At 71.8% G+C, this 84,857-nt stretch carries 70 protein-coding genes and 3 pseudogenes (1 of these 73 only partly in view); 26 read left to right on the top strand and 47 right to left on the bottom strand.

The genetic code is table 11. The features are described from left to right. The 18 genes from AB0P06_RS13915 to AB0P06_RS13830 all read right to left on the bottom strand — a co-directional run. On the bottom strand, window positions 1-543 hold a 543-nt coding region (locus AB0P06_RS13915), incomplete at its 3' end, for an ABC transporter ATP-binding protein (RefSeq protein ID WP_363607478.1). 16 nt (window positions 544-559) lie between these two features. Continuing rightward, window positions 560-1,474, bottom strand: a complete 915-nt coding sequence (locus tag AB0P06_RS13910; RefSeq protein WP_363607485.1) for an ABC transporter permease — start codon at window positions 1,472-1,474, stop codon at window positions 560-562. Between the two features lie 76 nt (window positions 1,475-1,550). Continuing rightward, window positions 1,551-2,477, bottom strand: coding sequence for an ABC transporter permease (locus AB0P06_RS13905; protein ID WP_363607477.1), 927 nt, complete (start codon window positions 2,475-2,477; stop codon window positions 1,551-1,553). A gap of 150 nt (window positions 2,478-2,627) precedes the next feature. Continuing rightward, the gene (locus AB0P06_RS13900) at window positions 2,628-4,247 is read right to left on the bottom strand and encodes an ABC transporter substrate-binding protein (RefSeq protein WP_363607476.1); all 1,620 of its coding nucleotides are present in this window, start codon (window positions 4,245-4,247) and stop codon (window positions 2,628-2,630) included. Window positions 4,248-4,420: 173 nt separating this feature from the next. Continuing rightward, window positions 4,421-5,440 (bottom strand): dipeptide ABC transporter ATP-binding protein, encoded by a 1,020-nt coding sequence (locus tag AB0P06_RS13895; RefSeq protein ID WP_363607475.1) that lies wholly within the window; start codon window positions 5,438-5,440, stop codon window positions 4,421-4,423. Then, window positions 5,433-6,482: an ABC transporter ATP-binding protein gene (locus AB0P06_RS13890; protein WP_363607474.1), complete on the bottom strand. Its 1,050-nt coding sequence runs from the start codon at window positions 6,480-6,482 to the stop codon at window positions 5,433-5,435. The genes AB0P06_RS13895 and AB0P06_RS13890 overlap by 8 nt, the downstream gene beginning before the upstream one ends. 19 nt (window positions 6,483-6,501) lie before the next feature. Continuing rightward, complete coding sequence (locus AB0P06_RS13885) at window positions 6,502-7,440, bottom strand: ABC transporter permease (protein ID WP_363607473.1); 939 nt, start codon at window positions 7,438-7,440, stop codon at window positions 6,502-6,504. Continuing rightward, window positions 7,433-8,377, bottom strand: a complete 945-nt coding sequence (locus tag AB0P06_RS13880) for an ABC transporter permease (protein ID WP_363607472.1) — start codon at window positions 8,375-8,377, stop codon at window positions 7,433-7,435. Before AB0P06_RS13880 ends, AB0P06_RS13885 begins: the two co-directional genes overlap by 8 nt. An 88-nt stretch (window positions 8,378-8,465) precedes the next feature. Beyond that, window positions 8,466-10,103, bottom strand: a complete 1,638-nt coding sequence (locus tag AB0P06_RS13875; RefSeq protein ID WP_363607471.1) for an ABC transporter substrate-binding protein — start codon at window positions 10,101-10,103, stop codon at window positions 8,466-8,468. A 430-nt stretch (window positions 10,104-10,533) separates the two neighbouring features. Next, window positions 10,534-12,435, bottom strand: coding sequence for a translational GTPase TypA (typA, locus tag AB0P06_RS13870; protein ID WP_363607470.1), 1,902 nt, complete (start codon window positions 12,433-12,435; stop codon window positions 10,534-10,536). Between the two features lie 229 nt (window positions 12,436-12,664). Continuing rightward, entirely contained in the window at window positions 12,665-14,533 is a 1,869-nt protein-coding gene (locus tag AB0P06_RS13865) for an ABC transporter family substrate-binding protein (protein ID WP_363607469.1), read from the bottom strand. 106 nt (window positions 14,534-14,639) lie between these two features. Further along, the gene (locus tag AB0P06_RS13860) at window positions 14,640-17,117 is read right to left on the bottom strand and encodes a SpoIIE family protein phosphatase (protein ID WP_363607468.1); all 2,478 of its coding nucleotides are present in this window, start codon (window positions 17,115-17,117) and stop codon (window positions 14,640-14,642) included. Window positions 17,118-17,478: 361 nt separating this feature from the next. Further along, window positions 17,479-20,043 carry a SpoIIE family protein phosphatase gene (locus AB0P06_RS13855; protein ID WP_363607467.1) on the bottom strand — a complete coding sequence of 855 codons (2,565 nt, stop codon included), beginning with the start codon at window positions 20,041-20,043 and terminating at the stop codon, window positions 17,479-17,481. Between the two features lie 416 nt (window positions 20,044-20,459). After that, the gene (locus tag AB0P06_RS13850; protein ID WP_363607466.1) at window positions 20,460-20,900 is read right to left on the bottom strand and encodes an NUDIX domain-containing protein; all 441 of its coding nucleotides are present in this window, start codon (window positions 20,898-20,900) and stop codon (window positions 20,460-20,462) included. Window positions 20,901-20,910: 10 nt separating this feature from the next. Beyond that, complete coding sequence (locus tag AB0P06_RS13845) at window positions 20,911-21,063, bottom strand: SPOR domain-containing protein (protein WP_363607465.1); 153 nt, start codon at window positions 21,061-21,063, stop codon at window positions 20,911-20,913. Between the two features lie 103 nt (window positions 21,064-21,166). Beyond that, a complete protein-coding gene (locus AB0P06_RS13840; protein WP_363607464.1) occupies window positions 21,167-22,630 on the bottom strand; it encodes a DUF4190 domain-containing protein in 1,464 nt (487 codons plus the stop codon). Between the two features lie 153 nt (window positions 22,631-22,783). Further along, complete coding sequence (locus tag AB0P06_RS13835; RefSeq protein ID WP_363607463.1) at window positions 22,784-23,602, bottom strand: methyltransferase domain-containing protein; 819 nt, start codon at window positions 23,600-23,602, stop codon at window positions 22,784-22,786. Between the two features lie 166 nt (window positions 23,603-23,768). Beyond that, window positions 23,769-25,121, bottom strand: a complete 1,353-nt coding sequence (locus AB0P06_RS13830) for a hypothetical protein (RefSeq protein ID WP_363607484.1) — start codon at window positions 25,119-25,121, stop codon at window positions 23,769-23,771. A gap of 193 nt (window positions 25,122-25,314) precedes the next feature. On the opposite strand from AB0P06_RS13830, the pseudogene AB0P06_RS13825 reads away from it, so the two are divergent. The 4 genes and pseudogenes from AB0P06_RS13825 to AB0P06_RS13810 all read left to right on the top strand — a co-directional run bounded on the left by AB0P06_RS13825 (window position 25,315) and on the right by AB0P06_RS13810 (window position 27,932). Then, window positions 25,315-26,453 (top strand): annotated as a pseudogene (locus AB0P06_RS13825) (dihydrofolate reductase family protein). Window positions 26,454-26,514: 61 nt separating this feature from the next. Next, entirely contained in the window at window positions 26,515-27,183 is a 669-nt protein-coding gene (locus tag AB0P06_RS13820; protein ID WP_363607462.1) for an HAD-IA family hydrolase, read from the top strand. Window positions 27,184-27,417: 234 nt separating this feature from the next. Continuing rightward, window positions 27,418-27,675 (top strand): type II toxin-antitoxin system prevent-host-death family antitoxin, encoded by a 258-nt coding sequence (locus tag AB0P06_RS13815; RefSeq protein ID WP_363607461.1) that lies wholly within the window; start codon window positions 27,418-27,420, stop codon window positions 27,673-27,675. Continuing rightward, window positions 27,672-27,932, top strand: a complete 261-nt coding sequence (locus AB0P06_RS13810; RefSeq protein WP_363607460.1) for a Txe/YoeB family addiction module toxin — start codon at window positions 27,672-27,674, stop codon at window positions 27,930-27,932. The genes AB0P06_RS13815 and AB0P06_RS13810 overlap by 4 nt, the downstream gene beginning before the upstream one ends. A 325-nt stretch (window positions 27,933-28,257) precedes the next feature. Here AB0P06_RS13810 and AB0P06_RS13805 read toward each other — a convergent pair whose 3' ends face one another. The 4 genes from AB0P06_RS13805 to AB0P06_RS13790 all read right to left on the bottom strand — a co-directional run bounded on the left by AB0P06_RS13805 (window position 28,258) and on the right by AB0P06_RS13790 (window position 30,553). Continuing rightward, window positions 28,258-28,512 carry a Txe/YoeB family addiction module toxin gene (locus AB0P06_RS13805; RefSeq protein ID WP_363607459.1) on the bottom strand — a complete coding sequence of 85 codons (255 nt, stop codon included), beginning with the start codon at window positions 28,510-28,512 and terminating at the stop codon, window positions 28,258-28,260. Further along, window positions 28,509-28,790 carry a type II toxin-antitoxin system prevent-host-death family antitoxin gene (locus tag AB0P06_RS13800; RefSeq protein WP_363607458.1) on the bottom strand — a complete coding sequence of 94 codons (282 nt, stop codon included), beginning with the start codon at window positions 28,788-28,790 and terminating at the stop codon, window positions 28,509-28,511. The genes AB0P06_RS13805 and AB0P06_RS13800 overlap by 4 nt, the downstream gene beginning before the upstream one ends. Before the next feature lie 197 nt (window positions 28,791-28,987). Further along, complete coding sequence (gene ychF, locus AB0P06_RS13795) at window positions 28,988-30,061, bottom strand: redox-regulated ATPase YchF (RefSeq protein ID WP_363607457.1); 1,074 nt, start codon at window positions 30,059-30,061, stop codon at window positions 28,988-28,990. 75 nt (window positions 30,062-30,136) lie between these two features. After that, on the bottom strand, window positions 30,137-30,553 hold the full coding sequence (locus AB0P06_RS13790; protein WP_363607456.1) for a glyoxalase: 417 nt from the start codon (window positions 30,551-30,553) through the stop codon (window positions 30,137-30,139). Window positions 30,554-30,668: 115 nt separating this feature from the next. Here AB0P06_RS13790 and AB0P06_RS13785 point away from each other — a divergent pair, with 115 nt between their 5' ends. Beyond that, entirely contained in the window at window positions 30,669-31,307 is a 639-nt protein-coding gene (locus AB0P06_RS13785) for a DUF6542 domain-containing protein (RefSeq protein WP_363607455.1), read from the top strand. 116 nt (window positions 31,308-31,423) lie between these two features. Here the strand turns inward: AB0P06_RS13785 and ppgK are convergent, their stop codons facing one another. Both ppgK and AB0P06_RS13775 read right to left on the bottom strand, forming a co-directional pair. Beyond that, window positions 31,424-32,170 carry a polyphosphate--glucose phosphotransferase gene (ppgK, locus tag AB0P06_RS13780; protein ID WP_363607454.1) on the bottom strand — a complete coding sequence of 249 codons (747 nt, stop codon included), beginning with the start codon at window positions 32,168-32,170 and terminating at the stop codon, window positions 31,424-31,426. A 121-nt stretch (window positions 32,171-32,291) separates the two neighbouring features. After that, entirely contained in the window at window positions 32,292-33,266 is a 975-nt protein-coding gene (locus AB0P06_RS13775; protein WP_363607453.1) for a 4-hydroxy-3-methylbut-2-enyl diphosphate reductase, read from the bottom strand. Window positions 33,267-33,353: 87 nt separating this feature from the next. Here AB0P06_RS13775 and AB0P06_RS13770 point away from each other — a divergent pair, with 87 nt between their 5' ends. After that, window positions 33,354-34,697, top strand: a complete 1,344-nt coding sequence (locus tag AB0P06_RS13770) for an APC family permease (protein ID WP_363607452.1) — start codon at window positions 33,354-33,356, stop codon at window positions 34,695-34,697. Window positions 34,698-34,707: 10 nt separating this feature from the next. After that, the gene (gene xseA / locus AB0P06_RS13765) at window positions 34,708-35,961 is read left to right on the top strand and encodes an exodeoxyribonuclease VII large subunit (RefSeq protein ID WP_363607451.1); all 1,254 of its coding nucleotides are present in this window, start codon (window positions 34,708-34,710) and stop codon (window positions 35,959-35,961) included. Here the strand turns inward: xseA and AB0P06_RS13760 are convergent. Beyond that, window positions 35,952-36,443 (bottom strand): GNAT family N-acetyltransferase, encoded by a 492-nt coding sequence (locus tag AB0P06_RS13760; RefSeq protein WP_363607450.1) that lies wholly within the window; start codon window positions 36,441-36,443, stop codon window positions 35,952-35,954. The two genes, xseA and AB0P06_RS13760, sit on opposite strands and share 10 nt — an antisense overlap. A 204-nt stretch (window positions 36,444-36,647) precedes the next feature. Between AB0P06_RS13760 and AB0P06_RS13755 the strand changes: the two genes are divergently transcribed. Both AB0P06_RS13755 and AB0P06_RS13750 read left to right on the top strand, forming a co-directional pair. After that, window positions 36,648-36,896, top strand: coding sequence for an exodeoxyribonuclease VII small subunit (locus AB0P06_RS13755; RefSeq protein ID WP_363607449.1), 249 nt, complete (start codon window positions 36,648-36,650; stop codon window positions 36,894-36,896). 114 nt (window positions 36,897-37,010) lie between these two features. Further along, window positions 37,011-37,622, top strand: a complete 612-nt coding sequence (locus AB0P06_RS13750; RefSeq protein ID WP_363607448.1) for a malonic semialdehyde reductase — start codon at window positions 37,011-37,013, stop codon at window positions 37,620-37,622. Window positions 37,623-37,722: 100 nt separating this feature from the next. On the opposite strand, the gene AB0P06_RS13745 is transcribed toward AB0P06_RS13750, so the two are convergent. Next, on the bottom strand, window positions 37,723-38,259 hold the full coding sequence (locus AB0P06_RS13745) for a DUF4245 domain-containing protein (RefSeq protein ID WP_363607447.1): 537 nt from the start codon (window positions 38,257-38,259) through the stop codon (window positions 37,723-37,725). 216 nt (window positions 38,260-38,475) lie between these two features. Between AB0P06_RS13745 and glpX the strand changes: the two genes are divergently transcribed. After that, window positions 38,476-39,516: a class II fructose-bisphosphatase gene (gene glpX, locus AB0P06_RS13740; RefSeq protein WP_363607446.1), complete on the top strand. Its 1,041-nt coding sequence runs from the start codon at window positions 38,476-38,478 to the stop codon at window positions 39,514-39,516. Window positions 39,517-39,691: 175 nt separating this feature from the next. On the opposite strand, the gene AB0P06_RS13735 is transcribed toward glpX, so the two are convergent. Continuing rightward, window positions 39,692-40,033, bottom strand: coding sequence for a WhiB family transcriptional regulator (locus AB0P06_RS13735; RefSeq protein ID WP_363607483.1), 342 nt, complete (start codon window positions 40,031-40,033; stop codon window positions 39,692-39,694). Window positions 40,034-40,344: 311 nt separating this feature from the next. Beyond that, window positions 40,345-41,034 (bottom strand): DUF1707 domain-containing protein, encoded by a 690-nt coding sequence (locus AB0P06_RS13730; protein ID WP_363607482.1) that lies wholly within the window; start codon window positions 41,032-41,034, stop codon window positions 40,345-40,347. Between the two features lie 204 nt (window positions 41,035-41,238). Here AB0P06_RS13730 and AB0P06_RS13725 point away from each other — a divergent pair, with 204 nt between their 5' ends. Beyond that, window positions 41,239-42,906: a fumarate hydratase gene (locus AB0P06_RS13725; protein ID WP_363607445.1), complete on the top strand. Its 1,668-nt coding sequence runs from the start codon at window positions 41,239-41,241 to the stop codon at window positions 42,904-42,906. 111 nt (window positions 42,907-43,017) lie between these two features. On the opposite strand, the gene AB0P06_RS13720 is transcribed toward AB0P06_RS13725, so the two are convergent. Further along, window positions 43,018-43,776 (bottom strand): GntR family transcriptional regulator, encoded by a 759-nt coding sequence (locus AB0P06_RS13720; RefSeq protein WP_363607444.1) that lies wholly within the window; start codon window positions 43,774-43,776, stop codon window positions 43,018-43,020. 192 nt (window positions 43,777-43,968) lie between these two features. Between AB0P06_RS13720 and AB0P06_RS13715 the strand changes: the two genes are divergently transcribed. After that, a complete protein-coding gene (locus AB0P06_RS13715) occupies window positions 43,969-44,301 on the top strand; it encodes a hypothetical protein (protein WP_363607443.1) in 333 nt (110 codons plus the stop codon). A 75-nt stretch (window positions 44,302-44,376) separates the two neighbouring features. Here AB0P06_RS13715 and AB0P06_RS13710 read toward each other — a convergent pair whose 3' ends face one another. After that, window positions 44,377-44,625, bottom strand: coding sequence for a hypothetical protein (locus AB0P06_RS13710; protein WP_363607442.1), 249 nt, complete (start codon window positions 44,623-44,625; stop codon window positions 44,377-44,379). A 220-nt stretch (window positions 44,626-44,845) separates the two neighbouring features. Here AB0P06_RS13710 and AB0P06_RS13705 point away from each other — a divergent pair, with 220 nt between their 5' ends. The 3 genes from AB0P06_RS13705 to AB0P06_RS13695 all read left to right on the top strand — a co-directional run bounded on the left by AB0P06_RS13705 (window position 44,846) and on the right by AB0P06_RS13695 (window position 51,077). Further along, a complete protein-coding gene (locus AB0P06_RS13705; protein WP_363607441.1) occupies window positions 44,846-47,833 on the top strand; it encodes a BTAD domain-containing putative transcriptional regulator in 2,988 nt (995 codons plus the stop codon). Window positions 47,834-48,423: 590 nt separating this feature from the next. Beyond that, the gene (locus AB0P06_RS13700) at window positions 48,424-49,188 is read left to right on the top strand and encodes a methyltransferase domain-containing protein (protein WP_363607440.1); all 765 of its coding nucleotides are present in this window, start codon (window positions 48,424-48,426) and stop codon (window positions 49,186-49,188) included. 56 nt (window positions 49,189-49,244) lie between these two features. Further along, window positions 49,245-51,077, top strand: coding sequence for a SpoIIE family protein phosphatase (locus AB0P06_RS13695; RefSeq protein ID WP_363607439.1), 1,833 nt, complete (start codon window positions 49,245-49,247; stop codon window positions 51,075-51,077). Between the two features lie 61 nt (window positions 51,078-51,138). Here the strand turns inward: AB0P06_RS13695 and AB0P06_RS13690 are convergent, their stop codons facing one another. After that, window positions 51,139-53,328 carry an MMPL family transporter gene (locus AB0P06_RS13690; protein WP_363607438.1) on the bottom strand — a complete coding sequence of 730 codons (2,190 nt, stop codon included), beginning with the start codon at window positions 53,326-53,328 and terminating at the stop codon, window positions 51,139-51,141. Between the two features lie 169 nt (window positions 53,329-53,497). On the opposite strand from AB0P06_RS13690, the gene AB0P06_RS13685 reads away from it, so the two are divergent. Further along, on the top strand, window positions 53,498-54,115 hold the full coding sequence (locus AB0P06_RS13685) for a TetR family transcriptional regulator (protein WP_363607437.1): 618 nt from the start codon (window positions 53,498-53,500) through the stop codon (window positions 54,113-54,115). A gap of 34 nt (window positions 54,116-54,149) precedes the next feature. On the opposite strand, the gene AB0P06_RS13680 is transcribed toward AB0P06_RS13685, so the two are convergent. Then, window positions 54,150-55,100, bottom strand: a complete 951-nt coding sequence (locus AB0P06_RS13680; RefSeq protein ID WP_363607436.1) for a LysR substrate-binding domain-containing protein — start codon at window positions 55,098-55,100, stop codon at window positions 54,150-54,152. 194 nt (window positions 55,101-55,294) lie between these two features. Here AB0P06_RS13680 and AB0P06_RS13675 point away from each other — a divergent pair, with 194 nt between their 5' ends. The 3 genes from AB0P06_RS13675 to AB0P06_RS13665 all read left to right on the top strand — a co-directional run bounded on the left by AB0P06_RS13675 (window position 55,295) and on the right by AB0P06_RS13665 (window position 56,860). Then, window positions 55,295-55,846 carry a peroxiredoxin gene (locus AB0P06_RS13675; RefSeq protein ID WP_363607435.1) on the top strand — a complete coding sequence of 184 codons (552 nt, stop codon included), beginning with the start codon at window positions 55,295-55,297 and terminating at the stop codon, window positions 55,844-55,846. Between the two features lie 3 nt (window positions 55,847-55,849). Beyond that, window positions 55,850-56,392, top strand: a complete 543-nt coding sequence (locus AB0P06_RS13670) for an alkyl hydroperoxide reductase (protein WP_363607434.1) — start codon at window positions 55,850-55,852, stop codon at window positions 56,390-56,392. 129 nt (window positions 56,393-56,521) lie between these two features. Continuing rightward, window positions 56,522-56,860: a hypothetical protein gene (locus tag AB0P06_RS13665; RefSeq protein WP_363607433.1), complete on the top strand. Its 339-nt coding sequence runs from the start codon at window positions 56,522-56,524 to the stop codon at window positions 56,858-56,860. Window positions 56,861-56,897: 37 nt separating this feature from the next. Here AB0P06_RS13665 and AB0P06_RS13660 read toward each other — a convergent pair whose 3' ends face one another. The 4 genes from AB0P06_RS13660 to AB0P06_RS13645 form a co-directional block, all read right to left on the bottom strand. Beyond that, window positions 56,898-58,361: an AI-2E family transporter gene (locus AB0P06_RS13660; RefSeq protein WP_363607432.1), complete on the bottom strand. Its 1,464-nt coding sequence runs from the start codon at window positions 58,359-58,361 to the stop codon at window positions 56,898-56,900. Between the two features lie 466 nt (window positions 58,362-58,827). After that, window positions 58,828-59,592: a transglycosylase SLT domain-containing protein gene (locus AB0P06_RS13655; protein WP_363607431.1), complete on the bottom strand. Its 765-nt coding sequence runs from the start codon at window positions 59,590-59,592 to the stop codon at window positions 58,828-58,830. A gap of 452 nt (window positions 59,593-60,044) precedes the next feature. Beyond that, window positions 60,045-61,379, bottom strand: coding sequence for a PhoH family protein (locus AB0P06_RS13650; RefSeq protein WP_363607430.1), 1,335 nt, complete (start codon window positions 61,377-61,379; stop codon window positions 60,045-60,047). A 198-nt stretch (window positions 61,380-61,577) separates the two neighbouring features. Then, window positions 61,578-62,372, bottom strand: coding sequence for an isoprenyl transferase (locus AB0P06_RS13645; protein ID WP_363607429.1), 795 nt, complete (start codon window positions 62,370-62,372; stop codon window positions 61,578-61,580). Between the two features lie 410 nt (window positions 62,373-62,782). Between AB0P06_RS13645 and AB0P06_RS13640 the strand changes: the two genes are divergently transcribed. Beyond that, window positions 62,783-64,378 carry a glycosyl hydrolase family 18 protein gene (locus AB0P06_RS13640; protein ID WP_363607428.1) on the top strand — a complete coding sequence of 532 codons (1,596 nt, stop codon included), beginning with the start codon at window positions 62,783-62,785 and terminating at the stop codon, window positions 64,376-64,378. Between the two features lie 105 nt (window positions 64,379-64,483). On the opposite strand, the gene AB0P06_RS13635 is transcribed toward AB0P06_RS13640, so the two are convergent. After that, a complete protein-coding gene (locus AB0P06_RS13635) occupies window positions 64,484-65,197 on the bottom strand; it encodes a prepilin peptidase (RefSeq protein WP_363607427.1) in 714 nt (237 codons plus the stop codon). A 397-nt stretch (window positions 65,198-65,594) separates the two neighbouring features. Between AB0P06_RS13635 and AB0P06_RS13630 the strand changes: the two genes are divergently transcribed. Further along, on the top strand, window positions 65,595-66,809 hold the full coding sequence (locus AB0P06_RS13630) for a pyridoxal phosphate-dependent aminotransferase (protein ID WP_363607426.1): 1,215 nt from the start codon (window positions 65,595-65,597) through the stop codon (window positions 66,807-66,809). Between the two features lie 166 nt (window positions 66,810-66,975). Here AB0P06_RS13630 and AB0P06_RS13625 read toward each other — a convergent pair whose 3' ends face one another. Continuing rightward, window positions 66,976-68,817 (bottom strand): phosphoenolpyruvate carboxykinase (GTP), encoded by a 1,842-nt coding sequence (locus AB0P06_RS13625; RefSeq protein ID WP_363607425.1) that lies wholly within the window; start codon window positions 68,815-68,817, stop codon window positions 66,976-66,978. A gap of 275 nt (window positions 68,818-69,092) precedes the next feature. On the opposite strand from AB0P06_RS13625, the gene AB0P06_RS13620 reads away from it, so the two are divergent. After that, a complete protein-coding gene (locus AB0P06_RS13620) occupies window positions 69,093-69,758 on the top strand; it encodes a hemolysin III family protein (RefSeq protein ID WP_363607424.1) in 666 nt (221 codons plus the stop codon). On the opposite strand, the gene AB0P06_RS13615 is transcribed toward AB0P06_RS13620, so the two are convergent. Further along, window positions 69,729-70,220: a hypothetical protein gene (locus AB0P06_RS13615; protein ID WP_363607423.1), complete on the bottom strand. Its 492-nt coding sequence runs from the start codon at window positions 70,218-70,220 to the stop codon at window positions 69,729-69,731. The genes AB0P06_RS13620 and AB0P06_RS13615 overlap by 30 nt on opposite strands. A gap of 306 nt (window positions 70,221-70,526) precedes the next feature. Here AB0P06_RS13615 and AB0P06_RS13610 point away from each other — a divergent pair, with 306 nt between their 5' ends. Continuing rightward, window positions 70,527-72,125, top strand: coding sequence for an MFS transporter (locus tag AB0P06_RS13610; protein WP_363607422.1), 1,599 nt, complete (start codon window positions 70,527-70,529; stop codon window positions 72,123-72,125). Between the two features lie 8 nt (window positions 72,126-72,133). Then, window positions 72,134-72,790, top strand: coding sequence for a TetR family transcriptional regulator (locus tag AB0P06_RS13605; RefSeq protein ID WP_363607421.1), 657 nt, complete (start codon window positions 72,134-72,136; stop codon window positions 72,788-72,790). A gap of 74 nt (window positions 72,791-72,864) precedes the next feature. Here the strand turns inward: AB0P06_RS13605 and AB0P06_RS13600 are convergent, their stop codons facing one another. Both AB0P06_RS13600 and AB0P06_RS13595 read right to left on the bottom strand, forming a co-directional pair. Then, window positions 72,865-73,713, bottom strand: coding sequence for a hypothetical protein (locus tag AB0P06_RS13600; protein WP_363607420.1), 849 nt, complete (start codon window positions 73,711-73,713; stop codon window positions 72,865-72,867). A gap of 9 nt (window positions 73,714-73,722) precedes the next feature. Next, window positions 73,723-74,316, bottom strand: a complete 594-nt coding sequence (locus AB0P06_RS13595) for a papain-like cysteine protease family protein (protein ID WP_363607481.1) — start codon at window positions 74,314-74,316, stop codon at window positions 73,723-73,725. Between the two features lie 316 nt (window positions 74,317-74,632). On the opposite strand from AB0P06_RS13595, the gene AB0P06_RS13590 reads away from it, so the two are divergent. After that, window positions 74,633-75,565 (top strand): hypothetical protein, encoded by a 933-nt coding sequence (locus tag AB0P06_RS13590; RefSeq protein ID WP_363607419.1) that lies wholly within the window; start codon window positions 74,633-74,635, stop codon window positions 75,563-75,565. A 39-nt stretch (window positions 75,566-75,604) separates the two neighbouring features. On the opposite strand, the gene AB0P06_RS13585 is transcribed toward AB0P06_RS13590, so the two are convergent. The 3 genes and pseudogenes from AB0P06_RS13585 to AB0P06_RS13575 all read right to left on the bottom strand — a co-directional run bounded on the left by AB0P06_RS13585 (window position 75,605) and on the right by AB0P06_RS13575 (window position 79,161). Further along, window positions 75,605-76,465, bottom strand: coding sequence for a GNAT family N-acetyltransferase (locus AB0P06_RS13585; protein ID WP_363607418.1), 861 nt, complete (start codon window positions 76,463-76,465; stop codon window positions 75,605-75,607). 66 nt (window positions 76,466-76,531) lie between these two features. Further along, window positions 76,532-78,600 (bottom strand): annotated as a pseudogene (locus AB0P06_RS13580) (thioredoxin domain-containing protein). A 180-nt stretch (window positions 78,601-78,780) separates the two neighbouring features. After that, window positions 78,781-79,161 (bottom strand): adenylyl-sulfate kinase, encoded by a 381-nt coding sequence (locus AB0P06_RS13575; protein ID WP_363607417.1) that lies wholly within the window; start codon window positions 79,159-79,161, stop codon window positions 78,781-78,783. Between the two features lie 36 nt (window positions 79,162-79,197). On the opposite strand from AB0P06_RS13575, the pseudogene AB0P06_RS13570 reads away from it, so the two are divergent. Beyond that, window positions 79,198-79,506: pseudogene (locus tag AB0P06_RS13570) on the top strand (IS30 family transposase); the annotation flags it as partial. A gap of 201 nt (window positions 79,507-79,707) precedes the next feature. Here the strand turns inward: AB0P06_RS13570 and AB0P06_RS13565 are convergent. The 3 genes from AB0P06_RS13565 to AB0P06_RS13555 form a co-directional block, all read right to left on the bottom strand. Then, complete coding sequence (locus AB0P06_RS13565) at window positions 79,708-80,481, bottom strand: response regulator transcription factor (RefSeq protein ID WP_363607416.1); 774 nt, start codon at window positions 80,479-80,481, stop codon at window positions 79,708-79,710. 518 nt (window positions 80,482-80,999) lie between these two features. Beyond that, entirely contained in the window at window positions 81,000-83,027 is a 2,028-nt protein-coding gene (locus AB0P06_RS13560; RefSeq protein WP_363607480.1) for an ATP-dependent DNA helicase, read from the bottom strand. Between the two features lie 294 nt (window positions 83,028-83,321). Further along, window positions 83,322-84,857 carry the 3' portion of an MFS transporter gene (locus AB0P06_RS13555; protein WP_363607479.1) on the bottom strand. The gene runs 42 nt beyond the window's last position, so only the last 1,536 of its 1,578 coding nucleotides appear in the window; its start codon lies beyond the right edge, outside the window — the gene reads right to left on this strand; its stop codon occupies window positions 83,322-83,324.

Raw genomic sequence — 84,857 nt, 5'->3', positions numbered from 1 at the left:
CATGATGCGCTGACGCATACCGCCGGAGAACTGGTGCGGATAGTCGTTCACCCGCTGCCTGGCCGCGGGAATGCGCACCCGCTCCATCAGCTCGATGGCCTTGTCCCTGGCCTCCTTGCGTGAAGCCCCCTGGTGGGCCCGGAACATCTCACCGAGCTGGAAGCCCACACTGAGCACCGGGTTCAGCGAGGAGAGCGCGTCCTGGAAGATCATCGCGATCCGCCGGCCGCGGACCTTTCGCCGTTCCTCCTTGCCCATCTTCAGCATGTCCTGGCCCCGGAAGCGGATCTCGCCCCGGGGGATGCGGGCCGGCGGCATGTCCAGAATGCCCATGATCGCCTGGGCGGTCACCGACTTGCCCGAACCCGACTCCCCCAGCACCGCCAGGGTCTCACCGGCCGACACCGAGTAGCTCACCCCGTTGACGGCCTTCGCCACACCGTCCCGGGTGGCGAACTCCACGTGCAGGTCGCGAACGTCGAGCAGCGGCCCCTCGTAGGGCGTTTCCCGCGCGGACCTGACGGTGTCGACAGCTGTTGTCACGATGCGTCCCCCTCGCTCAGCGAAGCTTCGGGTCGAGGGCGTCGCGCACCGCGTCGCCCAGCATGATGAAGGCCAGCACGGTGACGGAGAGCGCCGCGGCCGGGAAGAACAGCGCGAACGGGGCCGTCCGGATCACCTTCTGGGCGGAGGAGATGTCGATGCCCCAGGAGATGGTCGGGTCCTGCAGACCGATGCCGAGGAAGCTCAGCGTGGCCTCGGTGGCGATGTAGCCGCCGAGCGCGATGGTGGCGACCACGATCACCGGTGCGACCGCGTTGGGCAGGATGTGCCGGAACATCAGCCGCCCCGTCCCCGCGCCGAGCGCCCGGCCGGCCACCACGTAGTCCGACTGTTTGACGGTCAGCACCGCGCCGCGCATCACCCGTGCGATCTGGGTCCAGCCGAGGAAGGCGAGCGCGATGACCACGCTCCACACCGTGCGGGTGGCGAAGGCGTTCAGCAGCACCAGCGCGCCGAGCAGCAGCGGGATGCCGAAGAAGATGTCGACGATCCGGGAGATCACCGCGTCCACGCCGCCGCCGAAGTAGCCGGCGACCATGCCCGCCAGACCGCCGAGCAGGGTGACGGCCGCCGTGACACAGATGCCGACGGTGATCGAGGCGCGGGCCCCGTACACCACCCGGGCGTAGATGGACCGGCCCTGCCCGTCGTAGCCGAACCAGCCGGCCCCGAAGAAGTCGGCCCAGTCCGGGCGTCTGAGGTAGTCGTGGACCAGGTCGGCCCTGCGCGGGTCGGCGTCGGTGAACGCCCAGGGGAAGACCGCCATCACGACCAGCAGCAGGATCAGCACCGCCGAGATCAGGAAGATCGGCCGGCGCCGCAGGTCCCGCCAGGCGTCGCCCCAGAGGCTGCGGGCCTCCTCCCGTTTGATGACGTCGGCCTCGACCAGGGTCTCCTGCTCGACCGCCATGCCCTGCTCGCCGGCGTAGTCCAAGCGTGAGACCCCCGGTTTCGGATGCGGCTCGTACGAGTTCTCGTCGTGGATGTCAGGCATAGCGGATCCTCGGGTCCAGGACCGCGTAGAGCAGGTCGACGAGCAGGCTGGCGACCAGGTAGACGATCACCAGGACGGTCACGATGCCGACCACGGTGGGTCCCTCCTTCTGGTTGATCGCCCGGTACAGGACGTTGCCGATGCCCTGCACGTTGAAGATCCCCTCGGTCACGATCGCGCCGCTCATCAGTGCGCCGAGGTCGGTGCCGAGAAAGGTGACCACCGGGATCAGTGAGTTGCGCAGCAGATGACGGGAGATGATGGTCCGCCGGGGCAGCCCCTTGGCCACCGCCGTCCGCATGTAGTCCGCGCGCAGGTTCTCGCCGATGGACGTCCGGGCGAGCCGGGCGACGTACGCGAGCGAGAGCGAGCCGAGCACGATCGCGGGCAGGAGCAGCTGGGAGAGGTCCCGGGAGTCCTGCACGGTCGGGGTGACCCAGCCCAGATTGGTGGCGAACACCGTCTGGGCGATGTACGCCAGCACGAAGACCGGGATCGAGATCACCAGCAGCGTGAGGATCAGCACCAGGGTGTCCTGGACGCTGCCGCGCTTGAGTCCGGAGACCACGCCGAGGCAGAGCCCCAGGACCAGCTCGAACGCGAAGGCCATCAGCGCCAGCCGGATGGTCACCGGAAAGGCGTTCGCCATGATGTCGGTGACCGGGCGGCCGGTGAAGCTGGTCCCGAAGTCCCCCTGGAAGAGGTTCCCCATGTAGTGCAGGTACTGCTTCCAGATCGGCTGGTCGAGGTAGTACTTGTGCTTGAGGTTGGCCACGACGGCGGGATCGGCGGCCTTGTCCCCGAACAGCGCCGCGACCGGGTCGCCCGGCAGCGTGTAGACCATCAGGAAGATCAGCAGCGTGGTGCCGAAGAACACCGGGATCATCTGCAGCACCCGCCGCAGCACATAACTGCCCATCCGAGCCTCCTTCCTAGGTGACCGATTGGCCGAGTGCCCGGGCCCCGCCCTCCGTGCGGGGAGGGCGGGGCCCGGCGTGGGACGGCCCTCTCTCCCCGGCCCTCGCGGCCGGCCCCCCGGTCCGGTGACGGGCGCGGGGGCGGGAGAGGGTCAGCCCTTGACCTCGACCTGGGTCCAGGCCGGGTTCCCGAAGGAGTCGAACTTCACGTTCTGGACCTTGGTGGAGTAGCCCGAGTTGGTACGGTAGTACCAGAGCGGGATGGCGGGCATGTCCCCGGGCAGCACGGCCTCGGCCTGCTGGTAGCCGGTCACCGTGTCGGCGACGCTGGCGGCCTGGTCCGCCTTGGCGGCCAGCTGGTCGAACTTCGGGCTGCTGTAGCCGAAGTCGTTGGAGGCGGCGCCGGTGCGGTAGACGTCGGCGAGGAAGTTGGCGTTCAGCGGGTAGTCCTGTACCCAGCCGGTGCGGAACGCGCCGTTGATCTGGTGCCCGGTGATCGCCGCGCGGGCGGTCTTGAAGTCGGGCTTCGGATCACCGGTGCAGTCCACCCCGGTGCTCTGCCGGATCGAGTTGCAGACCGCGTCCACCCACTCCTTGTGGCCGCCGTCCGCGTTGTAGGTGATCGTCAGCTTGTTCCCGGGCACCCCGCCGCCCTCGGTGATCAGCTGCTTGGCCTTGGCCGGGTCGAACGTGCAGTTGTCGCCGCAGACGCCGGCCTTGTAGCCCTCGACGCCCTCGGCCACCCAGGCGGAGGCGGACTTGCGCGAGCCCTGGAGCACCGTCTTGGTGATGGTGTCGCGGTCGATCGCCATCGACAGACCCTGCCGGACCTTGGCCTTGGCCGGGCCGGACCAGTCCGCCTGGTACAGCGTGAAGCCGATGTTCTGGATGGCACCCTGCGGCTCGTCGATCGCCCGGTCCCCGAGGTCGCTCCGGTACGTCGCCAGCGCGGACGGCGGTACCTGGTCCATCACGTCGAGGTTGCTGGACAGCAGGTCGGCGTAGGCCGCCTCGGACGTGTTGTACATCCTGAAGACGACGCCGCCGTTCTTCGGCTTGTCCACGCCCTGGTAGTCCGGGAAGGCCTTGGTCACCACCTGCTGGTTGTGCGACCAGCTGACGAACTGGTACGGCCCGTTGCCCACCGGCTTCTGCCCGTACCCCGACGGGTCGTTGAAGAAGGCGTCCGGCAGCGGGGAGAAGGCGATGTAGCCGAGCTTGTACTCGAAGTACGAGACCTTGCCGCTCAGCTTGACGGTGAAGTGCGTGTCGTCGACGACGGTCAGCCCGGACATCGTGGTCGCGGCCGGCTGGCCGCTGTCCGGGTGGACGTCCTTGTAGCCCTCGATGTCGGAGAACCACGAGCTGTTGATCTGGTTGTTGGTGGTGGTCGCGCCCCAGTTCCAGGCGTCGACGAAGTTCTTCGCCTTCACCGGGGTGCCGTCGTGGAACTTCCAGCCGTCCTTCAGCGTGATGGCGAAGGTCTGCGAGTCACTGGTCTCGATCTTGTCCGCGACCTGCATCCGGATCTTGGCATCGCCGGGGTCGTAGTCCACCAGCCCCCTGAAGAGGTTCTGCAGGATGCGACCGCCACCGACCTCGTTCGCGTTCGCCGGCTGGAGCGGGTTCTGCGGCTCGCTGCTCTGGTAGCTGAAGGTCTTGCCGCTGTCCGACGAACTTCCGCCTCCGCCGCTGCTGCTGCACCCGCCGGCCGCCAGGGCCACGGATGCCGCTCCGGCGAGGACCCAACGAACACGAGTGGCTGCGGGCATGGAGGTCCCTCCTCAAGGTGTGTGTCGCATCACACCCCATGAGAAGCGTGCCCTTGCGGCGGCGCGCGCCGGGTACCCCCGGACGGGTACACCTCCGCGGCGGCAAGTTGACGGAACGCCGGAAGGGCCCGCGGCTCGATGGCCGCGGGCCCTTCCTGATGGCGCCTCGGGGATCAGACGGCGGCGGCCGTCTCCCGAACCTCGGCGAAGTGGCAGGCCGACTCGTGCGCGGCCGGACCGCTCAGCACGGACGGCACCGCCAGCAGCGGGATCTCGGTGGAGCAACGCTCCTCCGCCTTCCAGCAGCGGGTGCGGAACCGGCAACCGGACGGCGGGTTGGCCGGCGAGGGGATGTCGCCGCTCAGGATGATCCGGTCGCGGGACTCCCGCGCCGTCGGGTCCGGCACCGGCACCGCGGAGAGCAGCGCCTGGGTGTACGGGTGCGTGGCGTTCTCGTAGATCTGCTCGTCGGTGCCGATCTCGACCATCTTGCCGAGGTACATCACGCCGACGCGGTCGGAGATGTGCCGGACGATCGAGAGGTCGTGCGCGATGAACATGTACGAGAGCTCGAACTCGTCCTGGAGCTGCTCCAGCAGGTTGATCACCTGCGCCTGCACCGACACGTCCAGCGCGGAGACCGGCTCGTCACAGATGATCACCTCCGGCTTGAGCGCGAGGCCGCGGGCGATGCCGATGCGCTGGCGCTGACCGCCGGAGAACTGGTGCGGATACCGGTTGATGTACTCCGGGTTCAGGCCGACGACGTCCAGCAGGTCCTGAACGGCCTTGCGGCGGTCGCCCTTGGGAGCCACCTCGGGGTGGATCTCGAAGGGCTCGCCGATGATGTCGCCGACCGTCATCCGGGGGTTCAGCGAGGTGTACGGGTCCTGGAACACCATCTGGATGTTCCGGCGGACGGCCTTCAGCCCCGCGCCCGAGAGCCGGGAGATGTCCTCACCCTTGAACAGCACCTGGCCGGAGGTGGCCCGCTCCAGGTTCATCAGCACCTTGGCCAGCGTGGACTTGCCACAGCCGGACTCGCCGACGATGCCGAGCGTCTCGCCCTTCGCCAGGTCGAACGAGACGCCGTCGACCGCCTTGACCGCGCCGACCTGCTTCTTGAAGAGGATGCCCTGGGTCAGCGGGTAGTGCTTGACCAGGTCCTTGACCTCCAGGATGGGCTCAGCCATGGAGGGTCTCCTTCCAGAGGTGGCACGCGCTGCGGCGGCCGGTGAGCTCCTTGCCGTCCTTGTCGGTCACCTGGTGCAGCTTCGGGGTCTCCGTGCGGCACAGGTCGGTGGCGACGTCACAGCGGGGGTTGAACGCGCAGCCGGCCGGAACCTTCAGCAGGTTCGGGGGCAGACCCTTGATCGCGTACAGATCCTGGCCCTTCTGGTCCAGGCGCGGGATGGAACGGAGCAGGCCCTTGGTGTACGGGTGCGCCGGGTTGGCGTACAGCTCGTGCACCGGAGCCGTCTCGACGATCCGGCCGGCGTACATGACGGCGATCTTGTCCGCGACGTCGGCGACCACGCCGAGGTCGTGGGTGATCAGGATCAGCCCCATGTTGTACTCGGCCTGGAGCTCGGCGAGCAGGTCCATCACCTGGGCCTGGACGGTGACGTCCAGGGCGGTGGTGGGCTCGTCGGCGATGATCAGGTCGGGCTCCATGGAGAGCGCCATCGCGATCATGATGCGCTGGCGCATACCGCCGGAGAACTGGTGCGGATAGTCGCCCACGCGCTGCTTGGCGGCGGGGATGCGCACCCGCTCCATCAGCTCGATGGCCTTGTCCTTGGCCTCCTTGCGGGAGGCGCCCTGGTGCACCCGGAACATCTCGCCGAGCTGGGCACCGACGGTCATCACCGGGTTCAGCGAGGAGAGCGCGTCCTGGAAGATCATCGCGATCTTCTGGCCGCGGATCAGCCGGCGCTGCTCCTCCTTCATGGCGAGCATGTCCTCGCCGCGGTAGAGGATCTGGCCCTGGCTGATCTTGCCGGGCGGCATGTCGAGGATGCCCATGATGGTCTGGGCGGTCACCGACTTGCCGGAGCCGGACTCGCCGAGCACCGCCAGGGTCTCACCGGCGGCCACGGAGTAGTTGACGCCGTTCACGGCCTTGGCGACGCCGTCCCGGGTGTGGAACTCCACATGGAGGTCACGGACCTCCAGCAGCGGGGTGCCCACTTCGAGGCGTCCGCTCTTGCTGTTCTTCTCGATCACGGTGGTCATCGGGTCGTCACCTCTTCTCTCAGCGGAGCTTCGGGTCGAGGGCGTCGCGCACCGCGTCGCCGAGCATGATGAAGGCCAGCACGGTGATGCTCAGCGCGGCCGACGGGAAGAGCAGCACGTGCGGGGCCGTCAGGAAGCGGGCCGAGGCGTCGCTGATCATCAGGCCCCAGGAGATCTCCGGGGACTGCACGCCGATGCCCAGGTAGGACAGGGCGGCCTCGGCGCCGATGTAGACGCCCAGGCTGATCGCGCCGATGACGATGACCGGCGCGATGGCGTTCGGCAGGATGTGGCGGAAGGTGATCCGCATGCTGCTGGCCCCGAGCGCGCGGGCCGCCATCACATAGTCGTTGTACTTGTTGGAGAGCACCGACGCGCGCATGATGCGGAAGATCTGCGGCCAGCCGAGGACGGCCATCACCAGGGAGACGGTGTAGGCGTTGCCCTTGCCGAGCATCGACATGATCAGCATGCCGCCGAGCAGCAGCGGGATGGAGAAGAAGACCTCGGTGAAGCGCGACAGAATGCTGTCGGTGATGCCGCCGACCCAGCCGGCCAGCAGGCCGAGCAGCGAGCCGACCACGGTGACCGCGAGGGTGGTGAGGACACCGACGATGATCGAGTTGCGGGCGCCCCACACCGTACGGGTGTAGACGTCGCAGCCCTGCACGTCGAAGCCGAACCAGTGCTCGGCGCTCGGCCGCTTCAGCGAGTTGGCCAGGTCGCAGGCGTCGCCGTCGAACGGGCTGCCGCTGGTAAACAGCTGCGGCACGGCGGCCATCACCAGCAGGATCAGCACCAGCGCGGCACCGATCAGGAAGACCGGGTTGCGGCGCAGGTCGCGCACGGCGTCGGACCAGAGGCTGGCCGCCCGCTCGGTCTTCTGCTTCTTCGGCGGATCGGTCTTGCCGGTGTCGCCGGACAGTGCCTCGCTGCCCACGGTGGTGGTGTCACTCATAGCGGATCCTCGGGTCGAGCACGGCGTACAACAGGTCCACGAGCAGGGTGGTGACGAGGTAGATCACCACCAGGAGGGTGACCATGCCGACGATCACCGTGCCCTGCTTCTGGTACACGGACTGGGCGAGCAGACCGCCGATGCCGTGCATGTTGAAGATCTTCTCGGTGATGACCGCGCCACCCATCAGGCCGCCCAGGTCGGCACCGAGGAAGGTGACGATCGGGATCAGCGCGTTGCGCAGGGCGTGACGGCCGATCACCCGACGGCGCTTCAGGCCCTTGGCGACGGCGGTGCGGACGTAGTCCGCACGCATCGTCTCCATCAGGCTGGTGCGGGTCAGTCGGGCGACGTACGCGAGCGAGGTGGACGCCAGCACGAAGGCAGGCAGCAGGTACGCCCGCAGGCCGTCCTCCTCGTGGAAGGAGACCGGGAAGAAATCGATGCCGTAGTCGTTCTTGAGCTTCACGCCCAGCAGCAGCTGCAGCGCGAAGCCGGTGACGAAGACCGGGATCGAGATGACCAGCAGCGTGCTGATGAGGACCAGTTGGTCGAGGAACTTGCCCCGGCGCAGGGCCGCCATGACGCCCGCCAGGACACCGACGACCGCCTCGATGATGAACGCCACCAGGGCCAGGTTGACGGTGTAGGGGAACGCCTCGCTGATCATGTCGGTCACGGCACGACCGGTGAGGCTCTCGCCGAGATCGCCCTGGAAGACGCCGGAGATGTAGTTCCAGTACTGGACGAGGAACGGGTCGTCCAGGTGGTACTTCTCGCGGATCAGTTCTCTCAGGAGCGGATCGACGCGCTTCTCGCCGGCCAGCGCCTGCACCGGGTCACCGGGCAGGTAGTGCACCAGTGCGTAGATCAGCAGTGTCGCACCGAGCAGGACAGGGATCGCCTGTATCAGTCGGCGGATGACATAGCGGCCCATCAGACCTCCATACTTTCGGACAAGGAAGGGAGGCGGGAGGACCCGGACTGTAGTCCGGTCCGCCCGCCCCCGATCGTCTGATTACAGATCAGGCCAGCTCGACCTCGGCCAGGTTCATGTGACCCTGGGCGTCGGTGTCGAAGTTCTTGATCTTCTTGGTGTACGCGGCGGAGGACATGTAGGTGTACACCGGGATGTACGGGAGGTCCTGGATCAGGACGTCATCGGCCTGCTGGTACAGCTTGAGGCCCTCCTCCTCCGTCTTCGCCTGGTCGGCCTGGCTCAGCAGGGTCTCGAACTGCTCGTTGACGTAGCCGCCGTAGTTCGAGCCGTTCTCGATGGCGACCTTGGAGAAGATCGGGCGCAGGTAGTTCTCGATCGACGGGTAGTCCATCGACCAGGCCATGCGGAAGGCGCCGGAGTACTGCTTGTCGCCCAGCGCGTCCAGGATCTTGCCGAACTTCTCGAACGGCTTGAAGGTGACCTCGACGCCCAGGTTCTTCTTCAGCTGGTTGCCGACGGCCTCGATCCACTCCTTGTGGCCGCCGTCCGCGTTGTAGCCCAGCTCGATGGTGTTGTTCGGAACACCGTTGGCCTGGGTGAAGAGCTCCTTGGCCTTGACCGGGTCGTACTTGGCCGCGTCGCCCATGGCGCCCTTGCGGTAGCCGTTGACCAGCGGGTTGACGAAGTCGTCGGCCGGGACGCGGGTGCCCGAGAAGATCGTCTTGGTGATCGCCTCCCGGTCGATCGCCATCGAGATCGCCTTGCGGATCTCCGGCTTGCCGTAGGTCTCCGGGTTGGTGGCGATCGGGAAGCCGATGTAGCCGACGCCCGACTCGGGCTTGTAGATGTAGCGGTCGCCGAACTCGCTCTTGACGGTCGACATGGCCGAGATCGGCAGCTTGTCGGTGGCCTGGATGTTGTCGGCGCGCAGGTCGTTGTACGCGGTGTCCAGGTTGTCGTAGATCTTGAAGGTCACACCGGCGAGCTTCGCCTTGGTGTCAGAGCTCGGGAAGTTCTCGAAGCGCTTGACCTTGATCTGCTTGTTGTGCTCCCAGGCGCCGTCCATCTCGAACGGGCCGTTGCCGATCGGCTTCTCGCCGAACGCCTTCGGGTCGTTGAAGAACGCCGTGGGCAGCGGGTAGAACGCGTTGTACCCGAGCATCGTCTTGAACTGCGAGAACGGCGCCGACAGGGTGACGGTGAAGGTCTTGTCGTCGACGACCTTCAGGCCCTTGAGCTCCTTGGCGGAGGGCTTCTTGTCCTTGCCCGGGGCCAGCTCCTCGGAGCCCTCGATCTTGCTGAAGAAGGGCAGGCTCTCCTGCGCGTTGTCCTGGTTGGCGCCGTAGTTCCAGGCGTCCACGAAGGACTTGGCGGTCACCTTCTCACCGTTGTGGAAGGTGTAGCCGTCCTTCAGCTTGATCGTCCAGACCTTGCTGTCGGTGGACTCGATCGACTCGGCCACGCGCAGCTTCGGGGCGTTGGTCTTGCGGTCGTAGTCGACCAGGCCGGCGAAGACCGCGTTGAGCACCTCGGAGCCCTCGGACTCCGCGGTGTTCTGCGGCACCAGACCGTGCTGCGGCTCGCCGAGCTCGACGGCGATCGTGCCGCCGGCGGACGCGCCCGCCTTGCTGTCACTGCTCTTCGAGCTGGCGCTGCAAGCGGTCGCCGCGAGGGCGATAGCGGTCGCCGCGACGATCCACTTGGTCTGGGTTGCACCGCGCATGGGGGATGCCTCCTGAATTCGACTTTCCAACGAGGAGAGCAGGCGGGCGGTTGTCACCGGTCCGCCATGCCGTCCGCGCTCGTGGTTTCGGCGCGCACCCCTGCGCGTTAACCCTTGACCCGAGCCTGACTGCACCCACTATCCGTCACGCACGGACACGAAAGTGACCAATGCCGATCTCAATTAGGTCACATGAACGGTCAGTAAGTTTCGAAAACCGGACATAAGAGACATAGCCAGACAGGCATTAAACGGACAGTCGTCATGAATGACGGACTGTCACGTTCGCTCAGCGGACACCTTGCGGTGTTAAGCGCTATTCCGTTTATACGCGCGTCGACAGCGTGGAGTAGTGAAAAACGATCGCCCCCCTCTCCGGTGGAGAGGGGGGCGATCGTTTCCGGCCAAAGGCCCGATCAGACCGAACAGATCACGACTTCTTGGCGCGCGAGGCGGTGCGGCCGCGGTCCTTCTGGTCCAGGACGAGCTTGCGGATACGGACGGTCTCCGGGGTCACCTCGATGCACTCGTCCTCGCGGCAGAACTCCAGCGACTGCTCCAGCGAGAGCTTGCGCGGCGGGACAATCGACTCAGCCACATCGGCGTTCGAGGAACGCATGTTGGTGAGCTTCTTCTCCTTGGTGATGTTGACGTCCATGTCGTCGGCGCGCGAGTTCTCGCCGACGATCATGCCCTCGTACACCTCGGTGCCCGGGTCGCAGAAGAGCACACCGCGCTCCTGCAGGTTGGTCATCGCGAAGGCGGTGACCACGCCGGCCCGGTCGGCCACCAGCGAGCCGTTGTTGCGGGTCGTCAGCGTGCCGAACCACGGCTCGTGGCCCTCGTGGATCGAGTGCGCGATGCCGGTACCGCGGGTGCTGGTCAGGAACTCGGTACGGAAGCCGATCAGGCCGCGGGACGGCACGACGAACTCCATCCGGACCCAGCCGGAGCCGTGGTTGGACATGTTGTCCATCCGGCCCTTGCGGACGCCCATGAGCTGCGTGACCGCGCCCATGTGCTCCTCCGGCACGTCCACCGTCAGGCGCTCGACCGGCTCGTGGGTCTTGCCGTTGACCTCCTTGGTGACCACCTGCGGCTTGCCGACGGTCAGCTCGAAGCCCTCGCGGCGCATGGTCTCGATCAGGATGGCCAGCGCCAGCTCACCACGGCCCTGCACCTCCCAGGCGTCCGGGCGCTCGGTGTCCAGCACGCGCAGCGAGACGTTACCGATCAGCTCGCGGTCCAGGCGGTCCTTCACCTGCCGCGCGGTGACCTTGCGGTCCTTGACCGCGGACTTGGCGTCCGCGCCCTTGCCGCTGCCACCACGGCCGACCAGCGGCGAGGTGTTGGTGCCGATGGTCATCGAGATGGCCGGCTCGTCCACCGTGATCAGCGGCAGCGCGATCGGGTTCTCGGTGTCGGCGAGGGTCTCACCGATCATGATCTCCGGGATGCCGGCGACGGCGCAGATGTCACCCGGGCCCGCCACCTCGGCCGGCTTGCGGGTGAGCGCCTCGGTCATCAGCAGCTCGGAGATGCGGACGTTGGAGATCGAGCCGTCCCGCTTGATCCAGGCCACGGTCTGGCCCTTGCGCAGCTCGCCCTGCTCGACGCGGAGCAGCGCGATACGGCCGAGGAAGTTGTCGGCGTCCAGGTTGGTGACGTGCGCCTGGAGCGGGGCCTCGGCGTCGTAGGTCGGGGCCGGGACGTGCTCCAGCAGGGTGGAGAAGAACGGCTCCAGGCTGTCGCTGTCGGCCGGGACGGTGCCGTCCTCCGGCTTGGTCAGCGAGGCCACGCCGTCACGCGCACAGGCGTAGACGATCGGGAACTCGATCTGGTCCTCGTCGGCGTCCAGGTCCAGGAACAGGTCGTAGGTCTCGTTGATGACCTCGTCGATCCGGGAGTCCGGGCGGTCCGTCTTGTTGATGCAGAGGATGACGGGCAGGCGCGCGGTGAGCGCCTTGCGGAGCACGAAGCGGGTCTGCGGCAGCGGGCCCTCGGAGGCGTCGACCAGCAGGACGACGGCGTCGACCATGGACAGACCGCGCTCGACCTCGCCACCGAAGTCGGCGTGGCCCGGGGTGTCGATGATGTTGATGGTGATGGGAGCCCCGCCGTCCTTGGGGTGGTACTTGACGGCGGTGTTCTTCGCGAGAATGGTGATGCCCTTCTCGCGCTCCAGGTCGTTGGAGTCCATCATGCGGTCGTCGAGCTGCTGGTGGGCGGCGAAGGCGCCGGCCTGCTTCAGCATGGCGTCGACCAGAGTGGTCTTGCCGTGGTCGACGTGGGCGACGATGGCGACGTTACGGATGTCGTTGCGCGTGGGCATGCCTGGCTGATTCTCCCGGAATCGTGGGTTTCGGCGCCCGGCCGCGAGACGCCGACCGGCGATCCCTGTTGATCGCCGCCGCCCGTTCCGCCTGCTACTACCGGTCCACCCGCCGGGCAGGACATGCCACGGCTTCCTCCTATCGTACGGGGAACCACCCAGGTGGGCCGAAACGGGCAGGTCGGGCGGGATCAAGATCACAAGTGGATCACCCCGTCCTCACCGCGCTTCACCACGCGGACGGAGTGGCCTCGGGGCTCTGCTCCCCGCCGGCCCAGCCGATGTCCTGGAAGCGCGGCCACCCGAAGCCCCACGCCCCGGCGCCCACGACGCCGGACCGGACACCCACCAGGTCGGGCCGCTGGTAGAGGGGAACGGAGTGACCGAGCTGCCAGATCCGGGTGTCGGCCTCCTGGAGCAGGGCGAGACGGGCGTCGAGGTCGAGCTCGGCGGCGGCGCGGTCGAAGAGCCGGTCGATCTCCTCGGTACCGGCGCGGGCGAAGTTGGTGCCGGCCTCCAGGACGCCGTCCGGGTCGGGCCGGGGCTTGGCGTAGACCGGGCGCTGCTCGGTGGCCGGGTTCGAACCGGCCGGCCAGGAGAGAACGGCGAGCTCGTAGTCGCCGGTGGCCAGGTGGTCCTGGACGAAGGTCTCGGCGGGCGCCGTCACCGGCCGGACGGCGATGCCGGACTCGGCCAGGTCGGCGGTCAGCGCGTCGGCGGTGCGCAGGGCGGTGGCGGAGCCCGCCGGGATCAGCAGGGTGAGGGCGAGGTCCTTGCCGTCCTTGGTCCGGGTGCCGTCGTCCGTGGGGCGCCGCCAGCCCGCCTCGTCCAGGAGCCGGCTCACGTCCGCCGGGTCAGCGGCGGGCCCGTTGTCGCGGTAGCCGTCCTGGTCGGCGGTGAGGAGGTGGCTGCCGAGCGGTGCGGCGGCCAGGCCGAGCGGGGTGAGCGCGGCATCGGCGATCCGCCGCCGGTCGACGGCCAGACCGAGGGCGGCGCGGACGGCCGGGTCGGTGAGCGGCTCGTGGGCGGCGTTGAGGGTGAGCTGGGTGAGCGAGGGCGCGGCGGCCCGGTGCACGGTGACGCCGGGCAGCGCCTCCGCCCGCCGCAGCTCCCGGACGGCGGCCTCCGGTACGGCGGCGGGCGGCGCGGCGGCGGGGGTGGGGGTGGCCGTGCCGGAAACGGTGGGGGAAGCGCTGGGCGAAGCATCGGGGGAAGCGCCCGACAGGACGCCGGCCCGGTCGACCGCGGCGGTGAGCGGCGCGATGTCCAGCCGGTCCTGGTCGAGCCCGTCCAGCCGCTGCTCGGGCGGCGCGGCCAGGAAGTCGATCCGGTCCGCCTTCGCCGGGTCGCCCCACCAGAGCGGGTTGCGCCCCAGGGTGACCCGCCCGCCCTCGGGGTCGTAGCCGGCCACCGCGTACGGCCCCGCCGTCACCTGCCCCGTGCCCGTCAGCGGCTGGTTGAAGGCGGTCGCGGTGGCCGTCCGGGCCGCGGGGTAGAGGGGACTGAACAGCGCCCGCCAGTCGGCGTACGGCTGCCGGAGGACGACCTTGACCTCGGCCGGGTCGGCTCCCTGCTCGATCGAGTCGATCAAGCCGTATCCGGCCGGGCGGGTGCTGGTGTACGCGGTGTCGGGACCGGAGAGCGCGGCCCGCTGGGCGGTGAAGTCGGCCGCCGAGAACGGGGTGCCGTCGCTCCAGACGGCCTTCGGGTTGAGCCGGTAGGTGATCACCTGCGGCCGCCGCCCCGGCGGGGTGGACTCCGCGGCCACCAGGTAGTCCGGGTCGGCGACCGGCCGGCCGTGCTCGTCGGGCCGGAACAGCGAGGGGTACAGGGCGTGGGCGAGCAGCGCCGAGTCGGCGGTCGCGGCCGGCTGGTAGACGTTGAGCGTGGCCGGGACGGCGTCCACCGCCCAGCGCAGCGTGCCGCCGTCCCGGACGGTGTCCCGGTCGTACGGGCGGACGTCACCGGTGGTGATGGTGGGCGGGGCCGGCACCGGGGCCGGCGCGGGGGCGGGTGCCCGGTCGCCGGTGCAGGCGGCCAGGGTGCTGGTGGCGAGCAGCAGCGCGGCGGCTGCGGCGGTGAGCTGGCGGGCGCGCATGGCGGCCATGGAACGCCGTCCGGGGGCGGCCCGGCCCGCCGACACGGCGGGCCGGCGGGCTACTGCACCCGGACAGCCGAAGCGCCCGGGTGCGGTGGCCCGGGGGTCAGAGCGACAGCTCGAACCAGACGATCTTGCCCTTGGGGGTGCGCCGGCTGCCCCAGCGCTCGGCCAGCAGGCTGACCAGCTGGAGGCCGCGGCCGCCCTCGTCGGTCTCCTGGGCGCGCCGCTGGCGCGGCTGGGCGTAGCCGTCGTCCCAGACCTCGCAGACCATGTTCCGGTCGCGCAGCAGCCGCAGCCGGATCTCGCCCCGGCCGTGCCGCAGCGCGTTCGTCACCAGCTCGCTGACCAGCAGCTCGGTGGTGTCGACCAGCTCCTCCAGGCCGCGCGCCAGCAGCCAGCTGCAGGCCAGCTCGCGGGCCTTGGCGACGGAGGTCGGCTCGGGCGGGAGGAACCAGTTGCCGACCGCGTCCTCGGGGAAGGCGTGCACCCTGGCCATCAGCAGGGCGATGTCGTCCTCGCCGTGGTGCGGGTTGAGCTCGCCGAGCACATGGTCGCAGAGGTCTTCCAGGCCCTTGCCCTCGGCCGACAGCGCGGTGCGGAAGGCGCGCAGGCCCTCGTCCAGCTGGTGCTTGCGGCTCTCCACCAGGCCGTCGGTGTAGAGGCCGAGCACGGCGCCGTCCGGGAGGGTCAGCTCGACCTCCTCGAACGGCTCGCCGCCGACGCCCAGGGGCAGACCGGGCGGCACGTCCAGCATCCGGGCGCTCTCGCCGGGGCTGAGCAGGACGGGCGGCAGGTGGCCGGCGTTGGCGAACACACAGCGCCGGGTGACGGCGTCGTAGACCGCGTAGACGCAGGTGGCCAGGTAGACCTCGCGGGCCTCCTCGTCGGCCGTCGAGGTGAGCCGGCCGTACGGGGTGGGCGGGCCGACGGGCGGCGCGGAGTCGTCGCCGAGGCCGCGGGCGATCTCGTCGAGGGCGGTGAGCACCTCGGCCGGTTCGAGGTCGAGCATGGCGAGGGTGCGGACGGCGGTGCGCAGTTGGCCCATGGCGACGGCGGCGCGCAGGCCGCGGCCCATGACGTCGCCGATGACCAGGGCGGTGCGGTTGCCGGGCAGCTGGATGACGTCGAACCAGTCGCCGCCGACCTCGGTGTTGTTGTTGCTGGGCAGGTAGCGGCAGGCGATCTCCAGGCCGCTGGCGGCCGGGTTGCCCGGGGGCAGCAGGCTGCGCTGGAGGATCAGGGCACGCTCGTGCTCGCGGCGGTAGAGCCGGGCGTTGTCGATGCAGACGGCGGCCCGGGCGACGAGCTCCTCGGCGATCGCGACGTCCCTGGCGTCGAAGGGCTCGCTGCCGATCGCGCGGGACAGCTGGACCAGGCCGAGCACCTGGTCGCGGGCGACCAGCGGGACGATCAGGGTGGAGCGCAGCAGCGGGTCCGGCCCGGGGTCGGGGACGACGCTGCGGCCGGTGCGCAGCGCCCGGGCGTGCGGGGAGCGGCGCGGGTAGCAAAGGGTGCCGCCGGGCTCGGCGATCGGCAGGCCGGTGACCGAGCCGAGGACCGAGGAGGCGCCGCCGACCACGCTGGAGACGGCGACCCGGCGCAGTTCGCCGCTGCCGTCGGTGAGCACGGTGTCGCCGAGCCGGCCGGCGCTGGGAACGGTCTCGCCGGAGAGCAGCGCGGTGTAGAGGTCCACGGTGGCGAGGTCGCAGAACGGCGGGACGACGACGTCCAGCAGTTCCTTCGCGGTGGTCTCCAGGTCGAGGGTGGAGCCGATGTGGGCGCTGGCCTCGTTGAGCAGGGCGAGGTTGCGGCGGACGCCGTCGGCCTCGCGCTCGGCGACGTGCCGGCTGGTGACGTCGGAGACCTGGCCGGCGACGCCCATCGGCTGGCCGGCCGAGCCGTTCAGCCGGTAGAGCGAGACGGCCCAGAGCCGGTTGCCCTCGCGGGTGGGGACGGTGGAGTGGAAGCGCAGGTCGAAGACGGGCTCGCCGGTGGCGAGGACCTTGCGCAGGGCCGCGGTGAGGCGGTCGGCCTCGGACGGCGGGAAGAGGTCGTGCGGGGTGAGGCCTTCGAGGTCGGTGGGGGTCAGGCCCAGGCCGGAGGCGAAGGCCTCGTTGACGCGCTGGAGGCGGACCCGGTCGTCGAAGAGGATGAAGCCGGTCGGGGTCTGGCCGAAGACCGCCTCGGAGGCGGCGAGGTCGGTCTCGATCCGGCGCAGCCGGCCGAGGTCGACGGCGAGACAGGTGGCGCCGGCGGTGGGCAGCGCGCTGTCGGGCATGAGGTAGAGCTCGGCGAGGCCCTCGCGGCCGGCCGCGTCCCGGTAGGGGGTGGTGCCGACCCACTCCTCACCGGCCAGCGTGCGCTCCAGCCGGGCGCGGCCGCGCTGCCAGAGCTCGCGCGGGACGAAGGTGGTGATCGGGTCGGCGCCGACCGCCTCGGCGGCGGGCAGGCCGAAGAAGTCGGCGGCGCGCCCGCTCCACTGGCTGATCCGGCCGTCGGGGCCGATCGTGAAGGTGGCGACGCGGATGTAGTCGTAGATCGAGCCCGGGTCGCCGGCGCCCCAGTGGTGGGCGTCGGCCATCGGCCGGGCCGCCGGGGCACGGCCGGGGGACCCCGCGGCGGGCGCCGCCACGGGACCGGGCAGGTGGGAGGACCCGGCCTGCCCGGGCACAGCGGCATGACCGCTGCTGCTCGGCGCATTCCGCGCCGGGGTGCTGTTCAACGGACCGACCCCTCCAACCCGCGACCGTCCGGATGTCGAGAAGACCGAGTATTCATCATCGAGGGGTACGTTCACACGCCCTCAACATCACAACATCAGATCGGGCGAAGGTTTTTGTCCTACCGCCCGCGCAACCACAATGCCACGCCCGCGCCCCCTGCCGGAGTGCGCGCTCCCCCCGGCCCCCTGCTGGCATATGCGGCCCCGTTCTACTCGCGTCCTACTCGGCTCCCGGCTCGTCGGGCTCATTACCCGGCAGGGCCTGCTCAAACCAGACAACCTTGCCCATACCCTCCGCCCGGGCGCCCCAGCGGAGCGCGAGCCGGCGCACGAGCTCCAGCCCCCGCCCGCCCTCGTCCGCCTCCTCCGCGTGGCGCTCGCGGGGCGGGTCGGGCAGCGGGTCGGAGATCTCGACCAGCAGCGTCTCACCGAGCGTCAACCGTACTCCGATGGGTGCGCTCGCATACCGGACGGAGTTCGTGACCAGCTCGCTGACCAGCAGTTCCGTGATGTCGGTGAGCTCCTCGACGCCCCATTCGACGAGCGTGGCCCGGACCAGCCGGCGGGCCCGGGAGACGGCGGTGGGCTCCGCGGGCAGGGTCCAGCCGGCGGTCGGGGTGCCGGCCTGACCGTGGCCGAGCCGGGCGAGCAGCAGCGCCACGTCGTCCGGTTCGCGGCCCTGCTCCATGGTGTCCAGCACCGCCTCGCAGGCCGCCTGGATGGAGGCGTACGACTGTTCGAGGACGACGAGCAGCCGGCCGAGGCCGACGTCCAGGTCCTTGTCCCGGGACTCCACCAGGCCGTCGGTGCAGAGGGCGAGCAGGCTGCCCTCGGGGATCTTCAGCTCGACGGACTCGAACGGGACGCCGCCGACGCCGAGCGGGGCGCCGGAGGGCAGGTCGAGGATCCGGCCGGTGCCGCCGGGCAGCGGGCCGCCGGTCCGGGTCGGCTCGTCGGACTCGTCGGCCGGCACGATCAGCACCGGCGGGATGTGGCCCGCCTTGGCCACCGTCAGCCGGGCCGTCGCCGGGTCGAACACGGCGTAGATGCAGGTGGCCAGCAGCGCCTCGTCCGGCCCCTGGGCGAGGTCGTCGGCCAGCTCGTGGACGTGCCGCAGCAGGACGTCCGGCGGCAGGTCGAGAGCGGCCAGCACCCGGACGGCGGTGCGCAGCCGGCCCATGGTGGCGGCGGCCCGCAGACCGTGGCCCATCACGTCGCCGACCACCAGCGCGGTGCGGTCGCCGGGCAGCGGGATGACGTCGAACCAGTCGCCGCCGACCTCGGTGCCGCTGCTGCCGGGCACGTACCGGTAGGCGACCTCGACGCCGGTCGGCTGCGGGACCTGCTGCGGGAGCAGGGTGCGCTGCAGGGTCAGCGCGGCGGTGCGCTCGCGGGCGTACAGCCGGGCGTTGTCCAGGGAGCTGCCGGCCCGGTCGGCCAGCTCGACCGTGAAGGCCAGGTCGTCGCGGTCGAAGCCCTCCCGGTAGCCGGCCCGGCTGACCAGCAGCAGGCCGATCACGATCCCCCGGGCACGCAGCGGCACCACCAGCATCGAGTGCACGCCCAGGTCGTGGGCGGCCTGCATCTTCGGGTCGCCCGGGTAGGTCACGTCACTCAGCTGGTCGGCGCCGGAGAGCAGCTCGGGAACGCCGGTGCGCAGCACCCGGCCGCAGGCGGAGTCCTCGGCGAAGGTGATCCGGGCCCCGCGTCTGAGCATCACCTCCACCTCGGGGCCGTCCTGGACGGAGGCGGTGCCCAGCTGGAGCAGCGAGGTGCGGCGGTCGTGGCCGTGCCGGGGCAGGTCGTCCCCGTGGGCGACGGCCTGGAGCAGGATCACCGCGGAGTGGTCGGTGAGCCTCGGGACGACGGCGCTGGCCAGCTCCTGGGCGATCCGGGAGGCGTCCAGGAGGTCGCCGACCCGGGAGCCGAACTCGTTGAGCAGCGAGAGCCGGCGGCGGGCGTGCTCGACCTTGGCGACCGCCCGGTACCGCTCGGTCACGTCCATCACGGTGCCGGAGATGCCGAGCACGCGGCCGGCCCGGTCGGTCATCCGGTTGTAGGAGATCGAGCGGTAGCCGGCCCGGGCGGTGACGGGCGCGGCCAGCGTGACGTCGATGACCGGCTCGCCGGTGGCGAGCACCTGGCGCTGGATGGCGGTGATCTCGTCGGCGGCCCGCTCGGGCAGCGTCTCGCCGGTGGTGCGGCCGACATGGTCCTCGAGAGCGACGCCGTTCATCTCGGCGAGGGTCTGGTTGACGGCGGTGTAGCGCAGGTCGGTGTCCATGATGGCGATCCCCAGCGGGGACTGCTCGAACAGCGCGTCACGGACGGCGAGGTCGCGCTCGACGGCCCGGACGGCCCCCGCCTCGGCCATGTTGACCTGGAGGAACGGGGTGCCGTCGCCGTCCACCAGCAGGGAGATCCGGGCGTCGACGGTGACGGCGGCGCCGTCCCGGTCGCGCAGCTCGGCGAGACCGGCCCAGCGGCCGTGCCGCAGGGTGTCCTGGATCGCGGCACGGATCCGGGCGACCTGGTCCTCGTCCGGGATCAGGTCGTCGATCCGGCGGCCGACCAGCAGCTCGTTCGGCCAGCCGAGCAGTTCCTCGGCGGCCGGGGACCAGAGCACCACCCGGCCCGCGGTGTCCAGGATCGCGATGGCGACCTTGACGACGTCGAAGAGGTTGCCGCCGGAGTGCCCGCCGGGGCCGCCCTGGTCGCCGGGACCGCCCGGGAACGGCCGGCCGGGCCGGCTGCGGGCACCCGCCCGCGACGGGGTGCCGGACACCACCGGGGACGGCGCCGGCGTCGACTGCTGAGGGGTCTCGGGGACGGCGCCGTCGCTCCGGCGGCGGCCGGCGGGCGGCGGAGGCGCCGCCGGGCGCACGCCACGGCGCAGCCGGGCGCGAGCGGCTGCGCTCCCGCCGGCGCCCGTACGCCGTGCTCCCCCGCCGCCGTTACCGGTATTCGACACCGACGGGGCCTCCGGCTCTGGTCGGGATCGGCGTCGCCGGCTGGGGGCGGCTCACCGATGGTGACGAATAGTGCCAAAAAGCGACATACCCAGCAGAGCCCAGGCTATCCCGGCGACCAGGTCGTCTTTTCCGATTGACCTACGCGGCATCCGGCGCGTCGACGGGGCAGCGGAGGCGGGGTCGGGGGTGGTGGCGGGGATGGTGGCGGTGGTCGGGCAGGTCCGGCCGGTCAGGCCGTCAGCAGGCGGGCGATGTGCGGGAGGACCTCACGGTCGTGGTCGATCCAGTCGACGTCGGCGAGCTCGGCCGGGCCCAGCCAGCGGAGTTCGTCGTGGTCCTCCAGCGGCCTCGGGTCACCGGAGAGCAGCTCGGCGGCCCAGAAACGCAGCTCCAGGCCTGGCCGGACGAGCCACGCACCGGGCAGCCGCTCCAGCGCCTTCGCCCGGACGCCCAGCTCCTCCCGCAGCTCGCGCTCCAGCGCCTGCGTCTCGGTCTCGCCGGGCTCGGCCTTGCCGCCGGGGAACTCCCAGCGGCCGGCCACCTCGGCCGGTGCGCTGCGGCGGGCGGCCAGCACCCGGCCCCGGTGGACGAGCGCGCCGCCGACGACGATCCGGTTCCCGGCCCGGCCCGCGCCGGGGCCCTCGACCGGGTTCTCCATGGCCTTCTCCATGGGCCAGACCCTATGCGCCCTCGGCCTCCACCCAGTACAGCTGCTTGTGGCCGCGCGCCTCGAAGCGCGCGGCCACCTCCTCGGCCTCGGCCCGGCCGAGGCCCTTGGCGACCTCGAAGCGGTTGCCGTTGTCGTCCTGCCGCATCACCCGGAAGGTGTCCATGGCGTGAGCGTAGCCCCGGCCCGTATGGGGGCCGCTGCTCCCGGCGCGGGGCCGACGGGTACCGGCGCGGCCAGCACCGGGCAGGACACCCGGCCGGGTCAGGTCAGACCTGGATCTCGCCGACCTGCTCACCGGTGGACAGGCCCAGCTCGCGGCGGATCTCCACGCTCGGCCTGGTCGACTTGGCGACCAGCACCTCGGCCCGCCGGACCTCGCGTTCGAGTGTGGCGTTGTCGGTCGTCCCGGCCGCGGCGTCCCACGCGGCGGCGGCCTCCAGCTGGACGGCCGCCAGCTCGGCGATCTTCGGCCGGACGCTCTCCGGCCAGACCGTCGAGCTCTTGGTGAGCGTCTCCGCCTCGCCGCGGGAGGCTGCGGCCATCTGCCGTGCCCACGCCCGGTACTCGGAGTGCGCCTCGGTGATGTCGTCCTCCGGTTCCTTCCCGTAGGCGGTGTTGAAGGTCCGGACGGCCTCCAGGTAGGCGAGCTGGGCCGAGGTCAGGCTGCCCCGGTCGGTGCGCACGGTGCCGCGGTGCTGGGCGCCCGGGTCCTCGAAACCGCAGGTGACGTAGCGTTCGCCGGACTTCCAGCTGGCCCGGTCGGGGTAAAGGTAGACCTCGCCCATGCCGTCCGGCACGACCCAGCTGTCGAGGGCGTAGTCGGCGAGCACCGGGCCGCAGAGGGTGGCGGCGCGCTCACGCATGAGGTTCTCGCCCAGGTAGGGCCCGGCGCTCTCGGGGATCCGGGCGGTGCCGGCCACCTCGCCGTAGTGCGGCAGCAGGCACGGCACCTTGCGCACCCAGAAGACGGCCTGGTCCCCGCCCTCGGGATCGGGCAGGGCGGAGCCCTCCGGCGGGTTGTAGCAGTCGCCGGACTTGAGCGTGGACCACAGGACCGAACCGGGCGGGGCCTTCGGGGCACGGGCGGGGCGGCCGGTGGTGGTGGTGCCGGCGTCGCCCGCGATCACCCCGATCATGGCCACCAGGATGATCACTGCCCCGACGACGCCCAGCAGCACACCGGCCACCGCCATGCCGCGGCCGCGCTCGTTGCGCTTGGGGATCTGGACCAGCGCGGTGATCCCGAAGGCGAGCGAGAGCGGCCACATGCAGAGCAGACCGGTGATCAGCGCGGCGACGGCGAAGCCGTTGGTGGCCCCGGGGGCGGGCGGATAGGCGTATCCGGGCTGGAAGCCGGAGAGCGCCCCGGGCGGGACCGCCGCCCAGCCGCCGGACGGTGCCCCCGGCGGGACCGGAGCGCCGGGTGGCACCGGAGCGCCGGGCGCGCCGGGGCCGGGTACGGCCCACGGGTCGGCGGGGGCGGCAGGGGGCATTGCGGGGACGGCGGGGGGCGCCGGGGGCCCGGCGGGTGCGGCCGGAGGTGCGGCGGGCACGGGTGCGACAGGTTCAGATGTGGCGGGCCCGGCCGGCGCAGGCGGGGCGGCCGGGGCGGCCGGCTTGGTCAGTTCCACCCGGTCGACGGGCGCGGGAACGTCCGCTGCGGGGATGTCCGACGCGGGCGGCGGGGTGTCCACCGCGGGCACGGGCGCGTCGGGCTCGGGCTTGGACACGTGGACTCCCCCGCCCGCCGGTACGGGCATCAGTTCAGCGGTTGCGACTCGAACGTTCCGCGGACGGATCAATGGGAACGGACGCGCGACTTTACCCGATCTCGCCCAACACCCCCCGCTCATTTTTCACCCGGCCCGGACCGCCCGGGCGCCCTACGGCCGGGCCAGGACCTCACCGTGCAGCATCGCGAACCAGCCGTCCCCGGCGGCCGCCCAGTCCCGCCAGCCGGCCGCGATCCGTTCCAGTTCCGCCGGGTCCGCGTAGCCCTCGGCCACCGCGGTCGCGGCGATGCCGGAGCTCACGATCCGGTCGGCCCACAGCCCGCCCCACCACTCCCGCTGCTCGGGGGTCGCGTACGTCCAGCTGCTGGAGGAGACGGTGACCTCGGTGAAGCCCGCCTGCCGTGCCCAGGACAGCAACCGCCGGCCGGCGTCCGGCTCGCCGCCGTTGGCCCGGGCGATCCGCCGGTACAGCGCCAGCCAGCGGTCCAGCCCGGGCGCCTCGGGGTACCAGGTCATGGTCGCGTAGTCGACGTCCCGGGCGGCGACGACGCCGTCCTCCGCCACGACCCGGCGCATCTCGCGCAGCGCGGCCACCGGGCCGGTGACGTGCTGCAGCACCTGGTGGGCGTGCACCACGTCGAACTCCCCGTCCGCGTAGGGCAGTCCGTGCACGTCCGCGACCTCGAAGACCACGTTGGACAGGCCTCGCCCGGCGACGTACCGGGCCGCCTGCTCCAGCACCTCGGCCGAGGTGTCCACGGCCACCACCCGCCCGCCGGGGCCGACCAGCTCGGCCAGGTCGGCGGTGATGGTGCCGGGGCCGCAGCCGACGTCCAGCAGGGTCTGCCCGGGCCGCAGCCGGGGCAGCAGGTAGGCGGCCGAGTCGGCGGCGGTACGGGAGCGGTGCGAGCGCAGCACGGGCTCCTGGTGGCCGTGCGTGTAGACGGCGTCGGACTGCGGTCCGGTCATGGCGTCCCCCTGGGGTTCGGTCGGTCTCCTCGACGCCTTCGACGCTACTCCTCGTCCCGCATTACGAGAATATTCGTCTCACATAATGGTTTGCGTCCGGCGCGCGAAAGCCCCCGGCCTCTGGGATCCGGGATCCCGACCGGGGGCTTCTTCCGTTCGGTAGAGGCTAGTTGAGGGCGAACCAGGTGGTCCGCGACTTCTTCCACTCCGCGTGGGTGAGGTCCTTGGCCGCCGTGCCGTCGCCGTACAGGTCGGCGGAGCCGTCGTCGGTGATCAGCTGCACCCGGGCACCCGGGGCGGTGAGGTCGGGGAGGTCCGCGACGGCCTCCCAGCCGCCCGCGTCACTGGTCGGCAGGTCCAGCACCTTGACCGGCCTGGACCCGGGCCGCCCGTCCCAGCGGTAGAGCGCGTACGGGTCGGAGTTGTCGTCGGCCGCCCAGGAACCGGCCACGATCAGGTACTGGCCGAGCGCGTTGCGCCGCAGGTCCCGGACGGAGAGCCCGCCGAGGTCCAGCTCGACCGGGGCACCGAACGCGGCGTGCGCGGAACCACCGGGCAGCGACGAGAAGTTGGTGACCGGCACGAGCAGCGCCCGGCCGCCGGTGACGGCCGGGGTGAGCGGCGCCCGGAAGCCCACGTACGCGGTGGTGGTGCTGCCCGGCGCGAACTCCAGCCCCTCGACGTTGAATCCGTCGATCTGCTTGGGCGCCTGGCCGTCCGCCGCACCCGCCGCGAAGCCGTAGCGGTCACCGTTGGCGTGGTCCCAGGCGATCAGGTCGTCACGCAGCCCGCGGTACGAACCGGCCGGCGACAACTGGGTGTCGGCGCCCGAGCCGGTGACGGTGGTGGTGAAGACGGTCTGCCGGTCGCGCTTCACCGCGCCGTCCTTGTTGTTGCCGAGGGAGCCCGTCCAGTAGACGGTGTCGCCGACCCGGGTGGCGGCCTCGATGTCGATCTCCTTGGAGACCCCGAGCGCGCCGCTGAAGTCCCAGGTGCGGACCGGCCCGCCGGAGGCGTTGCGGTCGTACAGGCGCAGCACGTTGGACTCGTCGTCGGCCACCAGGATGTAGCCGCCGCCCGCGTCGACGGCCGCCGAGGCGTCGCTGGAGCCGGTCAGATAGCGGCTCGCGGCCGCGTGCTGGACGGCGGGCGAGGCCGCGTAGTGCAGCGTCTTCGTCGCGCTCTTGCCGCCGAGGCCGGTCACCTTGATGGTGAGGTCGGTGTAGCCGACGCCCTGCGCGGCGACCACGAGGGTGCGGGTGCCGGTGGTGCCGGCGACACTGACGTCGCCGGGCCTGGCCACCGAACCGCGGCTGCTCGCCGAGGCCGCCACGGTCAGCGCGGACGCGGCGGCGCCGCTCTGCGCGACGGTGACGGTGACCGTCGGGTCGCCGGTGGCGCCGACCGCACCGGAGAGGTAACCGGCCGAGAGCGTGATGGTGGGGGTTCCGTACGACGCGGCGGTGGCGGGCGCGGCCGGCAGGGCCAGCACCGGCAGGACGGCGACGGCCAGCGGCAGGAGGCCGCGGGAGAGACGGGACACGGTGACAGCCCTTCGAAGTGGGGGCGGTGCGAGGTCGCAACCAGAATGAGGCCGCTGGGCGAACGCCACCCCCAGGCCTGTGGTCCGGTCGGCGAACAGCGCCCCTCACCGGACCGACGCCCCCCGCCCGCGCCGTACGGTGGAGGGCACCCGACAGAACGGTCCCACCATGCCCGGCCCCCGCCCCTTCGTCCTGCTGAGCGCCGCGATGTCGCTCGACGGACACCTCGACGACGCCTCCCCCGAGCGGCTGCTGCTCTCCAGCCCGGCCGACTTCGACCGGGTGGACGAGGAACGCGCCGCCAGCGACGCGATCCTGGTGGGCGGCAACACCCTGCGCACGGACAACCCCCGGCTGCTGGTCAACGACCCCGCCCGGCGCGCCGCCCGACTGGCGGCCGGCCGGCCCGAGTACCCGCTGAAGGTGACGCTCACCGCCGGCGGCGGGCTCGACCGGGCGCTCAACTTCTGGCACACCGGCGGCGACCGGCTCGCCTACACCACCGACGCCGGGGCCGTCACGCTGCGCCCGGCGCTGGACGGGCTGGCCGAGGTGGTGGCGCTCGGCGGCTCGGTGGAGCTGGGCGCGGTGCTGGACGACCTCGGGGCGCGCGGGATCCGCCGGCTGATGGTCGAGGGCGGCGGCAGCGTGCACACCCAGTTCCTGGCGCAGGGCCTGGCGGACGAGCTCCAACTGGCCGTCGCCCCGCTGCTGGTCGGCCAGGCGCGGGCGCCGCGCTTCGTCCACCCCGCGGTCTTCCCCGGCGGCCCGGCCCGCCGGATGCGGCTGCTGGAGGCACGTACGGTGGGCGACGTCGTCCTGCTCAGATACGCCCCCAAGGAGCCCACCCCGTGACCACCGACCCGGCCGACCTCGCGCACCTGCGGCGGGCCGTCGAACTCTCCCGCCGCTGCCCGCCGTCCGCGACCGCGTTCTCGGTCGGCGCGGTGATCGTCGGCGCGGACGGCACGGTGCTGGCCGAGGGCTACAGCCGCGAGGCCGACGCCCACGACCACGCCGAGGAGGCGGCGCTCGGCAAGCTCCCCGCGGGGGACGAGCGGCTGCGCGGCGCGACCGTCTACAGCTCGCTGGAGCCGTGCGGGCAGCGGGCCTCGCGGCCACTGCCGTGCGCCCGGCTGCTCATCGCGGCGGGCGTGCCCCGGGTGGTGGTGGCCTGGCGCGAGCCGGACCTGTTCGTCACCGACTGCCAGGGGACGGCGCTGCTGGAGGCGGCCGGGGTCGAGGTGCTGAAGCTGCCGGAGCTGGCCGGGGAGGCCCGCGCGGTCAATGCCCACCTGCTGGGATGATTTTTTGTATTGTTACTGAACAAACAGCTCGCATTTCCTGCCGCGCCCGCGAGGAGACTCCATGCCTGCCACCCCCACCGTGCTGACCACCCAGGCCCTGCTGCTGGACATGGACGGCACCCTGGTCAACTCCGACGCCGTCGTCGAACGCTGCTGGCACCGCTGGGCGGACGAGCAGGGCCTCGACCCCGCCGAAGTGCTGGCCGTCGCACACGGCCGCCAGGGCCACGCGGCGATGGCCAGGCTGCTGCCCGAGCGCCCGATGGACCTCAACCTGGCCGACAACCGGCGGATGCTCGCCGAGGAGCACGCCGACACCGACGGCATCGTCCCGGTCCCCGGCGCCCCCGCCTTCCTCGCCTCGCTGGCCGGCCTGCCGCACGCCCTGGTCACCTCGGCCGACGACCGGCTCGCCCGGCTGCGGATGGCCACCGCCGGCCTGCCGCTGCCGGAGACCCTGATCACCGCCGAATCGGTCGGCGCCAGCAAGCCCGACCCCGAGGCCTTCCTGAAGGGCGCCGCCACCCTCGGCTTCGCCCCCGTCGACTGCCTCGCCTTCGAGGACTCCGAGGCCGGCATCACCGCCGCCCTCGCCGCGGGCATGCCGGTCGTCGGCATCGGCCCCCGCGCCGCCGCCCACCACCCCACCGCCCACGCCCTCACCCTGGAACAGGTCACCGTCACCCCGTCCCCCGACGGCACCCTCACGATCACCGTCCACACCGGCTGAGCCCCGACCCGCCCGGCCACCGCACGCACCCGGGCGAACGGGCGGTGGCGCACGGATACCGCCCGGACGTCGAAGCGACCGATCCGGCACCGCCGAAGCCCCTGCGCACCTCTTGTTCGGTAGAGCCGGCCCGAGGAGCGCACCAGGCGCCGGTCCGCCGGAGGGGCGCTCGCGCCCTTGTCGCCGTCCGAGCACAGGCGTACAATTTCCTGTACCTAGCGGAGGAGTCGAGTCATGAAGACGATGACCTACTCGGAGTCCCGTGCGCGCTACGCCGAGGTGCTCAATGCGGTCACGGATGACCGCGAGGAGATAGTGATCACTCGCGCCGGGCACGAACCGGTGGTCATCGTCTCGCTGGAGGACTACCAGTCCCTCAAGGAGACCGCCTATCTCCTGCGCAGCCCCGCGAACGCCCGCCGCCTCCTGGCCTCCATCGAGGAGCTGGAGAACGGCGGAGGAACCGTACGGGAGCTGGCGAACCCGGAGTGAAGATCACCTTCGCCTCCCGGGCCTGGGAGGACTACCTGTGGTGGCAGATCCAGGACCGCAAGACCCTCGGACGAATCAACACACTCGTTGCCGACATCGCGTGCAACGGCAACGAGGGAATCGGCAAACCGGAACCACTCAAGCACGGATTCCAGGGCTACTGGTCGCGTCGGATCAATGACGAGCACCGCTTGATCTACAAGGTCACCGGCGACTCGATCCTGATCGCCCAGTGCCGCTACCGCTACGAGAACTGAGGGGCGGCGGCCGAGACGCCACAGGACGACCCCCGGCCCGATACTCGGGAAGCCGCCCGCCTGCCGTTCCAGGACGGCGCACCGCAGTGATCCGCCCCGAATCTCAGCACCAGGTCGGCACGGAAAAGAAATCGAGGCTTGCCTCAAGAGAGGCAAGCCTCGCCCGACCTGTGCATTTGACAGATCAAGTTAACTTAGGGCATTAATCCGGTCACACGTTGAAGCGGAACGTTGAGTACAGAGTTCTGACCTGTGGAAACGTCGATTCCGGCGACCTAAGTCAGCACGAAATCAGCACGGTGGGACGACCTTCGCCAGAGGACGATCAGTAGTGATAGCGAGCAGCGAGGATGATGATCTCCTCATCCGTGACCAGGTAGACGAGGCGATGCTCGTCGTCGATCCGCCGTGACCAGGCGCCGGCCAGGTGGTACTTCAGCGGCTCGGGCTTGCCGATCCCGGCGAAGGGATCACGGCAGGCGTCCTCAATGAGCTTGTTGATCCGGGCAAGCATCTTGCGGTCGCTCTTGAGCCAGGACGTGTAGTCCTCCCAGCCCTGATCCTCGAAGACAAGCCTCACGCGGCGCCCTGCCCCGCATCCGCCGCATCGGGGTCGACCAGTTCGCGCTCGGCGAGGTTGATGCGACCGAGAGCGTTTTCGTACGCCTTGAGCAGGCGGCGGGCATTGGCGGGCGAGCGCAGCAGATAGGAGCCCTCGCGCAGGGCGGCGTAGTCCTCGGCGGATACGAGGACGGCATTCCCGTGCTTGGAGACGATCTCGATGGCCTCGTGATCGTCATTGACTTTCTTGATGAGCGGGAAGAGATCCTTGCGGGCCTCGCTCGCAGTGATGGACATGGCAGGAAACCCTTCGAGAGTGGTACCGAATAACGTACCACTCACGGCGATGACCGGTGAGGCATTCAGCGCGATGCCGACCCGGAGAAGCCAGCACCAAGTCAGCACGGGAACAAGCAAGGGCCCACCCCCCGAGAGAGTGGGCCCCATCCGACCTGCACAGTTGACAGGTCATCTAGCGCAAAGTATGCACATCGTCACACGTTGAAGCGGAACTCCACCACGTCGCCGTCCTGCATGGTGTATTCCTTGCCCTCGATGCGGGCCTTGCCCTTGGCGCGGGCCTCGGCGATGGAGCCGGTCTCGACCAGGTCGGCGAAGGAGATGACCTCGGCCTTGATGAAGCCCTTCTGGAAGTCGGTGTGGATCACACCGGCGGCCTCGGGGGCGGTGGCGCCCTTCTTGATGGTCCAGGCGCGGGCCTCCTTGGGGCCGGCCGTGAGGTAGGTCTGCAGGCCCAGGGTGTCGAAGCCGACCCGGGCGAGGGTGGCCAGGCCGGGCTCGTCCTGGCCCATGGACTGGAGGAGCTCCAGCGCCTCGGCGTCGTCCAGCTCGATCAGCTCGGACTCGATCTTGGCGTTGAGGAAGATCGCCTCGGCCGGGGCGACCAGCGCGCGCTGGGCGTTCTTGAAGTCCTCGTCGGCCAGCTCGTCCTCGTCGACGTTGAAGACGTAGAGGAAGGGCTTGGCGGTCAGCAGGTGCAGCTCGCGGATCGGGGCGGTGTCGAAGCCGGCCTCGAAGAGGGTCTTGCCGGTCTCCAGGATCGCCTGCGCGGCCTCGGCGGCGGCCAGCACGGGGGCGGTGTCCTTCTTCAGGCGCGCCTCCTTCTGGAGCCGGGGCAGCACCTTCTCGACGGTCTGGAGGTCGGCCAGGATCAGCTCGGTGTGGATGGTCTCGATGTCGTCCTTGGGCGACACCTTGCCGTCCACGTGCACCACGTCCGGGTCGGTGAAGGCGCGCACGACCTGGCAGATCGCGTCCGACTCACGGATGTTGGCGAGGAACTTGTTGCCCAGGCCCTCGCCCTCGCTGGCGCCGCGCACGATGCCCGCGATGTCGACGAAGTCGACCGTCGCCGGCAGGATCCGCTGCGAGCCGAAGATCTCGGCGAGCTTGCCCAGCCGGGCGTCCGGGACACCGACGACGCCCACGTTCGGCTCGATGGTGGCGAACGGGTAGTTGGCCGCCAGCACGTCGTTCTTGGTCAGGGCGTTGAACAGGGTCGACTTGCCGACGTTCGGCAGGCCGACGATTCCGATCGTGAGCGACATGAAGCGCAGTCCCGTGGGCTTGGAGGAGTTGGGTCGGCACCGTGCGGGCCGATCCCCCAGTCTACGGGCAGCCGGTCAGGCCGCCGGCGCCGCCGGCAGCGGCTCCAGGAACTCCAGGCGGTTGCCCAGCCGGTCGCTGGAGTGGAACCGCCGGTAGCCGGGCAGGTCACCGTCCCAGACGACGTCATGGCCGTGGGCCGCCAGCCGCTCGGCGAGCGCGTCCAGCCCGCGCACCTGGAGGCCCGGGTGCCCCTTGCGGGCGGGCCGGAACTCCGCCGCCACGCCCAGGTGCACCTCCACCCCGCCGCCCCGGAACCAGCAGCCGCCGCGCGCGGCCAGCACCGGCGGCTTGGTCACCTCCGTCATGCCGAGCACGTCCCGCCAGAACGCGCGGCATTCGTCCTCCGCGCCGGCCGGGATGTCGAGCTGGACGTGGTGCAGCCGCTCGAAGCCGAAACCGCCGGTGAGATCGCTGGTGAAATCGCTGGTCATGAATCCCCCTGGCCGAGTTGATCGACGATCACACGAGTACTCCGTCCGAAGACACGGACGAAGCCTCGAACAACCATTACACAGTGTGGCGATGATCGGACCGTACGTTGGGTGGGTGGAGCAGAGCATCCGAACCCAGCCGCCAGGGCCCAGACGCCGACCGCCGAGCAACGCGGCCAGGGCCGCCGTCCCCGGGCCCAAACGGGCCCCCGAGACCGCCGGAGCGCCCGCCCCCTCCCCCTCCCGGCTACGCCCCGTGGCCGGCGTCCCCGCCCCGAGCCGCTCCGGCGGGCCCCGGCTCCGGCTGCGTCTGCCGCTCGCCGCCCGTGGCGAGCGGCCGGCCGAGGGCCGCGTCTACGGCCGGCAGCGCAACGGCCGGCCGACCCGGCTGACGGCGATCGGCACCGGGGTGGCCGCCCTGGTCGCGACCGTCGCCGTGGCGGGCCTGGACCGGCTGGTGTTCGGCGGTCTCGGCCCGCTGTTCGGCATCGGCTACCTGGTGATCTGCTTCCAGCTGGCCGTCCGGGTGCGCTTCGCCGACCTGCCGGCCGCCCCGATCAGCGGGCCGATCGGCTTCGCCGTCGCCCTGCTGCTGTTCGGCCCGGTCACGTCCACGGGCACGACGGCCCAGGTGGTGGCGCTGGCGACGGGTCTGGCGCTGCGGGCCGGCTGGCTCTTCTCCGGCACCGGCCTGGCGGCGGCGATCGTCCTCGCCCGGTTCGTGGCCCAGCGGCGGATCCACCGCGCGCGCTGAGGAGTGGGAAGTCGGCCGGTCCGACCTTCCACTCCTGCGGCCGTGGATCGCCACGGTCCACCGGCCGGTACCGCGGGCCCGCCCGGCGCCGGACCCACCGCCGGCCGGACCGTCCGTCAGCCGGACGCCCGGGCCGCCGCCATGGCCGCTCCGACGATCCCGGCGTCGTTGCGCAGCTCCGCCGGGACGATCCGCGCCGCCCGCGCGCGCAGCAGCGGCAGGAACTTCTCGTGCTTGCGGCTCACCCCGCCGCCGATCACGACCAGCTGCGGCGAGAACAGCATCTCCACCGCGTCGAGGTACTCGTCGACCCGGACCGCCCACTCCTCCCAGGTCAGCCCGTGCCGTTCCTTGGCCGCCGAGGAGGCCCGCCGCTCGGCCTCCTTGCCGCGCAGTTCGAGGTGGCCCAGCTCGGTGTTGGGCACCAGTGTGCCGTCCACGAACAGGGCGCTGCCGATGCCGGTGCCGAAGGTGAGGACCAGGACCACGCCCCCCTGGTCGCGGCCGGCGCCGTGGACGGTCTCGGCGTACCCGGCCGCGTCCGCGTCGTTCAGCACGGTGGCCGGCAGGCCCAGCGCCTCCCGGAACAGGCCCTCGGCGTCCAGGCCGATCCAGCCCTTGTCGACGTTGGCCGCCGTCCTGGTGTGCCCGTTCACCACCACACCGGGGAAGGTCAGCCCGACCGGGCCCTGATGGTCGAACTGGCGCACCACCTCGCACACGGCGGCGACCACGGCCCCGGGGGCGGAGGGCTGCGGGGTGAGGACCTTGTACCGCTCCTGGGTGAGCTCCCCCCGGCCCAGGTCGACGGGGGCGCCCTTGATGCCCGAACCGCCGATGTCCACGCCGAATACCGCCGTCATGACGATCACCCTCCGCCGAAACCCTTGTCCACAGGCCTGTGCACAAAGCTACGAGAGGCCGGACGGCCCCGCACAGCAGAGAGCCCGGTACCCCGCAGGGGCACCGGGCATCCGCGTCCGGCTACAGCTTGCCCGCGGCCTCGGCGCGCAGGTCGCGGCGGAGCTCCTTGGGCAGCGAGAAGATCAGGTGCTCCTCGGCGGTCTTGACCGTCTCCACGTCGGCGTAGCCGCGCTCGGCGAGCCAGGAGAGCACGCCGTCGACCAGGATCTCCGGCACCGAGGCGCCGCTGGTCAGGCCGACCGTGGTGACGCCCTCCAGCCAGGACTCCTGGATCTCGTCGGCGAAGTCCACCAGGTGGGCGGCCTTGGCCCCGTACTCCAGACCGACCTCGACCAGACGGACGGAGTTGGAGGAGTTCTTGGAGCCCACCACGATCAGCAGGTCCGCCTCGGGCGCCAGCTGCTTGACGGCGACCTGGCGGTTCTGGGTGGCGTAGCAGATGTCGTCGCTGGGCGGGCTGACCAGCAGCGGGAAGCGCTTCTTCAGCTCGCCGACGGTGGCCATGGTCTCGTCCACCGAGAGGGTGGTCTGGGAGAGCCAGACGACCTTCGACTCGTCCCGGACCCGGACGCCGGCCACGTCCTCGGCACCGTCCACCAGGTGGATGCGGTCCGGGGCCTCGCCCATGGTGCCGACGACCTCCTCGTGGCCCTCGTGGCCCACCAGCAGGATGTCGTAGCCCTCGTCGGCGAAGCGGACCGCCTCCTTGTGCACCTTGGTGACCAGCGGGCAGGTGGCGTCGATGGTGGCGAGCCGGCCGGCCTCGGCCTCGTCGTGGACGGCCGGCGCGACGCCGTGCGCGGAGAACACCACGATCGAGCCCTCCGGCACCTCCTCCGTCTCGTCGACGAAGATCGCGCCCTGCTTCTCCAGGGTCTGCACCACGTACTTGTTGTGGACGATCTGCTTGCGGACGTAGATGGGCGCCCCGTACTGCTCCAGGGCCTTCTCCACGGCGATCACGGCGCGGTCGACGCCCGCGCAGTAACCCCGGGGGGCGGCGAGCAGGACACGGCGCTGCGCGGTGTTGGACATGGCTCCATCGTACGGGCGGCGGCGAGCCGCGCCGACGGCCGGCGCCTTCGGGGCGGAATCGGTCCCGAATGCTCAAATGTGGAGTTTATGAGCGAGCGAGTCGAACCCGGCGGGCTGCGGCGCAGCCTGGGTGTCCGCGATCTGATGGTCTACGGGCTGCTGTTCATCGCCCCGATGGCGCCGGTCGGCGTGTTCGGTGTGCTGGACGCCAAGAGCCACGGCGCGGTGGCCTCGGTGTACCTGGCGGCCACGGTCGCCATGGGATTCACCGCCTTCTCGTACGCCCAGATGGTGCGCGCGGTGCCGCAGACCGGCTCGGTGTTCGCCTACGCGCGGGCCGGACTGGGCGAGGGGCCGGGGTTCATCGCCGGGTGGATGGCGATGCTCGACTATCTGCTGATCCCGGCGGTGGCGTACCTGTTCTCCGGCATCGCGCTGAACTCCCTGGTGCCGGACGTCTCGCGCTGGGTCTGGACGGCGCTGGCGGTGCTGGTGACCACCGCGCTCAACCTGGTCGGGGTGCGGACGGCGGCGGCGGTCGGCTTCGCGGTGCTGGCGATGGAGATCGCGGTGCTGGCGGTCTTCGTGGCCGCCGCCGTGGTGGTGCTGGTCCGGGACGGCGCGCAGCGCGGCCTGGCCACGCCGTTCACCGCGGTCGGCGCCTTCTCGATGACCGCCGTGATCTCCGCGGTCTCGGTGGCGGTCCTCTCCTACCTGGGCTTCGACGCCATCGCGACCTTCGTGGAGGAGGCCGTGGGCGCCTCGGCGGCGGTGGCCAGGGCGGTGCTCTGGTGCCTGGTGCTGGCCGGGGTGCTGTTCGTGGCGCAGACCTACCTGGCGGCGCTGCTGGAGCCGATGACCCCGCAGCAGCTGGCGGCCGACCCGGCGGCGCAGGGCTCGGCGTTCTACGACACGGTGGAGAACGGCATCGGGCACTGGCTGCACGTGCTGGTGGCGGCGAGCAAGGCGATCGGCGCGGCCTTCGCGGCGCTGGCCGGGCAGGCCGCGGCCGGGCGGCTGGTCTTCGCGATGGGCCGGGCGGGCCGGCTGCCGCGCTTCCTGGGCGCGGTCGACCCGGCCTCGGCGGTGCCGCGCCGGGCGCTGCTGACGGCGGCGGTGATCACGCTCGCCGCGGCGGTCTGGGCGGCCCGCCGGGACGACGGGCTGGACCAGCTGACCTCGGTGGTGAACGTGGGCGCGCTGACCGCGTTCGCCCTGCTGCACGCCTCGGTCATCGGCTGGTACGCGGTGAAGCAGCGCTCGCGGGACCTGCTGCGGCACGTGGTGGTACCGGTGCTGGGGATCGTGGTGATCGGCGCGGTGGTCTACGAGGCCTCGTCCACGGCGCAGACCGTGGGGGCGGTGTGGCTGCTGGTCGGGCTGGTGGTGCTGGCCGTCCAGGGCTCCCCCGGTGTCGGCGTGCGCCACTAGGTTGGTACGCATGGCCACCACCAGTTCTCCCGAAGCCCCGCTCCCGGTCGGCAAGGTCTCCGCACTGATCGGCGGCTGGATCGACCGGCTCGGCGCCGTGTGGGTGGAGGGGCAGATCACCCAGCTCAGCCGGCGGCCGGGCGCGGGTGTCGTGTTCCTGACGCTGCGCGACCCGCAGGCGGACGTCTCGCTGACGGTGACCTGCTTCCGTTCGGTCTTCGACCGGGTCGCGGACGCGGTGCAGGAGGGCTCGCGGGTCGTCGTGCACGCCAAGCCGGAGTGGTACGCGGCCCGCGGCCAGCTCTCGCTGCGGGCGGCGGAGATCCGGCTGGTCGGGCTGGGTGAGCTGCTGGCCCGGCTGGAGCAGCTGAAGCGGCGGCTCGCCGGGGAGGGCCTGTTCGCGGCCGAGCGGAAGCGGCCGCTGCCGTTCCTGCCGCAGTGCGTCGGGCTGGTCACCGGGCGCGGCTCGGCCGCCGAGCGGGACGTGCTGGAGAACGCCCGGCGGCGCTGGCCGGCCGTCCGCTTCGAGGTGCGCAACGTGCCGGTGCAGGGGGTCAGCGCGGTGGAGCGGGTGAGCGCGGCCGTCCGGGAGCTGGACGAGCACCCGGAGGTGGACGTGATCGTCGTGGCCCGGGGCGGCGGCAGTGTGGAGGACCTGCTGCCGTTCTCGGACGAGGGGCTGGTGCGGCTGGTCGCGGCCGCCCGGACGCCGGTGGTCAGCGCGATCGGGCACGAGCCGGACCAGCCGCTGCTGGACTTCGTCGCCGATCTGCGCGCCTCGACCCCGACGGATGCCGCCAAACGGGTGGTGCCGGACGTCGGTGAGGAGCTGACGAAGATCCGCCACCTGCGCGACCGGGCCCGACGGCACGTCCTCGGCCGGGTGGAGCGGGAGCAGCACGGGCTGGACGGCGTGCGCAGCCGCCCGGCGCTGGCCGCGCCGCACCGGATGCTGGACGGGCGCGCCCATGAGCTGGAGTCGCTGCTGGAGCGGGCCCGGCGCACCCTCGGGCACCGGCTGGACCGCGCGCAGGGCGATCTGGGGCACACCCTGGCCCGGGTGGTCGCGCTCTCCCCGGCGGCCACCCTGGAGCGCGGCTACGCGGTGCTCCAGCGGGCCGACGGCACGGTGGTGACGGACCCGGCGCAGACGGCGCCGGGCGAGGGGCTGCACGCCCGGGTGGCACACGGCTCGTTCGGGGTGACCGTCGGGGAGCCGGCGGCCGTCGGAGCCGAGGCCCCCGCCGGCCGGGATCAGCCGTAGGAGCGCTGCCGGGAGAGCGCGACGGAGTGCTCGCCGAAGCCCAGGCTGCGGTAGAGCGCCTCGCCGCCACTGCTGGCGTGCAGGTCGATCCGGCCGACCCGGCGGGCGTCGAACCAGTCGAGCAGCGCCTCGGTGCAGGCCCTGGCGTAGCCGCGGAGCCGGTGGCCGGGGTCGGTGCAGATGTTGAAGACGAAGCCGAACCGGCCGTCCGGGTTGCCCGGCGAGGGCAGCCGCTGCTCCAGGGTGCCGACGGCGCAGGCGGCGAGCGCGCCGGGGCGGCGCGGGTCGTCGACCACGAAGGACGGCATGGTGAGCAGTTCGGCCGGGACGGCGAGGCGTTCGCGCAGTACCGCCTCGGCGGTGGCCTGCCAGGGTCCGGGGCCGTGCAGGCCGGCCATGCCGGGCATGGCCTCGAACATCAGGTCGCGCAGGCGGACGAGCTCAGGTGCGTCGGCCGGAACGGCCGGTCGAACGTCGATCATGCGGCGGAGGTTAGCGCCCGGGGGCGCCGGGGCCTACTTGTTTTCCCCGGACGGCCGGACGAACGGACGGCCGGACGGCCGGACGAGCGGACGGCCGGACGGCCGGACGGCCGGACGAGCGGACGGCCGGACGAGCGGACGGCCGGACGAGCGGTACGCGCCGGAGGGGCCGCGCTGTCGGGGGCACCCTCTACGCTGGCTCCCATGGCAGATCAGCAGGAGCAGGCCGCGCCGCGGACCCCGGACGACGCACTGGGCTACGAGCACGCCCGGGACGCGCTGCTGGAGGTCGTCCGGCAGCTGGAGAACGGCGGCACGTCGCTGGAGGAGTCGCTGGCGCTGTGGGAGCGGGGCGAGCAGCTGGCGAAGGTATGCCAGCGCTGGCTGGACGGCGCCAGGGCCCGGCTGGACGCCGCGCTGGCCGCCGGGGAGGACGAGCCCGCGGGCGAGTGACGCAGGTCACGCCGGCCGCCGGGAACAGTTGAAACTTCACTCATGTTGGGACCAGGTGATCGGCACCGGCCGACCGCACAGACGAACCCCGTTCCTCATGAGGTGTAGAGAAACATGACCACCGCCGCCACCGACGCCCTGGTTCTGGACGACGCCGCTCAGGACCTGCTGTTCCGCGAGGCCCGCACCGCGAACACCTTCACCGACGAGCCGGTCTCCGAGGAGCAGATCCAGGCCATCTACGAGCTGGTCAAGTTCGGCCCGACCGCCTTCAACCAGCAGCCGCTGCGCGTCGTCCTGGTCCGTACCGCCGAGGGCCGTGAGCGCCTGGTCCAGCACCTGGCCGACGGCAACAAGGCCAAGACCGCCGCCGCGCCGCTGGTCGCCATCCTGGCCGTGGACAACGAGTTCCACGAGGAGCTGCCGACCCAGCTCCCGCACTTCCCGCAGGCCAAGGACCTCTTCTTCACCGAGCGCTCGGTGCGCGAGCAGTCGGCGGTGCTGAACGGCGCCCTCCAGGCCGGCTACTTCATCATCGGCGTGCGCGCCGCCGGCCTGGCCGCCGGCCCGATGACCGGCTTCGACGCCGCGGGCCTCAACAAGGAGTTCTTCGGCGACGGCGAGCACTCGGTGCTGGCCGTGGTCAACATCGGCAAGCCGGGCGAGGACGCCTGGTTCCCGCGTTCGCCGCGTCTGGCCTACGACGAGGTCGTCACCTCCGTCTGAGCCTGACGGTCGCGTCCGACCGGCACACGAAAGGGCCCCGCACCGGTGCGGGGCCCTTTCGTGTGTCCCGGGGCACGGCCCGGGGCGGCTTTCGCCAGGGTTACTTGAGCGCCTGCGCCAGCTCGGCCAGCTCCTCGTAGGAGGCGGTGCCGGTGAGCACGGTGGTGGCGCTGCCGCTCTGGATCGTCAGGGCGCGGGACTTGGGGCCCTGGAGGCGCTCCCAGGTCTGCCCGGCCACCTCCGAGGTGCCGTCCGGCTTGCCGCCGGCGACCGTCGAGCCGAGCACGGTGTCGCGGGCGAGATCACTCTGCTCGACCGCCGCGTACTGGCCGGACGGGGTGACGAAGCCCAGGTGCCAGGCGTTGCCCTTGCCGCCGCCGAGCGCGGCCGGCTGGTACGTGACCGAGGTGGCCCGCCACTGGTCGCTCAGGCCGTCCGGAGAGAGCAACGGGTACGGCGCGCCGCGCTTCGCCGAGGCCGCCGCCACCTTGTACTCGACCTTGTGCACGCCGTCGCCGTCCGCGTCGTGCGGAAGGAACAGGTACCCGATCCAGACCACGAAACCGACCGCGACCATCGACAGGACCATGTCCCGTACGGTCTGCCGACCCCTCATGCCCTTGTTGTTTCCTGCCACCCCCACATGGTGACTCATCGGGTCCGCGGTCCCGACACCCGGGGGTGTGCGCGCACGGGTGAAGCGGGACGAACCGGCCGGTTCCGACGGGGGGTGGCGACCCGCGCCACAGACAGTCATCTCATGGGCAGATACGATCGCAGGACCCTCACCACGGCGTTCGACCTGGCAGTAGTCGGGCGCTTACTGGCCGTCGCGTACAGAGAGGTAACGACGATGACCACGCAGTACCCGCACAATCTTCCGCGATCCCTTGAGGTCGCGCCCGAGGCTCCCGACCGGAACCTCGCGCTCGAACTCGTCCGGGTGACCGAGGCGGCCGCGATGGCCGCCGGCCGCTGGGTCGGCCGGGGCGACAAGAACGGCGCGGACGGTGCCGCCGTGAAGGCGATGCGCACCCTGGTCTCGACCGTGTCGATGAACGGCGTCGTCGTCATCGGCGAGGGCGAGAAGGACGAAGCCCCGATGCTCTACAACGGCGAGCGGGTCGGCGACGGCACCGGCGCCGAGTGCGACGTCGCCGTGGACCCGGTCGACGGCACCACGCTCACCGCCAAGGGCATGAACAACGCGGTCGCCGTACTGGCCGTCGCCGACCGCGGCACCATGTTCGACCCCAGCGCCGTGTTCTACATGGACAAGCTGGTCGCCGGCCCGGAGGCCGCCGAGTTCGTCGACATCACCGCCCCGCCGGCCGTCAACATCCGCCGGGTCGCCAAGGCCAAGGGCAGCGCCGTCGAGGACGTCACCGTCGTCATCCTCGACCGCCCCCGCCACGAGAGCCTGGTCCAGGAGATCCGCGAGGCCGGTGCCCGGATCAAGTTCATCTCCGACGGCGACGTGGCCGGCGCGATCATGGCCGCCCGTGAGGGCACCGGCGTCGACCTGCTGATGGGCGTCGGCGGCACCCCCGAGGGCATCATCGCGGCCTGCGCCATGAAGTGCATGGGCGGCGTGATCCAGGGCCGGCTCTGGCCGAAGGACGACGCGGAGCGCCAGAAGGCCCTCGACGCCGGCCACGACCTGGACCGCGTGCTCACCACCGACGACCTGGTCAGCGGCGAGAACGTGTTCTTCGTCGCCACCGGCATCACCGACGGCGAGCTGCTGCGCGGCGTGCACTACCGCCAGGAGACCGCCACCACCAGCTCGCTGGTGATGCGTTCCAAGAGCGGCACCATCCGGGAGATCCACTCCACCCACAAGCTGTCCAAGCTGCGGGCCTACAGCGCGATCGACTTCGACCGCGCCAACTGACCCCCGGAGGCGCACCGCGCCCCGCGGGCCCACCACGACGGCAGAACCCGGGGCCTCGGCGGAATCCCCCTCCGCCGAGGCCCCGGGCGTCCGGCCCACCGGCCGTCCGGCCGGCCGGGCGTTCCATCGGCGTCCCGCCGGCCACGCTCGGCCGGCGACGGGCGCTGACGCCCGCTCAGCCCGCTATCCGGCGCTGGGCGGCCTGCACCCGGACCGGCTCGCGCAGCTCCGTCTCCCGGCGCCGCCGCCGGGCCAGCACCACCCGGCGCTCGGCCGCCGTCAGCCCGCCCCACACCCCGTAGGGCTCCGGCTGCGCCAGCGCGTGCTCCCGGCACTCGAGCAGCACCGGGCAGCGCGCACAGACCTGCTTCGCCTGCTCCTCCCGCGAAAGCCGGGCCGCCGTCGGCTCCTTGGACGGCGCGAAGAACAGCCCCACCTCGTCCCGGCGGCAGGCCGCGCCGGTGTGCCAGGGGTCGTCCTCCCCCTGTGGCTGGGCGCCTGGCCGGCGTTCCAGCAGCTGGGCGGCGGCAACGGGCGAGGTGGTGCGGGACTCGATCGGATGCAGCACGGCCGTACTCCTGACGAGGCTCTCGGACACGGGGGAAGCTCGCTCCCCTGCCCGGCTGCGAGCCCCCGCTCTTCACCCCCCGGGCCGGCCTCAGGCCGGCTCCGGTGCGCAGCCGTACAAGAAGCGATGTGCGAGAGGAACTACCCCGCCGCGCCGCGATTCATGCACACTGCACGCAATCGACTACGGAGTGCACCGACCGCAACGACAAGTGCCCGGCCGGGAGTTGCTCCCGGCCGGGCAGTCCGGTCAGACAACTCCTAGTCGGCGCCGAGCTGCTTGCGCACCCACTCCTTGAGCTTCTTGCCCTTGCGCGGCTTGGCCTCGCAACCGCCGAACACCGCCGCCCCCTTGACCCGCACCACCGGCGCGTACGGGTCGGCGGCGGTCTGCTCCTTCACGTCGAAGCCCCCGAAGATGCCGACGCCGCCGCCGTGCAGGCTGACGTTCTCCGGCACCTTGATGTCGACCCCGCCGAACAGGGCCGTCACCTCGATCACCACCTCGGGCGACTCGAAGACCGCGTCGGTCAGGTCGATCTCCACCCCGCCGAAGACCGCGACCGCCCGCAGGTGCGAGCCGACCCGCCAGCGGCCCTTCCGGGACGCCCCGCCGAAGATCGCCACCATGGACGGCGACTCCTGCCGGGCCGGCAGCCGCACCGGGCCGGCCGGGCGCTGGTCCGGGGCGTCCAGCGGGGGCTTCTCGAAGGAGACCGCCCGGTGTGCGGGAAGGTCCCGGGTGAGCGGCACGAGGTCCCCCAGGGTCTTGGCCCCGTAGGCGGCCTCGATCCGCTCGGCGTGCTCCTCGACGTCCAGCCGGCCCTCGGCGTAGGCGTCGCGCAGCAGCTCCGCGACCCGCTCGCGGTCGGCGTCCGAGGCCCGCAGTTCGGCCTCGGCCACCGGAGTGTGCTCGGTCCGGACGGCGGGCTTGGCCTCCGGTTTGGTCATCGGTACGGGCGGCTGCCCCTGGTCGTCCTGCGACGGCGAGTTGTCCACGGGCCAAGCCTAGTCAACCGGGCAAGTCCCGTACGCGTGTCCGAGTGACCCCGGTCACGCAGGCCGACCTCTCCGCGTGCGACGTTCCGCCGGGTCCTACCCTTGAGGGTGCTTCGCCGACGCAGCCGGACCACTGGAACACTAAGGACCGCCCCCATGGCTCCCACGCCAGACTTCGAGTACAGCGACCTGCTCCCCCTGGGCGCTGACCCGACCCCGTACCGCAAGCTGACCTCCGAGGGTGTCTCCACCTTCGAGGCCGGCGGTCGCACCTTCCTCCAGGTCGAGCCCGAGGCCCTGCGGCTGCTCACCGCCGAGGCGATGCACGACATCTCGCACTACCTGCGCCCCGCCCACCTCGCCCAGCTGCGGCGCATCCTGGACGACCCGGAGGCCAGCCCCAACGACCGCTTCGTCGCGCTGGACCTGCTGAAGAACGTCAACATCTCGGCCGGCGGCATCCTGCCGATGTGCCAGGACACCGGCACCGCGATCGTCATGGGCAAGCGCGGCCAGAACGTGCTGACCTCCGGCGGCGACGACGCGGCGATCGCGCGCGGCGTGTACGACGCGTACACCAGGCTCAACCTGCGCTACTCCCAGATGGCGCCGGTGACCATGTGGGACGAGAAGAACACGGGCAACAACCTGCCCGCCCAGATCGAGCTGTACGCGACCGACGGCGACGCCTACAAGTTCCTGTTCATGGCCAAGGGCGGCGGCTCGGCCAACAAGTCGTACCTGTACCAGGAGACCAAGGCGATCCTGAACGAGGCGAGCATGCTCTCGTTCCTGGAGCAGAAGATCCGCTCGCTCGGCACGGCCGCCTGCCCGCCGTACCACCTGGCCATCGTGGTCGGCGGCACCAGCGCGGAGTTCGCGCTGAAGACCGCCAAGTACGCCTCGGCGCACTACCTGGACCACCTGCCGACCGAGGGCGACGCCCGGACCGGCCACGGCTTCCGCGACCTGGAGCTGGAGGCCAAGGTCACCGAGCTGACCCAGCAGATCGGCATCGGCGCCCAGTTCGGCGGCAAGTACTTCTGCCACGACGTCCGCGTCATCCGGCTGCCGCGGCACGGCGCCTCGCTGCCGGTCGCGATGGCCGTCTCCTGCTCCGCCGACCGCCAGGCGCTCGGCAAGATCACCGCCGAGGGCGTCTTCCTGGAGCAGCTGGAGACCGACCCGGCCAGGTACCTGCCGGACACCACGGACGAGCACCTGGACGACGACGTGGTCCGCGTCGACCTCAACCAGCCGATGTCCGCGATCCGCGCCGAGCTGTCCAAGTACCCGGTCAAGACCCGGCTTTCGCTCACCGGCACGCTGGTGGTCGCCCGCGACATCGCGCACGCCAAGATCAAGGAGCGGCTGGACGCCGGCGAGGGCATGCCCAAGTACCTCCAGGACCACCCGGTCTACTACGCCGGCCCGGCCAAGACCCCCGAGGGCTTCGCCTCCGGCTCCTTCGGCCCGACCACGGCCGGCCGGATGGACTCCTACGTCGACCAGTTCCAGGCGGCCGGCGGCTCGATGGTCATGCTCGCCAAGGGCAACCGCTCCAAGCAGGTCACCGACGCCTGCGCCAGGCACGGCGGCTTCTACCTCGGCTCCATCGGCGGCCCGGCGGCCCGCCTGGCCCAGGACTGCATCAAGAAGGTCGAGGTCCTGGAGTACGCCGAGCTGGGGATGGAGGCCGTCTGGCGGATCGAGGTCGAGGACTTCCCGGCGTTCGTCGTGGTCGACGACAAGGGCAACGACTTCTTCCGGGAGACCACCGAGGGTCCGCTGATCACCAGCCTGCGGGTGCGCTCCAAGGAGTGACGCGCCCGGCTCCGCACGGCACCGCCCCGGCCGCCCGCACGGCGTCCGGGGCGGTGCCGTCGGCTGGGGCGGTGCCGTCGGCCGCCTCCGGGCCCGGCGGGCGCGGCGTCCTCACGCGTCGAAGTCGTACTCCAGGACGTAGGACGCCGCGTCGAGCGTCATCTCGTTCAGCTCGACGACCTGGCCCTCGTCGGCGAAGGCCGTCCGGCAGATCAGGATGACCGGGGTACCGGCGGACAGGTCGAGCCGGCTGCTCTCCTCCGCGCTGGGCATCCGGGACCGCACCTCCTCGCGGAAGTGGACGGGCTTCGCGCCGATCTCGGCGAGTCGGGCGTAGGTCCCGCCCGGGCCGGTGTCCTCGCGGGTGATCGCCGTGCCGGCGACCAGCCCGGCCGGGAGGTAGGAGGTGGAGAGCAGCACCGGCTTGCCGTCCAGGACGAACCGGCGGTGCCGCACGCACATCGGCACCCCGGGGTCGACGCCCAGGACCCTGGCCACGTGGTCCGGCGCGCCCTGCTCGGTGACGGACACCTGGTCGACGACCAGCGTCCGCCTGTCGATGTCCGCGGACCATATCGACCGCCCGGACCCCCACTGCCCCTGGGCGAGCCGCTGGATCCCGCGCCGCCGCAGCGGCCGGAAGTCCCGGACGAAGACCCCCGCGCCCTTGCGCGCCTCGGCGATGCCCTCGCTCTGCAGGACCCCGAGCGCCTGACGGGCGGTCATCCGGGCGACGCCGTAGGTCTCCATGAGGTCGTTCTCGCCGGGCAGCCGGTCGCCGGCGCGGTACTCCCCCGAGTCGACGGCGGCCCTGAGCGCGTCGGCGATCCGTTGGTACTTGGGCTGCTTCTCGCCACTGCTGCCGGCCATCGCCCTGTTCCTCTCCTTCGCGAAAACCCTAGGCGCGCCCGCGGCCGTCGGTAAACCGATAAGACCGTTGACATCTCTAGAGATATTAGCTTCTCTAGAGATGCTGGGTAGTCGCCGAGCAGAACACGCACCGACAGCGACCAGGGCCGGCGAACCCATCGCCGCGCCCGCACCAGAGCAAGGAGCAGCGCGGTGAGCACCCGAAAGCGCGACGCCGCGGCCTACCGGCCGCGTGCGGGTGAACTCGTCCTGGACGGCAGGACCGGACGCACCGGCATCTACATGGACACCATCGGCGGGGAGCACTACCTGCGGCCCCTGGGCGGCGGCCGCGAGTGGACCACCCGCCCCGACCGCGTCGGCCCGGCACCGGAGGCGGTCCCGGAACCACGGACGGCCCAGGAACCGCAGACGGCCCAGACCGGGGCGGACCCCGATCCCGCCGCCGAGAGCCGGGCCAGGCTCAGCGCCCGCCTGGCGGCCCGCAACCGGGACTCCCGCCTCAACGAGGGCCGGGTGGCCTGACCCGGCGGGCCGGGAACGACGAACGCCCCGCACCTCAGGAGCGCCGAGGTACGGGGCGGATGGCCTTGCGGGCGGCTACGGGTGAGCGTTGATCGCACCGAGCGGGACGGTCTCGCCCGGCTTGGCCTCGACGTGCTCGGGCTCGACGGCCTCGCCGCCGAAGAGCTCCTGCGGCTCCTCGTGCTTCTCGTCGGCGGGGGCCGTGTACCCGGCCACATCGGCCGCAGCCTCGGCGATGACCTCGGCAGCCGTCTTCGCCGCGGCCTCGGGGGTGTCCGCATCGGCCGACGGGGTCGTGGCGCTGGTGGGCTCAATCTCGGCCATGGCTGGCTGCCTTTCAGGTCATCGGGATCTGCGTGCGCCCGACCGGTTCGACCCAGGCGCCCGGACAGTATCGTAGGAACCGTTAAATGTCCTATAAACATCGCAACGCTGATGCTGATCTCCAGCGTTTGCAGCTGTCCGCCTAAGCTGATGCGACCGCAGCGGGACCGCCGAACGCCCTGTACGTGCAGGGCACCGCCACAGGTCATCGGGGGAATTCATGGAGCCTCAGGAAACGCCGCACAGTTCGACGCTGCGCTTCCAGGTGCTCGGTCCGGTGCAGGCGTGGCGCGGCCCGGAGTCGCTCGCGCTGGGCTCTCCGCAGCAGCAGGCGGTGCTCACCTCGCTCCTGCTCCAGCAGGGCCGCCCGGTCGCCACCCAGGATCTCGTCGACGGCCTCTGGGGTGATCGCCCCCCGCCGCAGGCCATCGCCGCACTGCGCACCTACGTCTCCCGCCTCCGGGCGGTGATCGAACCGCATCGCGAGGTTCGCGCACCGGCCGAGATCCTCATTTCGGTGAGCGACGGATACGCCCTGCGGACTTCCTCGGAAGCACTCGATCTCACGGTCTTCGAGACCACCGTCGCGCAGGCCACCGCGGCCAGGGCCGACGGCGACCTGTTCGAGGCCCACCGGCTGCTGGTGTCGGCACTCGGGCTGTGGAGCGGCCGGGCCCTGGCCGGAGTGCCGGGGCCGCACGCCGAGACACAGCGGAGCCGCCTCGCCGAGCGCCATGTCTCGGTGTGGGAGGAGTGCTGCGCCGCCGCGCTGGAGATCGGTCAGCACACCGAGGTCGTCTCCGAGCTGAGCTCGCTCACCGCCGAACACCCGCTCCGGGAACGGCTGCGCGAACTCCTGATGCTCGCGCTCTACCGCTGCGGCCGGCAGGCCGAGGCGCTCGGCGTCTACACGGACACCCGGAAGCTCCTGATCGACGAGCTCGGGGTCGAGCCCGGAGCCGGCCTGTCCACCATGCACGCGCGCATCCTCGCGGGAGATCAGGCCCTGACCCCGGACCCGCCCGCGCGACCGCACAGCCGGAGCCGGGACGACGGCTCCGCGGTCTCCCCGGCGCCGGCCCAACTGCCCGCCGACGTCTCCGACTTCAGCGGCCGGACCGCACTGGTCGCGGAACTGCGGGCAACCCTGCGCAACGGCACCGGCCAGGCGGTCGTGGTGACCTCGCTGGCCGGCATCGGCGGCGTCGGGAAGACCACCCTGGCCGTGCATGTCGCGCACAGCGTGCGCTCCGAGTACCCGGACGGCCAGCTCTACGTCGATCTGCGCGGCGCGGGCGCGTCCCCCGCCGACCCCGCCGTCGTACTCGGCGACTTCCTGCACTCGCTGGGCGCCACCGAACTGCCCGACTCGCTGGAGCAGCGGGCGGCCCTCTACCGCTCCCTCCTGGCCAAGCGCCGCATGCTGATCCTGCTGGACAACGCCCAGGACGCCGACCAGCTGATGCCACTGATCCCCGGCGTGTCCGGGTGCGCGGTGCTCGCCACCAGCCGGTCCCGGCTGGCCGGAATTCCCGGCGCCCACCTGGTCGACGTCGAGGAGATGACTCCCGAGGAGGCCCTGGCGCTCTTCTCCACCATCGTGGGTGAGCAGCGGGTCGCCGCCGAACCCGACGCGGCACTGGCCGTGGTCTCCTCCTGCGGTTTCCTGCCGCTCGCGGTTCGGATCGCCGCGGCGCGGCTGGCCAGCCGGCCTCGCTGGAGCGTCTCCGATCTGGCCCGGCGGTTAGCGGACCAACGGCGGCGGCTCGACGAGCTGCAGCTGGGCAACCTCGCGGTGGAGACCACCATCGGCCTCGGCTACGGCCAGCTCCGGCCCGACGAGGCCCGCGCGTTCCGTCTGCTCTCCCTGGTGGACTCGCCCGACCTTCCGCTCGACGCGGTGGCGGCGCTGCTCGGGGAGGAACAGGCGTACGCCGAGACGCTGGCGGAGTCGCTGGTCGAGGCGAACATGCTGGAGTGCTTCACACCCGGCCGCTACCGGTACCACGACCTGCTGCGGCTGTACGCCCAGCGCAAGAACGAGAAGCTGGCGGACTCCGCCGAGCAGGAGCGCGCCGTTCTCCGGCTGCTGGAGCACGTGCTGCCGACCATGCGCAACGCCGCGCAGGCCATCGAGCCCGACGACCAGCTGCCCGAACCGCTCGACGGGCTGAAGACGCCCGGGCTCGCCCTGGCGACCGGGGCGGCGGCACAGCAGTGGCTGCGGACCGAGGTCGGCATGCTGCTGAGCACGGTGGAGGCCGCGGTCAACGGGCCGTCCGCCCTGCTGCGGCCCGCTCTCGATCTGCTGATCGCGCTCAACAGCATCGTCGAGGACCCGACGCACGGTCCCCGCACGCGCCGGCTGCTGGAGACCGCCGAGTCCAACGCGCAGGCGCACGGGGACACCCAGGCCCTCGCCCGGGTCCATTTCGCCCTCGGGACGCTGGAGTACTTCGCCAACAACTTCCAGGGCGCCGAGCGCTCGCTGCGGGCCAGCCTGGACCTTCAGGGCACGGACGACATCACCGTGCTGCGCTCGATGGTCGCCAACATTCTCGGGATCGTGCTGAGCGTCTCCGACCGCGCCGCCGAGGCCCTGCCGTTCTTCGAACAGGCCCTGGCGATCAGCCGGGTCATCGGGTTCCCCATCGGCGAGGCCCGGCTGCTCGGGAACATCGCCCGCGCCCAGCTCAACGCGGGGCAGAGCGAGTCCGCGGTCCGTTCGGTGGAGGAGGCGGCCGTCACCGCCCGGCGTTCCGCGAACGGGCCCTGCCTCGCGGACACCCTCTACCAGCTCGGCGTGGTGCTGTCCTCGACCGGTTCGCCGGCCGAGGCGGTCGCGCACCTGCGCGAGGCCCACCAGCTCTACCAGACCCAGCAGAACCGGCTCCGCGAGGGCTACGCGCTCGCCCGGCTCGCGGTGAGCCTGCTGGCGAGCCGGCAGACCGCCGAGGCGGCCGAGGCGGCCGAGGCGGCGGGCGAGTCGCTGGCGATCGCCCAGGAGATCGACGGCGCCTACTGCCAGGGCCTGGCCAACGCCGCGCTGGGCGAGGCGCTGCTCGGCCTCGCCCAACCGGCGCGCGGACTCGCGTGCCTCCAGGAGGCCCACGCGATCTTCATACGGCTCGGTGTGCCAGAGGCCTCCCCCGTGGCGGACCTCATCTCCCAGCAGCACACCGAGCCCCTCTGTCCCCCCGCGCCGTAGACCTCCGACGTCCCCCGACATCCCCCCGTGGAGGTCTCCCCCGATGCGTTCGGTGCCCCCGCAGCCCCCCGGCTGCGGGAGCACCCTCAACGCTTCCCCGGCGCTGGTTCCACTCTGCACCGGACCGATTGACGTTCGATAAACGCCGGGTCGTCGGCCCGCCGGACCGCCCGCTCGCAGGTCGGCGGCGCAGGTCAGCGGCGCGGCTCGAACGCGCCATGCGGCGTGCGGTCCCGGCCCGCACCACCTCGGCCCGCACCGTCGTGCTTCCGCAACCCGGGCCACACCACCCCAACCGCGACGAGTTGGCTGGAAAGGGACCCTATGGTGGAGTGATCACGCATATTCTCAGATGCCAGTACACACACGAGTGCACCTGTCCGGCGGAGCATCCGGAAACGGCAGCGCGCAGGCGCTCCCACGGTGCAGAGTGTCTCTGTGCAAAGTGTCAGAGTGCAGTCAGAGTGACGCGGGGAGCGTGACGTACCGCCACCGGCAGCTGGCCGGCGGGGCAGCGCGGGCGCCGGGAGGACGGCGGCCCGGCCTCGTACAGCCGACCGGAGGCCAGGGTGGAAGGGTGCCTCTCAATCGTGACGACCGGACAGATATCCGACCCGTTCCCCGTCGACGAGGACGCGGGTGACGACGAGCCCGACGTGCTGCGCCGCCGGGCCGCTCGCGCCCTGCAGGCGGTCGCCTTCGACACCATCGGCACCGGCTACGCCGAGGCGTTCCCCGCCAAGGACGGACAGCTCGCCTGCGGCCACCGGCTGCTGGCCGCGCTCGAACCGGGTGCCGCCGTCCTCGACGTCGGCTGCGGCGCCGGTGATCCGACCGTCCGGCAGCTGGTCGCGGGCGGTGCGCACGTCACCGGTATAGACCTTTCGGACGTTATGCTCACGCTGGCCCGGCAGGCCGGCCACGGCGGCCCGTACCCGCCCGCCTTCCACCGCATCGACCTGTACGACCTGGCCACCGAACGGGCCGACCGCGCCTGGAACGTCCCCGAACTCGGGCCGCGCGGCCGGGGCACCTTCGCCGCCGTCACCGCGTTCTTCTCCCTGATCCTCCTCCCCCAGGACGAGATCCCCACCGTACTCGCCCGGCTCCGCGAACTGCTGCGGCCCGGCGGGCTGCTGGCGCTCGGCATGGTCGAGGCGGATCTGGATCACGTTCCCCTCCCGTTCCTCGGCCGGGAGCTGCGGATCAGCGGGTATCTGAGGGAGGATCTGGAACGGGTACTGGTGGAGTCCGGGTTCGCCGTCGAGGAGCGGTCGGGGCATTCCTACGCACCGGCCAGTACCTCGCTGCCGCCGGAGGAGCAACTGTTCCTGTGCTGTCGACGCGTCGGCTGACCACCCGCCAGACCAGAAGAGCCAGTACTCCCCACCGATCCCCAGGACAGGCAGCCGTGCGCGACCAGCTCAAACCCGAGGCCGGACAGCCTCCTGCCGTCCCGAACCGGCGCCGCCCGCCGGACACCGCGGACGGCCGGACGGGCGACGACCCCGGACAGGTCGCCGAACGGCTCTCCTACCTCGACTCCGCCACCCGGCGGATCAACAGCGCGCTCGACCTCGCCGCCACCCTGCGCAACATCTGCCGGGTCCTGGTCCCGGCCCTGGCCGACGCCGCCGTGGTGCACCTGCGCGACCCGCTGCCCAACGTCGAGCGCGAGCCCGGCTTCCCGGACGAGCTGCGGATCCACCACAGCCACGGCACCCGGCTCGGCCGCCGCGGCCGCCCCAGCGGCGGGGCCGACCACCGCAACTCCCGCTACGCCACCCGGTACGGCTCGCGCTCCACCGCCGACACCGGGCCCGCCACCCCGGTCACCCGGGGCGGAGCGCTCGCGCACGCCCTGCTGAGCCGCCGCCCGGCCGAGCCCGCCGTACTCGGCACCCCCGGCGCCGAACGGACCGCCGGGCTGCTGCGCGAGCTGTACGGCGCCCGCGGACTGGCCCGGCTCGGCCCGGGCACCTCCGTCCTCGCCCTGCCGCTGCGCGGCCGCAAGGCCGTCCTGGGGATGCTGGTGCTGATCCGCCGGCCGTCCGAGAAGACCGGCCGCCCCACCTTCGACGCCACCGACACCGCCACCGCCGCCCACCTCGCCACCCAGGCGGGCCTGGCGATCGACACCGCCCTGCGGTACGCCCGCGAGTGGGAGATAGCCAACGAACTCCAGCGCAGCATGCTGCCGTTGCGCCTCCCCCAGCCGCACGGCGTCCGCCTCGCCCAGCGCTACCTGCCCGGCGAGCGCGGCGCCCAGGTCGGCGGCGACTGGTACGACGCCGTCCCGCTGCCCGGCAACCGGGTGGCGCTGATCGTCGGCAACGTGATGGGCCACTCGCTCACCTCGGCCGCCATCATGGGCCAACTCCGCACCAGCGCCCAGACCTTGGCCGCGCTCGACCTGCCGCCGCACGAGGTGCTGTACCACCTCGACGAGCAGGCCCAGCGGCTCGGCCGGGAACAGCACCTGGCCACCTGCGTGTACGCGGTCTACGACCCGATCGCCAACCGGGTGGTGCTCGCCAACGCCGGGCACGTACCGCCGGTGCTCGTCCAGCCGGACGGGACGGCCGAGTTGCTGGAGCTGGACGCCGGGGCGCCGATCGGGGTCGGCGGCGTCGACTTCGCCTCCGTCGAACTGCCCGCGCCGCCCGGCTCCTCCCTGCTGCTCTTCACCGACGGCCTGGTGGAGACCCGCAGCCGCCCGATCAGCGACGGGCTGGAACTGCTGCGCGCCCGCCTCGCCAGCGCGCAGCGGCACACCCCCGAGCAGCTCTGCCAGGAGGCGCTGCGCATCCTGCCGCCGGGCGACCGGGGCGACGACATCGCGCTGCTCGCCGCCTGCTTCGAGGGCATCCCGGCCGGGGACGTCGCGCACTGGTACCTGCAACCGCGCAACGAGACCCCGGGGCGGGCCCGTCGGCTGGCCGCCCACACGCTGCGCCGCTGGGGCCTCGACGAGCTCTGCGAGGCGACCGAGCTGATGGTCAGCGAGCTGGTGACCAACGCGGTGCAGCACGCCACCCGCCCGGTCACCCTGAGCCTGGTCCGCACCACCCGGCTGCGCTGCGAGGTCGGCGACGACAGCCCGCTGCTGCCCCGGCCGCGCCGCATCGGCCCGGAGGACGAACGCGGGCGCGGGCTGCAGATAGTGGCCCGGTGCGCCGAGCGCTGGGGCGCCACCCGGCTCGGCACCGGCAAGGTGGTCTGGTTCGAGCAGCGGCTGCCGTGACCGGCGGACGCCCGGTGGTCCCCGCGGACCACCGGGCGTCCCCGGGCCGGCCCGGAACGGGTCAGACCGGCTCGGCCACCTTCACCGGCCCGGGCCGCTCCTCCAGGTGGGCCATCAGCTGCTCGCCCTCCATGTCGACCCTCGGCACCACCTTCTCCAGGCTCTTCGGGAACCACCACGCCGCCCGGCCGAACAGCGCCATCGCGGCCGGCACCAGGGCCATCCGCACCACGAAGGCGTCCACCAGCACGCCGGTCGCGAGCGCGAAGCCGATCGGCTGGACGATCGGGTCGTGGCCGAAGACGAAGCTGCCGAAGACCGCCACCATGATCAGCGCCGCCGCGGTGACCACCCGCGCGCCGCCCCGCACCCCGGCGACCACCGCGTCCCTGGGCGCCATGCCGTGCACATGGTGCTCCTTCATCCCGGAGACCAGGAACAGCTCGTAGTCCATCGCCAGCCCGAACAGCACCCCGATCAGCAGGATCGGCACGAAGCTCACCACCGGCCCGACCTTCGGCACGTCGATCACACCGTCCAGCCAGCCCCACTGGTAGACGGCGACCACCGCGCCGAGCGACGCCGTGATGCTGAGCAGGAACCCGGCCACCGCCTTGAGCGGCACCAGGATCGACCGGAACGCCAGCGCCAGCAGGACCATCGCGATGCCGACGATCACCGCGACGAACGGCGGCAGCGCCTGCCCGAGCTTGGTGGAGACGTCGATGTTGGCGGCCGTGGTGCCGGTGACGTCGATCCGCGCGCCGGTCGCGGCCCGCAGTCCGTCGCGCTGGTCGCGGATCCCGGAGACCAGCGCCTTGGTGTCCGCGTGGTCCGGGCCGGTCTCCGGGATGACGGTCAGCAGCGCCGTCCGGCTCACCGGGTCGACGGTCGGGGGCAGCAGCGTCCGCACCCCCTTGAGCGTGCCCAGCTTCTCCGCGACGTCCTGCACCGCCTGCTCCGGCCGCGGCGCGCCCTGGGCGTCCACGACCACCACCAGCGGAGCGTTGAAGCCGGGCCCGAAGCTCTCGCCGATCAGGTCGTACGCCTTGCGGGCGTCCGTTCCGGCGGCCTGCGAGCCGCCGCCCGGCAGGCCGAGGGTGAGGCTCGCCGCCGGCACCGCGAGGGTGACCAGCGCGACCAGCCCGGCGAGCAGGACGGGCAGCGGCCGGCGCACCACGAACCGGGCCCAGCGCTCACCCATCGGCGGCCGGCCCGGTTCGGCCCGCGGCGCCCGCCGGCGGACCGGCAGCCGGTCGACGGCCCGCCCGGCGAAGCCGAGCAGCGCGGGCAGCAGGGTGATCGCCACCAGCACCGCCACCACCACCGCGCCGGACGCGGCCAGGCCCATCACGGTGAGGAACGGCACGTCCGCGACGGCGAGCCCGGCGAGCGCGACGACGACCGTCAGCCCGGCGAAGACCACCGCGCTGCCCGCCGTCGCGTTGGCCCGCGCGGCGGCCTCGTCCGGCTCCAGGCCCTCGGCGAGGTGCCGGCGGTGCCGGGAGACGATGAACAGGGCGTAGTCGATGCCGACCGCCAGGCCGACCATCAGGGCCAGCACCGGCGCGGTGGTGATGATCTCGAACGAACCGGAGAGGGCCAGCAGCGCGGCCATCGCCACGCCGACCCCGACGAAGGCCGTCAGCAGCGGCAGCCCGGCGGCGACCAGGGAGCCCAGCGTGAGCACCAGGACCACCCCGGCGACCGCGAGGCCGACCGCCTCGCCGCCCTCGACCTGTGCCATCCGGTTGTACGCGTCGCCGCCGAAGGCGACCGTCAGCCCGGCGGCCCGGGCCGGCTCGGCGGCCGCCTTCACCGCGTCGCGCTGCTCGTCGGTGATGTCCGCGAGCTTGCGGTCGAAGGAGACCAGGGCGATCGCGGCCCTGCCGTCCGGTGAGACCGCCCCGGTGGCATACGGGTCGGGCGCGGCCGCGACGCCGGGCACGCCGGCTATCCGACCGACCGCCTCGGTGACGGCCCGGCCCGCCTCGGGAGCGGCGATGCCGCCCGGCCCGGCGGCGGCGAAGACCACCTGCGCGGAGCCGTGGCCCTGGGCCGGGAAGGTGTCCTTGATCCGGTCCAGCGTGCTCTGGGCCTCGGTGCCGGGCACTTTGAACTCGTCGCTGGTCTTGCCCGCGAACGCCCCGGCGGCGCCGCCGACCGCGATCAGCACGGCGAGCCAGACGGCGAGCACGGCCCGCCGTCGGCGGAAGCAGTAGCGGCCAAGGCGGTACAGATACGTGGCCATGAGTGAGCCCTCGGTCAGGTCGGTCGGGCAGCCGAGTGCCCGAACAGGTCGCCCACTACCGTAGGGGCAAGTTTGTCATCTGACAAAGTCGTTCGACAGAGCCGATCGACCGAGTCGATGGGTCACGTCGTTCGACCACGTCAATCGACCAGAGCGCTACCCTGTCCCAATGGCTCACGTCCCCGCCGCCGAAAGGCGTCCGCAGCTCGTCCAGGCGGCCATCGACCTCATGGCCCGCGAGGGCGTCCCCGCCGGCAGCACCCGGGCGATCGCGGCCGAGCTGGGCGTGGCGCAGGCGACGGTGCACTACACCTTCGGCACCAAGAAGGACCTGTACCGGGCCGTGGTGGAGCAGCTGATGGCCGACTTCATCGGCCAGGTGCGCGCCGCGGCCCCGGGCGAGGGGCCGTTCGGGGAGCAGGTGCGGGCGCTGGTGCACGCGCTCTGGGCCAGCACCACCGGGGAGCCGGGGCGGTGCATCCTGCTCGCCGAGCTGGAGACGCTGGCGATGCGCGACCCCGGTCTGCAGGACATCATGCGCGGACTCCAGGACGAGATGGAGCGGACGGCGGCGGGCATCATCACCGCGCTCGCCGAGGCGCACGGCCAGCCGCTGGCGCGGCCCGCGCACGACATCGCCGTCCACTTCCTGGCCGGCTTCGACGGCCTCTGCGGGCGCTACCTGGTGCTCAGGGACGCCGGCCCGGCGGCCGAAGCGGAGGCGGTCCGGGCGCTGGACCTGCTGGTCGCCGCCACGGTCGACCTCTGCGCCGCACCGCCCGCCTGACCACCGCCGGCCGGCCTGCCACCGGCCGCCGCGGCTACTGGACGATCCGGACCGGCAGTTCCACCAGCACCTCGCGCAGCGAGGCGGCGAAGCGGTCGTACTCGCCGCTGCGGGCGGAGCCCGGCCGGGTGGCGAGCCCGATCCGACGGCCCGGCGCGGGGGCGGCGAAGCGGACGGCGGCCAGCCGGTCGGTGCGGCCCGCCTCGACGTCCAGGGCGGTGGCCGGCAGCAGGGTGACCCCCAGACCCCCGGCGACCAGCTGGACCAGGGTGGAGAGCCCGGCCGCCCGGGTGGTGGAGCCGCCGGGATCGGCGCCGACCTCACGGCAGATGTCGAGCGCCTGGTCGCGCAGGCAGTGCCCCTCCTCCAGCAGCAGCACCTCCAGGTCGAGCAGCACGTCGCGCGGAACGTCGATCCGCCCGGCGAGCGAATGCCCGGGCGGGGTGACCAGCACGAAGTCCTCGTCGAACAGCGGGACGTCCCGGGTGGGCGAGGCCCCGCCGGCCGGGAGCGCGAGCAGCAGCACGTCCAGCCGCCCGGCGGCCAGCCCCTCCAGCAGCGAGGGCGTGCGCTCCTCGTGGACGTGCAGCTCCAGCTCCGGGTAGCGGTCGCGGACCAGCCGCAGCACGGTCGGCAGCAGATAGGGGGCGACGGTCGGGATCACCCCGAGGTGCAGCGGGCCGGTGAACGGGCGGCGGGCGGCCTCGACCTCCTCGGTGAGGGCCTGCACGGAGGCCAGCACCCGGCGCGCGTGTTCGACCACACGCTCCCCCAGCGGGGTGACAATGACCTTGCGCGTCGTACGCTCGACCAACTGCGCGCCGAGCGACTCCTCCAGCGCCGCGACCGCCCCCGACAGAGCCGGCTGGCTGGTCCCGGTGGCGGCCGCCGCCTCCCGGAAGTGCCGGTGCTCGGCCACCGCGACGAACGCCCTGAGCTGGGCGACCGTGGGTGTGCGGGGGCTGCGGACTGTGGCGCTCGACACAGTCGCGTCGGGTTTGCGCGAGGCGCCCTTGCGGGGCCTGGTCCCAGCGGGGGGCGGCGGGGTATTGATAGCTCTCTCCGATCAGACACAACGAGTCTAGCTATTTCCCTGATCAGTCCACGATGTGGAATCGTGGAGGGCGTTCCGCAATCCGGACAAAACTCCCCTCAGTCTCACCTTCAGGAGAAGCGAACGTGCTCACGATCGGTGACAAGTTCCCCGAGTTCGAACTCAACGCCTGTGTCGACCTGGACGCCGCGAACGCCTTCGCCGAGATCAACCACAAGTCCTACGAGGGCAAGTGGAAGATCGTCTTCTTCTGGCCGATGGACTTCACCTTCGTCTGCCCGACCGAGATCGCCGCGTTCGGCAAGCTGAACGAGGAGTTCGCCGACCGCGACGCCCAGATCCTCGGCATCTCCGGCGACTCCGAGTTCGTCCACCACGCCTGGCGCAAGGACCACAAGGACCTGCGCGACCTGCCGTTCCCGATGCTGGCCGACGTCAAGCACGACGTGATGCGCGCCTGTGGCGTCGAGGCCGCCGACGGCACCGCCCAGCGCGCGGTGTTCATCGTCGACCCGAACAACGAGATCCAGTTCGTCATGGTGACCGCCGGCTCCGTCGGCCGTAACCCCAAGGAGGTCCTGCGGGTGCTGGACGCCCTGCAGACCGACGAGCTGTGCCCGTGCAACTGGACCAAGGGCGAGGACACCCTCGACGCCCAGGCCCTGCTGGCGGGCTGACCCATGGCCCTCGACGACCTGAAGTCCGCCCTCCCGGACTACGCCAAGGACCTCAAGCTCAACCTGAGCGCGGTCATCGGCAACTCCGACCTCCCCGCCCAGCAGCTCTGGGGCACCGTGCTCTCCTGCGCGATGGCCACCCGCAGCCCCGCGGTGCTGCGTGCGCTGGAGCCCGAGGCCAAGGCCAACCTCTCCCCGGAGGCGTACAACGCCGCCAAGGGCGCGGCCGCGATCATGGGGATGAACAACGTCTACTACCGGACGCTGCACCTGCTCTCCGACAAGGAGTACAGCAGCATGCGGGCCGGTCTGCGGATGAACATCATCGGCACTCCGGGCGTCGAGAAGGTCGACTTCGAGCTCTGGTGCTTCGCGGTCTCCGCCATCAACGGCTGCGGCCAGTGCCTCGACTCGCACGAGGCCGTGCTCCGCAAGGCGGGCGTCGAGCGCGAGGTCGTCCAGGCCTCGATGAAGATCGCCGCCGTGCTCCAGGCCGTCGCGGGAGTCCTCGACTCCGAGGCCGCGCTGGCCGACGTCGACGCCTGACACCTGGCACCGCACCACGCGGGCCCCGCCGGACCTTCCGTCCGGCGGGGCCCGCGCGCGTTCGCACCGGAACCGCTACGGCGGCGCGGGCGTCCGGGACAGAGAAGATCAACCCTGGGGGAGAGCGCCATGACCGACGCCGGCCGGCCGGAGGCGGAGTCGCTGTGGCCGACCCTCGCGTTCATCAGCTGGGGACTGGTGGCGATCGCCGTCGCGGGCTGGGCGGCGATCGGCGGGGTGATGGCGACGGCCTGGGCCGACGACACCGACGGGCTCCGGCGGGCCGCCACCGTGTTCCTGCCCCCGCTGCTCGGCCCGGCCATCGGCGCCGCCCTGGCGTGGACGGCGATGGCGCTCACCGCCCCGGCCCGGCAGTGGGCCGGAGCGATGAAAACGGCCCTGACCGGCGGCGCCGCCCTGCTCGGCGGCATGGCCTCGGCCTTCGGCTGGGCCCTGATGCCGCTCTGACACCCGCTCCGGCCCCGGCCGGGAATCCGCGGCCCCCTCAGGGCGCCGGGGTCTGCGGCGCCGTCGCGGCGGTGCGCCCGGCGGCCTCGCGGGCGGCCTCCAGCGCGGTGAAGACGGCCTGACCGGCCTCGTTGCGGCGGCGCAGATGGGTGACCACGGTGTTGGTGACCGCGATCAGCGGCACCGCGACGATCGCACCGCCGATACCGCCGATGATGCTGCCGGCGGCGACGCCCAGCACCACGCCCAGCGGGTGGACCCGGACGGCCCGGCCGAGGATCAGCGGCTGGAGCACATGCCCCTCGATCTGCTGGACGGCGACCAGCACCACCAGCACCATCAGGGCGGTGAACGGCCCCTCGGTGACCAGCGCGATCAGGACCGCGACGGTGCCGGTGACCAGCGCGCCGACCAGCGGGACGAAGGCACCCAGGAAGATGATCACGGCCAGCGGCAGCGCCATCGGCACCCCCAGCAGCTCGATGCCGATCCCGATGCAGACGGCGTCGATGAAGGCCACGCAGACGGTGCCGCGCACATACGCGGTGAGCGTCGCCCAGGCCTTCGGCCCGGCCCCGGCCATCGCGTAGCGGGAGTGCCGGGGCAGCCCGCGCAGCGCCCAGTTCCAGATCCGCTCGCCGTCGTAGAGGAAGAAGAAGGTGGTGAAGAACGCCAGCAGCACGGCGGTCAGCACCTCGACGGCGATCTGCGCGCCGGTCAGGCTGGCCGAGGTGATCTGCTCGGTGTTGGTGCTGATCGCCTTGGTGATCTGGTTGGCGAAGTCGGTGATCTGCTGCTGGGTCAGGTGCAGCGGGCCGGTGATCAGCCAGTCCCGCAGCTGGTCGACACCGGCCTGGACCTTGGTGGTGACCGTCGACAGGTTGGTGGTCACCTGCCAGACCACGAACCAGCCGACCAGCCCTATCCCGGCCAGACCGCTCATGAACACCCCGCCGGCGGCCAGCGAGCGCGGTACGCCGTGCCGGCGCAGCCAGGAGACGGTGGGCTCCAGCAGCGCGGAGATCAGCAGCGAGGCCAGCACCGCGAAGGCGACCAGCCGCAGCATGTCGACGACCATGAAGACGACGTAGAGCGCGGCGCCGAGCAGCAGCAGCCGCCAGGTCGACTCGGCGGCCACCCGCAGACCCCACGGCACGGCCTCGGCGGGGGTGGCGGGCCGCCCGAGGTGCGGCTCCCGTCCGAACGCCGCGTGCGGGGCCGGCCCCGGAACCGGTGCGGGCGCGGGCTCCCCGGCCGTCCCGGGCAGGGCCGGCGGCACGGGGGCGGTCTCCGCCCGCGGCGCCGGAAGCGGTCCCGCCACCGCGGCGATCGCCGCGGCCTCGACCCCGGCCCCGGACTCGATCTCGGTCCCGGTGACCGGTGCCCCGGCGAATTCGGCCGCCATCGCGGCCCGTCGGCGCCGCTCGATCACAGCGGCCGCACTGGCCACCACGGCCACGCCCTTGGCCACGACCTTGAAGGCCTTCCCGCCCCGCGCCATCCCTGCTACCACCACTCCCCGCCGGGCCGCCGTACCCGGCGGTACGCCGTGGGTCCTGCCACGGCCGTCGGGGATGACGCTACCCGCCCGGCGGGCCGTGAGTCCGGCGGGCCGGGCGGTTCTCCGCCCCCGGCAGCGATCGGCCGGCCCGGTCCGGTCCCGGACCGCCCCCGAGCCGGCGCCCGAATCAGGGCGAACCATCGGAAACAGGTGGTTTCAGGCAGGGGGCAGCGGGGAGGAGCCCGAACGGGGCCCGGAGCCATCTGTCGGCGGACCGGCCGGTGCGGGGAGCAACCAGGACCCCTTCCCGCGCCCCGCGTCCGCACCCAGGGCCGCACCGCCCGCGAGCGCACTGGTCAGCGCGGCCCGGGCGGCGCGGCCCGCTCGTCCCAAGCGGAACGGCCCCCGACCGGAGAGCGGTCGGGGGCCGTTCGGCGGCTCCGGTGGTGGCCGGTGCCGGTGGTTCCTAGTACCAGTGGTGCGACTGCCAGAACGACCAGGCGCCACAGGGGCTGCCGTAGCGGCTGTTCATGTAGCTCAGGCCCCACTGGATCTGCGTCGCCGGGTTGGTGCGCCAGTCGGCGCCCGCCGAGGCCATCTTGGAGCCGGGCAGCGCCTGGACCAGGCCGTAGGCGCCGGAGCTCTTGTTGGTGGCGGTGTAGTTCCAGCCGCTCTCGCGCTTCACGATCTGGCTGAAGCACTGGAACTGCGCGTCGTTGCCGACGATCTGCTGGGCGAGCGCCTGCACCGAGCCGGGGCTGGCCGAGACCGGCGGAGCCGAGGTGTCGGTGGCGGACATCGACGAGCGGGCCTTGGAGCGGTTGGCGGCGGCCTCGTCGGCCTTGCGCTTCTCCTCGGCCGCCTTCTCCGCTTCGGCCTTCTCCGCGTCGGCCTTGGCCTGCGCGTCGGCCTTCGCCTGGGCATCGGCGGCGGCCTGCTGACGCGCGGCCTCCTCGGCCGCCTTCTTCTCGGCGGCCTCCTTGGCGGCGGCGTCGGCCGAGGCCTGCTGGGCGGTCGCCTGCTGGCCGATGTTGTCACTGATGGTCTGCGCCTGGGCGCCAGAGGGGACTTCGGCAAGCAGGGTCGCGCCGGCGACATCGACCGTCTGCGTCGTCTTGCCCTCGCTGCCCGAGGCCACACCCACGACGGCACCGACAGCGGTGACGGCGGTGGCGGAGGCCACAGCAACTCCCCGGACCGAGATCCGAGTCACATGGTTTCCTTCCAGCATCGCCCACGCGTGACCGTGCGGGCGCAACCTGCCCCTTGGCGCTGCCCTCCGTACGGTGCTGGTCACGGGAGGTACTGACCCGGCGTCCGGCCGAGGTGAGGCGACCGGGCGTTGCGATCGGGCGGCGTACGGCTAGTCGGTGTTCAATTGTGCGTCCACTCAACAGAGTTGGCGGACTGTCCGGGTCGGACTCCCGAGACTCCGGAAGCCCTGTCACGCCGTACGCGGGGCCTGACAGAACCCTCACCATGCCGCACCGGGCCGCGTCGACGCAATTCCCTGTTGCGTGGCGCATCTCACATTCACCACACCGGAGTTCTTCGGACAGAAAGCACTCGATGTGATGAAAAGGGCGGGGGCCCGCCCCGTCAGGAGCGGGCCCCACGCCCAGAATTGACCATATTGTCCGACTATGACCGAATGGGGCGGTCAGGCCGGAACAGCCCCCCGGCTCACGGGTTGATGTCCTCCAGCATCTCCGTGACCAGCGCCGCGATCGGCGAACGCTCCGAGCGCGTCAGCGTGATGTGCGCGAACAGCGGATGCCCCTTCAGCTTCTCCACCACCGCCACCACCCCGTCGTACCGGCCCACCCTGAGGTTGTCCCGCTGCGCCACGTCGTGGGTGAGCACCACCCGCGAGCCCTGGCCGATCCGGGACAGCACCGTCAGCAGGACGTTGCGCTCCAGCGACTGCGCCTCGTCCACGATCACGAAGGCGTCGTGCAGCGAGCGCCCCCGGATGTGCGTCAGCGGCAGGACCTCCAGCATCCCCCGGGAGATGACCTCCTCGATCACGTCCGGGGTGGTGACGGCGGAGAGGGTGTCGAAGACCGCCTGCGCCCAGGGGCTCATCTTCTCCGTCTCGGAGCCCGGCAGATAGCCGAGCTCCTGGCCGCCGACCGCGTACAGCGGCCGGAAGACCATCACCTTGCGGTGCTGCCGCCGCTCCAGCACCGCCTCCAGGCCTGCGCACAGCGCCAGCGCGGACTTCCCGGTGCCGGCCCGGCCGCCCATCGAGACGATGCCGACCTCCGGATCGAGCAGCAGGTCCAGCGCGACCCGCTGCTCGGCGCTGCGCCCGCGCAGTCCGAAGGCCTCACGCTCTCCGCGCACCAGCCGGACCCGGCCGTCACCGGTCACCCGGCCCAGCGCCCGGCCGCGCTCGGAGCTGAGCACCAGTCCGGTGTGGACGGGCAGTTCGGCGGCGCCCTCGATGTCCACCGCGGCGTCGTGGCCGGCCGCGAACAGCGCGTCCACCTCGTCGGCCGCGACATGCAGTTCGGACATGCCCGTCCAGCCGGAGGTGATCGCCAGCTCGGCCCGGTACTCCTCGGCGAGCAGGCCCACCGAGCTGGCCTTGATCCGCAGCGGCAGGTCCTTGGAGACGACCGTGACGTCGTACCCCTCGGCCTGGAGGTTGCGGGCCACCGCCAGGATCCGGGTGTCCGCCTCGCCGCCGCCGGCGCGGTAGCCGACCGGCAGTATCGACAGGTCGGAGTGGTTGAGCTCGACCCGGATGGTGCCGCCCAGCTCGCCGACCGGGATCGGCTCGTCCAGCCGGCCGAAGCGGATCCGGTAGTCGTCGAGCAGCCGCAGCGCCTGACGGGCGAAGTAGCCCAGCTCCGGATGGTGCCGCTTGGCCTCCAGCTCGGTGACCACGACCACCGGCAGGACGACCTCGTGCTCCTCGAAGCGGGTCATCGCGAGAGGGTCCGCGAGGAGCACGCTGGTGTCGAGAACGTACGTGCGCCGGTCTGGCGTCCGGCGGCTCTTGGAACTGACCACTAGGCCTCCAGAGCGGATGACCCTGCGTCATCCGCGGCAAGCCGGCCCCCGCTGCCCCGGTGGCCTCGGGGCCGGTCTGACTGGAGTATTCCCAGGCGAGGGACGGTGCATTCGCGCCCCCGGCGAACTGACGGATCATTGCCGGTGAACGTTTGGCCTCGCGCGGACTCCGGGTAGGCCAGGCCTACGGGCCCGAGGTCAGAGCCCCATTCGCCGGTTGCGCTGTTCGAAGGCGCGCAGCGCCCGCAGGAAGTCCACCTTGCGGAAGGCCGGCCAGTACGCCTCGCAGAAGTAGAACTCGCTGTGCGCGCTCTGCCAGAGCAGGAAGCCGGACAGCCGCTGCTCGCCCGAGGTGCGGATGACCAGGTCCGGATCGGGCTGGCCCTTGGTGTACAGGTGCTCGGCGATGTGCTCGACGTCGAGGATTTCGGCCAGTTCCTCGATCGAGGTGCCGCGCCCGGCGTGCTCCTGGAGCAGCGAGCGGACGGCGTCGGCGATCTCGTGCCGGCCGCCGTACCCGACGGCGACGTTGACGGTGATGCCCTCGATCCCGGCGGTCTCCTCGGCGGCGCGCTTGAGCACGTCCGCGGTGTGCTGCGGGAGCAGGTCCAGCGCACCGACCGGGTTGACCCGCCAGCGGCGGGCGCCGGCCAGGCCGGTGACGGCGTCCTCGATGATCCCGAGCAGCGGGACGAGCTCGTCGGCGGGCCGGGAGAGGTTGTCGGTGGAGAGCATCCACAGCGTGACGACCTTGACGTGGGTCTCGTCGCACCAGCCGAGGAACTCGCTGATCTTGTCGGCGCCGCGCTGGTGGCCGTAGGCGGTGGAGCCACCGGTGGCCTTCGCCCAGCGGCGGTTGCCGTCGAGGATCACCCCGATGTGGTGGGGGGTGCGGGCGAGGTGGACCTCGACCCGGCGGCCGTAGAGGCCGTACATACCGTCCAACAGGGTGCGCAGCCCCGGCGTACGTTCGACGACATCGCGCAGACCCATGATTTTCGGCCCCTCCGTACTCATTCCCGGGGGTCCGTCACAACCCCTGGCGCAGCCTACTCCCGCCCGGAGTCGGGCGGGAAAGCCGCAGGTAGCGGTCGGGTCACGGTCCTGTACGAAGTCTGTCGCGACAGGTGTGGCGGCTGTGGCCGGAAGGCGCGCCCGGACACTCCGGGGCCTCCGCGCTGCTCCGGATACGGAACGGTCTCCGGTTCCTTAAGGAATCCGTAAGCCGACGGTTCAATGCTTGACGACCCCCAATGGTCTAGTCCAGCTTTTGACCCAGGGCGGAACGAACTGCTGAACCCCGCCCTACCAGAAGCAGTACTGCGGACCTCCCCTCCCCCACACGCGGCCGCCGCGCCCCCCACCGCGGCGGCCGCCCCTCCTCTCCCAGGAGCGTCACCCCCATGGCCCGTACGCTGAACCAGCCTGCGCACAAGCGCCGCAGCACGCTCCCGGCCCTCGCGGCCGGAGCCACCGCCCTCGCCCTCGCCGGCAGCGGCCTCGCCCTCTTCGCCGGCGGCGCCAACGCGGCCGTCGGCAACCTGGTCACCAACGGCGGCTTCGAATCCGGCAGCCTGGCCGGCTGGAGCTGTACCGGCAACGCGGGCGTCGTCACCACCCCGGTCCACTCCGGCACCGGAGCGCTGCAGGCCACCCCCGGCGCCGGCGACACGGCCGAGTGCACGCAGACCATCAGCGTGCTGCCCAACACCAGCTACACCCTGAGCGGCTGGGTCCAGGGCCCGTACGTCTACCTCGGCGCGCGCGGCACCGGCGGCACCGACCCGAGCGTCTGGTCCAACCAGAACAGCTGGAACCAGCTCTCCACCACCTTCACCACCGGCGCGAGCGCCAGCAGCATCACGCTCTACGTGCACGGCTGGTACGGCCAGAGCGCCTACTTCGCGGACGACATCACCCTGAGCGGCCCGGGCGGCACCTCCTCGCCGAGCCCGACCGCGACGGCCACCCCCACCCAGACGCCGACCGCCACCGCCTCGCCGACCCAGACCGCGACGCCGACGGCCACCGCCACCCCGACCCAGACCGCGACGCCGACCCCCACGGCGACCGCGACCAGCACCAACCCGCCGGTCACCGGCCTGCCCAAGCACGCCGTCACCGGCTACTGGCAGAACTTCGACAACAACTCGACCGTCCAGAAGCTCGCCGACGTCCAGAGCGCGTACGACATCATCGCGGTCTCCTTCGCCAACGCCGTGCCGACCAGGGCCGGCGCGATCAGCTTCACCCTGGACCCGGGCCTGTCCAAGGCCCTCGGCGGCTACACCGACGCCCAGTTCCGGGCCGACCTCAAGGCCAAGCAGGCGGCCGGCAAGAAGGTCATCCTCTCGATCGGCGGCCAGGACGGCACGATCGTCGTCAACGACCCGACCGCCGCCGCCGCGTTCGTCGACAGCGCGTACGCCGTCATCAAGGACTACGGCTTCGACGGCATCGACGTCGACCTCGAGAACGCCATCAACCCGACCCAGCTCGGCAACGCGCTGCACAGCCTGCAGGCCAAGGTCGGCCCGAACTTCGTCCTGACGATGGCCCCCGAGACCATCGGGATGTACAGCACCGCCGGCGCCTACTTCCAGCTGGCGCTGAACACCAAGGACATCCTGACCGTCGTCAACACCCAGTACTACAACTCGGGCGGCATGAACGGCTGCGACGGCAAGGTCTACAACCAGGGCACCATCGACTTCATCACCTCGCAGGTCTGCACCCAGATCCAGGGCGGCCTGCGGCCCGACCAGGTCGGCATCGGCGTCCCCGCCTCCACCAAGGCGGCCGGCGGCGGCTACGTCTCGCCGACCGTGGTGAACAACGCGCTGGACTGCCTGGCCACCGGCAACAACTGCGGCAGCTTCGTCCCGCCGGCCAAGTGGCCGACCATCCGGGGCGCGATGACCTGGTCCACCAACTGGGACGCCAACAACGGGAACGCCTTCTCCAACACGGTCGGCCCGTTCGTCCACAAGATGCCGTAACTCCCCCCGGCGCGCCGCTCCTTGAGGGTGGGGCCTGCGCGCCGACGGCGGGGCCCGTCGTACCTGACCGGTACGGCGGGCCCCGTTCGCCGTTGCCGCGGGCCGTTACCGCAAGGAGACCGCGACCACCGTACCGAGCAGCAGGAACGGGCCCATCGGCAGTTCGATCCCGCGGACCGGCCGACGGCGCGCCAGCGCGGCGGCGGCCCGGCCGAGGCCCCAGAGCCCGGCCGACAGCACGGCCGCGAACAGCGCGGTGAAGGCCGCGCCCCAGCCGTACCAGCCGAGCAGGGCACCGAGCGCGAACGCCAGCGGGGAGTCGCCGCCGCCCATCAGGCCGAACCAGACCGGGAGTTCGAACAGCGCGGCGGCGGCCAGCGCCACCAGCAGACAGCGGAGCAGCACCCCCGGACGGCCGTCCGTCAGCGCGGCCGCCACCAGCAGCCCGGCGACCCCGGCGGCCAGCGCCAGCGTCAGCGGGTACGGCAGCCGGCGCACCCGGGCGTCGACGAAGGCGAGCACCACGCCGAGCCCGGCCGCCCAGACCAGCGCCACTCCCTGCGGCCCGTCCGTGGCGACCGCCACCGCGGCGGCGACCGCCACCGCGACCAGTTCCACCCGCCAGGCACCGGGCCCGAGCCGCTCCCGGCAGCCCGGACACCGCCCGGTCGGCGGCAGCCCGCGCAGCGTCCGCCCGCACAACGGGCAGGCGGTGCACCACGGTTCGCCCTCGGGCACGGCGTACCGCACCACCAGGCCCCGCAGCGCCGGTGCCACCAGCAGGCCGGCCAGCACCGCCCCGACCACGGCTGGGATCACGGCGCGCCCCCTCTCGCTCACCGCCGGTCGGACACCCCGGGCCCGGGGTGTCCGACCGGCGTCCGTCCACGTCCGGTCGGCGCGGCGAACGCCGACTCAGGGCGCCGCACCGACCACATCATCCACGGGGAGGCCACCGCGGCACCGCGGCCCGGCCGGGAAAGTCCGCCCCGCCCGCGCGGCCGGGGGCGCCCGAAGCGGTGTGCCCTCCGTCTCGTCCCGCACGGCTTTCCGCCCGGCTTCCTCGCCTACGGCACTCTCCCGGGCGGCCCGGCCCCGGTTTGGAAGGCCCGTCGGCCACCCCGGCCTGCCGATCGAAGGAGGGCTCCCGGGGTCCTTCGATCGCGTCCCGGGACACGGCCCGACCAGCGCCGTTCTGCCCCTAAAGTAAGCAGGCATGCAGGTCATCCAGTCCAGCAAGCTCGCCAACGTCTGCTACGACATCCGCGGCCCGGTGCTCGACGAGGCGATGCGGCTGGAGGAGCAGGGCCACCGCATCCTGAAGCTCAACACCGGCAACCCCGCCGTGTTCGGCTTCGAGGCGCCCCCCGAGATCCTCCAGGACATCCTGCGCAACCTGGCGTCCGCGCACGGGTACGGCGACTCCAAGGGCCTGCTGTCCGCCCGCCGCGCCGTGGTGATGCACTACGAGGAGCGCGGCCTGCACGGGCTCGGCGTCGAGGACGTCTTCCTCGGCAACGGCGTCTCCGAGCTGATCCAGCTGGCCATGACCGCGCTGCTGGACGACGGCGACGAGGTGCTCGTCCCGGCCCCGGACTACCCGCTCTGGACGGCCTCCGTCTCGCTGGCCGGCGGCACCGCCGTGCACTACCGCTGCGACGAGCAGTCCGAGTGGTACCCGGACCTCGCCGACATCGAGGCCAGGGTCACCGACCGGACCAGGGCGATCGTGGTGATCAACCCGAACAACCCGACCGGCGCGGTCTACCCGCGCGAGGTGCTGGAGGGCATCGTCGAGATCGCCCGCCGGCACCAGCTGGTGGTCTACGCGGACGAGATCTACGACAAGATCCTCTACGACGACGCCGAGCACATCCCGCTGGCCACCCTGGCGCCGGACCTCTTCTGCGTCACCTTCAACGGCCTGTCCAAGGCGTACCGGGTGGCGGGTTTCCGCTCCGGCTGGATGGTGCTCTCCGGCGAACGCCAGCGTGCCCACAGCTATATCGAGGGCCTGACGGTGCTCGCCTCGATGCGGCTCTGCGCCAACATGCCCGCCCAGCACGCGGTGGCCGCGGCGCTCGGCGGCCGGCAGTCGGTCAAGGACCTCGTCCTGCCCGGCGGGCGGCTGCTGGAGTCCCGGGACGCCGCCTACCGGCTGCTGAACGACATCCCGGGCGTCAGCTGCGTCAAGCCGAAGGGCGCGCTGTACGCCTTCCCCCGGCTCGACCCGAAGGTCTACAAGATCAAGGACGACGCCCAGATGGTGCTGGACCTGCTGCGCGCCCAGCGGATCCTGCTGGTCCAGGGCACCGGCTTCAACTGGCCCGAGCCCGACCACTTCCGGCTGGTCACCCTCCCCCGCGCCGAGGAGATCACCGACGCCGTCACCCGGATCGGCGACTTCCTCAGCGGCTACACCCAGCCGTGACCGGCCCTTGATCGACACGTACCCCGGACGGCCGCGGGCTCCGGGCGCTCCGCCGCCCGGTGACCCGGTGTCTCCGCCCCGCACTCGCGCCGGAGCCCCGGCCGGACGGCCTCCGCTCGTGCGGCCGGGGCTCCGGCCGTACTGTCCGATCGGTTCGGCGCCCGGCTCAGCCGAGGCGCTTCACCAGGGCGCGGTACTCGTCCCACAGCTCGGTGGGCGTGTGGTCGCCGAAGAGCTCCAGGTGGGCCGGGACGAGCGCGGCCTCCTGGCGCCAGATGTCGGCGTCCACGGTGAAGAGCAGCTCGCGGTCGGCCTCGGAGAGGTCCAGGCCGGACAGGTCGAAGCCGTCCACGGTCGGCAGCACGCCGATCGGGGTCTCGACGCCCTCGCCGGTGCCCTCCAGGCGCTCGACGATCCACTTCAGCACGCGGCTGTTCTCGCCGTAACCCGGCCAGACGAACTTGCCCGCGGAGTTCTTGCGGAACCAGTTCACGTAGTAGATCTTCGGCAGCTTGGCGGCGTCCGCCCGGGCGCCGACCTTCAGCCAGTGGGCGAAGTAGTCGCCCATGTTGTAGCCGCAGAACGGCAGCATCGCGAACGGGTCGCGGCGCAGCTCGCCGACGGTGCCCTCGGCGGCGGCGGTCTTCTCGGAGGCGATGTTGGCGCCCAGGAAGACGCCGTGCTGCCAGTCGAAGGACTCCGTCACCAGCGGGACGGCGGTGGCGCGGCGGCCACCGAACAGGATGGCCGAGATCGGCACACCCGCCGGGTCCTCCCACTCGGGGGCGATGGTCGGGCACTGCGCGGCCGGGACGGCGAAGCGCGCGTTCGGGTGGGCGGCCGGGGTGCCGGACTCCGGCGTCCAGTCGTTGCCGCGCCAGTCGGTGAGGTGCGCCGGGGGCTCCTCGGTGAGGCCCTCCCACCACACGTCGCCGTCGTCGGTGAGGGCGACGTTGGTGTAGACGGTGTTGCCCCAGAGCGTCTCGATGGCGTTGGCGTTGGTGTCCACGCCGGTGCCGGGGGCGACGCCGAAGAAGCCGGCCTCGGGGTTGATGGCGTACAGCCGCCCGTCGGCGCCGAAGCGCATCCAGGCGATGTCGTCGCCGATCGTCTCGACCTTCCAGCCCGGGATGGTCGGCTGGAGCATGGCGAGGTTGGTCTTGCCGCAGGCGGACGGGAAGGCGGCCGCGACGTACTTGGGCTCGGCGGTGCCCGCGGGGCCGGCCGGCGGGGTGAGCTTGAGGACGAGCATGTGCTCGGCCAGCCAGCCCTCGTCGCGGGCCATCGTCGAGGCGATGCGCAGCGCGTAGCACTTCTTGCCGAGCAGGGCGTTGCCGCCGTAGCCGGAGCCGAAGGACCAGATCTCCTTGGTCTCCGGGAAGTGCGAGATGTACTTGGTGCTGTTGCACGGCCACGGCACGTCCGCCTGGCCCTCGGCCAGCGGGGCGCCGACGGTGTGCACGGCCCGGACGAAGTCGCCGTCCTCGCCCAGCTGGTCGAGCACCGCCTGGCCCATGCGGGTCATCACCCGCATCGACACGGCGACGTAGGCGGAGTCGGTGATCTCGACGCCGTACGCGGCCAGCGGGGAGCCGACCGGGCCCATCGAGAAGGGCACGACGTACATCGTGCGGCCCTTCATCGCGCCGCGGAACAGCCCGTCGGTGCCCTGGAAGACCTCCCGCATCTCGGCGGGGGCCTTCCAGTTGTTGGTCGGGCCGGCGTCCTTCTCCTGCTCGGAGCAGATGTAGGTGCGGTCCTCGACGCGCGCCACGTCCGTGGGGTCCGAGGCGGCGTAGTAGGAGTCGGGGCGCTTCTCCTCGTTGAGCTTCCGGAAGGTGCCCTGAGCCACCAGCAGGTCCGCGAGGCGCTGGTTCTCCTCTTCGGAACCGTCGCACCACTCGATGCGGTCAGGCTGGGTGAGCTCCGCGATCTCGCTCACCCAGGCCAGCAGACGCGTGTGGCTGGTGGGCGCGGATGCGCTGAGAGCAGAGTTCTCGTACGACACGATCGCTCCGTTTCACGCCATCTCGGCAGAGAGACGGCGTAGCGGGGGTTTGAGGGTGCTTGCAGCGTAGCTCCGGCCCCAAGCCCCGACTGCGGCGCAGCGGTGAAATTGACTCACCTTTTACTCCATTAAGTATGATTACTTATGGGTAACCACGCGCTTCCGTCCCAGCCCCGGCGCGCGACCCGTCGCTCCGAACACTCCAAAACGTCCAAGAGTGACGATCGCCACTACCTACGCGCGAGTAACCTACGGATCCGTAGGTAACGGGTAGCATGCTGCCCATGACTGCTGAGCTCCACGAGAGCAAGCCGAAGTGGCGCGGCTGGCTGCACGCCGGGATGTTCCCCGCCACGGTCGCCGCCGGGATCGTGCTGATCTGCCTGGCCGACTCCACCCCAGCCAAGATCGCCTGCGCGATCTACTCGGTCAGCGCCTGGCTGCTGTTCGGGGTGAGCGCCGTCTACCACCGGTTCACCTGGGGTCCGCGCGGTGACGCCGTCCTGCGCCGGCTCGACCACGCGAACATCTTCCTGATCATCGCGGGCACCTACACCCCGTTCACCATCCTGCTGCTGCACGGCGCCGCGCAGCAGGTGCTGCTCTGGGTGGCCTGGGGCGGCGCGCTGGCGGGCATTGCGTTCCGGGTGTTCTGGGTCGGCGCACCGCGCTGGCTGTACACACCGGTGTACATCGCGCTGGGCTGGGCCGCCGCGTTCTTCCTGCCGGACTTCCTGCGCACCGGCGGCGTCGCCGTCATGGTGCTGATGATCGTCGGCGGGGTGCTCTACAGCATCGGCGGTGTGGTGTACGGGCTCAAGCGGCCCAACCCGTCACCGCGCTGGTTCGGCTTCCACGAGGTGTTCCACGCCTTCACCCTCGGGGCCTTCATCGTGCAGTACGTCGGCGTCTCACTGGTGGCGTACAGCGCGGCCGGCTGAACCCGGCACCCCGTCACGGGCGGTCGACCGGTCCAGCGACCGGGCGGCCGCCCGTTCCGCCGTCCAGTCCGGGGCGGGGCGCTCCCGACCGAAGCGCTCCGGGGCCGGGCGGTCGCGGAACGGGCGCTCGGGCACAGGGCGCCCGGGCACGGAGCGCTGGGGGGCGGAGCGCTCACGGGAGCGCGCCTGCCGGGCGTCCAGCGCCTCGCGGGCCCGGCGGCAGCGCTCGCAGTGCGCGGCGTCCGGGGTGCCCCCGGCCGGGCGGTGTCCGCGCGGCACGGCCGGCCGGCGCAACGCCTGCCAGCGCCGGGCGACGTACACCATCAGCAGCAGCACCTCGACCCCCGCGACCATCAGTACCAGCGCGGCGCCGTTGATCAGATAGGCCGCGACCACGGCCAGCGCTGACATCACGACCACCGCCGCGCCCAGGACCTGGACGCTCGACTCCTTGTCGGCCATTCGCCTTCCCCTTCCTGCGCCGGGCTCGTGGTCGGCTCCTGCCGCCCCACCCCTTCTCCGCTCTCGGCACGCGTCGGTCCGCACTGACCGATTGCCACATCCTATCTACCGACAGTCACCCGCCACCGCCCCGAAGCGGCGAACGACAGATCAACGTTGCGTCAATTCCGTGTGCGGAACCCGCACTTCCAGGACACATGACAGAGCGTATCCGGGCGGCCACCTGCCGGACATATTGACTGTCGGCATCTTTTAGGAGTTACTGTCATTTGACAGGGACTTCCCCACAGCCTCCCGGAGGTTGCCGTGCCCGCCGCACCCGACTCCCCCGTACCCGAGCCCCCCGAGCCCCCCGGGGCCGCGACGGCACCCGACCCCCGGCGCTGGCTCGCGCTGGTCGCCGTCGCGCTGAGCGTCCTGGTGATCAGCTTCGACATGACGATCCTCAACGTCGCCCTGCCCACCCTGGCCTCCCAGCTACAGGCCACCACCGGGCAGCAGCAGTGGATCGTCGACTCCTACACCGTGGTCTTCGCCGCCGTGATGCTCCCGGCCGGGCTGGTCGGCGACCGGTTCGGCCGCCGCCGTACCCTCACCGTCGGCCTCGCCCTCTTCGGCCTCGCCTCCGCCGTCGGCATGCTCGCCGACAGCCCCGGCACCCTGGTCGCCGCCCGCGCCGCGATGGGCCTGGCCGGCGCCCTGGTCATGCCGATGTCCATGGCCGTGATCCCCGGGCTGTTCCCGGCGGGCGAGCAGCGCCGCGCCACCGCGATCCTGGCCGCCGCGCTCGCCCTGGGTACCCCGCTCGGCCCACTGCTCGGCGGCTTCCTGCTCCAGCACTTCTGGTGGGGCGCGATCTTCGTGATCAACATCCCGCTGACCGTGATCGGCATCGTCGCCTGCCTGCTCCTGCTCCCGGAGACCCGCAACCCCACCGCGCCCAGGATCGACCTGCTCGCCACCCTGCTCGGCGCGGGCGGCCTCTCCGCACTCACCTACGGCATCATCGAGGGCCCCGACCGCGGCTGGGCCGACCCACTGGTGCTCGGCGTGATCGGCGGCGCCGTGGCCGCCCTCACCCTGCTGGTGCTGCGCAGCCGCCACCAGCGCGACCCGATGCTCGACCTCTCGCTGCTCGCCGACCCGACCTTCCGCTGGTCGGCGGTGGGCGCCACGCTGGTCTCGGTCGTCCTGTTCGGCGCCTTCTTCGTCCTGCCGCTCTACTTCCAGAGCGTGCTCGGCGCCGACGCCTTCGGCACCGGCCTGCGGCTGATGCCGATGATGCTCGGCCTGATGGTGGCCGCCAAGGCCGGCGACCGGCTGGTCACCCGGATCGGCCCCCGCGCGGTCATCACCTTCGGACTGGCCGCGCTGGCGGCCGCCCTGCTGCTCGGCAGCCGCACCCGGGTCTCCGACGGCTACGGCCTGGCGGCGGTCTGGCTCACCCTGCTCGGCCTCGGCATGGGGCTGTCACTCATCACCGCGCAGGCCTCCGCCCTGCTCACGCTGCCTCCCGGCCGGGCCGGCGTCGGCTCCGGGCTGCTGCAGACGCTCCGCCAGGTGGGCGGCGCGATCGGGGTGGCGGTCTTCGGCAGCCTGCTGGCCGACTCCTACCGGGGCGCGCTGGACACCGCCGGCCTCCCCGCCGAGGCGGCGGACCGGGCCGGGCAGTCGGTGATCGCCGCCGACGGCATCGCCGGAGCCACCGGGAACCCCGCGCTGGCCGCCTCCGCGCACGCCGCCTACGTCCACGGCATGGCGCTGGTGCTGCTGGTCGCCGGGGCGGTCGCGGTGCTGTCGGCGGTGCTCGTCGGGCTGCGGATGCCCACCGCCGAACCGCGCGGAGCCACCGGGCCGGGACCGGAGCAGGAGCCGACGACGGTGCCTGCCGGCGATCACGGATAATCGAAGGTATGAGCGCACCCCGGTCGACAACGGCGCATCCGGCAGGCCCGGCCAACCCGGTCCAGGCGATGCTGGAAGCGCCGCTGTCGCTGCGCGAACGCAAGAAGCTGAAGACCCGCCAGGCGATCCGCCGGGAGGCCTACCGGCTGATCGCCGAGCAGGGGTACGAGAACACGACCGTCGACCAGATCGCGGCCGCGGCCGAGGTCTCGCCGTCCACCTTCTTCCGGTACTTCGCCACCAAGGAGGACCTCGTCCTCTCCGACGAGTACGACCCTGCGATGATCACCGCGCTGCTGGCCCGGCCCGCCGACGAACCGTTCCTCCGCTCCTGCCGGGAGGCCGTCATCGGCCTGCTCCGCGAACTGCTCCAGCACGAACGCGAGGAACTGCTCACCCGGATGCGGCTGGTCGGCGAAGTCCCCGCGCTGCGCGCCCGGATGATCGACACCGCCAACGACCCGCAGCGGCTCTACCTCGACGTGCTGACCCGGCGGGCCGGCGTCGACCAGCCGACCCTGGACATGCGGATCACCGCCGCCGCCCTCGGCGCCGCCACCACCGAGGCGGTGCTGCACTGGGCCGAGGGCCGCGGCGAGCAGGACATCGTCGACCTGGTCGACCACACCTTCGCCGTACTGGAACGGGGCTTCGCCGGCCTGTAGCGGGGAACGGACCCGCACCCGCGGCGACGGGACCCGGCCGCATCCCGGGCCCCGCCGTCCTCCGCGCGGCCGCCCTACCCTCGCCGGGCGCCCGCCCGCCGCCGCAGGACGACACCCGCGCCCGCGAGCGCGGTGACGCCCAGGGCCGCGGCCGCCGTGACGGCGGGCAGCGCGGTGCCGCCACCCTCCGCCTCCGTGGCGGTGGCACCGGGCTGGTAGCCACCGCCCTTCCCGGCCCGGTCGTACGCCGAGCCGGGCAGCTTGTCCCCGTACCGCTGCTGGACCAGCTTCTGGTAGGCCGCCAGGCCCACCCCCGCCGTGCCCACCGAGCGCCGCGCCTCGTCGTCCAGCGGCAGTACCCGGCCGTCGCGCAGCACGTACCAGGCGTTCAGCTGCGGCTCCCGGAAGGCCGTACCGCCACCGCCGGCCGCCGCCTTCGCCGCGTAGTCGCCCTCGTCACCGCCGGAGGCGATGTTGACCACCCGCCAGCCGTCGCCCTGCTTGACCGTCCAGACCGAGGCGACCTGGCCGTCCGCCGAGACGGCCCGGCTGGCGGTGAACTCGGCCTTCGCCACCGGTGCGCCCGGGGTACCGGACACGAAGGCCGCGTCCAGCGTGTACACCGACACGGTCTCACCCGACAGCCGTGGGGCGGCCGCGCTCGCCGCCCGTGCCTCCTCGGCCGCGCCGATGGTCAGCTGCTGGGTCGGCGGCACGCCCTTGCGGGCGAAGAAGTGGCCCAACTGGTCGAGGACGGCCGGGCTCTGGGCCGCGCCACGGGCCTGCGCCAGCTCGGCGGCGGTGACCGGGACGGGGGCGCCCGCCGGACCGTCCGCGTGCGCGGCCGGGGTGACGGCCAGGCCGAGGCCGGCGGCGAGCAGGACGGTGACGGCGGCCCGGCGGGCCTTGCTGAGGTCAGTCATGATCGCCCCTCACGCGCCGATCCGGTACAGGGAGTGGGTCCAGGAGAACGTGCCGTTGGACACGTAGTAGTTGTAGTCCGCCCAGTTGTAGCGGTTGTTGGACGGCCAAGGGTCGCCCCAGTAGACCCAGTTGTTGCCGGCGTCGTAGCCGTACAGCACGTGCATGTGGCCGCCGCCGGAGCTCCACTGGATCCGGGTCTCCACCGGACGGTCGGCGTTCACCTCGGTCTGCACCGTGCTGTAGCGCAGATAACCGGTGACGTACGAACCGGGGTTGATGCCGGCCCAGCTCAGACCGTTCTGCACATCGCCCAGCGTGGCCTGGCTGTTGGGGCAGCTGGAGTTGGCCGAGCGGCCGAACGCGGCGTTGCAGAACTGGTTCTGGCTGTAGGTGTGGCCGAACCAGGTGGCGATGGTGTTGCCGCTCGCCGCCCAGCACCAGTTGGTCTGCTGTTGCTGCTGCATGGTGATGTTGAGCTTCTTGTACGTGCCGGCCGCGTCGAGCGTGCTGCCCGGCGCCGCGGCCGGACGGACCTGGGCGGGCGCGGCGGGCGCCGCCTGGGCGGGGGTGGTCACCGCGACGCCGAGCGCCGGGCCGATCATTCCGAGCGCGAGCACCGAGACCGCGCGGCGCAGCCGTATCCGTGGAACTGGCATGGGGGGATGCCTCCTTGCACAGGCAGAGGAGTCGAGGGGGTGGGTGTGCGGTCCGGATCGCGCCCCGAGCATCGCGCCGTTGACAGAGCCAGGTCAACGGCCGTCCCGCCGGCCGGGCCCGGGTGTGAACGGCCCCGCGCGGATGTGAACACCGCCCCGAAAACCCCCGTGCGGCAGGCCCCGACCGGTGACAAACCGCCCTTCACATGTGAATATTCACGACCAACCGGGCCGGCCCGCACCCGCCCACGAGGAGGCAGTCATGCAGCGCGGCGACCAGTCCGGCCTCACCACCGCCCTGCGCACCGGCCCGTTCCACCTCGCCCTGCGCACCGCCATCACCGCCCGCGGCCTCACCCTGCACCGGGTCCGCCGGCACCTCGCACTGCGCGGCGTGCACGTCGGGGTCACCAGCCTCAGCTACTGGCAGCAGGGCCGCCGCCGCCCCGAACGTGCCGAGTCGCTGCGGGCCGTGGCCGCGCTGGAGGAGGTCCTGGAACTCCCCGAGCACTCGCTCACCCGGCTGCTCGGCCCCCGCCGGGCCACCCCCGCCGGTCCCACGGGCCCGCCCGTCCTCCCCTACCGGGACCTCATCACCCCGGCCACCGCCGTCGACGACCTGCTCGCCACCATCGCGAGCCCGCGCGACACCGGCCTGCACACCATCACCCACATCGAACGCGTCCGGATCGGCGCCGACCGCCGGATGCTCCGCCGCGACTCCCAGCACGCGCTGCGCGCCCACCGCGACGGCATCGACCGCTATCTCGCCATCTACCAGGGCGATCCGGGCGGCGACATCACCCGGGTCGACGTCCGGGCCGAGGAGAACTGCCGCCCCGGCCGGGTCCGCCGCGACCAGGCCCACGACCTGCTGGTCGCCGAGCTCCTCCTCGACCACCGGCTGCGCGCCGGCGACACCCGGCTGCTCGGCTACGGCTTCGACGACGCGCCGTCACCGGCCCCCAGCCGCGAATACGTCCGCGGCTTCAACTCCGGCGCCGGCCAGTACGTCCTCCAGGTCACCTTCCACCCCGCCGCCCTGCCGGTCCGCTGCCACCGCTTCGCCCTCCACTCCCCCGGCGAAAAGCCCTACGAGAACGAGGAGTTGACCCTGGACGGCCACCGCTGCGTCCATCTGGTGGCCTCCGCGGTCCGGCCGTGCCTGCTGGGGATCGGCTGGGACTGGGAGTAGGGCTTGTCCGGCACTTCGCGCCGCATCGGCGCGCGGCCGTCAGCGCCGGAAGTCCAGCGCCAGGCAGTCCTCCACCGGCCGGTAACCGATCTTCTGGTAGATCGAGTTGCTGGTCGGGTTGGCCAGGTCGGTGTAGAGCAGCACCTCCGACGCGCCCCGCGCCCGCGCGTACGCCGACGCCGCCGCCGTGATGCCGCTGGCGTAGCCGTGGCCGCGGCGCTCGGGCGGGGTGTAGACCGGGCCGATCCGGGACATCCCGACGATCACCGGGCTGTTGCCGGCCATCGCGACCGGGTGGCCGCCGTCCTCCCAGAGGTGCAGGAGGCCCGCGGCCACCCGCTCGTCCACGCTGCGCGGAACGCCGGGCAGCTGCACCCCGACCTCGAGCAGGAACGCCTCGTACCAGGCGATCAGCAGCTCCCGGTCGGCCGGCGCCGCCACCCGGTGGCGGCCTGCGGGCGGGCGCGGCGGTTCGGTCAACTCGCCGAGCCGGTAGAGGCGTTCGCTGGACCGGACGGATTCGGCGGCCCCGGTGGCGGCCTGCCAGGCGGCGGCGAACGCCCGCACCGCCGACTCGCCGCCGGCCACCCCGTCGACCTCGGTGAAGCCGGCCCCGGCCGCGGCCAGTTCGGCCGCGAGCCCGGCCGCCGCCTCGTCTGGCATCACCCCGAGGCGCGGGCTGAACGGGGGCGTCCGCAGAAAGGCGCCCTCGACCGGGCCGCCCGGCTCACGGCTCCACCACCCGAAGACCGGCGGACGCTCCCCGAAGACGTCCAGCCCGTGCTCGGCCAGCCGGTGCACGACCGTGAGCAGCACGGTGTTCTCCACCGGACGGGCATCGAGGAAGCCGCCGGCCCCGGCGCGGAAGTCGTCCAGCGAGGTGGTCAAGGTCCAGGTCATGGCAGAGTCTCCCACCCCGGTCACGTCGGACACCAACCGTTTTACCGACCCGGCGGCCGCACCGCGTCACGCCCCGGGCGTTCCCCCCAGCCGCTCCGCCAGCACCGCCGGGTCGGTGGTCGGCGCCTCGCAGCTGAAGTGCCGGCAGACGTACGCGGCGGGCGCGCCGCCCACCAGCGGCCGGTCCGCCAGCAGCGGCACCCCGCCCGACCCGGGCTCGCCGACCGCGACCACCACGCCGGGCGCGGTACCCCGCAGGGCGGCCCGGTGCAGCGCGGCGGTCGCCGGGTCACCGGCCGGGCCGACCACGGCGACCTCGCGCGGACCGTCCGCCAGCGCCTCGGCGACGGCCAGGCCCCAGCCGACGAAGCGCGGGGCCCGCGAGGCGAGCGCCCCGACGATGCCGAGCGCCCGCTCGGCGGCGGTGCGGTGGCGCGCCGAACCGGTGTACGCGGCATAGCCGAGCAGCGCGCCCGCGGCGGCCGTCCAGCCGGACGGGGTGGCGTTGTCGGTCGGGTCCTGCGGGCGCCGGATCAGCTCCTCCGCGTCGTCGGCGGTGTCGTACAGCGCACCGGACGCCTCGTCGGCGAAGTGCTTCAGCACGGTGTCCAGCAGCCCGCCGGCCAGATCCAGCCACTCGGCCCCGCCGGTGACGGCGTACAGCGCGAGGAAGCCCTCGGCGGTGTCCGCGTAGTCCTCCAGCACCCCCGCGTTGGCACCGGGCCGGCCGTCCCTGGAGGTGCGCAGCAGCCGGCCGTCGGGCGTGAGGTGGACGGCGAGCAGCAGGTCGGCGGCGCGCTCGGCGGCCTCGACCAGGTCGGGCCGGTCCAGCAGGGCGCCGGTCTCGGCGAGCGCCGCGATGGCCAGCCCGTTCCAGGCGGCGACCACCTTGTCGTCCCGCGCGGGCGCCGGCCGCCCGGCCCGCGCCTCGAACAGCCGCGCCCGGACGCGCTCGTACGCCTCGGCGTCCTGCGGGTCGGACAGCAGTTGGAGCACCGAGGCCCCGTGCTCGAACGTCCCCGCCTCCGTCACCTCGAACAGCCCGGCCGCGAGGGCGCCGTCCGCCTCCCCCAGCACCTCGGCCAACTGGCCCGGCGTCCAGGCATAGTACGCCCCCTCCGCCGACTCGCCGCTCACCGGGTCGAGGCTGTCCGCGTCCAGAGCCGACGCGAACGCCCCCTCGGGGGTGCGCAGTTCACGCAGCAGGAAGTCGGCCGTGGAGAGCGCGGTCCGGCGCGCCAGGCCGTCGCCGGTGGCCCGCCACAGGTGCAGGTAGGCGCGCAGCAGCAGCGCGTTGTCATAGAGCATCTTCTCGAAGTGCGGCACCACCCACCCGGCGTCCACCGAGTACCGGGCGAAGCCGCCGCCGAGCTGGTCGTGGATCCCGCCGCGGGCCATCGCCTCGCCGGTGCGGACGGCCATCTCCAGCGCCGCCTCCGAGCCGGTCCTGGCGTGGTGGCGCAGCAGGAACTCGACCACCATGGCCGGCGGGAACTTGGGCGCGCCCCCGAAGCCGCCGCGCCGGGCGTCGAACTCCCGGCTGAGCACGACCAGCGCCTGGTGCAGATCGGCCGCCCCGGGCGGGTGGAGGGCGCCGCCGCCCACCGTGTACACCGAGGCCCGCTCGGCCAGGTCGGCCCGGATCCGGGCGGCGACCTCACCGACCTCCTCCCGGCGGTCGCGCCAGGCCGCGTCCACCCCCTCCAGCACCTGCCGGAACGACGGCATCCCGTGCCGGGGCTCGGGCGGGAAGTACGTCCCGAAGTAGAACGGGTCCTTGTCGGGCGTCAGGAAGACCGTCATCGGCCACCCGCCGTGCCCGGTGGCCGCCTGCACCGCCTCCATGTAGACGGCGTCGACGTCCGGCCGCTCCTCACGGTCGACCTTCACCGCGACGAACCGCTCATTGGCGTAGGCGGCGAGCGCCTCGTCCTCGAACGACTCGTGCGCCATCACATGACACCAGTGAATTCCTAGAAGCATAAGTGGCAGGACGCATAGCCCACACTCAAGAGGATGGGCACGTCCCGCCGCTTGGCTTCATTGATCGCCTCCTCTCCCCATGGCCACCAATCCACCGGATTGGAGGCGTGCTGGAGCAGGTACGGCGACGTCGCGTCCGCGAGTCGGTTCATACCGGCATCGTCGCACGATCCGGAGCGTGAGGCCCAGCTTCCGGGGGATCGGGCCGGGTCGTGCGCCGCCGGGTCCCCGCCCGGGCGGCGCTTCCCCCGGCAGACTCGCCCGGGCACTGACCCGCACCCGGGCCGGGATCGCCGAACGCCTACCGATTCGCCGGTCGCGACGGGAGAACGCTACGGCACGACCGCCCGCAGGATGAGGTCCGCCGCTCGCTCCGCCGTCATCTCACCGTGGTTGTCGATGACGACGTCGGGAGTGCGGGGGAACTCCGCGCGGGTGTCGACCCCGACGACGTCGCGCAGAGCCCCGGCGTCCGTCCTTTCGGAGCCGTAGAACGCGGCGCGGCCCTCGCGTGTGCGCAGTTCCTCGATCGGCACCCGCAGCCAGACCTCGACATAGCCGGGGGTAGGGCGGCGGTTCCAGTCGTGGACTTCGTGGAGGAGCGAGATCGTCGAGCAGACGACCAGGTGGCCCTGGGCAGCCAGTTGGTGGGCGAGCTGGGCGTAGAACATCGCGAGGCGGCGCCGGTCCGCCTTCTCGTATCCGAACGCCACCGGAAGGATCTCGCGCAGGCGGTCACCGTCGAGCAGACCGTCCGCGACGCCCTGGTCGCCACCGTCCAGACCCTCCCGGACGAGCTGAAGCGCTCCCTGACCTGGGACCAGGGCGCCGAGATGGCCGCCCACAAGAGCTTCACCGTCGCCACCGGCATCCCGGTCTACTTCTGCGACCCCACCAGCCCCTGGCAGCACGGGTCGAACAAGAACACGAACGGCCTGCTGCGGCAGTACTTCCCCAAGGACACCGACCTGTCGGTCCACACCCCCGAGCACCTCGCCGCCGTCGCCGACCAGCTCAACCGCCGCCCACGCAAAACGCTCGGCTGGGAAACCCCAGCCGCGCGACTCGCTAAACCCCTCGCGGCCTGGACAACCGACCACGTGTTGCAACAACCCCTAGAAACCACCACGAATGCCCCGGCCCTTCTGCGGCTTGCCCGTCAAGCGGCGGCGGGTCTCGGCTAAGGGCGGACAGCCTGCCCCGTGGCGCGGTCCGCCGCGTTCTCGACCAAACCCCTTGGCGGCCCGGTCACGCCCACCTCACATGTCGAGGAGTCCCGACTCCATGGCCCGAACGACCGCGAGTGTCCGGTTCGGGCAGTTGAGCTTGGCCAAGATGATGCCGACCGTGCGCTTGACTCCATTCTCGGAGATGCTCAGCGACCGAGCGACTTGCCGGTTGCTCAGCCCCTCGGCGATCAGGCCCAGTACCTGGTGTTCACGTGCCGTCAGCGCGACCATCGACGCGCGCTTCGCGGTGGTGTCGTCGCCGGCTTGGTCGGGCGCGGTCAAGGACCGTCGCGCCAGGGTCGCCGACACATGAAATCGTCCGGCCTTCACGTCGGCGATCGCTTCACGCAGGGTCTCGGGGCTGAGATCCGCCCAGTCCAGGAAACCGTTTGCATGATCGGCCCAGGCTTGCTTGACAGCACCTGCCGAATCCACCAGAATTAATAAATGCAGGTTCTGGATGCGCAGATTTTCGGCGATATCGCCAGGCGCCGACCCCAACGCACCGCTGTCCAAAATGACCAGCTGACCGCTGCAGAACGCTGAGAGATCTTCGATATCAGTGATGGACTGCACTGTCAAATGAATGTTGAGCGAACGAAGCATTCCCTCGATGCTGTACCGGCGAATGCCGTCTTCGATTATCAACAATATCTCGGTCTGCACCGGGGATCGCCCGGCCGGCAGGGAAGCTCGTCTGCCGAATGCATCGGGCGCCAAGCAGTCCATCGGGCTGCCGTAGGTCTCGCAATTTCCGCCGCTCGAAATCGGATTCCGCGCCAGACTACTCTTCGTGCTACCCATGTCAGCGATCCCCCGTTGCCTCGCATTAAAACCCAGAAGGCTCGACCCCTTGTCAGATGAGGATGGCACGGAGTAACGGGGCTGTCCACCCCGAACCAGCCGCCGCGCGCTGGGCTGCCGGTGGACGGCGAATAGGAAGGTGCCTGCTGACCTGCAATGATGGGAGTTCCTGCACACCTCCCTCATGCTTGATCAACAAAGCACCGAAGCAAGGGTTTCACACCGGCCGCGAGACTGTTTGCCACATTCGTTCCCGTGGCCGACGCCACCGGTCCGGCCGTCGATAGTCGGACGAATATCCGGAGATGACGGTCGACTTCGCCCGCCCCACAGTCGAGCTTCCGGAACCGGAGGTCCGCCGGCGGGTGGGGACGGAATCACCGACTCGCCCTGGTGCCGGCCCAGCTGGTGCGGGCCGGAGGCCGGGGAGCGGTCACCAGGGCGAGTCGAGGCTTCGCGCGGGCCGGTGTCCGTACCGCACCGGGTGCGCCCGCGGCGACGACGCGGGCGCCGCGTCGTCAGGCGGGCTGGGCGGTGATGGTGCAGAGGCGCTTGGTGGCCCGGGTCAGGGCTACGTACAGGTCCCTTTCCCCACCGGGACGGGTCGTGATGATTTCCTCAGGGTTGAGGACAACGACCCCGTCGAATTCCAGGCCGCGTGCTTCGGAGGCCGGCACGATGCGTGCGTGGTGCGCGATGCCCTGGGCCGTCAGCTCGCTCACCCTGACGTCCGCGCAGATCACTCCCAGAAGCTCGCCCGGGTGCGCGGTGCTCTGGGCGCGGAGTTCCTGAGCGACGGCGGTGACCAACCCGTCCGGAGGTGTGATCACGGTGCGAGGGCTCTCCCCGCTTCGCAGTGACCGCGTGGGCTTCTGGTCCGGAGCGATCCGCGCGAGCAGGTCCCGGACGCTCTCCAGGATCTCCTGCGTGGTGCGGTAACTGACCGTCAGGTTATGCAGTTTGAACCGCGGTCCGACGTGGGGGCTCAGTGCTTCCTTCCAGTCGCGTGCCGTCGAGACCGGGCCTGCCTGGGCGAAGTCGCCCACCAGCGTCATCGCCCTTGCCGGGCAGCGGCGGACGATCATCCGCCACTGCATGGCGGTCAGTTCCTGCGCCTCGTCGACGACGATGTGCCCGTACGTCCGCTCGGGGGGGCCGTCGACCAGGCTCGCCGCCTCGTCCAGCAACGGCACATCGGCATCGGTCCACGGGTCGTCCGGGCCGCGCAGCAGAAGGGACCGCTCCTGCGCGGTCAGACCGGGCAGGCGATCGGCGAGAGCGTCGGCGTTCGTCAGGAGCGCCTTCACGAGGTCACCGGGTACCAGCCGCGGCCACAGCACCTCGACCGCTCGGTCGACGTCGGCGTCGTCGAGGAGATCGGCTCGGATGGCGTTCAGGTCCAGCTCGTGGACCGGCCCCGGGTCGGCCGCACCTTCGACACGGCGCTGGGCGGCTCCCGTGAACCGGTCGAGGTTGATGCCCGTCATCATTTCGGCATCGGCGTCGATCTGCTCCAGGAGGTCGCCCATGTCTCGTTGCATCGCGTCGGTGACGGCGTCGACCAGGAGTTCCTTGAACACCTCGCGCGCGGGGTTGTGCCCCAGTACGGCTGCCACGGCGGCGTCGCGTGCCGCGGCCACTTCCTTACCGGGGAGGCGAACCAGTTCCTGTCCGACCCGCACCGCAAAGTCACCGGCGGGGGCTTGGTGGACGCGCAGCAGGCCGACCAGGGCGTCGGCGAGGTCGGCACTGCCCTTGAGACGCGCCGTATCGAACGGACCCACCGTGTCCGTGGACACTCCGGCCAGCTCCCGGCAGGTCGCCAGAACGACGTCGTTCTCCCCGAGCGAGGGAAGGACCTGGGAGATGTAGTCGAGGAACCGGGCGTTCGGGCCCACCACCAGGACACCCTCTTCCATGGCGCGCGGGAACGCGTACAGGACATAGGCCGCCCGGTGCAAGGCCACCACCGTCTTGCCGGTGCCGGGCCCGCCCTGCACCACGGTCACCCCCCGGTGGGGGGAGCGGACGATCTCGTCCTGCTCGGCCTGCAGTGTCGCGACGGCCGTGTGCATCCTGCCCGTACGCCGTGCCGACAGAGCCTCGGTCAACGGGCCGTCGCCCACGACGTCATCGTCGGTCGGGGCGGTCCCGTCCAGCAGCTCGTCGCTCACCGAGATGACCGTGCGCTCCTCGAGACGCAGGTGCCGACGCCGCCGCAGGTTCATCGGGTGGACCGGTGTCGCCTCGTAGAAGGGCCGCGCAGCGTTCGCGCGCCAGTCCACGAGCAGCGGCAGGTCATCCTCTTCCGTGTGCAGTCCGATCCGCCCGATGCGCAGGACCATGCCGTCCGCCCAATCGATGCGCCCGAAGACCAGCCCCTTCTCGGCGCCCTCCAGCCGACCGATCTCCTTACCCAGACGCTCGACGACGATTTCTCGCTCGCGCGCTTCACCGGCGCTTTCCGCCGGGGCCTTCAGCAGACTCGCTCGCTCTACTCGCGCCTCGGAGACCCGCTCGACGAGCAACTCGTACAAGGAGGACACATAATCCCGCTCCGTTTCGACCGCACGCACAGCGGGATCATTGATATTCGACACCAGGGGTCTCCTTCGATTCGAGCCGCACCGTACAGTCAAAGCTCCCTGGAAGATGCAGCCTTGACTTGCTTGGTGAAGCGTTCTGCTGCCAAGCGCACCGTCCGGCCCGCGGCAGGCGGCTGGAGATCGTCACCGTTTGTGTCAAGCCGCTGTTCCGTGTACCGCTCATTGCGCTCACTGCCATGGGCCGGATCAGCAGGCGCCTGCCTCTTCCTGCTGCCCCGGCCCACGGACAGCCCGTCACGCGGCGGAGGGAGACTCCGCGCTGCGGGCCTCTTCGTAGTCCGGCTCCGGTGTCGGCTCCTGCGTCTTTCCGGACGGACGCAGGGCGAACACCAGCACGGCTACCGCGAAGAGTGCGATGAGCATCGTCCAGACCGCGCCGACGTGCATGGCGTGGATGAACGCATGATCAGCAGCCTTCGCGAGAGTGGGCTGGTGGAGAGTGGCGGCGACGTGCCGAGCCTGTTCCGCGGACGCCCCGGCGCTATCCCGCAGCGCCGCCGGGACATCGCTCAGCGAGGGCTCGATCGCGCTTCGGTAGGCGATCGACAAGATCGTGCCGCCCACCGCGATCCCGATCACACTGCCGGCCTGCCGCGCCGTGTTGGTGACGGCCGACCCGGCACCGGACCGGTCCAGCGGCAGGCTGCTGAGCAGTGCCCCGGTCACCGGGGCCATCACCATGCCGACGGAGAGGCCCTGCAGCAGCAACAGGAGTTCGATCCAGACGAACGGGGTGTGCAGACCGAGGAGTCCGACCGCGCCGAAGCTGAGCGCCGCCACAGTGAGCGATGGCAGGGCAACGGGACGCAGCGACCACCGCATCACCAGACGTTGGCCCAGGGGCGCCCCTATGACAGCGCCGACCGCGGTCGGCACATTCGCCAAGCCGGCCTTCATCGGCGAGTAGCCCAGCGCACCCTGCAGATAGAACGCGTTGAAGAAAGTGACGGCAGCCACCGAGAAGAGCATCAACGCCATGGACAGGTTGCCACCACCGAACATCCGCTGCGCAAGCATCCGGGGATCGAAACTGGGTTCCTTGGTCTTGAATTCGACGAGCACGAAAGCAGCCAGCAGGACGATCCCGGCCGCGATCGGCGCCAAGACGTCCAAACGGCCCCAGGAATTTACCTGCCCCGCGCGAATCAGGCCGTAGGTCACCGCCGCGAGTCCACTGATCGACAGCAACATCCCAGCCGGGTCCAGCGGCCGCACGGCAGAGCTGCGGAAATTGGGGACCAACAGGACGATCCCAGCCAGTGCCACCACGACAATCGGGACGTTGACGAGAAAGACCGAACCCCACCAGAAATGGCTGAGCAGGAGTCCCGCCATCACCGGGCCCACCGCCATTCCGACACCGGTGGAAGTCGAAGAGATGGCGATTGCGGTTGCCCGCCCGGGGCCGGTGAAGGTCCACAGCAGGATGGCGAAGTTGGCAGGCATGATCAGTGCGGCGCCGACTCCCATCGCGGCCCGGGCGGCAATCAGCTGGTTCGCATCGCCCGCGTACGCCGCCCAGATCGAGGCCCCGCCGAAGACCACCAAGCCGACCGCGAGCACAGTCCGGTGGCCGAAGCTGTCGCCCAGTGCGCCGGCGGTGAGCATCAAGGTCGCGAAGACCAGGGTGTATGCGCCCGTGGCCCACTGCAGTTGGGCCGGGCTGGCGCCAAGTCCACGGACCGGGTCGGCGAGGGTCTCCAGAGTCACGCTGAGAACGGTATTGTCCAGCCAAATCAGCAGCGAACACACCATGAGAACAGCAAGGAT

This window comes from Kitasatospora sp. NPDC088351 (genome assembly GCF_040685575.1).
Classification (GTDB): Bacteria; Actinomycetota; Actinomycetes; order Streptomycetales; family Streptomycetaceae; genus Kitasatospora.
The sequence above is the reverse complement of the archived record's forward strand: the minus strand, read 5'-3'. Positions and strand labels throughout refer to the sequence as shown.

Coding starts and splice junctions, on each gene's coding strand:
- AB0P06_RS13720 (WP_363607444.1), bottom strand. CDS start 43,776: ATGGCCGGCAGCAGTGGCGAGAAGCAGCCCAAGTACCAACGGATCGCC.
- ychF (WP_363607457.1), bottom strand. CDS start 30,061: ATGTCGCTCACGATCGGAATCGTCGGCCTGCCGAACGTCGGCAAGTCG.
- AB0P06_RS13565 (WP_363607416.1), bottom strand. CDS start 80,481: ATGGGTAGCACGAAGAGTAGTCTGGCGCGGAATCCGATTTCGAGCGGC.
- AB0P06_RS13710 (WP_363607442.1), bottom strand. CDS start 44,625: ATGGCCGAGATTGAGCCCACCAGCGCCACGACCCCGTCGGCCGATGCG.
- AB0P06_RS13705 (WP_363607441.1), top strand. CDS start 44,846: ATGGAGCCTCAGGAAACGCCGCACAGTTCGACGCTGCGCTTCCAGGTG.
- AB0P06_RS13875 (WP_363607471.1), bottom strand. CDS start 10,103: ATGCGCGGTGCAACCCAGACCAAGTGGATCGTCGCGGCGACCGCTATC.
- AB0P06_RS13760 (WP_363607450.1), bottom strand. CDS start 36,443: ATGATCGACGTTCGACCGGCCGTTCCGGCCGACGCACCTGAGCTCGTC.
- AB0P06_RS13755 (WP_363607449.1), top strand. CDS start 36,648: ATGGCAGATCAGCAGGAGCAGGCCGCGCCGCGGACCCCGGACGACGCA.
- AB0P06_RS13815 (WP_363607461.1), top strand. CDS start 27,418: ATGAAGACGATGACCTACTCGGAGTCCCGTGCGCGCTACGCCGAGGTG.
- AB0P06_RS13900 (WP_363607476.1), bottom strand. CDS start 4,247: ATGCCCGCAGCCACTCGTGTTCGTTGGGTCCTCGCCGGAGCGGCATCC.
- glpX (WP_363607446.1), top strand. CDS start 38,476: ATGACCACGCAGTACCCGCACAATCTTCCGCGATCCCTTGAGGTCGCG.
- AB0P06_RS13850 (WP_363607466.1), bottom strand. CDS start 20,900: ATGGAGAAGGCCATGGAGAACCCGGTCGAGGGCCCCGGCGCGGGCCGG.
- AB0P06_RS13670 (WP_363607434.1), top strand. CDS start 55,850: ATGGCCCTCGACGACCTGAAGTCCGCCCTCCCGGACTACGCCAAGGAC.
- AB0P06_RS13690 (WP_363607438.1), bottom strand. CDS start 53,328: ATGGCCACGTATCTGTACCGCCTTGGCCGCTACTGCTTCCGCCGACGG.
- AB0P06_RS13730 (WP_363607482.1), bottom strand. CDS start 41,034: ATGACCAAACCGGAGGCCAAGCCCGCCGTCCGGACCGAGCACACTCCG.
- AB0P06_RS13910 (WP_363607485.1), bottom strand. CDS start 1,474: ATGGCGGTCGAGCAGGAGACCCTGGTCGAGGCCGACGTCATCAAACGG.
- AB0P06_RS13800 (WP_363607458.1), bottom strand. CDS start 28,790: ATGTCCATCACTGCGAGCGAGGCCCGCAAGGATCTCTTCCCGCTCATC.
- xseA (WP_363607451.1), top strand. CDS start 34,708: ATGGCCACCACCAGTTCTCCCGAAGCCCCGCTCCCGGTCGGCAAGGTC.
- AB0P06_RS13885 (WP_363607473.1), bottom strand. CDS start 7,440: ATGAGTGACACCACCACCGTGGGCAGCGAGGCACTGTCCGGCGACACC.
- typA (WP_363607470.1), bottom strand. CDS start 12,435: ATGCCCACGCGCAACGACATCCGTAACGTCGCCATCGTCGCCCACGTC.
- AB0P06_RS13880 (WP_363607472.1), bottom strand. CDS start 8,377: ATGGGCCGCTATGTCATCCGCCGACTGATACAGGCGATCCCTGTCCTG.
- AB0P06_RS13620 (WP_363607424.1), top strand. CDS start 69,093: ATGCTGCCCATGACTGCTGAGCTCCACGAGAGCAAGCCGAAGTGGCGC.
- AB0P06_RS13590 (WP_363607419.1), top strand. CDS start 74,633: ATGCAGCGCGGCGACCAGTCCGGCCTCACCACCGCCCTGCGCACCGGC.
- AB0P06_RS13645 (WP_363607429.1), bottom strand. CDS start 62,372: ATGGGTCTGCGCGATGTCGTCGAACGTACGCCGGGGCTGCGCACCCTG.
- AB0P06_RS13605 (WP_363607421.1), top strand. CDS start 72,134: ATGAGCGCACCCCGGTCGACAACGGCGCATCCGGCAGGCCCGGCCAAC.
- AB0P06_RS13895 (WP_363607475.1), bottom strand. CDS start 5,440: ATGGCTGAGCCCATCCTGGAGGTCAAGGACCTGGTCAAGCACTACCCG.
- AB0P06_RS13845 (WP_363607465.1), bottom strand. CDS start 21,063: ATGGACACCTTCCGGGTGATGCGGCAGGACGACAACGGCAACCGCTTC.
- AB0P06_RS13585 (WP_363607418.1), bottom strand. CDS start 76,465: ATGACCTGGACCTTGACCACCTCGCTGGACGACTTCCGCGCCGGGGCC.
- AB0P06_RS13790 (WP_363607456.1), bottom strand. CDS start 30,553: ATGACCAGCGATTTCACCAGCGATCTCACCGGCGGTTTCGGCTTCGAG.
- AB0P06_RS13595 (WP_363607481.1), bottom strand. CDS start 74,316: ATGATCGGCCCGGCGCTCGGCGTCGCGGTGACCACCCCCGCCCAGGCG.
- AB0P06_RS13865 (WP_363607469.1), bottom strand. CDS start 14,533: ATGCGCGCCCGCCAGCTCACCGCCGCAGCCGCCGCGCTGCTGCTCGCC.
- AB0P06_RS13905 (WP_363607477.1), bottom strand. CDS start 2,477: ATGGGCAGTTATGTGCTGCGGCGGGTGCTGCAGATGATCCCGGTGTTC.
- AB0P06_RS13820 (WP_363607462.1), top strand. CDS start 26,515: ATGCCTGCCACCCCCACCGTGCTGACCACCCAGGCCCTGCTGCTGGAC.
- AB0P06_RS13640 (WP_363607428.1), top strand. CDS start 62,783: ATGGCCCGTACGCTGAACCAGCCTGCGCACAAGCGCCGCAGCACGCTC.
- AB0P06_RS13835 (WP_363607463.1), bottom strand. CDS start 23,602: ATGACCGGACCGCAGTCCGACGCCGTCTACACGCACGGCCACCAGGAG.
- AB0P06_RS13600 (WP_363607420.1), bottom strand. CDS start 73,713: ATGACTGACCTCAGCAAGGCCCGCCGGGCCGCCGTCACCGTCCTGCTC.
- AB0P06_RS13770 (WP_363607452.1), top strand. CDS start 33,354: ATGAGCGAGCGAGTCGAACCCGGCGGGCTGCGGCGCAGCCTGGGTGTC.
- AB0P06_RS13665 (WP_363607433.1), top strand. CDS start 56,522: ATGACCGACGCCGGCCGGCCGGAGGCGGAGTCGCTGTGGCCGACCCTC.
- AB0P06_RS13655 (WP_363607431.1), bottom strand. CDS start 59,592: ATGCTGGAAGGAAACCATGTGACTCGGATCTCGGTCCGGGGAGTTGCT.
- AB0P06_RS13750 (WP_363607448.1), top strand. CDS start 37,011: ATGACCACCGCCGCCACCGACGCCCTGGTTCTGGACGACGCCGCTCAG.
- ppgK (WP_363607454.1), bottom strand. CDS start 32,170: ATGACGGCGGTATTCGGCGTGGACATCGGCGGTTCGGGCATCAAGGGC.
- AB0P06_RS13685 (WP_363607437.1), top strand. CDS start 53,498: ATGGCTCACGTCCCCGCCGCCGAAAGGCGTCCGCAGCTCGTCCAGGCG.
- AB0P06_RS13615 (WP_363607423.1), bottom strand. CDS start 70,220: ATGGCCGACAAGGAGTCGAGCGTCCAGGTCCTGGGCGCGGCGGTGGTC.
- AB0P06_RS13860 (WP_363607468.1), bottom strand. CDS start 17,117: ATGGCCGACGCCCACCACTGGGGCGCCGGCGACCCGGGCTCGATCTAC.
- AB0P06_RS13725 (WP_363607445.1), top strand. CDS start 41,239: ATGGCTCCCACGCCAGACTTCGAGTACAGCGACCTGCTCCCCCTGGGC.
- AB0P06_RS13775 (WP_363607453.1), bottom strand. CDS start 33,266: ATGTCCAACACCGCGCAGCGCCGTGTCCTGCTCGCCGCCCCCCGGGGT.
- AB0P06_RS13890 (WP_363607474.1), bottom strand. CDS start 6,482: ATGACCACCGTGATCGAGAAGAACAGCAAGAGCGGACGCCTCGAAGTG.
- AB0P06_RS13660 (WP_363607432.1), bottom strand. CDS start 58,361: ATGGCGCGGGGCGGGAAGGCCTTCAAGGTCGTGGCCAAGGGCGTGGCC.
- AB0P06_RS13630 (WP_363607426.1), top strand. CDS start 65,595: ATGCAGGTCATCCAGTCCAGCAAGCTCGCCAACGTCTGCTACGACATC.